Below are 115343 nucleotides of genomic sequence, written 5' to 3'. Positions count from 1 at the left end.
CCGCGAAGGTCGTGCTGGCCGCCCGTACCTGCCCGGGCGCGATGCGCAGCGGATCGTGCTTGTTCGATCCGCCGAAGCACGAATACAGCGTGACGTCCTGCCCCGGTTCGAGATGCGGCGCCACGCGCTCGGCCACCTCGTCGGGCGTGAGCGGATGGCCTTCCGGGCCCAGCATCGCATCGGCCGAGATCCCGTGGCCGAACACGACGTGATGACCGGGCGGCGACATCAGCCCGCGCGCGCCGATCGGATGGAGCGGATCGTCGGGCGGCATCAGCAGTGTATCGGCCGGACGCAGGAACTCGGGATGTTGCGTCGCGTCGATGCCGGTCACGTCGTCGAACCCGGGCTGCAGCACCGACTGACCATGAACCGTCGTCGTGACGACGCCATCGTTGGCGATCCGGCGGTCCGTATAGACGCGGCTGGTCTTCGGATAGATTTTCTGCGTTTTCCCTGACAGGCCGTCGTCGGCCTCGGCCTCGGCGACCTGCTCGACGCGTGCGGCCCATTCGTCCGCCTTGTAGATCTGCCCCGGCCCGACTTCGACGAGCGGGGTCGGCTCATAGACTGGCGGCTCGCCCGGTTCCGCGTCGGGGGCGAGCCGCGGATGCGCGGGGCGGCCCTGCGTCACGTCCTGGCGTCCGCCATCGCCTTGCGTACCGCCGGCGCCGCGGCGGCCGCTGTCCGAGTCCGGATCGATCTGCGCGTCGATCGCGCGCACTGGCTCGACCGGTGCATCGTCATGCACGACCGTGCGCGCTGCCGGTTCACGGCGCTGTGCGAACACCATCGGCGGATCGCTCGCATCGGGCGCCTCGGGCAGATGCAGATAGAGCCGCGTCGCGACGTCGGGATCGTTTGCCGGCAGGACGATCTTGTCGTCGATCGGATGCAGCTCCAGCGCACCGGTGCCGCGCACCGAGTTGGACGTGATCGACGCGATCACGGGCACCTGCAGTTCGTACGCGAGCTCCTGCGCGAACGAATAACCGCCGGCACCGAGATAGCAGCCCGTCAGCAGCACGCCGTTGCCTTCCGTATAGGCCGGATCGTCGAGCAGCTTGCGCGCGAATTGCCGCGGCGAAATCGTCTTGCCGCCTTCCGTGACGGCGGCCGCGCTGTCCAGGGTCACGTCGCGCGGCGCCGTGCCGTGCGACTCGGCGATGTCGAACCCGGACACCTTCAGGAACTGCCGAGCGGTCGCGTGCCCGAGCAGGTTCACGACGTTCGAACCCGGCACGGGCCGCAGTTCCAGAGGATTGATCCGGACCGGCTGCGCGCCGCCCGGCGAGAACTTCCCGTTCACGTCGGGCTCGATCTCGAAGCGCGCCAGCCGTCGGCCCGGATTGGGAAGCGCCCGCCGCCATCCGGCCGCGTCGTCGTCGCCCAGCCGGCCGAATACCGGCGCCTGGATCAGATCCGCGAATTCCTGCAGCAACTCGGGATTGGCGCCGCTGCGCGGCCCGTCCAGCGCGATCGGCGTGCCCGGCGTATAGCCTTTCCACGCCAGTTCTTCCAGCGCATGCGTCATCTCGAGCGCGCTGGCCGACCGGCCGCTGCGCGGATTGATGATCGAGCCGCGTTTCGTCAACAGGCGCCACACGTACACGCCGATCGGCACGCGCGCGTCGCCCGTCGTGGCGCTGCCGCCCCACTGATTCGACACCGGGCGCGGCGCGACGCCGCTCCAGTCGACCGGATGCGCGCCCTGGTCGATGACCGCCAGCGCCGGCGAGAACCGGTACGTACGCGGTTCGCCGCTGACCGAGTGGTCCGGCACGCCGGCCTGATCGGGCGCGCCGGGTTCGATCAGGATGCCGCTCGCGTAACCGGAGTCGGGGCTGCCGTCGGCCCGATAGCGCGGCGAACGCCATGCGACGAATCCGCTTGCGCCGTACACGTCCACGCCCAGCACGTTCGCGAGCAATTGCGCGAGCGGACTCACGCGCGTGCCGGCGCCGCACGCATAAAGAATGACCGGCGACTTGCCGTCCCAGCCGCTCTGGCGAATCAGCTCGGCCATGTGTTCCGCGCTCATCGCGTTGCCGGTCGCGCTCGCGAATGCATCGGCCCACGCATGCGCGTACACGGCGAAATAGCCGGGCGGCACCGGCATCAACGGCCGCTCGCCCGCCGGCAGCCGGTTCTCGGGCTGACTCGGGTTGTCCGAATAGATCGCGAGGTCGGCCTCGCGGCGCGGATACGCGGCCCACTGCGTTTCGCTCATGCCGAATGGCGCGTTGATCACGTCGACGCGCCGGCCGCCCTCGTAACGAATCAACGGCTTTTCCGGATCGAAGCCGCGCGGGTACGCCACACGCAGCGTGCGGTCGTACGCATCGTTCATCGACAGCATGAACGCATCCCCGGCGTCGGTCAGCCCGACGTGGCCGACCACCGCTTCGGGCGGCACCGAGCCGTCCGCGGCGAGCGCCCCTTGATCGACCAGCGCGATCCGGTAGCGGCCGCCGGCTACGCCGTCGGCGCCGACCATCAGCGCGTCGTGATACGTCGTGTAGCGCGTCACGCCGATCGTGCCGTCTTCGTCGGGCGCAACCGCCGCACGCGCCTTTGCATCGTCGGCCGCGTTCGCGCGCCGCTGGTCCGCCCGCGCCGCGCGCATGTCGTCGACGATGTTGCCCTTTTGGGTCGCGGGCAGCCCGTCTTCCTCGGGGTTTCGCACGTTGCCTTCGGGATCCTCCAGCGCGTACACGTAGTACTCGACGTCCTCGAGCCGGTTGCCGCTCTCGATGATGCCTCCGACCACCTCGCTCAGCATCGCCGGATCGGCCGCGACGCGCGCGGGGATCTCCCAGGACGCTGGATGCGCGCCGTTTGCCGGCATGCCGGCCCTGGCCGTCGATGCACCGTCGCCAGCCAGCGCGTCGGCGACGGCCGGCGTCGCTTCGCCGTCGGGCGCGAGCCGTGGCACGATCGCGGCGTCGTCCGGCGTGCCCTGCATGCGGTGCGCGCGCAACCACGAGGCGACGCGCGCCCGCAGCCCCTTGTCGGCCGGCGCGACCGTGCCGCCGTCGTCGGCCGGTTCGCCGAAGCTGTTCGCCTGCTCCTGCGCGTGCTGCCACGGGTTGCCGATCTCGCCGACCGCGAGACGCTCGTTCGCCAGTCCGTTGCCGTACAACGTATCGACGACGTTGACCGCGACCGGCCGCGTCACCGTCGACGGTGCGGGCGTTTTCGTGATGGCTCGAATCGGCCGCTCCATCAGCGTGTGCGAACCGAGCCCCATCTGCGCGATGCCGATGCCGAGGTTGAGCAATTGCTGCGCGCGATCGGAATCGGACATCGCGTCCCAGTTCTTGACCAGCGACACGCCCTGGTCGGCCATCTGGTAGCCGCCGATCATGCCGCCCGTGGCATTGAATACGCCGGCCGTGCGGCCCGTCGTCTGCGCGAGCGACTGGAACGCGTCGGCTTCCTGCGTGAAACGGCCGGCACCGGCCACGTCGGCCGCGGCGCCGTCGCCGCGCGATGCGGCCGTCAGCAGGTCGGAGACCCGCCCCGTCGTGCGCAGCAGCGACGATGCCTCCGCGAGCGACTTCGCCGCCACGCCGAGCCCGCCGCCGGAGATGCCCGCGCCACTGCCGATCAGGCTGATCCAGTCGCCGCGCGCCTGGGCGTTGCCGAAGCCGATCGACTGGCCGTGATCGCTCAGGTTCTTCAGGTCGCCGATCGCGGCAGGCACGCCGACGGCCATGCCCGCGCCGACGGCCGTCCACGCGGCACCGAGCATCAGGCCGCCGACCGGCGCCCCGATGCCGCTCGCGACCAGCACGACACCACCGGCCGCGGCAAGAATGCCGGCACCCATTTCGAGGATGTGTTCGGCGTGCTGGTACCACTCGGTCTTGTGCGCGTCGATCGTTTCGTATTGCGAGAAACCGCCGGCCGCCGGACCGTTCGTCAGGCTTTTCGGCACGTACAGCTTGCCGTCGTCGGACAGCGCATTGTCGTGCTGGTAGTCGTCGACGGTGTCGTACTTCCAGCCGCGATCGTCGATCAGCTTGTACTGGTCCGGATGCCCCTCCACCTGCACCTTGAAGAGCGCGCTCGGCGCGGTGCCGGTCCCCTTCGACACGTAGTAGATCGGCACCAGCGACACGACGGCGTGGTCGCCGCCGACCTTGCGGATCTGATCGACGACGTTCTGGATCATCTGCGTCGCGGCCGAATTCCTCGCGTACAGCGACTGGCTGTTGACCCCCGCACCGTTCTGCAGTTGCCCGTTGCTGACGATCAACTGTTCGAGCAGCGCCATCGACGGCACGTCGTTCCGGTCGGTCGGCGTCGCGCGCGGGTCGTCCGGCTGGATCCCGAGCCCGGCGCCGACGAAGTTCGTCATCTGATCGGAGCCGGTGGTGAACGTATAGGACTTGTCGTCGAAGTGCTTCTGGAAGTCGTCGAAATACGCCTTCAGCTGCTTGTCCGGATCGGCCTGGAACAGCTTGTAGCTGGCGTTGGCGGCGTCCTTGTTCTGCTTGTCCTGGGCACTCCTGGTGCCCTGGTCGTAACGCAGCTGGAAGTCGTTCGCGAAGCCCGAGCGGAACCGGTCGTCGTTCTGCATTTTTGACAGCAGCGCCTTCGACAACGACGGATCGACACCCGACGACAGCGCCTGCCGCACACTGTCGAACCCGTAGCCGGCATCGCTGCCGCGCAACGTATAGATCATCGTCTTCGCGTTGCCGTTGGCGTCGAGCAGCCAGCTCGCGACGTCGTCCTCGCGATGCACGGGCACGCCGCTCGCGGTCGGCTGCTGATCGGCGAGCCCGACCGCCGTACTGAGGCCCTTGTAGAACTCGATGCCGTCGCCGTAGGGCTGCGGCGTGCCCGTGTTCGACTGCGTCCACGTGTTGCCGAAATCCTTCTCGACGGTATCGAGCACGACGCCCGCGAATTCGGGCGGGGCATTGGCGAGGATGTCCTGCATCCATTTGCCGGCCTTGTCGGCATTCATCCGGCCATCGTAACGCGCCTGCATGCTGGCCTGGTCCGTCGCTTGCGAATCAGGCTTCTGCATCAGCGGATCGATCTGCGAATGGATGAAGTTCGCGTTGAAATGCGGCTGGCCCGCCTGCGTCCACAGCGTCTGGCGTTCGTCCAGCGAGAACGACGCTTCCATGTTGGTCTTCAGCACCTGAAGCGCCGCGCCCGAATTGCTGCCCGGATTCTCCATCAGTTGCGCGACCTGCTGCTTCGTGAACTGCAGCCGCACGTCGGGCGCGGCGGCGAGCAGCAGCTTGATCTTCTGGTACCCGGGCTGGTTCTGGTCGGCGTGCGCCATGGCATACGCGAACACGCCGCCCGCCTGGTCGATCTGCGCGTTCAGGGCTTGCGCGTCCGATTCGCTCTTGCCGTCCGTGCTGACCGGAACACCCGTCAGCTTGACGAACGCCTCGGCGAGCGGATTCTGCTGGGCAAGCGTCTTCTCCTGCGGCGACAGCTTCGGGTCGTTCGGATCGACGGTCACGCCGGTGTCCTGCAACAGCGCGAACGTGACCGGATCGGACTGCGCGAGCTGTTTCATCTGAGGCGACAGCGACGGATCGTCGGGATTGATCGTCGCGATCGTGCGCTTGAGCTGGCTTTCCTCGCCCAACGCGTCGACGAGCCCGGTGTACCACATGCCGTCGTGATTCTGCTTCACCGACGCGACGACCTGCTTCTGCTCGTCGGCCGTCACGTAGGTCAGCGCGGTGTCGTCGCCGCCCGTCACGACCTTGTCGTACTGGCTCTGCGCCTGCGACAAGGCCTGCGTGATGTCGGCCTCGTCGGCGCGGCGCAATCCGCCGGGCTCCTTCTGCCACGCCGCATAGTCGGCCTTCGCGTCGTTCAGGCGCAGCGTCGCGGCCGACGTGCTGTATTCGTGGCGCAACGCGGTGGTGAGCGCCGTGTATGCGTCGTTGGCGTTCGTGTCGGCCGTGGTGGCCGCCTGGCGCAGTTGCGCGCCGGCGTCGGGATCGGCGCGCCGGATGCCGCCCGGCAACGCGTTGTACTGCTGCACGTCGGCGTTAGCGTCCTGATCCTTCTGCATCGCCATCGCGAACTGGAACGCCTTCACGTTGGTCGCCCGCTCAGGCGCCGATTCGGCCGACACCGCCTTTTGCGCGTCGTCGAGCACCGAGCCGAATACCGGATCGTTCGGCGACGCATTGCGCAGATCCGATGCCACGCCCGCGATCGCCTTGTTCGTGTCGCCGCCGCCGTCCGCCGCGACGCGCATCTGGTTCTCGACGGCCGCCTGCACCGAGCCCCATGCGGCTTCGGCCTTCTTCACCTGGTTGTCGAGATCGGCCTGCGACGCGCCCTGGTCATGCAGTCGCTTGAGCGTCGCCATTTCGGCCTGCGCGAGCTGCAGCAGGCGCTGCGTCTCGGCCTGCGCGGCCGCGAGGGCCTGCTGTTCCGGCGTCTGCGCCGGCGGGGTGCTGCCTGCGCCGTTCGTCGGCGCCGGATCGTCGTCATTCTGCGGCTGCGGCACGTTCACCGGCCCGCCCCCGCCCACAGCCATCAACACCATGTCCATTCTCCCGCGGCATGCGTGACGTGCCGGCACAGCGGCAGACGGGCCACGCGCAATGGTCCATTGTGCAGAACGGGCACGCGTGAAAAAGGCGCGCATTACGTAGTCGCCGGCCGGGTCGCGGCGGCGCGGGCAGACTCACGCTACGAACGCAATGAACCCGACGCGGCAATTCGACCGTTGCCGCTTCGGGCGGCAATTTTTGCCGGGTGCCGCGCACGAGATCAGAAATACATGCCGCCGCCAACGGGCAACGCACGACCGAGCGCGATGGATCACCACCCGGACGACATCCGCCACAGGCTCGTGAAAGTACCGACGCTCACGCTGAGCCGCCCCGCCCCTGCCGAAACCTTTCGCGCACGCGATGGTTCCATGGCGCGCCGATTCGACGGAAACACCCTGCATCGAAACGCCACGATTCCACGCGATTTCGCAGAGGACCTTTCCTGTGCAGCGGCTTAATCGACGGTCGCGCGATCTCCAATAATGGCCGCTCGATCCGTCGGCCGGCGCGCCGACGCGACCCACCGGCGATCGGGCCGGAGACCAACGATAAAAAATCCTATGTATTCCTATAAAACCATCCAGCCCGCCAACGCGCGCGTTGCCACGCCGCATGCCGTCCGCCGCGGCCGTCGTGCCGGGGCGCTCCAGGGGACAGTGCTCGCCGCCTGCGCGGCCGGCCTGATTCCGTGCGCCGCGCACGCGCAGAGCAGCGTGACGCTGTTCGGCCTGATCGATACGTCGATCACCTACGCGACCAACCAGCGTACGCAAGGCGCCGGTTCGCCCGGCAGCGGCAGCGTCGGGCTGACGAGCGGCGCGTTGAACGCGTCGCGCTGGGGGCTGCGCGGCCGCGAGGATCTCGGCGGCGGGATGGCGGCGGTCTTCACGCTCGAGAACGGCTTCTCGGGCACGAACGGCAAGCTATCGCAGAAAGGCGTCGACATGTTCGGCCGTCAGGCGTGGCTCGGCGTGAGCTCGCGCACGGCCGGCACGCTCACGTTCGGCCGCCAGTACGACCTGATCCTCGATTTCGTGACGCCGCTCGGCGCGTCGGGCCCCGGCTGGGGCGGCAACCTCGCGGTGCATCCGTACGACAACGACGACTCGAACCGCAACCTGCGCATCAACCACGCGGTGAAGTACACGAGCCCGACGTATCGCGGGCTGACGTTCGGCGCGATGTACGGATTCTCGAACACGGCCGGCGCGTTCTCGAACAACGCCGTGTGGAGCGCCGGGCTCGGGTATGCGAACGGACCGCTGAAGCTCGGCGCCGGTTACCTGAAGATCAGCCGCGACCGCAACGCGCCGAATCCGGACGGCGCACTGAGCACGGTCGACGGCTCGGCGACGATCACGGGCGGCAACCAGCAGATCTGGGCCGTGGCCGGCCGCTATGCGTTCGGCCCGCATTCGGTCGGCGCCGCGTGGTCGCACTCGGCCACCGACGGCGTGAGCGGCGTGCTCCAGGGCAGCGGCATCACCCCGCTGAAGGGCGAATCGCTCGTCTTCGACAACTTCACGGTCGATGGCCGCTACTTCGTCACGCCGGCGTTCAGCGTAGCCGCCGCGTACACGTACACGATGGGCCGTTTCGACACGCGCACGGGCCAGACGCGCCCGAAATGGAACCACGTGGTCACGCAGGCCGACTACGCGTTCTCGAAGCGCACGGACGCGTATCTCGAAGCCGTCTATCAAAGCGTGAGCGGTGGCAACGGCAATCCCGCGTTCAACGCGACCGTCTGGACGATGACGCCGTCAGCCAACAGCAACCAGCTGGTGGTCGCGCTCGGGTTGCGGCACAAGTTCTGACGGCCCGGCGACGCGAGGCGCGCCCGCACGGGCATGGCGCATCACGCATCGCCGCGCATGCCGCGGTTTCCGCGCGAGCAAGAATGCGTCCTGCGTCGTTCCCGTGTGAATGCAGCAGCGCCGCGCCCCGTCTGCATGTGCGAGCGAGTGCGCCGCTCCATGTCACCCCGTGTCAATACGCAAAAAGCATGGAATAAACCGCCCGCCGGAAACGTTTCGTCATCGTGCGGTCGCCGGTTCACGCGAACCACCCTGCCGCGCGGCCTTCTCGGCGAAAGGAGAGTGAAATGAATTCGGCAAGATTGGCCGCGGCGCTGCTCGCGGCACTGATGCTGGCGCTGTCGGCCGGATGTACGTCGTCGGGTAGCGGCGTATCGCAAGGCTCCGGGATGAGCCGCTATGGCGGCGCGGGCGGCAGCGGAGGTGGCGGAGGTGGTGGCGGCTACTGAAGCGCCGCCGGAAAGGCTCGAGCGGGGCGTCACGCACGAGCGCAGCCGCAAACCGGCCGCCTCGCGCGCGACGCCCCGCCGCGCCGCACGACTTACTGACGCATGGCCTTCACGTCGGCCGGCGTGACGCTCGCAGGCTGGCCGCCCCACGTCGCGCGCAGGTAGTTCGCGAGCTGCGCGAGTTCGTCGTCGTTCAGCGTGTGCGCGAAACCCGGCATCGGTTGCAGGTTCTCGAAGCCGGCGAACTTCTGCTCGTCGATGCCGTCGAGCATCGCGACCAGCAGGTTGCGCGCATCGCCCTGACGCAGCGTCGAATTGCCGTTCATCGGCACCGCCACGTGCGGCTTGCCTTCGCCGTCGAAACCATGACAGCCCGCGCACACCGCGAGATACACCGAGCGGCCGGCCGCGAGCTGCGCGGCATCGGCCGACACCGGCTTTACCGCCTGCGGCGCCGGCGGCGTATCGCCGAGCAGGTACACGGACAGCGCGCGCAGATCGTCCTTCGTCATGTATTGCGTGCTCAGGTGCACGACCGGATACATTTCGCCGAACGCCGAGCCTTGCGGCGCGATGCCGACGCCGAAGAACGTCTGCAGGTCGTTGCCCGTCCAGCCGCGCGCGGCGAGGCCGGCCGGCGTGATGTCCGGCGCGGCCACGCGGCCGAGCGCGGCGCCGGCGAACGGCTTCGCGCCGTCGAGCTGCCCCGTGAACGCACGCGGCGTGTGGCATTCCGCGCAGTGGCCGAGCGCGCCCGCCAGATAGCGGCCGCGCTGCCAGTCGGCGGACTGGCCGGTCGAGGCATCGGGCAGGCTGTCCTTCAGAAACACCATGTCCCAGAACACCATGCCGAAGCGCAGGTTGTACGGAAACTTGAGTTCGTGCGGACGGTTTTCCTGAGCGACCGGCTTCACCGTCTTCAGGTACGCGTACATCGCGTCGGTATCGGCGCGCGTGAGCTGCCGGTACGACGTATACGGCATCGACGGATACAGGCGCTTGGCCGGCGCCTTGCCGTCATGCAGCGCGGCGTAGAAGTCGTCCGCGCTCCAGCCGCCGATTCCATGGTCCTTGTCGGGCGTGATGTTCGAGCCGTAGAACGTGCCGAACGGCGATTCGAGCGACGCACCGCCGGCGAACGGCGCGCCATCCTTCGCGGTGTGGCACGCCGCGCAGTCCGCGGCCTTCACGAGATAGCGGCCGCGCGCGACCTGGTCGGCACCGGGCGCGCCGGACGCCGCGCTCGAAGCCGGCGCGTCATGGCCGCCGCAGGCGGCAAGCAGCAGCGCGCAGGCGGCCGCGAGTGCGGGCAGGCCCGCGGCCCGCGCGGCACGATGGGCGAATGTGCGTTTCATGCGGCGTCCTTCACGAGTCCCGGCGTCGTCAGGATCACGTCCTTCACGGCTTCGTAATAGCGGACGTAACCGGTGCAGCGGCAGATGTGCGCGTTCAGCGCGTCGGTGATCGTGCGCTCGACGTCGGCCTTCGCGACCGGCTCGCGCTTCAGGCGTTCGATTAGCACCGTCGCCGCGTTGACGAAGCCCGGCGTGCAGTAGCCGCACTGGAAGCTGAAGTGCTCGAGGAACTTCTGCTGGATCGGCGACAGCTCGACCACTTCCCCGGCTTCGTTGCGCTTCGCGTGACCTTCGATCGTGCGGATCGAACGGCCGTGGAAGAAGTGCGCGCCGGTGATGCACGTGCGCATTTCCTCGCTCGTGCCGTCCGGCTTGTCGACGATCACGACGCACGCGTGACAGATGCCCTGCCCGCAACCGAGCCGCGAACCGGTGAGGCCCGCATACTCGTGCAGGAACTCGATCATCATCAGCCCCTCGGGCACCTGCATCGGGCCGACGGACTTGCCGTTGATGTTCACCGACAGCGGTTTCTGCTGAAAGCGGACGAGCGGACGCTCGACGGCGGCCGGTGCGGCAGCGGATGCCGCAGGTGCGGATGCCGGGGCGGCCGAAGCCGCGTTCGGCGCGGAAGCGCCGGACGCGCTGGCGCTCGCGGCCGACGCGGCGGTTTGGGCGGTCGTCATGCGAGCACCTCCTGAATCTTTTGCGGGGTCACCGGCAAGTCGGTGAAACGATGGCCGATCGCGTGCGCGATGCCGTTCACGATCGCGCCGACGACGGGAATCATCACCACTTCGGCGACACCCTTCGGCGGATCGGTCTCGGACAGCGGCGGCAGGATGTCGCCCGTCTGCGACCACACGGCGACGTCGGTCGCACGCGGCAGCTGATAGCGGTTGAAGTTCCACGTGCCGTTGCCGGGGCCGTCTTCGTAAAGCGGCAGGTACTCGTGCAGCGCATGGCCGATGCCCATCGCGAGACCGCCCTGCAACTGGCCCGACACGAGCTGCGGCGAGATCTGGTTGCCGCACTCCATGATCGAGTGATGCGTGAGCAGCTCGACCTTGCCGGTCGCTTCGTGCACGGCCAGCTCGACGAGCGTGCCGACCGCCGTGTAGTACGTGACGGCCGCGTTGTTGCGGCTCGTCGGCGGGATGAACACGCGCTTGCGGTCCAGCACGCGATAGCCGTTCGCGGTAGGCGCCAGCGTGCCGTGCATCGCGGTCGCGCCGGCCGGCGCGGCGGTGCCCGGCATCGGGCCGTCGTCGCCGGTCTTCGGCGCGCCGATCCGCAGCGACAGCCCGTCGATCGGCAGACGATCGACCGCGCCGCCCACGTCGAACTCGGCGTCGGTCCATTGCCAGCGGTTGAACACGTGTACGACGGCGCCGGTCGCCAGGCCGAGCGCATGCGCCTGCTTCGCGAGCTGCTCGAACGTCAGCGGCTCGAGGCCGTCGGCGGTCAGCTTGCCGTCGACCCAGCGCGCGTCCTCGATGCGGATCGTGTACGGCGCGGCCTGGCCGCCGCCGAGGCCGCGCGTCCAGATCGACATCGCGGCCGGCCACAGCCCGTAGCGGAACACCGCGCGCGCGGCTTCGCGCGTGCTGTGCGTGAAGTAGTACGCGGAGTTCGTCGCGCTCGACGGCGACGCATAGCCCGGCGACCAGCGCGGATTCGCGCTCAGCCGGTCCTGGTCGGCTTGCGACATCAGGTAAGGATCGCCGCTCGTCTCGACCGGCAGATCGGGCCATTCGGTCACTGCGACGCGCACCTCGGTCGCCGGGCGGCCGAGCCACTTCGCGACCGCGACGGCCTGCGACGTCGACATCCCGGTGCCGATCTCGGCAGCCGTGTGATGCAGCGACACCTTGCCGTTCTCGTCGAATTCGACCTTCGCGAACGAGGCCTCGGCGCCCGTGCCGAAATCCTTCTGCACGCACGCGAAGCCGACGCCGTAGCGCTTGCCCGGGTTCGCCGCCTCGAATTCGGCCTTGCGCGCCGCACGGCGCGTCCACAACGGATGCTGCCTCGCACGTTCCAGCACTTCGTCGACGCGCAGCGCGCCGGCGGGAATCGCGCCCTGCGTGTTCTTCATCCCCGAACGCAGCGCGTTGCGCAGGCGGAACTCGATCGGATCGAGGTTCAGTTGCGCGGCGATCTCGTCGACCGCCATCTCGGTCGCGGCCATGCTCTGCAGCGTGCCGTAGCCGCGTGCGGAGCCTGCGTCGATCGCGCGCGACGCGATCGCGACGGCCGCGAGGTCGCTCTTCGGGAAGTAGTAGATCGATTGCGCGGCCGTCGCGCCGACCATCGCCACCGACGGCGAGAAGTTCGAGCGCCCGCCGCCGTTCGCCTCGAAATCGCCCTTGAACGACTGCATGAGACCGGTGTTGCGATCGACCGCGATCCGGTAGTGCATCTTGAACGCGTGACGCTTCAGCGATGTCTGGAACTGCTCGTAGCGGTCGTTCGCGAACCGCACCGGGCGGCCGTCCGCGTACAGCGCGCAGACGAGGCCGTAGAACGGCACGTTGCAGTGATCCTTCGACCCGTAGCCGACCGTGTAGCACGGATGCACGAACAGCTTCTTCACCGGGAAGCGGCATTTCGCGACCATCGCGGCCGCGTTCTCCGCCACTTCGAGCGGCGACTGGGTCGGCACCACGAGGTGCATCGACTGTGTCGCGGCGTCGTACCAGCAGTTCGCGTTGTCGGGTTCGAGCGCGGCGGTGTCGACCGACTGCGTGCTGTACTCGCGGTCGAACACGAGCCAGTCGGCCGACGGATGGTCGAGCTCGGCGGCGATCTGCCCGGCCAGGAACATGCCCTGCTCGTCGAGCTTGCCGTGCTCCTTGCCGTCCGGCCACACCGGCAGGTGCTTGCGCATCATGCTCGGGAAGATCGGCGCGTCCTTCAGGCTCGAATAGACGTCGTCGTCATAGGCCGTCTTGCCGCCCACCCGCACGAAGCGGAACGTGCCCCACGGATCGCGCTCGAGCGGGCCCGTGACCGCGCCGTAGCGGATCACGTCGTCGCGAAACTTGAGCGCGTTCTTCGCGAAGCGGAAGCGCGCGAAGTCGTGATAGATGAGGATCGCGACCGCATGACCGAGATACGCGGGCGTCTTGCCGGCGGGCAACAGCATGTCGTCGCCGTAGAACGCCGGGAACGCGACGCCGTCGCGCGCGAGATCGTCGGCCGTGACCACGCGGTCCGGCTTCAGTTCGTCGCCGAGCAGCGACAGGTCGAAGCCTTCGTAGGTGCGGTCGGCCTGCGTGACGCGCAGGATCAGCGCGTGCGACTGCTGCTGCGGCCAGTGCGGCATGTCGGCCGCACGCACGTCGCGGGCGAACACTTTCGAGCCCGTGACTTTCGCGATGCCGTCGATGCGGAATTGCGGGATGCCGGTGACGCTATCCCATTTGACGGGCGTGAGGAGTTTTTCTTCGAAGAGCGCCGCGAACGCGCGGCTGCCGATGGGCGCGACATACACCGCGACGCCCGCCAGCACGCTGGCTTTCAGAAAACCCCGCCGTGACAGGCCGTGGTTTTTCATGTGGGGGGAATCTCCTGATGCGGCTCGGACGGCGATAGGGTGTCGCGGCGTTCGGAGCGGCGCGCATTCTGGCATTGTTTTGGATATATCGCCTATAGTATTTCCCGCATGAAATACTTATTGAATTTCTTATAACGGGATTCACACGGGCTGCGGCGCGCGGTCGCGGGCGACACACGTGCGCGACCGGACGGTGTCACGGCGCGCGCATCGATCGCCGCCGGCCGATCGCGCGCCATGGGCGAGCCATGTGCGGCGCGAGCCGGCGTGGATTTCGACGACTCGCCGACGCCCCCGCACGACACGCGCGGCCGGCGTTTCATGGTAATGTCGTGCGCATCCGGCTCGCCGGTCGCCCCGCTACGTGCCGTGCGGGACGCTCGGCAATGCGCCGCATCGTGTCGAGGTCAAAATAGCCATGGCAGTCAAGGCAAGCCTCCTGAACGCCGTTCTCGCCACCCCTCCCTGCGGCAATCACCGCGTGACTGCCGCGCTACGCCCGTCGATGCTCGTCACGCTGTTCGAAGACGTACGCCCGATGGCGCTGTCCGGCCTCGCCAGCGGGTTCGTCGCGGCGATCGCGCTGATCCGGCTGCAACAACTCTGGTGTTTCGTGTGGCTCGTCGTCGATGTCGGCCTGCTCGCCGCGCGGCTCGCGATCGCACGCGCGTATGCAGTGCGCCGTGCCGCCGGCGACGATCGCGCCGAATACTGGGCGCTGCGCTATGCGCCCGTGTCGCTCGCCGCGTGCTTCGTGCTCGGCCTCGGCGTGATGGGCTGCGTGGAGGCGCCCGACGCCGAACTCGGCACGCTGTCGGTGATGGTCGCGGGCGGCGTGTTCGGCGGAATCGCGTCGCGCAATTCGGCGCTGCCGCGGCTCGCGATGACCCAGGTCACGCTCGGCGTCCTGCCGATCGGCCTCGGCGCGTTGCTGGTCGACCGGCCCGGCGCATGGCTGCTTCTGCCGCCGCTCGCGATCTATCTCGCGGCCATGCGCACGGTCGTCCAGCGTCATTACCGCGTGCTGGTCGCGCTGATCGCCGCGCGCCAGCGCAATGCCGAGCTCGTCGCGCGTTTCGACGCCGCCCTCACCTACATGCCGCACGGCCTGTGCATGATCGACGGCGAAAGCCGCGTGATCGTCGCGAACCGTCGTACCGCGCAATTGTTCGGCTCGCCACGCGAGATCATGCTCGATACGCCGCTACCCGACGTCGTCGCGGCGCTCGGCGCGAACACGGCGACCGATACCGACGGCGCAGGTCTCGCTGCGCAATGCGACGTCTGGCTGAACGATGACGAACCGGTGCCGCTCGACATCACGCTCGCCGACGGCCGACAACTGGAACTGACGCGCCATCGCGTGCCGGACGGCAACGCGGTGATCATCGTCGAGGACGTCACCACGCGCCGCCGCAGCGAGCAGCACATCCGGCACCTCGCACGACACGACGCGCTGACGGGATTGCCGAACCGCCACGAACTGCATGCGCAACTCAAGCGGATGCTCGCGCATCGGCCGCGCCTGCCGGGCGCCACGCTCGCCGTCATGTATCTCGACCTCGACGGCTTCAAGGCAATCAACGACCGGTTCGGCCACCAGGCCGGCGATGAAGTGCTCACGCAGGTCGCCGAGCGGCTCGGCAAGACGCTGCCGCCCGGCGACCTGGCGGCGCGGATCGGCGGCGACGAGTTCGTCGTCGCGCTCGACGCCACCACGATGCACGCCTGTTCGCTCGTCGCCGCGCGGATCATCCGGCAGATCTCGGCGCCGTACGCGCTGTCGATCGGCGAGACCGTCAGCTTCGGGATCAGCATCGGCATCGCGCTCGACGACGGGCACGGCTCCGCCGACGAACTGATCCGCCAGGCCGACAGCGCGCTGTACGACGCGAAGTCGGCCGGCAAGGGAATCTACCGCTTCTATTCGGCCGGAAGCAGCCGCGTGGCGCGCGCGACCACGAGCTGAGCGCGCGCGTTCGTTGACGCCGGCGGCCTGCGCGTTTTCCTGTGTGTCCCTCCTGCGCGTCCCTGTTCGCTTCCCCGCAATTGATTCCTGAAACGCTTAGCGTGGCTCGGCGCATACGCGCACGTGTTCCGCCGCGCTCGCCCGTGTCACGTGACGTGTTCCGTAACGTCGGCCCGCACCACGCGTCACGTTCGCCGCAGAAGCCCGCACGATCGGTGCGGCATGCGGATTTTCGTGGTTGGCACCCTTATTGCTCCTCGATTGGGAAACAGGATGTCAGGGAGCCCAGTCATGAATACCGTCGAAGTCCTCAGCCGTGCGGAAGCGAGCGATCAACTGGACGTGATCGACGGCGCCTCGCTGATCCGGCGGCTCGTTTCCGAGCGCCGCGCGCCGGCCGCGCGTGAAGCCGCGTGTGTCGACAATCCGCCGCTGACGCTGTACGGCGCATTTCGCCAGGGCGTCACCGATCACGCGGCGCGACGCGCAAATCCCTATCGCGCCGGCAGCCGTTTCTGGGCGCTATGGGAAGAAGGCCGTCTCGAAGCTGAAACATCCGGTCGCTGAAGCGATCGCCCGCGCCAGCCCCGCGCGACAAGGGGCCGACGCGCAACACGGCGTGCACGGACGGCCGCGCGCCGGCATGCGTATCACCGCTGCAACATCGCGTGCGGCTGCTCGGGTGGCGCATGTCACAGGTTCGCGCGCGGGCCGATTGACGGCGTCCGGCATCGCCCGCATCGCGCACGCCGCGCGGTGGTCGTTTCCCGATAAGATGGCAGATTACGTTCATCGAACGATGCTGCCATGACCGCCTCCTCCTCCCACCGAAATCCCATCCACTGCGAAATCGATCTCGATGCGCAAGGCAAGCATGCGGGCTACCTGCGCCTGCCGCATTCCGTGCATCGCTCCGCATACGGCTGGCTGCCGATCCCGATCGCGTCGATCCGCAATGGCGACGGTCCGGTCGCGCTCGTGATGGCCGGCAACCACGGCGACGAATACGAAGGCCAGATCATCGTGTCGCAGCTGATGCGCGAGATCGATCCGGAGATGGTGAGCGGGCAGCTGATCCTGCTGCCGATGGCGAATTTCCCCGCGGCCGATGCAGGCTTGCGCGTGTCGCCGCTCGACGAAGGCAACCTGAATCGCAGCTTCCCCGGCGACCCGACCGGCACGCCGACGCAGATGATCGCGCATTACATCGAGCATGTGCTGCTGTCGCGCGCGCAGTATCTGGTCGACCTGCATTCGGGCGGCAGCTCGCTGCTGTACCAGGGCGGCAACATGCTCGCGATCGACCCGCTCGACGACAACGAGGCCGCGAAGCTCAACGGGCTGCTGGTCGCGTTCGGGCTGCCGAACGCGCTGCTGCACGCGCCGAACCCGGTGCACTCGGCATCGGCCGCGCGCCGGCAGGGCGCGATCTCGATCGTGACCGAGCTCGGCGGCGCGGGGATGGCCGATCCGTCGCTGATCCGGCTCGGCCGCCACGGGCTGCTGCACTTCCTCGGCCATATCGGCCTGCTGCACGGCGCGCTCGTGCCCGACGCGCCGCCGACCGTCACGCGCTTCCTGCGCGTCGACGGCGATCGCCACTTCGTCTACGCGTACGAGCGCGGGCTGTACGAACCACTCGTCGAACTCGGCGACCAGGTGAAGGCCGGCCAGCCGGCCGCATGGGTGCACTTCCCCGACACGCCGCTGCGTGAACCGGTGCTGCATCGCTTCAAGGGCGACGGCGAAGTGGTGTGCAAGCGCGTGCCCGCGCAGGTGCGGCGCGGCGATTGCCTGTTTCAGCTGGCGGAGGCGTCGACGCCGCCGCGCGTCATCGGGTAATACGCCTGATCGACTAAGGTTTCTCCGCCCACCCCACTCCCCCTGCAAGCCTTCTGACGCACCCCGCGAAATCCTTATCGAAATTGCTTCGTTCGTCTTTGCCGGCCGCGCCGCTAACGTGTTCGAAACGGCGGCGGCACGCCGGATGCAGCGCAGGAAGCACCGTGGCCGCCGTCATCACGACAACCGCGTCGCGATAACGGAACAGACCGGGCGGGCCCCGTGGCCCGCCCCCGCCAGGAACGTCCGCATCGCGCGCCCTTCGCGATGCGCATGGCCACGAACGACCGCCTCATCGACACGACGCCGCTCGACGTCCGCGCCCAGCCGCTGATCGACGCGCTGATCGACGAATACGCGACGCGCTACGACGCGTACCGCCCCGACAGCCGTGCGTCCGCACGCGACGAACTCGCGCGCTACCCGGCCGAGCTGTTCGCGCCGCCCGAAGGCGCATTCGTGCTGCTGCTGCGCGACGGCGAAACGATCGGCGGCGGCGCGTTCAAGCGCTACGACGCGCAGACCGCCGAGCTCAAACGCATCTGGACCCGCGCGGACCTGCGCCGACAAGGGCTCGCGCGCCTGATCGTCGACGCACTCGAACTGCGCGCCGCGCAGCAGGGCTATCGACGCGTGTACCTGACCACCGGCTTTCGCCAGCCCGAAGCGTGGGCGCTGTACGACCGCACCGGCTATACGCGGCTGTTCGATTCGTCGATCGACCCGGAAGCGTATTTCCACCTGCGCTTCGGCAAGGATCTCGCCGATCCGTCGCGCACGTCGACGCTCGCCGACCTGTGGGCGCCGCTGCCCGAAGCCGTGCTGTCGCGCTGAACGCCCCGCGCCATCCGATTCCGCTCACCCGTTCCCAAGACACGACAACGACAGGACCCATCCATGCAACGAGCCGTCCCCTTCACGCCGCGCGCAATCCGCACGCTGGCCGCCGCGCTGATCGGCGTGACCGCGATCGCCGCGGCCGCCGCGACCTTCGACCTGAGCCCCGAGCAACGTGGCCGCCCGCGCGGTGCGGCCGATGCGGCCGTCGAGCGCGCGGTGCCCGCGTCGTTCAGGTTCGCCGAGGCCGGCACGCTGACGATCGGCGTCGCGCCGAGCCTGCCGCCGATCAGCTCGTATGCGACCGACGCGCGCACGGTGATCGGCTTCGACGCGGACGTCGGCCAGCTCGTGTCCGACAGCCTCGGCCGCAAGCTGAAGATCGTCCCGCTCGCGTGGGCCGACTGGCCGCTCGCGCTCGAATCGGGGAAAGTCGACGCGGTGATCTCGAACGTCACAGTCACCGAGGAGCGCAAGCAGAAGTTCGATTTCTCGACCTACCGCAAGGACCAGGTCGGCTTCTACGTGCGCATCGACAGCAAGATCCAGTCGATCCGCGAGCCGAAGGACGTCGCGGGGCTGCGCATCGTCACCGATGCCGGCACCAACCAGGAAAAGATCCTGCTCGCGTGGGATCGCGAGAACGTCGCGCACGGCCTGAAGCCCGTGCAGATCCAGTATTACGACGACCAGGCGATGCGGATCGTCGCCGTGCAGTCGGGCCGCGCCGATGCCGTGTTCAGCGTGAACTCGGTACTCGCGTACCAGAGCGCGCAGCAAGGCAAGACGCGCCTCGTTGGCGCAATCAGCGGCGGCTGGCCGCGCACGGCCGACATCGCGATCGCGACGCGCCGCGGCAGCGGGCTCGCCGATCCGCTGACGATCGCGCTGAACGGGCTGATCAGGAACGGCCGCTATCAGCAGATTCTCGATCGCTGGAATCTCGCCTCCGAAGCGATCGACCAGTCGCGCACGAATCCGCCGGGCTTGCCGAAGATCTGAGCGCCGCCCGTCCACGCCCTCGCCGGAACGCCGACACCATGTCTTATTCGCTTTCATTGCTGGACAAAAGCCCGATCGCCGACGGCGCGACCGCCGCCGACGCGCTGCGCTTCACGACGACCCTCGCGCGGCGCGCCGAACAGCTCGGCTACGAGCGCTTCTGGATTGCCGAGCATCACGGCGCGCCGGGCTTCGCGAGCTCCGCGCCCGAGATCGTCGTCGCGCACCTGCTCGCGCACACGTCGCGCATTCGCGTCGGTTCCGGCGGCGTGATGCTGCAACACTACAGTCCGTTCAAGGTCGCCGAGTCGTTCAAGCTGCTTGCCGCGCTCGGGCCGGGCCGCGTCGATCTCGGCATCGGCAAGGCGCCCGGCGGGCTGCCGCTGACCACGCGCGCGCTGCAGTGGTTTCACGACAAGGCGAAGAAGCCCGACTTCGCGGGCCAGCTCGCGGAACTCGACGCGTTCCTCGGCTGGGGCGTCGCCGAAGACCATCCGCTCGCCGGCGCGGTCGCGATGCCGGTGCCGCCGCACGCGCCCGAACGCATCCTGCTCGGCGGCTCGCCCGACAGCGGCGCGCTCGCCGCCCGCCACGGCTGGCGCTTCTGCTACGCGGGGCACTTCAACGGCGACGACGCGAACCTCGAACGCTCGCTGGCCGCGTACCGCGACGCGGGCGGCACACGCCCGATCGTCGCGCTGTACGCCGTCGCCGCGCCGACCCGCGACGAAGCCGAGCAACTGATCGGGCCGCTGAAGATCTTCAAGTTGCAATTCGCCGGCGGCCAGAGTTTCAACCTGGCGAGCGCACACGCCGCCGCCGAATTCGCGCGGCAGAGCGGCGCATCCGACTACCGGATCGACGAGTTGCGCCCGACCGTGCTGGCCGACACGCCCGAGCGCGTGCACCGCGCGCTCGATGCGCTGAGCCGGCGGCTCGACGTCGATGCATTCGTGATCGACTCGCCGGTGACCGACTACGCGGCGCGGCTCGCGTCGGCCGAATGGCTCGGCGGTGCGCAGTCGATCACGCCCGTGCAGGCGGCCCTCGCCGCCGAACGTTTCCCTTCCCCCGACCAGAACGCGTGACGCGCCCATGACGACCCGACGATCGATTCCCTTCGGCCTGATGCTGCAAGGCGCAGGCAGCCACATGAACGCGTGGCGGCATCCGAGCAACCCGCCGGACGCGAGCATCAACCTCGACTTCGCGATCGGCATCGCGCGCAAGGCGGAAGCCGCCGGCATCGCATTCGCGTTCGTCGCGGACGGCCTCTACATCAACGAGAAGTCGATCCCGCACTTCCTGAACCGCTTCGAGCCGCTCACCGTGCTGTCGGCGCTCGCGGTCGCGACGAAGAAGATCGGCCTCGCGGGCACGATCTCGACGTCGTACAGCGAGCCGTTCACGGTCGCGCGTCAGCTCGCGTCGCTCGACGCGATCAGCGGCGGGCGCGCGGGCTGGAACGTCGTGACGACGCCGCTCGAAGGCACCGCGAAGAATTTCGGCAAGACGCATCCCGATCACGAACTGCGCTACGAAATCGCCGACGAATACCTCGACGTCGTGCAGGGGCTGTGGGACAGCTGGGACGACGACGCGTTCGTGCGCGATCGCGCGACCGGGCGCTTCTTCGATCGCGACAAGCTGCATACGCTCGACCACCACGGCCGCTTCTTCCAGGTTGCCGGGCCGCTGAACATCCAGCGCTCGCCGCAGGGGCAGCCGGTGATCTTCCAGGCCGGCTCGTCCGACACCGGCATCGGGCTCGCGGGCAAGTATGCGGACGCCGTGTTCACGCATTCGCCGTCGCTCGACGAAACGGCCGCGTTCACGCGGCGCGTGAAGCAAAGTGCGGTCGAGCACGGGCGGCAGCCGGGCGACGTGAAGATCTTCCCCGGCGTCGGGCCGATCGTCGGCCGCACGGCGGCCGAGGCGGAAGACAAATACCAGGCGATTCGCGACCTGCTGACGATCGACGAGGCGCTCGCGTATCTCGGCCGCTATTTCGATCACCACGATTTCACGCAGTACGCGCTCGACGCACCGTTCCCCGAGCTCGGCGACATCGGTCGCAACAGCTTCCGCTCGACCACCGACCGGATCAAGGCCGACGCGAAGCGCAAGCACCTCACGCTGCGCGAGACGGCACTCGCCGTCGCGACGCCGCGACCGAACTTCATCGGCACGGCCGAGCACGTGGCCGACGAGTTGATCCGCTGGCACGACGCCGGGGCCGGCGACGGCTTCATCCTCGGCTTCCCGGTGCAGGCCCAGGGCGTCGACGACTTCGTCGAACTCGTGATTCCGGTGCTCGAGGCGCGCGGCCGCTACCGCCGCGACCTGCCGGGCAGCACGCTGCGCGACCACCTCGGCCTGCCGCACAAGGCAAGCCGCCATGCGGCGCCCGACGCGGTGCAAAAACACGGCGACGCGGCCGAAGCGCACGCCTGACGCCGGCGCTGCGCCTTACCCGCCGCATCCGGCCAATTCGATCGAGGACCCTCACCGACATGAGCGACACGACACATCTCGGCGGCGCACTGCCGCCGCTTGCTTCCCCCCACGCCCGTGACGCCGGCACGCGCCCGCGGATCGTGCCGGCCCGGCACCGGTCGCGCACGGTCGGCGCCGTGCTCGCGCTCGTGCTGATCGCGCTCGCGCTGCATTCGATTCTCGGCAACCCGCAATGGGGCTGGCCGGTGTTCGCCGAATGGTTCCTGTCGCCGCCGGTGCTGTCCGGGCTCGCGCGCACGCTGGTGCTGACGCTGCTCGGCGCGGTGTTCGGCTTCGCGCTCGGCGCACTCGTCGCGCTGGCCCGGCTGTCGCGCTCGCGCCTGCTCGCCGCGAGCGCGTGGACGTTCGTGTGGCTGTTCCGGTCGATTCCGCTGATCGTGCTGCTGCTGATCCTCAACAACCTCGGCTACCTGTACGAACACGTGCGGATTGGCGTGCCGTTCACCGACATCGTGTGGTTCGACACGCCGACCACCGACCTGATCAGCCCGTTCCTCGCGGCCGTGCTCGGCCTCACGCTGAACCACGCGGCGTTTTCCGCGGAAGTGATTCGCGGCGGCATTCTCGCGGTCGACCAGGGGCAGCTCGAGGCGGCCGCCGCGCTCGGCCTGCCGCGCGGCCGCCAGACCACGCGGATCGTGTTGCCGCAGGCGATGCGCGCGATCCTGCCGACCGCGTTCAACGACCTGATCACGCTCGCGAAAGGCACGTCGATGGTCTACGTGCTCGCGATGCCCGAACTGTTCTACACGGTGCAGGTCATCTATCGCCGCAATCTCGAAGTGATTCCGCTGCTGATGGTCGCGACCGTCTGGTATCTCATCATCCTGACCGTGCTGTCCGCGATCCAGGTCCAGGTCGAGCGCCACTATGCGCGCGGCGCGCTGCGCAATCCGCCGCCGTCGGCGCTCACGTTCGTGCTGGCGCGCATCGGTGCGCTGCGGCGGCGTGCGGCGACACGCAGCGCAACGGCCGATGCGGCGTTTCAGGGCACCGCCGCTGACGCGCCCGTGCCGCGCACCGGCGGCGAAGTCGCCGTGCACAACGTGTCGAAGCAGTTCGGCACGCAGCGCGTGCTCGACAACGTGTCGTTCGTCGCGCCGCGCGGCAGCGTGACGGTGATCGTCGGGCCGTCCGGCTCGGGCAAGTCGACGCTGCTGCGCACGATCAACCATCTCGAACGCATCGACGACGGCTTCATCGACATCGACGGCGAGTTGATCGGCTATCGGCGCGACGGCGACGCGCTGCACGAGCTGAAGGAGCGCGACGTGCTGAAGCGGCGCACGGCGGTCGGGATGGTGTTCCAGAACTTCAACCTGTTTCCGCACCTGACGGTGCTCGAGAACCTGATCGAAGCACCGGTCGCCGTCGGCGGCGTCACGCGCGAGGCCGCCGAGCGCACCGCGCGCACGCTGCTCGCGCGCGTCGGCCTCGCCGACAAGGCCGATGCCTATCCGCGCCAGTTGTCGGGCGGCCAGCAGCAGCGCGTCGCGATCGCGCGGGCGCTCGCGTTGCGCCCGAAGGTGCTGCTGTTCGACGAGCCGACGTCGGCGCTCGATCCCGAACTGGTCAACGAAGTGCTCGACGTGATCAAGGAGCTGGCGCGTTCGGGCACCACGCTCGTGATCGTCACACACGAGATCGGTTTCGCGCGCGAAGTCGCGGACAACGTGCTGTTCATGGAGCACGGCCGCATCGTCGAGTCGGGCCCGCCCGCCGTCGTGCTCGACGCGCCGGCCCATCCGCGCACGCGCGCGTTCCTGTCGCGGGTGCTCTGATGCGCGCCGCTCACGACCGCCGAGGCAACCGACGATGATCGACCGACGCCAGTTCATGACCGCCACGCTGGCGGCCGCCGCCGGCCTCCCGTGGCACGCGGCCGACGCCGCCGCGACGGCCGACCTCGATCCGCGCCAGGCTGGCCGGATCCGCGCGTCGCGCGACGATGCGGCGATTCGTGCGGCAAGCAACTACCGCTGGGTACGCGATGGCGCCTTCACGGTCGCGATTTCTCCGCACGCGCCGCCGGTGTCGACCTATGCGACCGACGCACGCACCGTGGTCGGGGCCGATCCCGACTATGCGCAGCTCGTCGCCGACGCGCTCGGCCGCACGCTGGTGCTGGTGCCGATCGCGTGGGCAGACTGGCCTCTCGGGCTCACGTCGGGCAAGTACGATGCCGTGATCTCGAACGTCGGCGTGACCGAGAAGCGCAAGGAGAAATACGATTTCACGACCTATCGGCTCGGGCTGCACGGCTTCTACGTGCGCACCGCGAGTCCGATCGCGAAGATTGCCGAGCCGAAGGATGTCGCGGGCCTGCGCATCATCACGGGTGCGGGCACCAGCCAGGAGCGCATCCTGCTCGAATGGAGCCGGCGCAACGTCGCGCTAGGACTGAAGGCGACCGAGCTGCTCTATTTCGACGACGATGCGGCAGCCCGCGTCGCGCTGCTGTCGGGCCGCGCCGATGCCGAGCTGAACCCGAATGCGTCGCTGGCTTACGAGGCCGCGCGCGACGGCAGGATTCGCCGGGTCGGCGTCGTCAACGCGGGCTGGCCGGCGAATGCGGATGTCGCGATCGCGACGCGTCGCGGCAGCGGGCTCGCGCCGGCGCTGACACTCGCGACGAACGCGCTCATCGGCAACGGCCGCTACGGGCAGGCGCTTGCGCGCTGGGGGTTGCAGAGCGAGGCAGTCGCGCGCGCGGAGACGAATCCACCGGGGTTGCCGTCGTTCTGACACGATGCGCCGACCCATGAAATGCAATCGCCCCGGCATTCCGCGATCGACATGCCGGGGCGAAACGACAAGACAACCTTCGCCGCCTACGCCGTCACCGCCGCGTGACACCGGTCGAGTTCCGCGACATGCGCGTGAATCGCCGGAATCAGATCGCGCCCGTAGGCCAGCGCATCGTCGAGCGGATCGAAACCGCGAATCAGGAACGTCGACACGCCGAGCCGGTAATACGCGCCGAGCGCCCGCGCAACCTGTTCCGGTGTGCCGACGAGCGCGGTCGAATTCCAGCGCGCGCCGGTCAGGTTCGCGACGCCCATCCACAACCGCTCGTCGAGCACGTCGCCCTGCGCGGCCGCGGCCATCAAGCGTTGCGAGCCTGCATTTTGCGGTGCGTGACCGTCGATCGGCTGGCCGTTCGCGAGCCGCGCCGCGCGCACGCGCGCACGGATCTGCTCGGCCTTTTCCCACGCGGCGGCTTCGGTGCTCGCGACGATCGGCCGGAACGACACGCTGATGCGCGGCGCGCGTCCGAACGGCGCCGCGGCGGCCCGCACGCGCGCGATCTGCTCGCGCACCGAGGCGAGCGGCTCGCCCCACGTCATGTAGACGTCCGCGTGTTGCCCGGCCACCGCCAGCGCGGCCGGCGACGAACCGCCGAAATAGATCGGCACGTGCGGGCGCTGCGCGCCCTTCACGACCGGCGACGCACCGCGCAGCCGATAGAACGCGCCGTCGTGATCGACCGGCGCGTCGGCGAGCCAGATGCGTTTCAGCACGTCGAGATATTCGCCGGTGCGGCGATAGCGTGCGTCGTGCGGCACGAAATCGCCGTCGCGCTGCAGATCGGCATCGTCGCCGCCCGACACGACGTTCAGCGCGAGCCGGCCGCCGCTGAACACGTCGAGTGTGGCGATCTGCCGCGCGGCCGCCGACGGCACGATCACGCCCGGCCGGTGCGCGAGCAGGATGCGGATGCGTTCGGTCGCGGCGGCCGCGAACGACGCGACGATGAAACCGTCTGCCGCGTTGCTGAAATGGCCGACCAGGATCTGGTCGAAGCCGGCGGCTTCGTGCGCCTGCGCGAAGCGCCGCACGTAGTCGGGCTGAACGGCGGCGCCGCCCGGTACGTCGACCTCCGCGCCGGGCGTCGCGGTGATCATGCCGATGATATCGACGGGCATGTCGGGCTGTCCTTCTGATGGTGGATCGGAACGGGCGGACGTGGCGGCACGGTCACTGCGCGGCGGCCGTCCGTTGCGCGGGCGCCGCGAACGCGCCCGCATACGACCGGTCGAGCAGCTTCGCCGTGTCGTACGCGGCCGGAATCACGCCGGCCTTGTGCAGGAAGTCGGCCGTGTTCTGCGCGTCCTTCGCGGCCGTGTCGTCGACGGGGCCCACGCGCTGGTGCGCGTTGTCGAGCCAGCGGTACGCGACGTCCGGCTCGAGCTTCGCGCGCTTCGCCCACAGGTCGGCATACTCGCGCGGATGACTGTCGACCCACTGGCGTGCGGCCACCACGCGCTTCAGGAAATCGGTGATCTCCGCGCGCCTGGCCGTAGCCGCCTGCTCGTTCGCCGCGACGAAGCTCAGCGCGGGCATCAGGCCTTGCGCGGTCGTTAGCGGCCGCGCGCCCTGCCGCAGCGCGAGCGTGCTGACGAACGGCTCCCACAGCGACACGGCGTCGACCGAGCCGTTCGCGAGCGCGTTGGTCGCATCGATCGGCATCAGGTAAGCGTACTTGACGGAATCCGCGCGCAGGCCAGCGTGTTCGAGCGCGCGCAGCACGAGCTGCTGGCTCCATGCGCCACGCCAGACGGCCACGGTCTTGCCCTGCAGGTCGGCGACGGTGCGCACCGGCGAGTTCTTCGGCACGAGGATCGCGACGCCGTCGAGACTCTGCCGCGACACCGCGACCACCTTCACCGGCGCGCCGCGCGCGGCCAGCGTGAGCAGCGCGGAATCGCCGAGGAAGCCGATGTCGATCGCATTGCCGTTCAGGCTTTCGGCGACGGGCGCGGCGGCCTGGAAGTGCTTCCACTCGATCGTGTAAGGCACGTCCTTCAGCACGCCGGACGCCTCCATCGACGCCTGGATGTTGAAGTAGTTCTGTTCACCGACGCGCAGCGTGACGGTGTCCTTGGCGATGCCCGGCTGCGCGGCGAGCGCGAGCAGCAACGCCGTGACGATTCGGCTCAACAACGTGATCTCCCCGGTGGTTGGCGGGCGGCCGCGTGACGGCGTCGCCCTTGGGTCCGCTTGCCGCGATGGCTGGCGGACGGATGAAACCGATGAAGATACGGCGATCCGCTTCATGAGACAAACGCAATATTCTTCTAAGAAAAGATGCAAATGTTTTATGGATGAGTCGCCACGAAGCGACGCCGGGCGCCACGCTTCGCGCAACACCGTTCGAATGATTCCTCGACAGATATTTCGTGCGCGAAATAAATCACGCACTATATTTCGCATACGAAATAACTCCCCGAATGAGGATGGCCATGACGTCAGAACCCGTCGAGTTTTGCGCCGCCGACGGCTATACGCTGCGCGGCACGCAGTGGTTGCCCGACACGGCGCCGCGCGCGCTGGTGTTGATCCATCCAGCCACCGCCGTGCCGGAGCGGCTGTACGCGGGCTTCGCGCGCTTCCTGACCGAACGCGGCTTCGCGGCGCTGACCTACAACTATCGCGGCATCGGTGCGTCGCGGCACGCGCGGCTGAGCGCGCTGCAGGCCCGCATGCGCGACTGGGTCGAGCTCGACGTGGGCGCGGCGATCGCGTGGGCGCGTCACGCGTACGCAGGGTTGCCGCTGCTGGCGGTCGGGCATAGCGTCGGCGGGCACGCGATCGGGCTGTCGGCCGGCACCGCGCACCTGCGCGCGGCCGTGCTCGTCGCCGCGCACGCGGGCAGCACACGGCTGATTTCCCGCGCGGCCGAGCGGCTGAAGGTGCGGCTGATCCTGCGCGTGCTCGGCCCGCTCGCGTCCGCACTGCTCGGCTACGTGCCCGGCAAGCGGCTCGGGCTCGGCGAGGACCTCCCCGCCGGCGTGTTCCGCGAGTGGAGCCGCTGGACCACGTTGCCGCGCTACTTCTTCGACGATCCGACGCTCGGGGCAGCCGAGCGCTTCTCGAAGCAGCAGTTGCCGATTCTCGCGCTCGGCTTCGACGACGATCCGTGGGCGAACCCGCCCGCGATCGACCTGCTGGTAAGCTACCTGACGCGGGCGGCCGTCGAACGCCGCCAGATCGATCCGAACGCCGCGGGCAGCGGACCGGTCGGACACATGGGCTTCTTCCGCAGCCGGCCAGGCACCGTGCTGTGGCCAGCGGTCGCAGACTGGCTCGCGCAGGCGCTCGACGCGCCGCGCGCGGCGGGTCGCCCGTCCCTTTCCATTGCAGCCGGGAACCGAGCTTGAGCGAAGACCGACGACTGTTTTTCCTGTTGACCATCGGCCAGCGGCGCGTGCAGCGCTGGGTCGATCGCAAGGCCGAGACCGATGCGCGCGCCAGCGCCGCGCAGGCCGGCGTGCTGTTCTGCCTCGCGAGGCAGGACGGCGCGCTGATCGGTGAAGTCGGCGCGGCGCTGCAACTGGCGCCGTCCGCGATGACGGGGCTCGCCGACCGGATGGCGAAGGCGGGCCTGGTCGCGCGTCACGCCGATTCGGACGACGGGCGTGCAACGCGCCTGTTCCTGACCGACGAAGGACACGCGGCGCTCAAGCGTGCGCGCGTGGCGCTGCGCGAGCTGAACGGCAAGCTGTGCGATGGGTTTTCCGACGACGAACTCGACGTCGTCGCGCGCTGGCTGCACGCATTGCAGGACCGCTTTCCGACCGAACGCTGAACGGCGTCGGCGGTGCGATCCATCGGCACGAGGCCGCGCAATCGATAGCGATTCCGATGCGCGCTTTCGATTCGGGTTCCGAACTTTCAGGCGGCAAATTGTACGTTCCGGATGCACCGCTTCGGCAACGCTTTCCGGCTATGTCCTGTTTCAAAAGATTGCCGCCCGCGCCGTATGTCGGCCGCCTGCATTGCTATCCACGTCGATGCATTCGTCTTATGCACGGACTGGCCTTCCCGTGGCATCAGTTGCCGCGACGCCCCTCGCGTCGCGGCAGCGTGCCCGCTTGCGTGTCAATGCATGTCGGTCAGCACGATGCGGCCGTCGACCTTCCCGTCGCGCAGCCGCGCGAATATGTCGTTGATGTTGCCGAGCCGGTCACGATGGATATGCGCGCGCACCAGCCCGTCGGCCGCGAAATCGAGCGATTCCTGCAGATCGCGACGCGTGCCGACGATCGAGCCGCGCACCGTGATGCCGTTCAGCACGGTCGAGAAGATCGGCAACGGGAAATCGCCGGGCGGCAGGCCGTTGAGCGCCACCGTGCCGCCGCGCCGCACCATCCCGAGCGCCTGCGCGAACGCGCTGCGCGACACGGCCGTGACCAGCACGCCATGCGCCCCGCCGATCTCCTTCTGGATGACCTTCGCCGGATCGTCCGTCGACGCATCGATCGTCAGTTGCGCGCCAAGCTGGCGAGCGAGTTCGAGCTTGGCCGGCGACACGTCGATCGCCGCGACGTGCAGGCCCATCGCGCGCGCGTATTGCACGGCGACGTGGCCGAGCCCGCCGATACCCGAAATCGCGAGCCACTGGCCCGGACGCGTGTCGGTGACGCGAATCCCCTTGTAGACGGTTACGCCCGCGCACAGGATCGGCGCAATCTCGTCGAACGCGACCTGCGCGGGCAGATGGCCGACGTAGTCGGGATCGGCCAGCACGTATTCCGCGTAGCTGCCGTTCACCGAATAGCCGGTGTTCTGCTGCCCGTGGCAAAGAGTTTCCCAGCCGGTATGGCAGTACTCGCAGTGACCGCATGCCGTGTAGAGCCATGGCACGCCGACGCGGTCGCCCTCGCGCACGTGCGTGACGCCCGCGCCGACCGCCGCGACGACGCCCACGCCTTCGTGTCCGGGAATGAACGGCAGCGTCGGCTTCACGGGCCAGTCGCCGTCGGCTGCGTGCAGGTCCGTGTGGCAGACACCCGACGCCTTGATGTTGACGAGGATCTGGCCAGGGCCCGGCGTCGGGATCGGCACTTCCTCGATGCGCAACGGTTCGCCGAACGCGTGCACCACCGCCGCTTTCATGGTTTGAGTCATGCGTCGCTCCTGTCTGGTCGATGACCGGGCCAGTATCCGGGCTCGAAACCAAAACGCATTGATGCGCATCAACGGGGCAGAAATCGTGCGCGCCGGCGGCGGCGGATTCATCGCGGACGTGGTTGCGCGCGCCGCCGGTCCCGGTGCCGGCTTGAACGTCCCGCCGCTGCGTTCTCGGCCATTTCGGCAGGTTGTCGGAGCACCCGTGGGCTACCGCCGTTTTGCTTGGAATTTGTAATGATATAACATATCATTTCGTAAGCTCGTCCATCCGAAGCCGTTCCGTCCGGGTGGCCGAGTGGCGCCGAGTCATATCCAAAAGGGTCACTGCGCGTCGCAGACGCAACAATATATCGTATCCAGTCGTGGCCCGCACGTCTCGTTTCCCTATCAAATTCCAACCGATTCCAATCGATTCACCGACCATGCGCGACCTCCCTCGTCTACCGCTTCGCCCGCTCACGCCCGTTTCGCTGATGCTGTTCGCCGCCGTCGCGCACGCGCAGGCCGACACGCCCGCCTCGTCGACGCCGACGCACACCACGCCGCTCGCGCCGATCTTCGTGACCGCGAACCCGCTCGGCGACACCGAGCTGATCTCGCCGACCGTGCAACTGTCCGGCGACGCGCTGACGCGCCGCCAGGCCGATTCGCTCGGCGAAACGCTCGACGGCCTGCCCGGCGTATCGACCACCACCTACGGGCCGATGGTCGGCCGCCCGATCATCCGCGGGATGGACGGCGACCGGATCCGACTGCTGCAGAACGGCGTCGCCGCCTACGACGCGTCGTCGCTGTCGTACGACCACGCGGTGCCGCAGGATCCGCTGTCGATCGAGCGCGTCGAGATCGTGCGCGGGCCGGCCGCGCTGCTGTACGGCGGCAACGCGGTCGGCGGGGTCGTCAACACGATCGACAACCGGATTCCGCGCGAGGCGATCGAAGGCGTGACGGGCGCGCTCGACGCACGCTACGGCGGCGCCAATTCGGTGCGCGCGGGTGCCGCGCAGGTCGAAGGCGGCAACGGCCGCTTTGCGTTCCATGTCGACGCATTCGACCGGGAAACGAGCAAGCTGCGGATTCCCGGCTACGCGCGCAGCAGCCAGCAACGGGCGATCGACGCCCCCGACACGCCGCAACCGTACGGCAACGTGCCGAACAGCGACGGCCGCGTGCATGGCGGCGCGCTCGGCGCGTCGTACACGTGGGCCGATGGCTTCGCGGGCCTGTCGTACAGCGGGTACGAGTCGAACTACGGCTCCGTCGCCGAGGACGACGTGCGCTTGCGGATGCGCCAGGAACGCCTCGCGCTCGCGTCCGAGGTGCGCAACCTGAGCGGCCCGTTCACGAAACTGAAGTTCGACTTCGCGTACACCGACTATCGCCACAAGGAAGTCGACAACGGCGAGACGGCCACCACCTTCCGCAACCGCGGCTACGAGGCGCGCATCGAGGCGCGGCATCGCCGGATCGGCCCGTTCGAAGGTGCGATCGGGGTTCAGTTCGGCCAGAACACGTTCTCGGCGCTCGGCGACGAAATGCTCGTGCCGTCGACGCGAACGAACAGCGTCGCGCTGTTCGGTCTCGAGGAATGGCAGGTCGTCCCCGCGCTGAAGCTGAGCCTCGGCGGGCGCTTCGAGCACGTGAAGGTCGATCCCGATCCGGCCGGCATCGAGAAATTCGCGGCCGCGCAACCGCGCGACTTCAATGCCGGCAGCGTATCGGCCGGCGCGCTGTTCTCGCTGACGCCCGTGTGGTCGTTCGCGGCGAACGTCGCGTACACGGAACGCGCGCCGACCTTCTACGAGTTGTACTCGAACGGCCCGCACGACGCGACCGGCCAGTTCCTGATCGGCAACCCGAACGCGTCGAAGGAAAAGGCCGTATCGACCGACCTGTCGCTGCGCTATGCGAGCGGCCCGAACCGCGGCAGCGTCGGCGTGTTCTACAACCGCTTCTCCAACTACCTGACCGAGTACAACACGGGCCGCATCGTGAACGGCGAAGGCGAACCGGTCGCGCCCGGCGCCGGCGATACGCTCGACGAAGCCATCTATCGCGGCGTGCGCGCCGAGTTCTACGGCGTCGAACTCGACGGCAAGTGGCGCGCGTTCTCGCGGCGCGGTCACACGGTCGACCTGGAACTGACCGCCGATTACACGCATGCACGCAACGTCGACACCGGCCAGCCGCTGCCGCGCATCGCGCCGCTGCGCGCGACGCTCGCGGCCGACTATGGCTACGGCCCGTTCGGCGCGCGCGCGCAGATCACGCACGCGTGGTCGCAGCATCGCGTGCCCGACAACGACTTTCCGACCGACGGCTACACGTCGCTCGGCGTGATGCTCACGTACAAGTTCCGTGTCGGCCCGACGCACTGGCTCGCGTACCTGCGCGGCGACAACCTGACGAACCAGGAGATCCGCTATGCGACCTCGGTCGTGCGCGGCTTCGCGCCGCAAGGCGGCCGCAGCGTGATGGCCGGTCTGCGCACGACGTTCTGATCGCCGGACGGCCTGCGGCGCCGGCCGCGGGCCGGGTCGAACGGGCGCGCATTCTTACGTCTCTTTTACAGGGCCAAATCGGGCGCTCCCGAGCGTCCGAACGTCAATGCGCGATTCACCCGTAAATTAACGAACATACCAATCGGACGATTTGAGAAAACGACCAGTACTTATTTATTTTCGGCAAGAAGTCGATTTTCATGTCCGCGTATGAACGCGAAGATCATCGGTGATTTTCGAGCCTTTCTTCAGATCTAGAAAGCCCAACCGGCGGGGGTTTCCAGCGAAATAGAATGAATATCAGGGTTTTCGATGGGTAAAGAAATATCCGGCATTCCCGTTAATCACGGCACGGGCCTGCACGCGGTCGAACAATAAATTCCCATCGCCAACCACTCGCACAGAGGCACATCGTGAAAATCGCCAGAATAACGATCAAGACAAAACTGCTTGGCGGCTTCGGTTTGCTCGCCGCAGTCGTCGTCATCGTGTCGGGCATGGCGCTGAAAGCGCTGTCCGATACGAACGACGAGTTTTCCCGGTACATGAACGGCCTTAATGCGCGCGCAAACCTGTCCGCGCAAATCCGTACCGCGGTCGACCGGCGCGCGATCGCCGCGCGCAACCTGGTGCTCGTGACCACGCCGTCCGACATCCAGCTCGAACTGGCCGAAGTGCAGCAGGCGCACAAGGACGTGCAGGACCGTCTCGCGAAGCTGAAGGACATGATGGCGAATGCGACCGACACGACTGACCGCGCGCGCGAACTGGTCGCCGAGATCGCGCGCGTCGAAGCGAGCTACGGGCCCGTCGCGCTGAATATCGTCGGGCTCGCGCAGGCCGGCAAGAAGGACGAGGCGACCGCCGATATCGACAATCGCTGCCGTCCGTTGCTTGCGCAACTGGTTCGCGCCACCGATGCGTACGCAACCTATACGCACGAGCGCGAAATCGCGATCGCGCAGGCATTCGCGGATCGCTACGCGTTCGAGCGCAACTTGCTGCTGGCCATCTGCGCAATCGCGATCGCGGTGGCGGTGGGCGGCGCCATGTGGCTGACGCGCAGGATCACCGCACCGATCGTCGCGGCAGTCGACGTCGCGCGCACGGTGGCCAATGGCGATCTCGGCAGCCGCATCAGCGTGAGCGGCAACGACGAGACGCGCGACCTGCTCGACGCGCTGCGCACGATGAATGCGCGGCTGATCGACATCGTCGGTCGCGTGCGCGATTCGTCGAACAGCATCGCGCACGCGGTAGGCGAGATCGCATCGGGCAATCTCGACCTGAGCCAGCGCACCGAGGAACAGGCCGCATCGCTGCAGGAGACCGCCGCGACGATGGAGGAATTCACGTCGACGGTGCGCCTGAACGCGGAGAACGCGCAGCAGGCGAGCACGCTCGCCGCGAACGCGTCGGACGTCGCGCTGCGCGGCAGCGCGGTGGTCGGCCGCGTGGTCGATACGATGACGGAGATCGGCAACAGCTCGTCGAAAATCGCGGACATTACCGGGATCATCGAAGGCATCGCATTTCAGACCAACATCCTCGCGCTGAACGCGGCCGTCGAGGCGGCACGCGCGGGCGAACAGGGCCGTGGCTTCGCGGTCGTCGCGAGCGAGGTGCGCAGCCTCGCGCAACGTTCGTCCACCGCCGCGAAGGAAATCAAGGAGCTGATCTCGGCATCGGTACAGACGATCCAGGACGGCTCGGCGCTCGCGGGCGAAGCCGGCAAGACGATGTCGGACGTGACGCGCGCCATCGCGCGCGTCACCGACATCATGGGTGAAATCGCGGCCGCATCGGCCGAACAGAGCCGCGGCATCGACCAGGTGAACCTGACGATCACGCAGATGGACGAGACGACGCAGCAGAACGCGGCACTCGTCGAACAGGCCGCGGCCGCGTCGAAATCGCTCGAGGCGCAGGGCCGCGATCTGTCGGAGACGGTGTCCGCGTTCCGGATGCCGGCCGGCGAACATGCAGCGTCGGCACGCGCGCGCGCGCAAGCAGACGACAGCGCGTCGCACTGGCGCGCTGCTGCCGCGTAACGCGTCACGCGTCGCACGGAACACGGCCCGGCTGCGCGTCGCCACCGCCTGCGCGCGACGGTCGTCGCGCTCGTGCGAACCTGAAACGCAAGGTGTCGCGCGGCACGCTCCATGTGTCCGCGGCACGCACCCTCGCCGCGTCGACCACGCACATCGCGATCGATCGAAGCGATTTCGATCGATACGGAATACGATCGGGCGCGTCCGTCCACGATCCCCTTTCTCCAGGATCGCCCTCTTCCGTTGCACACGCTGCCGCGCAATTTCCGGTCCCGACCGCCCTGCACGCGATACGGAAAACATTGAACCGACGTGCGAATTCGCCGATCGCGGTCATGCACTTTTAAATCAGGCGAATGACGAGTATCCTAAAAAAAGCACTCCACGTTCGAACGGCGAATCGCGTTCCCTGATTCCCGTCCGCTCGTATCGCGGCCCCATCGCGCCACGCGTCGATGGCGGCGTCCGCCTCGCGCCCTGGCCGCACGAACTTTCCCCAACCATTCGCAGGAGAGCTGGTGAGCCGACTCGTCGTCGTATCCAATCGTATTGCAGATCCCCGTAAAGCCGCGGCAGGCGGGCTCGCCGTGGCCGTGAAAGACAGCCTGCAGGAATCGGGCGGCGTCTGGTTCGGGTGGAGCGGCCGGCTGCGCGGCGACGACGAACGCCCCGCGCATGGCGACGACGTGCAGATCCAGAACGTCGGCGGCATCCAGCTCGCGACGATCGATCTCGATCCGCAGGATTACGACGCGTACTACCTCGGCTACTCGAACAACGTGCTGTGGCCCGTGTTCCACTACCGCCTCGATCTCGCGCAGTTCGACCGCCGCTTCGCGGACGGCTACCGGCGTGTGAACCAGTTGTTCGCGCGCAAGCTGAGCACGCTGCTGCGACCCGACGACGTCGTCTGGGTCCACGATTACCAGCTGATTCCGCTCGCCGCCGAACTGCGTGCGACGGGCTGCACGAATCCGATCGGCTTCTTCCTGCACATTCCGATGCCGCCGCCGCCGATCATGGCCGCGATCCCGGAGCACGAGTGGCTGATGCGCTCGCTGTTCGCCTACGATCTCGTCGGCTTCCAGACCGAATCGGATCTCCTTCACTTCGAGCACTACGTCGAAGCGGAAGCCGGCGCCGCGCGGCTACCGGACGGCCGCCTGCAGGCGTTCGGCCGCACGCTGTCGGCCGGTGCGTTCCCGATCGGCATCAACGTCGACGAATTCGCGGCGCTCGCGGAGAACCGCGACGGCATCGACATGTTCGAGCGGATGCGCGACGAGTATTCGCGCCGCCAGTTGCTCGTCGGCGTCGACCGGCTCGACTACACGAAGGGGCTGCCGCAGCGCGTCCACGCGTTCCGTCAGTTGCTCGAACAATATCCGGAGAACCGCAACCGCGCGACGCTGATCCAGATCGCCGCACCGAGCCGCGAGGATCTCGGCGCGTACGACGACCTGCGGCGCGAGATGGACAGCCTGTGCGGCGCGATCAACGGCGATTACGGCGAACTCGAGTGGATGCCGATGCGCTACATCCACCGCACGGTCGCGCGCAAGCGCTTGCCGGGCCTCTACCGCGCGAGCCGCGTCGCGCTCGTCACGCCGCTGCGCGACGGGATGAACCTGGTCGCGAAGGAGTTTCTCGCCGCGCAGGACGAGACCGATCCGGGCGTGCTCGTGCTGTCGCGTTTCGCGGGCGCGGCCGAGCAGTTGAAGCCCGCGCTGCTCGTCAATCCGTACGACACGCAAGGCACCGCGCAGGCGATCCAGCGCGCGCTCACGATGCCGCTCGACGAACGCCGCCAGCGCCACGACGCGCTGATGGCGATCGTGCGCAAGACCGACGTGCACTGGTGGCGCACGCGCTTTCTCGACGCGCTCGCCGAAGCGGCGGAAGTCGCCGCCGCAGCCGAGTCCTGACGCGCCACGTCCTGCCGCACGCTCACACGCCGTTCGTCTCGCGGTCGAGCACCGCGCCGTTTACGTCCCGTACCGCCACCGGGACGTGACTTCGACACTGAAACGCGCATGCTGCGCGACATCGACCGATACGTGCGCCTCGCTCATCGCGACTCCGTGACTGGAAAAGGGGAAATGAAACGTCGGCGCAACGCCATGCCGGCAAGGTTGAATCGCCGTGACGGTGCGGCGCGCTCGTGGCCCCCGCCGGCTGCGCGACAGGCTCGCGCTTCAGCGTTCGGGTTCGCGCGGCGGGCCGTATGCGACGAAATCGCGCTCGATCGCCGACGCCTGCTCCGGCGTATTCGCGCCCGCGCAAGGCCCGGGATCGGTCGTGGATGGCACGGCGCCAGGCGCCTCGCGTCCGTCGATCAGCGCCTGCAACGCATCGCGTTCGAGCACCTCGCACGCGAGCAGCCGGCGTGCGATCCGCTCGAGCGCATCGCGACGTTCGCCGAGCGTCGACGCGACGCGCGCATGCGCATCGGTCAGCAGCGTATGCACCTCGTCGTCGATCATCCGTGCGGTGTGCTCACTGCAGCGCCCCTCGCCCGAATGCCACGCGCCCGGCATGCCAGTGCGCGCATCGCCGTCGTCGAAGGTGACCAGCCCGATCCGCTCGCTCATTCCGTACTGCATGACCATGTGGCGCGCCATCGCGGTCGCGCGCTCGAGATCGTTCTGCGCGCCCGTCGACACGTCGCCGAATACGAGTTCTTCCGCGACACGCCCGCCGAGCAGCGCGTCGATCCGATCGAGCAGCTCGCTGCGGCGCAGGACGTAGCGATCCTCTGTCGGCACCTGCTGCGTATAGCCGAGCGCGGCCACGCCGCGCGGAATGATCGACACCTTCTTTACCGGATCGCAATGCACGCGGCTTTCCGCGACGAGCGCATGGCCGGCCTCGTGATAGGCGATCGTCAGCTTCTCTTGCGCGTTCATCACGCGGCTCTTGCGCTCGAGGCCCGTCAGCGCGCGATCGATCGCCTCGTCGAAGTCGTCCATCCCGATCGCCGGCTTGCCGAGTTCCGCTGCATGCAGCGCGGCCTCGTTGACGACGTTCGCGAGATCGGCGCCGACGAAGCCCGGCGTGCGCGACGCGAGTTCGCCAAGGTCGACGTCGGCCGCGAGCTTCACGCGCTTCACGTGCACGCCGAGGATCTGGCGGCGGCCGTTCACGTCGGGCCGGTCGATCGCAATGTGACGGTCGAAGCGGCCCGGGCGTAGCAGTGCGGGGTCGAGAATCTCCGGCCGGTTGGTCGCGGCCATGATGATCACGCCGGAGCCGGCCTGGAAGCCGTCCATCTCGACGAGCAACTGGTTCAGCGTCTGCTCGCGCTCGTCGTTGCCCGACATCGGGCCGACCCCGCGCACCTTGCCGAGCGCATCGAGCTCGTCGACGAACACGATGCACGGCGCCTTCTGCTGCGCCTGCTCGAACAGGTCGCGCACGCGCGCCGCACCGACGCCGACGAACATCTCGACGAACGCCGAGCCGCTGATCGAGAAGAACGGCACCGCCGCCTCGCCCGCCACCGCGCGCGCGAGCAACGTCTTGCCGGTGCCGGGCGCGCCGACGACCAGTACGCCCTTCGGAATCTTGCCGCCGAGCCGTTGGTAGCGATCCGGATCGCGCAGGAACGCGACGAGCTGTTGCAGCTCGGCCTTTGCTTCGTCGATGCCCGCGATGTCGTCGAACGTGATGCCGGTTTCCTGCTGCACATAGACGCGTGCGCGGCTCTTGCCCATCCCGGTGAAATCCTGCAGCCCGCCGCGCTTGCGCAGCATCAGGTTCCAGATGAACACGAACGCGACGAGCGGCACCAGCCACGACGCGAGCGACGCGATCCAGCCGTTGTCGGACGCGCCGTGGAAGCGAATGCCGGCGGCGGTCAGCGTGTCGATCAACTGCGGGTCGGTCACGCGGTTGGTGGCGAAGTGCGGCGGCGCGCCCTCCGACTTCACGGCCGCGACTTCGGACGCAGGCAGCATCGCGCCGGCCTGCGGCATCGTCAGCGTGCCCGTGATCGTCGTCGATCCGATCTCGAGATCGTCGACGAGCCGCGCGGCGACGAGCCGATGGAAATCGCTGTACGCGATCAGCGTCGACGTCGGACGCAGCATCAGCAACTGCGCGGCGAACAGCACGAAGAAGCCCGCCGCGATCAGCAATCCTGCGTAGTCGAATTTCCTGTCCATGGCATCGGGCCGGCCGGTCACGCCGCTGCGCGCTTATGCGTGCCCGCGCGCCGGGCCGGCACGCGGCATCGGCAACCACGCGCAGACGGAACGCATCCGCGTCATCTTCGCCTCGTTTCATCGCATGAATGACACCGCGAAGGCGCGCCACGCGCCGTTCGCGCGGACGACGCACGGCAACGCGCCGCCCATGATTCAAGTCTAGTTCGCGCGCAAGCGTCGCGCATTGTCCGACAAACAGCTTTCATCGAGGCGGGCGGCCACGTTATAGTCGCGTTCATGACATTTCCGTGACAGCCGGCGTCGCCCCGCCCCGGCGCGACGCCGGCCGTTGCGTCCCGTCCCGCGTAGCGGCAGGCCGCGCGACACTGCCGCGCATCGAACGACAACCGCCCATCCGAGGAGCTCACGACGTGAACGACACCCCCGATCGCCCCGACGACCTTCCCGTTGATCCCGACCGCCGCCGCATGCTCGGCGGCCTCGCAGCGCTCGGCGCCGGCGTCGCGCTCGGCGGCTGCGAGACCACGCCGGGCGGCGCGCCGCGCACCGCCGCCGACCTGCGGCTCGACGACGCGCTGCGCCGCCAGGTGCGCCACATCGTCGTGATCTATGCGGAGAACCGCAGCTTCGCGAACCTGTATGGCGACTTCCCCGGTGTGCGCTACCCGCTGAGCGAGGTTCGGCCCGAGCATGCGCAGCAGCTCGATCGCGACGGCAAGACGCCGTTGCCGGTGCTGCCGAAAATCTGGGGCGGACTCGTGCCGCAGGCGCAGGAAGTGGACGGCAAGCGCTACGCGATCGCCGAGCGCGACATCGACAAGCTGCCGAACGCGCCGTTCCGGATCGCCGACGCGCAGGGCAAGCCGCTGCCCAATGGCGTCATCACGCGCGACCTGTGGCACCGCTTCTACCAGAACCAGATGCAGATCGCGGGCGGCCGCAACAACCAGTTCGCCGCGTGGGCCGATTCGGGTGGCCTTGTGATGGGCCATTACCGCAATTCCGCCGACACGCTGCGGCTGTGGAACCTCGCGCGGCAATACACGCTGTGCGACAACTTCTTCATGGCGGCCTTCGGCGGTTCGTGGCTGAACCACATGTTCCTGATTTCCGCGCAGCCGCCGATCTATCCGGATGCACACCGGCATCCGCACGCGGCGAAGCTGCTGTCGAAGGTCGACGGCGACGATCCGGCCGGCACGCGGCTCACGCTCGCCGCCGATTCGCCGGCGTCCGCGCTCGACGGCCCGCCGAAGTTCGCGGTCGACGGCCCGCTGACGCCCGACGGCTACGGCGTCAACACGATGGCGCCGCCGTACCAGCCGAGCTACGTGCCGCCGGCCGATCCGGGCAACGCTGCATACGCGGATCCGGCCGACCATCGCGTGATCCCGCCGCAAGGCCATGCGACGATCGGCGATCGCCTGTCGGAGAAGAACGTCGACTGGGCGTGGTACAGCGGCGCGTGGCAATACGCGCTCGAGCACCGCGACACGGGCACGGTGCCGGATTTCCAGTACCACCATCAGCCGTTCAACTACTTCGCGAACTATGCGCCCGGCACCGACGCGCGCCGCAAGCACCTGCGCGACGCGGGCCTCGGCGACGAGCCGTCCACCAACCGCTTCATCGCCGACATCGACGCGGGCCGCCTGCCGGCCGTCGCGTTCTACAAGCCGCAAGGCAACCTGAACATGCACGCGGGCTATGCGGACGTCGAATCCGGCGATCGCCACATCGCGAACGTGATCGAACGCATCCGGCGCGGCCCGCAGTGGGCGAACACCGTGATCGTGATGACGCACGACGAGAACGGCGGCTGGTGGGATCACGTCGCGCCGCCGGTCGGCGATCGCTGGGGCCCCGGCTCACGGATTCCCGCGCTCGTGATCTCGCCGTTCGCGAAGAAGGGTTACGTCGACCACACGATGTACGACACGAACTCGATCCTGCGCTTCATCAGCCGCGTGCACGGGCTCGCGCCGCTCGACGGCGTCACTGCGCGCGACAAGGCGTTCGCGTCGCGCGGCGCGACGCCGCCGGGCGACCTGACCAACGCGCTCGATCTCGGCTGACGGCCTGTCGACGCGCCACCGACGTCCGCCTGAAACGACGACGCCCCGGTGCAACACGGTTGCCCGGGGCGTCGTGCTTGCCTGTTCAGGCGACGCTACGCGACGCTGCGCAGCGCCTCGCTTGCCGAACGCGCGGCATGACGGCCGGCCTGCCGGCCGAAGAACGTCGCATCGGCCAGCGACAGCCCCGAACTGTACCCGGCGCCCCAGCGCGGCAGCCCGCAGCTCGTGCGGCCGGCCGCGTAGAGGCCCGCCACCGGCACGCGCATGGCGTCGAGCACCTGTCCGGTCGGCAGCGTATCGAGCCCGCCCAGCGTGAAATGCGGATAGAACGCATAGTCGATCCGGCAATCGAGCGCGACGAACGGCGGCTCGATCAGCGGCGTCAGCCACTTCTTCGCCTTGTGGAACAACGGATCGACGCCTTCGGCCGCGTGGCGGTTGTAGACGTCGACGGTCGCCGTCAGGGTGCCGGCCGGCATCTGCAGGTCGCGTTCGACTTCTTCCCATGTCTCGCCCGCCGCCGCGATGCCGATCCGCGCGATCGCGGGCGGCTCCTGGTAGGTCGCCTGGTCGGCCAGCAGGTAGATGCGGTCGTCGGCCTGGTGGAACGCGTGATGCCCGGTGCGGCCGTGATAGCCGTCCTCGTTGATGAAGCGCTGGCCGCGCGCGTTCACGAAGATCCCGCGGATCAGCGATTCGGGCGCGTAGAACGGCAGGCTGACGAAACCCTGGTCCATGTGGATCGCGGCCCCGCCCGCGCTCTGGCCGAGCAGGATGCCCGAGCCGTCGTCGCCCGGGCTGCCGATCGGTTCGTCCGAGCGCAGCAACTGCGGCGCGTGCCGGCGCACCATGTCGCGGTTCATCGCGAAGCCGCCCGCGCACAGGATCACCGCACGGCGCGCCCGCACGCATGCCGTCTCGCCGTACGCGCGCAGCACGACGCCGCGCACCACGCCGGCGTCGTCGACGATCAGCGCCAGGGCGCGCGTGTCGTAGCGTGTCGACACGCCGAGCGCCTGCACGCGCCCGGCCAGCACGCGCATCAGCAGCTGCCCGCCGCCCCAGCCCGGCCATTGCGGTGTGTGCCCGCGCGGGCACGGCTTCGCCGCCTCGCTGAACGGCCAGGCCTCCTCGCTGCCGGACCAGATCAGGCAATCGTCCGTTTCCGGTTCGACGATTCGCTCGGCGATGAACGTGTTCTTGTACGTGAGGCCCTGCGCGACGAGCCAGTCGTGATGCGCGAGGCTCTCGTTCGCGTAGAGACGCACCTTCGCCTCGTCCGCGTCTCGGCCGCCCGCGAGCATCAGGTAGCGGTACAGGTCCTCGGTATCGTCGCCGAAGCCGGCCTGCCGCTGCGCAGGCGTGCCGCCACTGCCGCCGAGGTAGATCTCGCCGCCGGACAGCGCGCTCGTGCCGCCGTAGCTCGATGCGCGCTCGACGATCAGCGTGTCGGCGCCGGCGCTCGCGGCTTCGATCGCCGCGCACGCGCCGGCCGCGCCGAAGCCGACGATCACGACGTCGTGTTCGGCGTCCCAGCGACGCACGTCGCGGACGTTCAGGGGGCGGGTCAGGGAATAGTCGGATGACATCGCGTAATGGTTCTGCGTGAAGGGAATGGGTGAAAGGCGGGGGTCGTGGCGAAGCACCGCCGGGCAGGCAGCCCGACACGGACGTCGGCGCGTGGTCGATGCGAGCGCTCGAGCGTGCGCATGCGAGCCGCGCCGGGTGTCATGGGCGGGAAATTCGAACGACGACGGGAAACCGGATGGGCGACCCGCTGCGCATGTATCGCGGTGCGCCACCCGGTCTGTCCGCCAGGACGCCGCCGCATCGCGACGGCTGCCGGGCGACATCGAATCGGCGCGGCGCACGGCCGCGCCAGCGTCACATGCCGCGCAGCGCGGCGAAGCCGAAGTGCGACGGATCGATCGGTACGCAACCCGTCGGCAAGCCGTTGGAGTCGACCGAGCGGCATTGCAGGATGCCGGCCGCATACGGCGGCGACGGGACCTGTTCGGCACCATATCGCGCCATCGCCATGGCCGCGAACGTGCCTATCGCCAATACGCACAGCTTGCGAGTCGTCAGTCTCATGATCGTCGTCCCCTCCGGTTGGCCGCTATCGCGGTTCGAGTCCGGCGACTGACCACATGCAACGGCGCCGGATGGCTGCACGGTAGCCAGTGCCGGCCCGCCGGCCATCGTCCATTTCGACTAGGGGCAAACACGAATCGGGCTTCATGCGGCGCACCGCACTGCAGCATTACTGCGCGACCGGTTCGACTGAAGGACCTGAAAACCGTCTGCCCCGGCTTGTTGCGATGGGCTGCGTCACCGTCAGCCGGATGCCGCGCATGCGCCGCTGCATCGCAGCATCAGACGTTGCTCCGCCGTCGGCCCCGGTGTTTTCCCCGATCCTTACCCTGCTCCGTATGGATGATGAGCATCGATCGGTCCGATGCGAACCTGCGCGTCGACGTCGCAATGCCGCCGCGTCCGCGCTCGCGGCGCGGCAAACGCTTTCCGTTCACTCACGGGAGTACCGCATGACCGATTCGAATCCCCGCCACGCGCTGTACGAACTTGCGTGCCGTTACGCGCAAGCCGTCGACCGGCGCGACTGGCCGCGCCTCGCCACGCTCTTCACCGCCGATGCGCAGCTCGACGGCCCCGGTTTCCGCTTCGACGACCGCGACGCGATCGTCGCCGGCATGAGCGTGATCGAGCGCTACGAGACGACCCAGCATCACGTGCACAACCAGCTCGTCACGCTCGACGGCGGCGAAGCCGATGTCGAGACCTACGGCGTCGCGTGCCACGTCTATGTGCGCGACGGCGTGAAGCGCAAGCTCGACTGGGGGCTGCGCTATCGCGACCGCTGCGTGTTCGACGGCGGCACGTGGCGCTTCGCCGCGCGCACGCTGCACGTCGACTGGTCGCAAGACCTGCCGCTGGAGGGCTGAACGATGCGCTCGCCCCTCCCCCTTTCCGGCCGCACCGCCCTCGTCACGGGCGGCGCCGGCGGCATCGGCGCGGCCTGCGCGCACGCGCTCGCCGCCGATGGCGCGGCCGTCGTGCTGATGGGCCGTCGCCGCGACGCGCTCGAACGCACGCAACGGCATCTGGCCGAGGCAGTGCCCGGCAGCCGCGTCGCGATCCAAGCCGGCGACGCCTGCGACGACGCCGACCTGCAGGCCGCGCTGGATACCGCATGGGCGCTCGACGGCCGTCTCGACATCGTCGTGCCGACCGTCGGCGGCGCCGGGTTCCGCCCGCTGCTGATGCACGACGCCGACAGCTTCCGCGCGGAAATCGACCTGAACCTGTCCAGCGCGTTCGCTGCGATCCGTCACGCCGCGCCGCGGCTCGCCGATAGCGGCGGCGGCTCCATCGTCTGCATCTCGTCAACCGCCGCGCAGATCAATTTCCGCTGGCTGACCGCGTACTGCACCGCGAAGGCCGCACTCGAGGCGCTGGTGCGCGGTGCGGCCGAGGAGCTGGCCGGCGCGAAGATCCGCGTGAATGCGGTGCGTCCGGGCCTCACGCGTTCCGAAGCCACCGCCCCGATGTTCGACGACCGTGCGCTGGTCGACAGCTTCCTCGAACAGATTCCGCTCGGCACGCTCGGCGAACCGGAAGCGATCGCGCATGCGGTGCGCTATCTCGCGGGCCCCGAGTCGGGCTGGGTCACCGGCCAGAGCTTCGCGGTCGACGGCGGCCACGAGCTGCGCACCAACCCGCGCGTCGACGCCACGATCGCGCAGATCTACGGCGCGGCCGCGCTCGACGCGGTCAGGGCCGGCCGCGCGCCAGGCGCCGCATGAGCGCCCGCCTTCTTTCAACGTCGCAGGAAATCGAACCCAACATGAATCGAGTCGCAAACAAGGTCGCGCTGATCACCGGCGCGGCAAGTGGCGTCGGCCGCGCCGATGCGCTGCTGCTGGCCGCCGAGGGCGCGCGCGTCGTGCTCACCGACATCGACGAGGATGCCGGCCACGCGCTCGCGCGCGAAATCGGCGATACCGCGCTGTTCGTGCGCCAGGACATCGCCGACGAGGACGGCTGGCGGCACGCGATCGCGTCGACGCTCGACCGCTTCGGCCGCCTCGACGTACTCGTCAACAACGCGGCGATCTGCCCGGTCGGCTCGATCGAGGACACGAGCCTCGACACCTGGCGGCGCGTGCTGCGCGTCAACGCGGACGGCTATTTCCTCGGCTGCAAGTACGCGATCGGCGCGATGAAAGGCAACGACACGCCGGGCTCGATCGTGATGATGTCGTCGGTCGCCGCGCTCGGCGGGCTGCCGATGATGTGCGCGTACACCGGGTCGAAAGGCGCGGTGACGGCGCTCGCGCGCAGCGTCGCCGTGCACTGCAAGCGCAGCGGCTACCGCATCCGCTGCAACTCGATCCATCCGGACGGGATCTGGACGCCGATGACGCAGGCGCTGATGCCCGATCTCGATCCGGCCGCACTCGGCATCGGCAGCGATCCGATGGCACGCATGTGCGATCCGCAGGACGTCGCGAATCTCGTGCTGTTCCTTGCCTCCGACGAATCGCGTTTCGTGAACGGCGCGGAACTGCGGATCGACAACGCGCAACTCGTTTCGTCGCTGTGATGCGTCTCGTGGCTTTTCCACTCAAAGGAGTGTCGTGGTGATTTCATTTACCGGCAAGACAGTACTGATCACCGGCGGCGGCGCCGGCATCGGCCGCGCGTGCGCGGAAGGATTCGGCGCGGCGGGCGCGCGCGTCGCGGTGGCCGAGCTCGATCCCGCTCGCGCGCAGGACGTGCGCCAGGCGCTCGAAGCCGCGGGCGTCGACGCGCTCGTCGGCGTCGTGGACGTCACGCGCCGCGACGAGGTCGACGCATTCGCGCGGACGATCGACGCACGCTTCGGCGGCCTCGACGTGCTCGTCAACAACGTCGGCGATTTCCTGCAGATCGCGAAACCGTTCGACGATCATACCGACGACGACATCGCGCGGCTGTTCGACGTGAACCTGCGCCAGGTGTTCATCGTCACGCAGGCGATGCTGCCGTTGCTGCGCAAGCGCGGCGCGGGCAGCAGCATCGTCGGCGTGTCGTCGATCGAGGGCTTCCGCGCGATTCCGAACTGCACCGTCTATGCGTCGTTCAAGACCGCGCTGACCGGTTTCACGAAAAGCCTCGCGCTCGAACTCGGGCCGGCCGGCATTCGCGTGAACCAGATCGCGCCGGAGACCACCGAGACGCCGCAGGTTCCCGTGAGCGCGATGGTCGCGGCCGAGCATCGCGCGCACATCCCGCGCTGGATTCCGCTCGGGCGCTTCGGTGCCGCCGGCGACATCGCGGGCGCCGCGCTGTTCCTCGCAAGCCCGCTCGCCGCGTGGGTCACCGGCACGACGCTGCACGTGGACGGCGGCGCGCTCGCGGCGGCCGGCTGGTATCGCGACCCGAACGGTTTCTGGACCAACATGCCGGTCGTCACGGGCAACGGCTTCAACTTCTGAGCGCACTTCCGTGCGGCTTCATCGGTTCAATCGTCGGTTCAATTCATGCGGCGCGCCTGCGCCGCCCTCGGAGACACCATGAACATCCTGATCATCGGCGGCACCGGCCTCATCGGCGGCCACGCCGCGCTGCATCTGCACGCTCAAGGCAACGACGTGACGCTCGCCGCCCGCAAGCCGCCCGCGCCTGGCAGCGCGCTCGCGCAATTCGACGTGCTGCTGCGCGACTACGTGGCCGGCAACTTCACGCGTGACGATCTCGCGCCGTTCGACGCGGTCGTGTTCGCGGCGGGCAACGACATTCGCCACCTGCCGCCCGGCACCGACGAAGCCGCGCACTGGGAACGCGCGAACGTCGACGCGGTACCGCGCTTCTTCGCGCTCGCGCGCGACGCGGGCGTGAAGCGCGCGGTGCTGGTCGGCAGCTTCTATCCGCAGGTCGCGCCGGCACTCGTCGACACGGTGCCGTACGTGCGCTCGCGCCATCTCGCGGACGAACGCGTGCGCGCGCTCGCGTCGCCGTCGTTCGCGGTGTGCAGCGTCAATGCGCCGTTCGTCGTCGGGTCGGTGCCGGGGCTACGCAACGAGATGTTCGCCGCGTACACGGGCTATGCGCAGGGCAAGCTCGCCGGCCTGCCGGTGTACGGGCCGGCGGGCGCAAGCAACTTCATCTCGACGCAGTCGCTGTCGGAAGCGATCTGGGGCGCGCTGCAACGCGGCGCATCCGGCAAGGCCTATCTCGTCGGCGACGAGAACCTGAGCTTCGCCGACTACTTCGCGGCCTTCTTCCGCGCGGCGGGCAATCCGCAGCCGGTGCCCTCGCTCGACCAGGAGCATCCGCTGCTGCCCGATATGGCGATCTATACGGGGCGCGGCAACGTCGTGTCGTACGAACCCGATCCGGCCGATATCGCGCTGCTGCGCTACCGGCGCGGCGACGTGCAGCGCGCGGTGAACGAAGTGGTCACGCAATGCGGCGCGTAAGCGCACTGCCGGCGCAACACGCGCCACGCTGAAACGAAGCAGAAACAAAAACGTCCCGCTGCCGGCGATGCATGCCGGCGGCGGGACGTTCATCCAACCACGTCGTTACTGCGTTACTTCGTCTCGGATCGTCAGCCGCCGATGCGCTGTTCGATCTTCTTCATCGTGTCGGTCAGCTCGGTGGGCAAACGCAGCTTCAGCGTGTCGAACAGCGCCGCATGCAGCTTCAGCTCCTCGCGCCATTCGTCGGCGTTCATCGACGTCACCGCCTCGAACTGCTCGCGCGTGAAGTCGAGCCCGTTCCAGTGCAGGTCGTCATAGGCCGGCGACACGCCGAACGCATGTTCGCCGCCGCCGCCGTTGCCCTCGAGGCGATCGAGCATCCACTTCAGCACGCGCATGTTCTCGCCGAATCCCGGCCACACGAACTTGCCGTTCGCATCCTTGCGGAACCAGTTCACGCAGTAGATCTTCGGCAGCGTCGCGCCGGCGTCTTCGATCTGCTTGCCGATCTTCAGCCAGTGCGCGAAATAATCGCTCATGTTGTAGCCGCAGAACGGCAGCATCGCGAACGGGTCGCGGCGCACGATGCCCTGCTGGCCGGCTGCAGCGGCGGTCGTCTCCGAGCCCATCGTCGCGGCCATGTACACGCCTTCGATCCAGTCGCGCGCCTCGGTCACGAGCGGTACCGTCGTCGAGCGACGGCCGCCGAAGATGAACGCGTCGATCGGCACGCCGGCCGGGTCTTCCCAGTCCGCGTCGATCGACGGGCATTGCGATGCCGGCGCCGTGAAGCGCGAGTTCGGGTGCGCGGCCTTGCGGCCGGTTTCCTTTCCGATCTCCGGCGTCCACGGGTTGCCCTGCCAGTCGGTCAGCTTCGCGGGCGGTGTGTCGGTCAGGCCTTCCCACCACACGTCGCCGTCTTCCGTCAGCGCGACGTTCGTGAAGATCACGTTTTCCTTCAGCGTCGAGATCGCGTTCGGGTTGGTTTTCACGCCCGTGCCCGGCGCGACGCCGAAGAAGCCGGCTTCCGGGTTGATCGCATACAGGCGCCCGTCGCGGCCCGGCTTCAGCCATGCGATGTCGTCGCCGATCGTCGTGACCTTCCAGCCGTCGAAACCCCGCGGCGGGATCAGCATCGCGAAGTTGGTCTTGCCGCACGCGGACGGGAACGCCGCCGCGACGTGATACTTCTTGCCGGCCGGCGACGTCACGCCGAGGATCAGCATGTGTTCGGCGAGCCAGCCCTGGTCGCGGCCCATCGTCGACGCGATGCGCAGCGCGAAGCACTTCTTGCCGAGCAGCGCGTTGCCGCCGTAGCCCGAGCCGAAGCTCCAGATCTCGCGGGTGTCGGGGAAATGCACGATGTACTTGACCGGGTTGCACGGCCACGGCACGTCCTTCTGGCCCGCTTCGAGCGGATGGCCGACGCTGTGCACGCACGGCACGAATTCGCCGTCCTCGCCGAGCACGTCATAGACGTCGCGGCCCATGCGCGTCATGATCCGCATGTTCACGGCCACGTACGGGCTGTCGGACAGCTCGACGCCGACGTGCGCGATCGGCGAGCCGAGCGGGCCCATCGAGAACGGCACGACGTACAGCGTGCGGCCGCGCATCGACCCGCGGAACAGACCGTTCAGCGTCTCGCGCATTTCTTCCGGCGCGATCCAGTTGTTGGTCGGGCCGACGTCGTCGGGCGATTCGGTGCAGATGAAGGTGCGGTCCTCGACGCGCGCGACGTCGGACGGATCGGACTGCGCGAGATACGAGTTCGGGCGCTTCGCCGGGTTCAGGCGCTTGAGCGTGCCCTGGTCGACCATCGCCTGGCACAGCGCGTCGTTTTCTTCCTGCGAGCCGTCGCACCAGACGACGCGGTCGGGCTCCGTGAGCGCCGCGATACGCGACACCCAGTCGATCAGTTTGCGATGCTTGACGAATGCCGGGGGAGCGATCAGCGGGCCGTGCGTCGCTTCGGCCAGGTTGTTTTGCGACATGGGAATGTCTCCAGACTATTGGGCGGGGATGGGGGTTGCGGGACGAGCCCGCGAGATGGGGAATGCGGTCGGAGCGCAGGATGCAGCGACGCGCAAGACGGCGCACGCGAGCGGAGCGCGTGTCGATGCCGCGATGCTGGCGAGAGAATGTGATGTCTCGTATGAGTGTGCGAACGCGAGTTTCGCCATGCAAGCAACCTGCCGTACAACTCCATTCCGGCCAGCATACCATCGCCGTTATTGGGCGGGCGTTGCGTTGCAACAAGAAACAACTGTAACGACGCGTCGGCATGCCGCTTGCCGGCATGTCCTTTTTACTGCGCCGACGCGCGAGCTTTGGGGACGAAACGTCTGGAACATCCGTCCTGCAAGGGTTTCGCGAAAACGGAAAAATCGCGCGACATGCATCGCATGCGATGCACGCGAACGGTCGCGGAAAGGATTCGCGTTTTCGCTACTCAGGCAAACCCTGAATTAGGTTGCGCAAACAAACATCCGTCGCGCATGCGTTGTGTGCGCTACCGCTCAAAACGGCGCGCCCGGCAATCCGGGGTAATACGCGCCTGCCGCCATCCCGCCGTCGACGGACAGTTCGGCGCCGTTGCAGTACGACGCTTCGTCGCTCGCGAGAAACAGCGTCGCGCGCGCGATTTCGTCAGGCAAACCGACGCGTTGCAGCGGCACGTGCGTGTAGTGCTTGTTGATCTCGTCGAGCGGCGCGCCGGTCGGGTTCGACATCGCGGTGTTGACGCCACCGGGATGAATCGAATTCACGCGCACGCCCTGGTGGCCGAGTTCGAGCGCCGCCACCTTCGTCAACCCGCGCACGCCCCATTTGCTCGATACGTAGGCGGCCAGCGCGTTCACGCCGCGCAGCCCGTCCACCGACGAGATGTTGACGATCGACCCGCTCTTCTGCGCGATCATGCGCGGCGCGATCGTGCGGATGCCGACGAACGTGCCGACGAGATTGATCGATACCGCGCGCTCGAAATCACGTTTCGACAATTCGGTGATCGCACCGAACATCAGCACGGCCGCGTTGTTCACGAGCACGTCGATGCGGCCGAACTGCTCGACGGTCGCATCGGCGACGCGCGCCCAGTTCTGTTCGTCGCTCACGTCTAGCCGCATGAAGCGTGCCGCGTCGCCAAGTTCGCGCGCGAGCGCCTCGCCTTCCGCGTCGAGCACGTCGCCGATCACGACGCGCGCGCCCTCCGCGACGAACAGCCTGCATGTCGCGGCGCCCATCCCGCGCGCGCCGCCCGTGACGATCGCCACCTTCCCTTCCAGTCGACCCATGTCGTTTTCTCCTCGATGCTTTCCGATTCCGGTTTTCCGGCCGCGACGCGCTGCGACGCGCATCGGTGCCGGCCCTTGATGTGCGTCGCGTTCGCCGTCAGCCCCAATACGCCTGCCCGCCGTCGAGCGGCAGCGTGGCGCCCGTCAGGTACGCGGCGTCGCGGCTCGCGAGAAACACGATCGCGCGCCCGATGTCCTGCTCGCAGTCGCCCACGCGGCCGAGCGGGATCGTGCGGAAGAACGCGGCCGCTTCGTCCGGGTTCGCGTCGACCCAGCCCTTCAGCCCCGGCGACAGCGCATGCGGCGCGACCGCGTTCACGCGAATGCCGTCGGTGCCCCATTCGCACGCGGCAGCACGCGTGAGCGCGCGAATCGCTTCCTTGGTCGCCGCGTACGCGCCATAGCCCGACGCGTCCCAGCGCACCGCGGCCGACGACGCGAAATTGACGATCACGCCATCCCCCTTCAGATGCGGATGGCACGCGCGCATCATTCGCAGCGTCGCGATCGGCCCCGACTCGAGGCCCGCGAGAAAATCCGTGTCGGTCACGTCGAGCAGGCGGCCGAGCGGCACGACCTGCGCGTTGTTGATCAGGATCTGCACGCCGCGAAACCGCTCGACGACGGCATCGACGCACTGCACGATCTGCGCGGCGTCCATCACGTCGCACACGAACGGCTCCGCGATACCGCCGCGTGCGCGGATCGCGTCGCAAGTCGCGACCAGCTTGTCGCGCGTGCGGCCGACCACGGCCACCTGCGCGCCCTCGCCCGCGAGCGCGTGCGCGATGCCTTGCCCGACGCCCTGCCCCGCGCCCGTCACGAGCGCGACCTTGCCTTCCAGGATGCCCATGTGCGCTCCTTTAAGCGACGATCGCCGGGTGAGCCTGCACCGGCCCGCCAAGCAGTTCGCGATACGACGGCGGCTGCTTGCCGTCGAGATCCGCGATCCCATACTGCAGCGCGGCTTCCGCGCCGACCAGCACCTGCCCCGACAACGCCATGCGCTGCGGATCGGCGTGGATCGCATGGATCACGCGGCCGGTGAATTCCGGGCTTTCCGCGACGAGCGAGAATTCCTTGTAGAGGTCCGGATGCTCGTCCCACACGCGCGTCGTGCGTTCGGTTCGCAGCGGCCCCATCCAGATCGACACGGCCGCGACGTCGAACGGTTTCAGGTCGACGGCCATGTCCTTCGCGAACTTGTCGACGCCGGACTTCTGCGCGCCGTACGCGGCGCCGTGCATGTAGCAGCTCGCGCCGAACGACGACGTGAACGCGATCAGCCCGCTGCGGCGCTTCGCCATCAGCGGCGCGGCGTGCCAGCTCGCGACGTACGCCGAGCGCAGCCCGACGTCGAGGATGTTCACGAGATCGAGCGACTTCTCCCAGAACGGGCCTGGCAGGATCAGCTGGTCGTGCAGGTAGGTCGCGTTGTTGACGAGGATGTCGAGGCGCCCGCTGTCGCGTTCGACGCGCTCGAACAGCGCCTTCACCTGTGCGTCGTCCGCGTGGTCGCACGCGACGGCGATCCCGCGGCCGCCGAGCGCGTCGACTTCGCGCGCGGTTTCGTGGATCGTGCCGGGCAGCGGCGCGTCGCCTTCGTTCTGCGATCGCCCCGTCACATAGACGGTCATGCCGGCCGCGCCGAGCGCGCGCGCGATGCCCTTGCCGGCACCGCGCGACGCGCCCGTCACGACGGCGACGGGCGCCTCGTTGTTCTGTGCCATCTTCGATGTCTCCTGGGGAATGTTTTCAACCTGAATGGGGCGTGCGCGTCGTCATGCGGCAGGCGGCTGTGCGCCGGCGAACAGCACGCCCGGCGCATCGCCGTCGTAGCGGGCGGACAACGTCGACGTGACGACGCAGCGGGTGGCCGCGATCTTCCATTCGCCGTCGACCTTCCGGTATTCGTCGTCGTAGGTCGCACCGAGCTGCGTGAGCGTGCGCGCGTTGGTGTCGAGCATCTGGTAATGCAGGCCCCACGTGCCGCGCGCATGCGTGTCGTCGAGCACGGTGATGTCGGGATTCACGCCGTGGTGCATCTCGACGATGTGCGGGTGGCAACCAAGCCGCTCGAACACGTCGACGAGCGCATCGCGGTGGTCGAACGTGCCGATTCGGCCATAGTCGATGTGCACGGTGCCGGGCGCGAAGCAGTCGCGCATTCCTTGCGGATCCTTCCGGTCGCAGCACGTGAAGTAGCGCGCCTTCAGGCGGCGGATCGCGTCGGCGTCCTCCAGCCTGCGCACGCGCACTTCCATTCGTTCGATCGGGGTCATGCCGTCTCCTTGGTCTCGTGTGCGCGGATCGAAGCCGCGTCGACGCCACGTTACAGGCGCACGGGAGGCCGGCCATCACCTGTTTGGATGAACCCCGATGCCGCGTATCGGCGAACTTGAACGCAGCCCCCGCTGCGTTCGTCCGAACAGACGATGTGACGCAGGCAGCTTCATTCCTACCATCGGATGACACCACCACGAGACACGGCGATGGACGAGACGACCCTCACGCTCCACGAGTACGAGCAGATCCGACAACTGAAGTACCGCTATTTCCGCGCGGTCGATACGCACGACTGGTCGCTGCTCGCGCAATGCCTGACCGAGGACTGCGAGGCGCGCCTCGACGGCGGCCGCTATGCCTACGACGGCCGCGACGCATTCGTGTCCAGCCTGCGCGAACTGATCGGCAAGCCGACCTTCCTGACGATGCATCACGGACACCATCCCGAGCTGACGCTGGTGTCCGCCGATCATGCGTGCGGCGTGTGGTTTCTCGAGGATCACGCGATCAATCTGGAGGATAACTACCTGATGCACGGCACCGCGTTCTACGACGACCAGTACGTGAAGCGCGACGGCGTGTGGCGTATTCACGCGACGCGTCACGAGCGCCTGTTCGAGACCGTCACGTCGCCGATTCCGCCGTCGTTCACGCTGACCGCCAACCGCTTCGCACCGCGCGCGCACGACGCGTCCGGTGCGACCGATCCGGCCGTCAGCGCTTCCTGAAACCCGGCGGCAGCGCCGCCGACCTCGTCATTCCCTTTGGAGCCGGAGCAATGGAGAAAGTCATTTACGTGTTGTGGCGCGATGCGCAGGCCGCGCCCGAACAATGGAGCCGCAGCGTGCGCGCGCAGCTCGCCGACAAGCTGCTGTCGCTAGGCGCGCACGGCGTGCAGGTCAACGTTGCCGACGCCGACGTCGCGCCGGCCGCCGGCCTGAAGCAGACCAACACGCACCCGGGCATCGACGGCATCGTCGCGGTGTGGATCGACAGCGCGAACCCGATGTTCCGCCAGCCGTTCGACGACGCGGTGCGCGCGATCGTCCCGCACATGGCCGCGTATCTCGTCACGGAGTCGCAGCCGATTCCGAACACGCGCTTTCCGGCGCGGCCCGGCGAGCGCACGAGCGGCTTCTCGCAGCTCGCGTTCCTGAAGCGCCCGCCGCGCCTCACGCATGAAGCCTGGCTCGACGTATGGCACGGCCATCACACGCGCGTCGCGATCGATACGCAGGACAATTTCCTGTACGTGCAGAACGTGGTCGTGCGCGCGCTCACGCATGCGGCGCCCGGCTACGACGCGATCGTCGAGGAATGCTTCCCGGCCGCCGCGATGACCGATCCGTACGCGTTCTTCGATGCAGTCGGCGACGAGGAGAAATTCCAGCGCAACGTCGCGGAGATGATGGACAGCTGCGGACGCTTCATCGATTTCGACAAGATCGACGTTGTGCCGACGAGCCAATACGTCGTGAAGGCCGTGCGCGGATAAAAAAAACGCCAACCCGTCGTGAACGGGTTGGCGTCGTGCCGCGGGTATGACGATTACGAGAACTGGTTCATCGTGTTGTCCTTGCCCGCTGCCTTCAGCGCAGCCTCGCCGCTGAAGTATTCCTTGTGGTCGTCGCCGATATCCGAGCCGGACATGTTCTGGTGCTTGACGCACGCGATGCCCTGACGGATTTCCTTGCGCTGCACGCCCGCCACGTAACCGAGCATGCCCTGGTCGCCGAAGTATTCCTTCGCGAGGTTGTCGGTCGACAGCGCGGCCGTGTGGTACGTCGGCAGCGTGATCAGGTGGTGGAAGATGCCTGCTTCACGCGATGCATCGGCCTGGAACGTACGGATCTTCTCGTCGGCGAGCTTGGCCAGTTCGGTGTCGTCGTACTCGACGCTCATCAACTGCGCACGGTCGTATGCCGACACGTCCTTGCCCTCTGCCTTCATCGCGTCGTACACCTGCTGACGGAAGTTCAGCGTCCAGTTGAACGACGGGCTGTTGTTGTACACCAGCTTCGCGTTCGGGATGACCTTGCGGATTTCGCTGACCATGCCGCCGATCTGCGCGATGTGCGGTTTTTCGGTTTCGATCCACAGCAGGTCGGCGCCGTTCTGCAGCGACGTGATGCAGTCGAGCACGCAACGCGCTTCGCCCGTGCCGGCGCGGAACTGGAACAGGTTGCTCGGCAGGCGCTTCGGACGCAGCAGCTTGCCGTCGCGCTTGATGACGACGTCACCGTTGCCCAGCTGGTCGGCCGACAGCTCTTCGCAGTCGAGGAACGCGTTGTACTGGTCGCCCAGGTCGCCCGGCGCGTTGGTCACGGCGATCTGCTTGGTCAGGCCGGCGCCGAGCGAGTCGGTACGGGCGACGATGATGCCGTCGTCCACGCCCAGTTCCAGGAACGCGTAGCGGATCGCGCGGATCTTCGCGAGGAAGTCCTCGTGCGGCACGGTGACCTTGCCGTCCTGGTGGCCGCACTGCTTCTCGTCGGACACCTGGTTTTCGATCTGGATGCAGCACGCGCCCGCTTCGATGAACTGCTTGGCCAGCAGGTACGTTGCTTCGGCGTTGCCGAAACCGGCGTCGATGTCGGCGATGATCGGCACGACGTGCGTCACGTGGTTGTCGATCTTTTCCTGGATGGCGGCCTTGGCAGCGGCGTCCTTGGCAGCATCGAGCTCGCGGAACAGGCCGCCGAGTTCACGTGCGTCGGCCTGACGCAGGAACGTGTACAGCTCGCGGATCAGCGCGCTGACCGAAGTCTTTTCGTGCATCGACTGGTCCGGCAGCGGGCCGAACTCCGAGCGCAGCGCGGCGACCATCCAGCCCGACAGGTACAGGTAGCGGCGTTCGGTGCTGTTGAAGTGCTTCTTGATCGAGATCATCTTCTGCTGGCCGATGAAGCCGTGCCAGCAACCCAGCGACTGCGTGTACTTGGACGGATCGGCATCGTACGCGGCCATGTCGGCGCGCATGATCTTCGCGGTGTACTTCGCGATGTCGAGGCCCGTCTTGAACTTGTTCTGGGCACGCATGCGGGCGGCATACTCGGGATTGATGGCATTCCACGCGCTGCCGTGGTTTTCCTTCAATCCAGCCACTGCCTTGATGTCGTCTTGATATTGGGACATGTCAATCTCCTGGGAACGAAGCGCATTTGGGTAAAGGGTTCAGCGTGCCCGCTCCGTATGACGAAGCGAACTGCATGGACACAATAGTAACGCCGCCCGATGCGCTTTCGGCGAAGTCTTATATAAGACATAAGATATAAATTTCGCTTGTTTTTCAATGAGATAAGCAATGCGTTTTGCGATGCAAAACCGGTTTTCAAGCGGCGGGACGGCGGCGCGGCGCGAATTTCGCGTGCATTCCGGGATATGAAACGGCCTTTCGGCAGTTGGTGGGAGGACAAACATGGCGATCCCTGTTTCTGGTCTTTGCCATGCGCATGACAAAACGTCTATACTTGGACAATTCATCGACGGCGAACCGAAGCACGCCGTCTCCGCGTACCGTGATGCGCCCCTCCTGCCCGGATCGACATGAGCGACTATCCCGTCTTCGACGCGCTGTGCGAACTGCTGAACACCGCCGGCGCGCGGTTCCGCGTGCTGGATCACCCGGCTGAAGGCAAATCCGACGTGATCGCCGCGATTCGCGGCACGCGTCCCGAACAGGGCGCGAAGGCAATGCTCTGCGCGTTCAAGGACGGCAGCGACGTCACCGCGCTCGCGGTCATCCCCGGCCATCTGAAGATCGATTTCCGCAAGGTCGCGGACGCGGTCGGCCGCCGCAAGGCGACGCTCGCGCCGCCCGAACTGGCCGCCACGGTCACGCGCTGCGTGATGGGCGCCGTGCCGCCGTTCGTGTTCGACGCGAACGTGACGCTCGTCGTCGACCCCGCACTGATCGAACTCAACGACGAAATCGCGTTCAACGCGGGCCGCCTCGACCGCTCGGTCGTGCTCGACGCGTCCGACTACGTGCGGATCGCCCGCCCGCTGCTGGCCGACATCACGCGGCCGGAAACGACCGACGCGCCCGCGCTCGAGGCCAAACCATGACCACGCCCCGCCCCAGGCCGCAGTCGGAACAGGCGTCGCTGATCGAGCAGGTGCTGCGCATCGCCGAAGGGCTCGGCGCGATGTTCGCGCCGTTCACCGAAGTCGTCGTGCACGACCTGCGCACGCCGAAGCACGCGATCCTCGCCATCCATAACAACCTGTCGGGCCGCGCGATCGGCGATCCGGCGACCGAACTCGGGCTCGCCCGCATCGACGACGACGACTTCCCGCAGGTGCTCGCGAACTACGCAAACCGCTTCGCCGACGGCCGCACGGCGAAAAGCACGTCGATCGGCATCAAGGATTCGAGCGGCCGCTATGTGGCCGCGCTGTGCCTGAACGCGGACGTCACGCTGTTCCGCGGTTTCCAGGGGATGCTGAACCAGTTCTGCAGCACCGAAGGCGCGCCGGTCGCCGAGACGCTCGACCCGGCCGGCGCGGACGCGATCCGGCAGCGCATCGACGCGTTCGCGACGCGCCTCGCGACCACGCCGCGCGAACTGAAGACCGACCAGCGCCGCGAGCTGATGCAGACGCTGAAGGCCGACGGCTTCCTCGAGGTGCGCCGCGCGATGGAAATCGTGTCGCAGCACCTCGGCGTGTCGCGTGCCACCGTATACAACGATGCGAAATGATGCGTGAGGCGGATGCGCACCCCGCCGACCTGTTGAACGACTCTTCCGACGAGCGACTCATGAATACTCCGACCCTCCCCACCTACGACGACGTCGCGGCCGCCGCGGCACGGCTCGACGGCCGCGCGCACCGCACGCCCGTGATGACGTCGCGAACGATCGACGAAGCGCTCGGCGCGCAGGTGTTCTTCAAGTGCGAGAACCTGCAGCGCATGGGCGCGTTCAAGTTCCGCGGCGCGTTCAACGCGCTGTCGCGCTTCGACGCGACGCAGCGGCGCAACGGCGTCGTCGCGTTCTCGTCCGGCAACCATGCACAGGCGATCGCGCTGTCGGCGCGCATCCTCGGCATCCCGGCGACGATCGTGATGCCGCAGGACGCGCCGGCCGCGAAGATGGCCGCGACGCGCGGCTACGGCGGCAACGTCGTGACCTACGACCGCTATACCGAGGACCGCGAGCAGATCGGCCGCGCGCTCGCGGAGCAGCACGGGCTCACGCTGGTGCCGCCGTACGACCACGCGGACGTGATCGCGGGCCAGGGCACGGCGGCGAAGGAACTGTTCGACGAGGTCGGGCCGCTCGACGCGGTGTTCACGCCGCTCGGCGGCGGCGGCCTGCTGTCGGGCACGGCGCTCGCGACGCGCGCGCTGTCGCCGCACGCGAAGCTGTACGGCGTCGAGCCGGAAGCGGGCAACGACGGACAGCAATCGTTCCGGTCCGGGTCGATCGTCCATATCGACACGCCGCGCACGATCGCCGACGGAGCGCAGACGCAGCACCTCGGCAACCTGACGTTCCCGATCCTGCGGCGCGACGTCGACGACATCCTGACCGCGACCGACGCGGAACTGGTCGACTGCATGCGCTTCTTCGCGACCCGTATGAAGATTGTCGTCGAGCCGACCGGCTGCCTGTCGCTCGCGGCCGCGCGCCGGATGAAGGACGAACTGAAAGGCAAGCGCGTCGGCATCGTGATCAGCGGCGGCAACGTCGATCTCGAGAACTTCTGCGCGTTGGTCGCCGCATCCGCGTGAGCGTCGCGGCGCGCGGATGACTGCATGAACATCCCGTCATCCGCGCGCCGTCGCTCCTTCACGTCGCGTTAAGTTTCGCGCCCTACACTGAATGCGTTGTCCCGCAGTCAGTCGTGAAGAAGGAGTCACCATGAACACGCACGCGATCGTCGCCGCCGCCCTCGCGGCAGCATCCCTCACGGCGTTCGCTCAACCGGGCGCGACGTCATCCGGTTTTTCCGCCACTTCGCCGCACGACCCGGTCGTGCAGGCCGCCCACCGTTCGCCCGCCGCGCTGCCGCACGCCGGCTTCGTGCTCGCGAAGATCGATCAGAACAATACGCCGCCCGACCGCGGCGGCGAACCAAGCGGCCGCGCGCACGCCGGCACGCATATGTAACCCGGCGTGAGCCGGCCGCGTCGGTCGGCCGGCCCGCGCCATGCCGTCACAACGACGGCAGCGACGGATCGCGCGCGGCGAGGATGTCCGCGGTGCGCCGCTGCAGTGCGCCGTCGATCGTCTCCGGCTGCGGAATCAGCCAGTAACGCCCGTCGCGAATGCCGTCGAACGCCCGCGCCGCGAATGCGTCGGGCGTGATCCCGTGCGCGTTCAGCATCGCGCGCATCGTGTCGACGAAGCCCTGCACCTCGGGCCGGTCGTGCGCGGCGCCGAACGGGTCGTTGAAAATGCCCGTCTGCACCGGGCCCGGCGCGAGCAACGATACGCCAACCGGCGCGCCGAGCATCTTCAGTTCTCCATACAGCGATTCGGTCAGCGCGACCACCGCGAATTTCGTCGCCGAGTAAGGCGACATCAACGGGCTCGGCAGAAACCCGCCGACCGACGCCGTATTGACGATGCGCGCGGGCACGTTGCGCGCGAGCATGCGCGGCACGAAGCTGCGGATCCCGTTCATCACGCCGTGCACGTTGATCGCGAAACTGCGCTCGAACCGTTCCGGCGTGATTTCCCAGCTGAAGCCGGTCGCCATCACGCCCGCGTTGTTGAACAGCAGGTCGACGCCGCCGAAGCGCTGCCATGCGGCGTCGGCCAGCGCATCGACGGCTTCAGGGCGGCTGACGTCCGTCGGCACGCACAGCACGTCGGTGTCGAGTGTCGCGGCGAACGCGTCGAGCTTCCCCCGGTCCAGATCGGCCAGCACCACGCGCATGCCGAGCCCGGCGGCGTGGCGCGCGAGCCCGCTGCCGATACCGCTGGCCGCGCCGGTGATCACGGCGGTACCGCCGTCGAAGCGAATCGAAGTCGTCATGTCAAAGTCCTGTCGGGTCGATGCGCGGATGCGCGTATGCGGGAATCACGGGTGGCGGCAACGGCGTGCGGCCGTCGAGCGAGCGCACCGCGAGCCCCTGCCACAGCGGGAAATGCAGGCTGTGCGTGACGAGGCCCGTGCGCTCGCTTGCCGGCAGGCTGCACAGCGCGAGCGCGGTTTCCGCGAGATACGCGACGTCCTCGGTCGGATAGCCTTCGGGGATGTAGCGGGCCGCGCCCGGCGTGCGGATCGCGGTGCTCGGCGCGACCAGGTTCACCGCGATGCCGTCGGCTTCGAGCTCGGCCGCGAGCCCTTGCGTGAAGCGCGACAGCGCGGCCTTGACCGCCGCATAGACGGTCGCGCCGCCCGCGCGCGAGAAATCGTCGAACGGCCGCAGCGGCGCGAGCGCCGTGACCGAGCCGACGTTCACGATCCAGCCGGCGCCGCGCGCGCGCATCAGCGGAATCGCAGCCTGGCTCAGCGCGAACGGAATGCGCAGATAGTGCTCGATCGTCGTGTCGAACATCGCCATCGGCATCGCGTCGACGCGCGCGTAGTCGGCCACGCCCGCGTTGTTCACGAGGATGTCGAGGCCGCCGGCCGCCTTCGCCGCTCGCCCGACGAGCGCGTCGCGCTCGGCCGGATTCGACAGGTCGGCCGCCAGTGCGATCGCGCGGCCGCCTGCCTGCTCGATCAGCGCGACCGTTTCGGCGAGCGTGCCGGCGGTCGTCGCGGATTGCGTGAGGCTGCGCGCCGTCACGACGACGGTTGCGCCCTCCGACGCGAGGCGCTGCGCGATCGCGCGGCCGATGCCGCGGCTCGCGCCGGTCACGAGCGCGCATTTGCCCGCGAGCGTCGCGGTTCGGGTGTCGGTCATGATGTCTCCGGTAAAAGGGGTGTCATGCGCGGACCGTTCTGCGTCAGCCCGCGATATCCGCAACGTGCAACACGAACTTGGTTTTCGCGTCGCCCGTTTGAACGAGATCGAGTGCGCGTGCCGCCTGTTCGAGCGGAAAGCGCTCGAAGCGCGGCACGCGCAGCGCGCCGCGGCCGAGCCGTTCCGCGATCGCTGACAGCGTGGCGCCGCTCGGCATCCGGCTGTACGTCATCGCGGTGCGCAAGCCTCGCTTCGCGGCTTCGGCGCCCGTCGCCGCCAGTCGCTCCGCGTCGCCGGCCGCGAGCGTCATGATGTTGACGAGCGTGCCGCCCGGTGCCAGCAGGTCGAGTGCATCGGCCAGGGTGGCGCCGCCGACCGCGTCGAGCACGAGATCGACGCCGCCGGGCGCCCACGCGCGCACGGCCTTAGCGATGTCCTGTGCGCGATAGTCGATGCTCGCCGCCGCGCCGAGCGCCTCGACGCTTGCGCGGTTGCGGGCCGAGCACGTCGCCGCGACGCGCGCGCCCGCCTGCGCGGCAAGCTGGATCGCGAAGGTGCCGACCGCGCCCGCGCCGCCGTGCACGAGCACGGTCTGCCCGTCACGCAGCCCGCCGTCGTCGAACAGGCCGGCCCACGCGGCCAGTGCGGGTGTCGGCGTGGCGGCCGCTTCCGCGAAGCCGACCGTGTCGGGCAGGCGCACGACCGAGTCGTGCCGCACCGCGACGTATTCCGCATACGCGCCCCAGCGCCCCGCTCCGACGTCGGTCTGCGCGAACACGCGCATCCCGGGCGCGAAACCTTCCACGCCATCGCCGACCGCCTCGACCACACCGGCCGCATCGAAGCCGATCACGAACGGAAACGTGATCTGCATGAACGCGCCGAGATAGCCTTCACGGCATTTCCAGTCGGCGGGATTGACGCCCGCGTACGCGACGCGGATGAGCACGTCGCCGGGGCCCGGCCTCGGTGCCGGAACGTCGGCCATTCGCAGCGCGTCGGAATGACCGATGCGGTCGATCAGCAAGGCTCGCATGGTGGTGTCTCCAGGGTTGTCGTTTGCATGGCGGCGGGTCGCATGCGCCGCGCGTCACGCCGCCGTGTCGGCCAGCAGGCTCGACGCGAGCGGACAGAACGCATGCGCGATCGCATCGACCGTCCAGTCGGGGCTTTCGGCGTCGAAGCGGCGGTCGACCCAGCCCCAGTGATAGGGATGCAGCAGGTACTCGCCGAGCAGATCGCCGACGTGCGCGAATTCCTGTTGCCAGACGTGGGTCCACTCACCCGGCGTCACGATCCTGCTCAGCCGCCAGTTGCGGATGCCGGGCATGAACGCGGGCATGCGCAGCAACTCGCGCTCGAGGTCGCGCACCTGGGCTTCGTCGGCCTCCGGCCGCACGCGCAACATCAGCGTGCGCCATACGCCGTCGCGCAGCGCCGGCTCGCGCAGGCCGCCACCGATCGCCCGGCATGCGGCGCCGTCGATCCGCACGACGCCCGGTATGCGGGCCAGCGCGGCGAAGCCCGGCGCGTGGTCGGTCGCCCGTTCGTCGCGCAGCACGTCGAGCGTGTAGTCGCCCGCGTTCCAGCAGCCTTCCAGATTGCGCGCCAGCGCAACGCGGGTCGCGCCGGGCAGCGCATGCGCGGCGTCGCGCAATGCACCCTCGACCGCGCCGGCATCGTCGGTCGCCGAAACGAATATCTGCGCCGTGTCATGCCGCATGGTCGACCTCCGTCAGTGCAGGCAGCGGTGCATCGGCGTCCGTCATCACATGGCGGCGGCGGGCATCGCACAGCGCATCGATGGCCGTCCAGAACGCAACGACGTCACCGTCGGTCAGCGCGCGCATCCGGTAGTACGCCGGCGCATCGGCGACCTGCCACGTCAGCCACAGCGTGCTCGGCTGCCCCGGCACCGCGACGGGCGGCGACACCCAGCGGCCGGCCGCCGTCAGTCCGCGCGCCGCGTGGCCCGGCAAATAGCGGTCGCGCAGCAGCGCCAGCACGTCGGGAATGCGCTCGGGCGCGAGGGTGATTTCGTCTACGATCTGGATCATTCGCGGGTCGTCTCGGGTCGTTCTTGGCGCAATGCGATGCCGGCCGCCTACGCCGTTCCGGCGAGGCCGGAAGCGGCCGGCGTGGATAACATTCTTGCGTGGCGACGGCCGGCGAACCCCTACCGGCCCGCTCACCCGCCCCTGTCGCAACGCTCAGATCGGCAGAGATATGAAACAACGCGCATTGCCGGCACGCGGTCGCATGCTGCCGGGCCTCGGCGACCGCCTGCGAGACGAGTTGACGCGCAGCGGCGCACCGCCAGTGGAACGACCGGCGACGTCGGCCGCGGACGTCGCGTCGACGACGCCAGGCGGCTTCGTCGCGCTGTACCGCGACGCCATCGAGCGGCTCGAGGCGCAAGTCGCGCGCGGCAACGGCCATCCGCCGATGCGCAAGCAGGAAGTCGACCTGATGTGCCGCTGCCTGCTCAGTTGCACGACGCTCGGCGAGGCGATCCGCTGCGCGGCCGAGTTCTGCGAGATGCTGACGCCGCGCGCCGGTGCGCTGTCGCTCGCGGTGCGTGACGCTCGCGCGACGTTCCGGATGGATTCGCTGCGCCGCACGCGCAGCCCGGCCGCGTGCCTCGTCGACCTGACGGGCCTGTTCTGCTATCTGCAACTGTTCGGCTGGCTCATCGGGCAGCCGCTGCGGCCGGACGAAGTCTGGCTCGGCCATCAGCGCCGCGACGACGCGATGCCGCTGCTCGGGCTGTTCAATGCGCCGGTCGACGTCGGCCGCAAAACCTATGGCTTCGCATTCGACGCCGCGCGGCTCGATGCGCGCGTGATCCGCCAGCCGGGCGAACTGGGCGCGTTCCTCGTCGATTTTCCGTTTCGTCTGATCGATGCGGCGCCGGCCGTCGTGTCATGGGCGCAGCAGGTACGCGGCTTTCTCGATGCGGCGCTCGCGCGCGAGCAGGCGGTGCCCACGCTCGCCGAACTGGCGAGATGGCTCGGCGTCAGCGAGGCGACGTTGCGACGGCGGCTGGCTGCCGAAGGCAGCGGCTATCAGGCGTTGCACGAGCAGTGTCTCGCCGACGTCGCACGGCGCCGCCTGCGCGAGTCGGACTGGCCGGTCGCGCGGATCGCCGCGCATCTCGGGTTCGGCGGCGAGGAGGCATTCCGGCGGGCGTTCGTGCGATGGACGGGCGTTGCGCCGAGCCGGTTCCGGCGCGATTGCCGCGCGGCCAGCGGCCCATTTCATCAGATGTAAAGCGGCCCGCAGGTCTCGCAACAAGGAATTTGGAAAGAATCCGGCGATCAGTGACGTTTTTTCGCATCCCTGCGCGCTTCGCCGATTGACGCGCCGGAGCGCTCGCCATTACGCTTGCGCGCTGATGGTTCCCGGAGACGGGATGAAAAGGGAACGCAGAAGAGGCAGCGCCTCGAATCTGCGGCTGCCCCCGCAACTGTGAGCGGCGAATCCGCACTACCCCACGCCACTGGGAAACCGGGAAGGCTGGTGCGAATAGCGACCCGCGAGCCAGGAGACCTGCCATCGACCCGAGGTCCAAGCAGCCGCGCCGGGCGGGGTGTTCCGGAGCGCCAGGCACCGCCTTTGGCGGTCGCCCCGTTGCATGGACGGCCCGACCTCAGGACCCTTCAGATGTCCAGTCTTTCCGACTCCGCTTCCTCGCCGGAAGCGTCGTGCCGTCGCGCCCGCCAGCCATGGGCGCGGCGTGTCCGCACGCGTGCGCCGTGCCGTGTCGTCCGATCCGCGCGACGACCGCCCACGCTGCCCGGTCTCGCCATAGACCAACACGAACCCGGGCGGTACGCACCGCCACCCGCTTACGCTCGCCGTACCTGCAACACGTTCACGCCCATCGCCTCATGAATCTTCGCCATCTTCTCGCCACGTCCGCCGCCACGGCGCTGTTCGCCCCGATCGCCCATGCCGCAGGCGACGCGGCGCTCCCGCAGCCGCCCCAACCCGCCGAAGCCGCCGACCTGCCCACCATCAGCGTGACCGACACACGGCACCTGCCCGAATCGTTCGACCAGCGCTATGCGACGACGCACGTGCTCACGCGCGCCGATCTCGATCGGCTGTCGCCGAGCGACCCGAGCATCACGCAGGCGCTCGCGACGCTGCCGGGCGTGACCGTCTCGCAAAACGGCGGCCCCGGCTCGTCCGCGTCCGTGAGCATCCGCGGCTCGTCCGCCAACCAGGTCGCGGTGTTCATCGACGGCATCCGGATCGGCTCGCCGACGACCGGCATCGCGCCGTGGGCCGACCTGCCGACCGACGCGTTCGAACGCGTCGAGGTGATCTCGGGGCCGGCCGCCGCATCGTTCGGCGCGAATGCGATGGGCGGCGTCGTGCAACTGTTCACGCGCCGTGCCGCCGGCCAGCCGAACCAGACGACCGTGTCGTTCGGCGGCGGCTCGAACAAGACCTTCGACACGCAGTTGCGCACGTCGGGCACCGTGCCGTCGACGGGGCCGCTCGCCGCGCTCGGCGGCCTCACCTACACGCTCGGCGTGCACGACTACAACACGGCCGGCATCGACGCGACGCGACCGTTCGCATACGGCCACGAGGACGGCCGCAATCCGTATCACGCGCAGGACCTCGATGCGCGACTCGGCTACGCGCGCGACAACTGGTCGATCTCGACGTTCGCGCTGTATCACCGCTCCGACCTGTCCTATGACAACGCCGGCTTTGCGAATCGCGAGCTTGATCACCAGCTGACGACCGGCATTGCGTTCCATCTCGACATCACGCCCGACACCCAGTTCGACCAGTCGTTCGGTTATGCGAACGACCGCCAGTTCCTGTATGCGAGCGACCCGACGATCCCGACCGACCAGATCAATTCGCAGCGCATCAGTTCGTCGACGTCGCTGACCCACCAGGAGCATGGCTTCCGCCTGTTCGGCCTGCCGCTGTCGGGCGAGACGAAGGTCGCGTACGACTTCACGCGCGAACAGGCATTCCTGCCGGTCGACGTGCCGGACGGGGTGCCCACGCGCAACGACTCCGCGTTCTCGCTGCATCAGTCGGCGACGCTCGGCAGCGTGACGATGTTCGTCGCGGGCCGGCACGAGATCATCGCCGGGAAGGCCGTCAACACCGGCAATGCCGCGCTGTCGTGGGCCATCACGCCGGTCTATACGGCGCGCGTGTCCTACGGCAACGCGTTCCGCCTTCCCTCGTTCAACGACCTGTACTACCCGGGCTACGGCAATCCGGACCTGAGCCCGGAACGCAGCGATTCGGTCGAGGCCGCGCTCGACGCGAACACGGCGTACGGCACCTTCAGCGCCGCGATCTACGACACGCGCGTCAGCAACCTGATCGCGTACAACCCCGCGACGCGATCGCCGATGAACATCGGTCGCTCGCATATCCGCGGGATCGACCTGTCGTACAAGGGCACGATCGGCCGCTATACGCCAGTGAGCATCGCGCTCGGTTTCCTGAATCCCCAGGACGAAACCAACGACAGCTGGCTCAACCGCCGGCCGCGCCAGACGGTCAGCGTCAACGTCGACCACACGTGGGACGAATTCCACCTGCATGCACTGAGCACGGGCGCGTCGCTGAACTACGGCGGCACGACGTTCGACGACCCGGCCAACACGACGTATCTGCCGTCGTACCTGACCGTGAACCTGCGCGCGTCGTACAGGATCAATTCGCACCTGACGGTGTCCGCGACGCTGTCGAACCTGTTCGACCGTCAGTACATGACCGCGTACGGCTACAACACGCTCGGCCGCACCGCGTTCGGCAAGGTCAGCTACACGTTCTAACCGCGCGCGCGCGGGGTGTCGATGCCGCGATTCGCGTCATGACCAGACGACGCTGTGCATGCCCGCGATCAACTGGATCGTGCCGAACACCGCGATCACGACTGCGGATACGCGCGACAGCCCGCGCATGAACGTCGGCGGCATCTTCGTGCGCAACGCGGCGGTCGCGCTGCTCAGGCACAGCCACCACGTCGCCGATCCGAGGAACACGCCCGCGACCATCAAGGTCACGGGCGGTCCCATCGCGCCTTCCTGCGTGCCCGCCAGCGGGCCGAGCGCCGCGAAGATCCCGACGAACGACAGGATCGTCATCGGGTTCGACAGCGTGAGGCCGAAGGTCGTCAGGAAATCGCGAAGCACGGTCGCGTGCGGCACATCGTGCACCGCAGACGCGGCCGGCGCCTGCCGTGCGATGGACCAGGCCAGCCACACGAGGAACGCGCCGCCGACGATTTTCAGCGCGACGGTCAGCATCGGAAACGCAGTGACGATGCCGGCGACGCCCAGCGCCCCGAGCAGCCCGTAGATCGCGTCGGCGCACGCGGCGCCGATGCCCGTCGCGAACCCCGCGTGAAAGCCGCGGCTCAGACTGCGCTGGATGCACAGCATGCCGATCGGGCCGACCGGCACTGCGATCGACAACCCCATCACGACGGACTTGATGAACAGCATGGCCGGCTCCTCGCGACATGCAATGACATGAACCGCATCGTAGGGAAAGTCCGGTCGCCGCTGAAGGCGGTTTTTAAGGAAAATTGAGCCCTTCACCTTAAAAACTCTGCCGCGATGGACGAACTCGACTGGAAGATACTCGCGCTGCTGCAGGCGAACGGCCGCATCAGCTACACGGAACTGGCGCGCCAGGTTCACCTGTCGGTGCCGGCGGTCACGGAACGCGTGAAGCGCCTCGAGTCGGCGGGCGTGATCGACGGCTACACGGCGCGGGTCAATCCGGCCGCGGCCGGCTACCCGGTGAGCGCGCTGATCGGCATCACGGTGCCGCAACCGGCGAAGGCGAAATTCCTGAAGCTGCTGGAGACGATTCCCGAAGTGGTCGAGTGCCATCACGTGACCGGCGCGGATTCCTACGTGATGCGGTTCGTCGCCGTCAGCATGGCGCACCTCGAGCAACTGATCGAGCGCATCAACCTCTACGGCGAAACGCGCACGTCGATCGTGATGTCGACGCCACTGCCGGCGCGCGGGCTCGCGCGACCGGCAGCGGCGGTCAAAGGCGCTCGGGGGTGACAGGACGCCCCGCGTTGCGCGATGCTGTGCGGTGCGCACCTTGCACGAACCGGACAACCTGCCATGTCAGTCATCGGACTCGATCATTACAACCTGCGCGCGGATCGTGCCACGCTCGATACGCTGCGCGACTTCTATGTGAACGTCGTGGGCCTCCAGCCAGGCTATCGGCCGCCGTTCCAGAGCAACGGCTACTGGCTCTACGCGGGGCCGCAGGCGATCCTCCACCTGTCGGAAGCGCGGCCCGGCGAGATTCGGCCGCCGCACGTCGTCAACACGTTCGACCATATGGCGTTTTCGTGCGAGAACGCCGCCGACATGGAACGGCGCCTGGCCGACGCGCGGGTCCTGTACTCGCGCACGTACGTGCCGCTGACGCGCCAGCTGCAGCTGTTTTTCACCGACCCGGCCGGCAATGGCGTCGAGTTGAATTTTGCCGAAGCCGGCGGCGACTCCGGTGACGGACCGGGTTAGCGCCGGCGACCGACCCATGACGGTCGCCAGGCAAGCGGTCGCTTGCGCGACGGTTACTGCCTTCGCACGAGCTTCACGATCGTCAGCGTGCCCTTCACGCGCTCGACCCGGACCTTGACCTTGTCGCCCACGTGCAGCGACTCGATTATCGCCGGGTCGCCGGCCTTGAACGCCATGGTCATCGGCGCCATCCCGACGTTCTCGAGCGCGCCGTGCTTCAGTGTCACCATGCCGTGCGCGGCATCGATCCGTTTCACTTCGGCATCGGTCAACGCTGAATCCGGCGCCGACATCTTCATGTCGCCCATGTTCATGCCGGGCATGCTCCCGCCCGCACGCACCGGCGTCGCAACGACGGCCATCGCGCCCAGGACGGTGATGGCGAGGTATCGGATTTTCATCGGGACACTCCGTTGTTCAGCCAATGCCGAACGCGCCCGCTACACCAGCAACGTCGCAACCGCCCAGGCGATCAGCACGACGCCCAGTGCGCGGCCAATGCGCTCGCCGCCGGGCAGCACCTTTTCGACGAGCACGAACAGCGACAACGCGACGATCCACACGACGTTCATCACGCCGCCGACGAACAGCAGCGCCATCAGCAGCCAGCAGCAGCCCACGCAATACGCGCCGTGCCGCACGCCGAGCAGGAAGCCGCCCGTGACGCCCGGGCGCCCGTACGTCGTGAGAAACCGGACCGGCGACCGGCATTGCCGCAGGCACGCCTGTTTCAGCGGCGAGAATTGATAGGCGCCGGCCAGCGCGAGGACGGTCGCGGACAGCACGGCGCTCTTCGACCACAGCATCATTCCGGAGATCAGGCCGGCAGGCTGCAGCAGCATCTGCAGCACGGCCGCAGCGACCGAGAACGCGAACCACGCGGCCAGATAGCCCGCCAGCAGGAACGCCGACGCCAAAGCCGCCCCGGCTCCTTGCGCACCGTGATGCCGCAGCACGCGCCGGTACAACAGCACGAGCGGCGCCGCGCTGGGCGTCATCATCGCGATCATCATCACCCACCACATCAGGACCACGGTCTGAAGCGACGGATTCATGGTCCCCATGTCGTCGGCCAGCCGATGCGGGAACAACGCCACCGCCGTCATGTCCAGCGCCGACATGCCGGTACCCGCGCCCGTCCACAGGTAGACCCAGCACGCACCGACGAGCGCGGTCATGCCGAGCAGCGTGACGACGCGCTCGCGCCCGAGAAAATCGCCGACGGGAATCATGCCGAGACGCGATGCCGGATCAGCCCGTGGTTGTTCATGTGCAGCCGCGCGAACTGCGCGTAGCTCCGCTCGAGATTCAGCTCGATGTGGCCATGCGACCGGCCGGTGCCCGAACCGATCTCGGCCAGCTCGTATTCGAAGCCGTGCGGCAGGTCGATCCGCACGCGATGCTCCGCGCCCGTCACCGGATTGCGGATCGGTTCGCCGACGATGTCGAACACGCCCTCGACGTCGATCCGGCCGCGCCGCGCATCGACATCGACGTCGAAATCGATCTTCGCGAAGATCGGATCGTATGCCTGCTCGAGCGTCGACGCGAACACGGAGAACATCGTCGCGAACGGATCGGTGTCCTGACCGGTCATGATCTTCAGCACGGCCTCGCTCTGCGCGGGACTCGCGCGCTCGTCGACGATCGGCTGGCACCGTCCGTGGCCTTCGTGAATCGGCCCCGGCCACTGGAACACGACCGCGATCCGGACGCCATCGAGTACGACGTCGCCGTAGTGGCCGCTATCGATCGAAATCGCACCCATCGCTTCGCAGTAGCCGTGCGTCGGCAACGAATTGAACTGGCAGGGGCAACCGTATGAACAATTGCAGTTCATCAGTTCGGTCCCCTGAATCTCCCAAGGCGTCATGGCTTCACCTCGCGCGTTCGGTGGCACGTACTGCTTCGAGCCTAGTGCAGCGCACAGAGGAAAGCAAAGGCCGCCCGAGACGCGCGAAGAAAACGCCGCGAGCGGCGGCCTGCAACGACGCTGATCCGACGAATTCATCGGCGTCGTGCGGCGCCTGCGACACTGGCCGCACTGCACGAAACAGCGCGTCCGGCGGACCACGTTCAAGCCCTGTCCGACATGAACCGACGGCATGATCACGTCATCGCAAATGCGGGCATCCCGCATCGGTCCTGGTCCATACTGTCTCGCTATCGACGATTTCCTGACCGTCTCTGCCGCCCCGGATGGCTGTCATGCGCGTTCAACCTGCGTTGCTCTTTCTCGTCGGCACCCTGCTCACCGCGGGCGGCTACGGCGCAACCTTCCTGCTGTCGATGCGCTTTCGCGCGATTGGCGGCAGCGATCTCGATACCGGCGCCGCACTGGCCGCCGCGACCGTCGGCACCTTCGCCGGTCTGGCGGTGGTCGGCTGGTTTTCGCGGCAAATCGGCGCCGCGCGAATCGCCGCGCTGTCGTCGCTGTGCATCGGCGCCGGCATCGTCGGCTTCGCACTCGTCGGGCGCGCGCCGGCCGCCGATTTGCCGTCCGGCTTCCTGGTCGGCTTCGGCTGGGGCGCGTTTCATCTGGCCGCGCCGATGTCGCTTGCGGAGCGCACGAGCGGCGTCGCCCGAAACGTGTGGTTCTTCCGTTCGGCGACCTTCCAGATGACGGGGATCGGCATGTCCCCCGCGTTCTCGGCGTATGCGATGCGGCTGCTGCACTGGTCGATCGACGACACGCTTTATGCGGTCGGCGCGCTGTGCGCGCTCGCGTCGCTGATGTTCGAGGCGTTCGGTCGCCTGTGTCCGCACTCGCCCGCCGCTGCGTCCGGTGGCCGCTGGGTGCGCGAACTCCGGGCCATCTCGCGCACGCGCGCGGCCGCGCCGATCGCGATGATCGCACTCGGCACCTGCGTGTTCTCCGGCCTGATGACGTTCCAGATGTCGCTCATTCAAGGCACGCAGGCGCGTGCCGGCACATTCTTCAGCCTTTACACGATGACGGTGCTGAGTGCGCGCTGGCTGCTCGGGAAATGGGTGAGGATGGCGCGCCCCGAAACCGCGACCAAGGGGTTGCTCATGATGATGATGAGCGGTGCGCTCGCCATGTTCGGCGCCGCCGAGCATGCATCGCTACAGTCCGTCGCGGCCGTGCTGCTCGGCGCCGGCTACGGGCTCATGTATCCGGTCATCCAGGCGCAGGCGCTCAACGATTGCGCGGATACGCAACGGCACGGCGTGCTGACATGGTTCGTCGCGTCGTATTTCATCGGCACGTTCGGCTTTCCGTCGGTCGGCGGCTGGGTGATGGTGCACGCCGGCAAGGGCGCGTTGCTGATGCTCATCGCGAGCTGCGGGCTCGCGGCGCTGTCGCTCGCGTTCCTGCACGACCGGCCCGCGCCGGTGCGCACTCGATAGGCGGCTGCGGGACGCCCGCTCGATCAACCAGGCTTCTTCGGCGCACGTGCGATGGCGAACCACCCCATCATCGCGCCCGCGACCCACGCGCAGGTCAGCAGCAGGTCGAGGTCCATCATTCCTTCGAAATTCGCACTGTTCTCGAAGCTGCAATGCCGGCTGCCGAGGAACGCGATGCAACCGGTGGCGACCCCCTGGACGTGCATGAATACGTGATAGACGGCGAAAGCCGAAGTGATGATGGCGACGCGCAAGCGTATGGTTGTTTTCATTCGGCGCCGGAGGCGGAGGGATGGTCTGACGCCGATCTTAAGACAACGACGCCGCATCGGACAATCGATCCCGCGCGAACGTTGCGACCGGCATGCACGACGGCCAATCGCCATCCGCACAAACCCCGAGAAAATCGATCGCGCCGCGCGGTCGGCACGACTTCGTTTGGTGCTCGACGCACGCGGGTTTGCAGTATTCACACCGCCCGACGACGGCTTTCTCGTCGGCAATCATCGCCGCCGGATCGATGACGCGCATCGCTTACGCGCCGTCGATCTGCCTGAGCGTCGCAAGGCAATCCACCGCGAGCCGCTGATAAACCCGCGTGCCATTCGCCTTCGCGTCGATCTCCGCGGCGCTCAGCCGCCGCACCACGCGCCCCGGCACGCCAGCAAGCAGCACACCGCGCGGCACGTCGTAGCCGGCCTTCACGAACGCGCAGGCCGCAACGATCGTCGTCGCGCCGATCGTCGCGCCGTCCATCACGACCGCGTTCATCCCGACCATCGTGTCCGGTTCGAGCGTCGCGCCGTGCACGATCGCGCCATGGCCGATGTGGCTGTTCACGCCGAGCCGGCACGTCTCGCCGATGCCGACGTGCAGCACGCAACCGTCCTGCACGTTGCTGCCTTCCTCGACGACGATCGCGCCGAAGTCACCGCGCAGGCTCGCATGCGGGCCGATGTAGCAGCCCGCGCCGATCGTCACGTCGCCGATCACGACCGCGCTCGGATGAACGTACGCAGACGGATGGACGCGGGGCCGCATGCCGTTGAATTCGAACAGCGGCATCGCTCAGAGCACCGCGGCCGCTTCGGGAACGAGCGTGAACAGGTCGCCGACGAGGCCGTAATCGGCCACGCTGAAGATCGGCGCTTCCGGATCCTTGTTGATCGCGACGATCACCTTCGAATCCTTCATGCCGGCCAGGTGTTGAATCGCACCCGAGATGCCGACCGCGATGTACAGCTGCGGCGCAACGATCTTGCCGGTCTGGCCGACCTGATAGTCGTTCGGCACGTAGCCGGCGTCCACTGCCGCGCGCGATGCGCCGAGTGCGGCGTTCAGCTTGTCGGCCAGCGGCTCCAGCACCTGGGTGTAGTTTTCACCGCTGCCCAGACCACGGCCGCCCGACACGATGATGCTCGCCGACGTCAGCTCCGGACGATCCAGCTTCGTCACTTCACGGCTCACGAACTGCGATTTGCCTGCATCGGCCGCCGCTTCGATCTTCTCGACCGACGCACTGCCGCCTTCCGCCGCCACCGGATCGAAACCCGTCGCACGCACCGTGATGACCTTGACCGAATCACTCGACTGCACCGTCGCGATCGCATTGCCTGCGTAGATCGGACGCTCGAACGTGTCGGCCGAAACGACCGCCGTGATGTCCGAGATCTGCGCGACGTCCAGTTTCGCGGCGATACGCGGCGCGACGTTCTTGCCATAGGCGGTTGCCGGCGCGAGGATGTGCGAGTAGTGCGCCGCGATGGTCAGCACCGTCGCTTCGATGTTCTCTGCGAGCCCGTCCGCAAGCTGCGGCGCGTCGGCCAGCAACACCTTCGACACGCCTGCGATCTTCGCCGCTGCGTCTGCCGCTGCTTGCGCGTTGTGTCCCGCGACCAGCACGTGAATGTCGCCGCCGACGAATTTGCCAACCTCGGCAGCCGCCGCCACCGCATTCAACGTCGCGGCCTTGATCGGCGAAGCCCCGCCTGCCGATACCGCGTCGTGCTCGGCAATTACCAGAATCGTCATGTTCGTCCGCTCCCTCTTACAGCACCTTGGCTTCGGTCTTCAGCTTCTCGACCAGCGTCTTCACGTCCGGCACCTTCACGCCAGCCGCGCGCTTCGGCGGCTCGGCCACCTTCAGCGTCTTCAGACGCGGCGTGACGTCCACGCCCAGGTCTTCCGGCTTCACGGTTTCGAGCGGCTTCTTCTTCGCCTTCATGATGTTCGGCAGCGTCACGTAGCGCGGCTCGTTCAGGCGCAGGTCGGTCGTGACGACTGCCGGCAGTTGAAGCGACAGCGTTTCCGCGCCGCCGTCGACTTCACGCGCAACCGTGGCGCGGCCATCGGCAATCGTGACCTTCGACGCGAACGTCGCTTGCGGCAGGCCCGCCAGCGCGGCCAGCATCTGACCCGTCTGGTTCGAATCGTCGTCGATCGCCTGCTTGCCGAGGATCACGAGTTGCGGCTGTTCCTTGTCGACCAGCGCCTTCAGGATCTTCGCGACGGCCAGCGGCTCGACGCTGTCGTTCGACTCGACGAGGATCGCGCGATCCGCACCGATCGCCAGCGCCGTGCGCAGCGTTTCCTGTGCCTGAGCGACACCGACCGACACCGCCACCACCTCCGTCACGACGCCGGCCTCCTTCAATCGCACGGCCTCTTCCACCGCGATTTCGTCGAACGGATTCATCGACATTTTCACGTTCGCGATGTCGACGCCGGTGCGGTCGGACTTCACGCCGACCTTCACGTTCGCGTCGACCACGCGCTTCACTGCCACGAGCGCTTTCAACTGCCTGTCTCCTGTTTGGTTACGCGTACCGTGTTGCGTCAGCGCGCAGTGTAGCCGCCGTCGATCACCAGCTCCGCACCCGTCACGTAGCGGCCCGCCGGCGAAACGAGATACAGGATGCCGGCCGCGATGTCGCGCGGGCTGCCGATCTTCGCCATCGGCACGTGCGTCTGCAGATAACCAAACACGTCGTCGGGGTTCTGCCCCATCTGGCGGAACGCCTCCTCGAGCATCGGCGTGCGGATATAGCCCGGATGCACCGAGTTCGCGCGGATGTTCTTTGCCGCATACAGCATCGCGTCGACCTTCGCCATCATCCGCACCGCGGCCTTCGACGCGTGATACGCGGGCACGTCGGGACCGCCGACGATCCCGTACATCGACGACAGGTTCACGATCGAGCCGCCGCCGGCCGCGTCGATGTGCGGAATCGCGGCACGCGTGCACAGGAACACGCCGTTGACGTTCACGTCCTGCACGCGCTGCCATTGCGCGAGCGTGAGCTCGTGCGTCGGCACGTTGTGCCCTTCGATGCCCGCGTTGTTCACGAGCACGTCGAGGCGCCCGAAGCGCGCGACGATCTCGCCGAACACGCGCGACACGTCGGCCTCGTGCGTCACGTCGAGCGACCAGAACGCGGCCTGGCCGCCCTGCGCGCGGATCTCCTCGACGAGCGCTTCCGCCGGTTGCGACAGCACGTCGAGGATCGCGACGCTCGCGCCGGCCGCGGCCAGCGTGCGTGCCGTTTCCGCGCCGATGCCGCGCGCACCGCCGGTGATCGCGGCCACCTTGCCGCGCAGGTCGAACAGGTCTTCGATGAGTTTCATCTTGTCTCCGTGTATGCAAACGGGCCGCCCGCTGTCGGAGCGGCTTTAAGGGAATCCGGCGTTATCGCGCAATCCGCGCCGCAAGAAAATCGAGGCATTCCCGATTGAAATAATCGGCGTGTTCCACCATCACCCAGTGGCCGCACCGGTTCATCAGCACGAAGCGCGCATCGCGGCAGCGCTCGAGGAACGTCAGCGCGCCACTGACCGGATTGAAGCGATCGTCCGTGCCCCAGAAGCCGAGCACCGGGCAGCGCAGGTCGCCGAGCGCACCCGTCAGGTTCGGCACGCTCATCGTCGACAGCACTTCGGTCGGCTGTTCGACGCACACCTTCATCCGCTCGGCGACCAGCGCGTCGGTGACGATCGCCGGGTCGTGCACGAGCAGCGTCAGCAGCTCGCGCATGGTGTCGTCATTCATCTGGCGATTGGTGAACAGCTTCACCATCCGCTGGATTCCTTCCATCCGGAAATAGGTGTCGCGGTCCTCGACGCCGCCCGGTGCCATCATGATCAGCCCGTCGACCTCATCGGGATAGTCGAGTGCATATTTCAGCGCGATCGCACCGCCCAGCGAGTTGCCGAGCAGCACGGCCGGCCCGATGCCGAGCGCGGACAGCTGCGCATGCAGCGCACCGACGAAGAAATCGAGCGTATAGGCGACGTCGGACGGCTTCGACGACTGCCCGTAGCCAGGCAAGTCGACGACGATCGTGCGATGGCCGGCGTCCGCGAACGCCGGATAGTTGTGCTTGAAGTTGCTGAAACCGCTGGCGCCCGGGCCGCTGCCGTGGATGAACACCACCGGGCGGCCTTCGCCCGCCTCGAAATGATGCAGGCGCAGGCCGCCCGGTGCGTCGGTGAAGATGCCGGTCGGCGGCGTCATGGGGGTCGTCATCGCGGGTTGTCTCCTTCGTCGATCGATGGATGCCTGCCACGATGATTGCGCCGCCGGCGCCGGCCGGCATCATCCTTTCAGACTACGAAACCGCGCGCGCTTGTTCCTATCATCGGGCCACCGAAACGGAGGCAGACGATGAACGGATTCGACTACAGCGGCAAGACGGTGCTCGTGACGGGCGGCACCAAAGGCATCGGGCGGCGCATCGCCGAGCGGTTTCTCGCGGCGGGCGCGCGCGTGTTCGTGTGCGGGCGCAGCGCACCCGACACGCCGCCTTCGGCCGGCGGCCGCACGGCCACCTTCGTCGCCGCCGACCTGCGCGACATCGAACAGGTCGACGCGCTGCTCGCGACGATCCGCGACGCCACCGGCTGCCTCGACGTGCTGGTCAACAACGCGGGCGGCTCGCCGTTCGTGCTCGCGGCCGACGCATCACCGCGCTTCACCGAGTCGATCGTGCGGCTGAACCTGATCGCGCCGCTGCAGCTCGCGCAACGCGTGAACGCGATCATGCAGCCGCAGCCGCACGGCGGCGTGATGCTGTTCATCGCGAGCGTCAGCGCATCGCGACCCTCGCCCGGCACCGCCGCCTACGGCGCCGCGAAGGCGGGCCTCGTCAACGCCGTCACGTCGCTCGCGGTCGAATGGGCGCCGCGCGTGCGCGTGTGCGCGATCAGCCCGAGCCTCGTGCAGACGGAATCCGCGACCGAAGGCCACTACGGCGACGACGCCGCGCTCGACGCGATCCGCGCGACGATTCCCGCCGGACGGCTCGCGACGCCCGACGACGTCGCGTCGGCGTGCCTGTTCCTCGCGTCGCCCGATGCGTCGTACACGTCCGGCGCGAACCTGCGGCTCGACGGCGGCGGCGAACGGCCCGCGTTCCTGGCGGCGGCACAAACGGAACCACGCTGACGCGCGCGACGCGACCGGCGCGCCCCGATCGTTTCCAGTCCTAGGGAAGTCATCTAGTTCATTTCGACGATTCCCTGCTACCGCGATCTCCCTACTCTGCCTCTCACGACAACCACAGTCGACCGTCGTCGATACCCCAGAGGAGACACCATGCATCAACGGATTTCGCGCCGTACCGACAAGCGGGCCACCGCCACGCTGTCGACGCTGGCCGCGGCGCTGCTCACGTGCGCCGTTCCCAACGCGCACGCAGGCAGCACGATCGAGCTTGGCGCCGACACGACGCTGGACTACACGTTCGCGTTGAGTTACGGCCTCGGCATGCGCACGCGCGCACCGAGCGGCAATTTGCTGACGCCCGCGAACATCAATGGCGACGACGGCGATCGCAACTTCGCGAAGAACAAGCTGATCGAGAATCAGGTCAGCCTGCTCGGCGAAGTGAACCTGAAGCACGACGACTGGGGTGTGTTCGTCCGCGCGAGTACGTTCTACGATCAGGCCTATCACCGCCCGAACTACAACGACGCTCCGGGTACCGTGAACCAGTCGGGCCAGTACAACAACTTCACGAGCGATGCCCGTTACTGGTCGGGCGGCCACACGACACTGCTCGCCGCCTACGCGTACAACACCTTCAAGATCGGCGCGACGAGCCTGAACGTGAAGGTCGGCGACCAGGTGGTCGCCTGGGGCGAAAGCCTGTTCTTCCCGAACATCGCGGGCGCGCAAGGCCCGGCCGACGCCACCAAGTCCTACGTCGCCGGCGCGCAGGTGAAGGACATCCTGCTGCCCGTGCCGCAGATCTCGACGCAGTGGCAGATCACGCCGAACTTCAGCCTGCTCGGCTACTACCAGTTCTCGTTCCAGCAGAACCGCCTGACCGCGCCCGGCACCTACTGGAGCTATTCGGACGTGGTCGGCCCGGGCGCGCAGTTCATCATCGGCCCGGGCGGGCTGATCATTCCGCGCGGGGCCGACGAAAAACCGAGCGCACACAACCAGTGGGGTATCGGCGCACGCGTGCGCGTGTTCGGCGATACCGAGCTCGGCGTGTATCACCTGCATTACAACGACATGAACCCGAGTGTCGTCACGTCGTTCTATCCCGTGCTTCAGTACCGGCAGACCTATTTCAACAACATCAAGCTGACCGGCGCGAGCTTCTCGACGCAGGTCGGTCCGGTCAACGTCGCGGGCGAAGCGTCATACCGCCAGGGCGCGGCCGTGCTCGTCAACACGCCGACCGGCGCGCAGGCGACGCGCGCGAACGTCACGCAGCTCAACCTGTCCGGCATCTACTCGATCGGGCCGAGCTTCCTCGCGAATTCGCAGTCGCTGGTCGGTGAAATCACGTACGTGCACGCCGGCGGTATCTCGGCCGTCGACGGCTCGACGACCCTCGCGAACTCGCGCAACGCGCTCGCCCTCGAGGTGGCCTGGACGCTCAGCTACAAGAACGTGTTCAACGGCTGGGATCTCGACGTGCCGCTCACGTACACGCATGACCTGGCGGGTACCTCGCCGCTGGCCGGCGCGCTCGGCTCGCTGACGGGCCAGGGCGACCACCGCGTGACCGCCGGCGTCACGTTCACGCGCCTGAGCAACCTGTCGCTGGCGCTCGTCTACGCGAAGTTCCTCGGTTCGCCGAACCCCGTCACGCGTCCGCTTGCCGATCGGGACTACGTGCTGGCCACGGCGACCTACCACTTCTGAGCGGCCCGGCCGCTCGTCACTCAGCAAGAAGAGGATTTGTCATGAAACGAACTCGTCTCCCCCTCCTGCGCGCGTCGGTGATGGCCGCGTGCGCGCTCGTCGCGACGGCGTCGTTCCCGAAGGTCACGCCGGATGACCTGAAGGCACTCGACGGCCCGCTCACGCCGATGGGCGCGGTGCGCGCCGCGAGCAAGGACAGCGGCGTGCCCGAATGGTCGGGCAAGTGGCTCGGCACGCCGCCCGACGTGCAGTACAAGCGCGGCAGCCGCTACCCCGATCCGTTCGCGAGCGAGAAGCCGGTCGCGACGATCACCGCAGAGAACATGGCGCAGTACGCGGAGCACCTGACCGACGGCCAGAAGGCGATGTTCAAGCGCTACCCGGCCACGTTCAAGATCAACGTCTACCCGAGCCATCGCGACTTCCGCTACGCGGATTCGGTCTACAAGGACATCCGCACGTACGCGCCGGATTCGACGATGACGTCCGACGCAAACGGCCTCACGAACGCGCCGCCGACGGTGCCCTACCCGATCCCGAAGACCGCCGCCGAGCTGCTGTGGAACCAGCGTTTCTCGTCGGCGATCGGCGCCGAGCAAGCGACCTACGACCAGGCAGTCGTGTACTCGGACGGCAACATCGCGTGGGGCAAGGTGCGCTACGACATCTACTCGCCGCGCAACTCCGGCAAGTTCGACGTGAAGAGCGACCTGAACAACCGCACGTACTACCGCAATGCGACGGAGCTGCCGCTGTCCGACCGCGGCTCGCTGATCGTCGGCTTCACGAACTGGGACAAGGCCGGCGCCGACAACTCGTCGCGCACGTGGATGTACAACCCCGGCACGCGCCGCGTGCGCCAGGCGCCCGAATACGGCTATGACCAGCCGCAGGGCCCGGGCGGCTTCCGCACCGTCGACGACGACCGCCTGTACAACGGCCCCGGCGACCGCTACGACTGGAAGATCGTCGGCAAGCGCGAGATCTACGTGCCGTACGACAACTACAAGGCGATGGACACCTCGGTGAAGTATGCAGACCTGCTGACCAAGGGCCACGAGAATCCGGCCTACATCCGCTACGAGCTGCATCGCGTGTGGGTGCTGCAGGCGACGCTGAAGAGCAACTACCGTCACCAGTATGCGAAGCGCGTGCTGTACATCGACGAGGATTCGTGGATGACGCTGCTTGCCGACAACTACGACGCGCGCGGCCAGCTGTGGCGCACCAACGTCGCGACGACGCTGTATGCGTATGACGCGAAGGTGTTCTACCCGGGCGTCGTGTTCTACCACGACCTGATCTCCGGCGCGTACATGGCGGACCGCCTGACGAACGAAGGCCCGATGCCGAAGCTCGACAACAGCCCGCAGTTCAACGAGGCGTATTTCTCGCCGGACGCGATCCGCAGTTCGGGCAACTAAGCAACTGGCTGACGCGGCACGCCCGCGTCCCACGCGCCGGAGCCCCGCTCCGGCGCCCGACGCCGCCCGCGACGGCGGCCTTTTTCCATTCGAGATTCGAGGGCCCTTTCATGTCTTCCCGCCTGCATACGACGCTCGGCGACGAGCTGTACGCCGCGTGGCACGCACGCGCACCGGTCGCGCCGCTGTCGAGCCGCCCGCGCCGGCTGTCGCTCGACGACGCCTACCGCATCCAGCAGTGCTTCATCGAACGTCGCATCGAGCGCGGCGAAACGGTGGTCGGCAAGAAGATCGGCGTGACGAGCCAGGCCGTGCAGGACATGCTGAACGTGCGCCAGCCCGATTTCGGCATCCTGCTGTCCGGCATGCACTACGCGGCCGGCGAGGCGATTGCCACCGAATCGCTGATCGCACCGCGCGCCGAGGGCGAAATCGCGTTCGTCCTCGCGCGTGACCTGCGCGGCCCCGGCATCGACCGCACCGACGTGATCGCCGCGACCGCCGCCGTCGCGCCGTGCTTCGAGATCGTCGATTCGCGCATCCGGGACTGGGCGATCCGCATCGAGGACACCGTCGCCGACAACGCGTCGTGCGGCGTGTACGTGCTCGGCGAAGCACGCGTCGACCCACGCACGCTCGACCTCGCCGCGTGCGACATGACGATCGAGAAGAACGGCGAGCGCGTCGCGCAAGGCCGCGGCGACGCCGCGCTCGGCCATCCCGCCGACGCCGTCGCGTGGCTCGCGAACACCCTCGCCGAATACGACGTGCCGCTGCTGGCCGGCGAGATCGTGCTGTCCGGCTCGCTCGCGAAGCTGATTCCGGTCACAGCCGGCGACGCGCTGTCGATGCACATTTCCGGCATCGGCAGCTGCGACGTCCGCTTTATCTAAAGGAACGAACCTGATGAAGAAAATCAAATGCGCACTGATCGGGCCCGGCAACATCGGCACCGACCTGCTGTACAAGCTGCGCCGCTCGACCGTGCTCGAACCCGTGTGGATGGTCGGCGTCGACCCGGCATCCGACGGCCTCGCGCGCGCCCGCGAATTCGGCCTCAAGACCACCGACAAGGGCGTCGACGGGCTGCTGCCGCACGTCGCCGCCGACGACATCCGCATCGCGTTCGACGCGACCTCCGCCTACGTGCATCGCGACAACTCCGACAAGCTCACCGCGCTCGGCGTGAAGATGATCGACCTGACGCCCGCCGCGATCGGGCCGTATTGCGTGCCGCCGGTGAACCTCGACGCGCACCTCGACAGCGCGCAGATGAACGTGAACATGGTGACCTGCGGCGGCCAGGCGACGATCCCGATGGTGTACGCGGTGTCGCGCGTGCAGCCGGTCGCGTACGGCGAGATCGTCGCCACCGTCTCGTCGCGCTCGGTCGGCCCCGGCACGCGCAAGAACATCGACGAATTCACGCGCACGACGTCCGGCGCGATCGAACAGGTCGGCGGCGCGCGCAAGGGCAAGGCGATCATCGTCATCAATCCGGCCGAACCGCCGCTGATCATGCGCGACACGATCCACTGCCTGACCGACGGCCCGCCCGACGTCGACGCGATCACGGCCTCCGTGCACGCGATGGTCAAGGAAGTGCAGCGCTACGTGCCCGGCTACACGCTGAAGAACGGCCCGGTGTTCGACGGCAATCGCGTGTCGGTCTTCATGGAAGTCGAGGGGCTCGGCGACTACCTGCCGAAATACGCGGGCAACCTCGACATCATGACCGCCGCCGCGGCCGCCACGGCCGAGCGTTTCGCCGAACAGATGCTGGCCGCTGCGGCCGCCACCGCTTGAGTCGAGGAGTCACACGATGTCACTTGCAGGCAAGAAGATCACCGTCCACGACATGTCGCTGCGCGACGGGATGCACCCGAAACGTCATCAGATCACGCTCGACCAGATGCGCAACGTCGCGCGCGGGCTCGATGCGGCCGGCGTGCCGCTGATCGAGGTCACGCACGGCGACGGGCTCGGCGGCGCGTCGGTCAATTACGGTTTCCCCGCGCATACCGACGAGGCGTACCTGAGCGCCGTCATTCCGGAATTGAAGCAGGCGAAGGTATCGGCGTTGCTGCTGCCCGGCATCGGCACCGTCGAGCATCTGCGCATGGCGCACGAACTCGGCGTCGGCACGATCCGCGTCGCGACGCACTGCACCGAGGCCGACGTGTCGGAACAGCACATCGGCCTCGCGCGCACACTTGGGCTCGATACGGTCGGCTTTTTGATGATGGCGCACATGTCGTCGCCGGAGCAGCTCGTCGTGCAGGCGAAGCTGATGGAGTCGTATGGCGCGAACTGCATCTACATCACCGATTCGGCCGGCCACATGCTGCCCGACGACGTGACCGCGCGGATCGGTCAGGTGCGCGACGCGCTGAAGCCGGACACGGAGCTCGGCTTCCACGGCCATCACAACCTCGCGATGGGCGTAGCGAACTCGGTCGCGGCCGTTGCCGCGGGCGCAAACCGGATCGATGCGGCCGCAGCCGGCCTCGGTGCCGGCGCGGGCAACACGCCGATGGAAGTGTTCGTCGCGGTGTGCGACCGGATGGGGATCGAGACGGGTGTCGACGTGTTCGCGATTTCCGACGTGGCCGAGGATCTCGTCGTGCCGATCATGGACGCACCGATCCGCCTCGACCGCGATGCGCTGACGCTCGGCTATGCGGGCGTCTACTCGTCGTTCCTGCTGTTCGCGAAGCGCGCGGAAGCGAAATACGGGATTCCGGCGCGCGACATCCTCGTCGAACTGGGCCGCCAGCGGCTCGTCGGCGGGCAGGAGGACATGATCGAGGATGCGGCGCTGACGATGGTTCGGGCGCGAGAGGTGGCGGCGTAATCGACGTACTCGACGTACTCGACGTACTCGACGTACTCGACGCGGTATCGGGTTGCATCGCCCGATACCGCGTCGATCAAGTGGAACGGGGCGCGATGCGCCCCGTTTTCTTTTCTGAGTGCACCGGCTCCGCCGACGGCATCGCGAATGTCCCTTGCAGCACGATGTCGATACTGCCGTCCGGCATGAATCGTGCGCATCGTCCCTCCCCGGCTCATCCGATACAGCCCCTGCTGACACCACGCTGTCAGCAGCCACGGCGCAGCATGAATCGAACGACGTTCAAGGAGCGACCTATCGTGCCGAATTCGGGTCATCTCGCCCCGGCCGCCTGCGCCACCGCCGAACGGCGCGGCATGACGCTGCTGACCCTGTGCCTCGCCGTGCTCGTCGCGCAGGTCGACACGGCCGTCGTCAATCTCGCGACACGCGCGATCGGCGACTATTTCCACGCGGGCGTGGGCACATTGCAATGGGTCGTCGACAGCTACAACCTCACTTACGCGGTGCTGCTGCTGACCGGCGGCCTGCTCGCCGACCTGCACGGCCGGCGCCGCATCTTCATCGCGGGCACGGCCCTCTTCACCGTCGCGTCGCTGCTGTGCGCGCTCGCGCCTTCGGTAGCGGTACTGATCGCCGCCCGCGCGCTGGCCGGTGTCGGCGCGGCGCTACTGCTGCCGGCGTCGCTCGCGATCGTGCGCGTGGTGTGGCGCGATCCGGTCGAGCGTGGTCGCGCGCTCGGCATCTGGGCCGCGTGCAACGGCGTGGCGATGGCGATCGGCCCGACACTCGGCGGCGTGCTGATCCGGCACTTCGGCTGGCGCAGCATCTTCTTCGTCGTCGTGCCGCTGAGCGTCGGTGCGATGCTGCTCGCGATCCCGGCGGTGCCCGAATCGTCCGATCCGCGCGGCCGGCACGTCGACGTCGGCGCGCAGGTCACGGGCGTGCTCGCGCTCGGCGCGCTGGCGTATGCGGCGATCGTGTTCCGCGACTCACCGGCTGCGTGCGCGCTCGCGGGCGGCGTCGCGATCGCTTCGCTCGCCGCATTCGTGTCGATCGAACGGCGTCACGGCGCGGCCGCGCTCGTGCCGCTCGAACTCTTCCGGATCGGCGCGTTTCGTGGCGCGATCGCCGCGACCGCAGGCATGACGTTCGGGATGTACGGCGTGCTGTTCCTGCTGCCGCTCTGCTGGCAAGGCTCCGGCCGCCTCGATTCGACTGGCGCGGGCCTCGCGCTGCTGCCGATGGCGCTCGTGTTCGTTCTCGTATCGCCATGGTCGGGGCCGCTGTCCGAGCGGATCGGCTCGCGTGCGGCCACATCCGGCGGTGTCGCCCTGATCGCGAGCGGGCTCGCGACGATCGGCGCATCAGCCGGTTCGTCGAGCCTGCTCGGCGCCGAACTCGGGCTCGCGTTGACGGGGCTCGGCATGGGGATCGCGACGGGTCCGTTGATGACCATCGCCGTCGGCGCGGTCGACGCCGCGCGTTCGGGCACCGCGAGTGCGCTCGTCAATGTCGCGCGAATGACCGGCGCGACGCTCGGCATCGCCGTGCTCGGCACGCTGTTCGCAGCCGCGCACGGCGGTGCGGCCGGCTTGCGCGCGGCGATGTTCGCGGGCGCGGCCGTTCAGCTGACGGGCGCCGCGGTGTCGGCCGTCAGCATGCAGCGTGCGCGGCACGCGGCGTAACGCGATGCCGCCGGGTTATGCGATGCCGGTATGCACCGCCCTTGCCGTCAACGATGCTTCCCGCCGTGCCGCTTGCGCCGATGCGCTTCGCGCGCCTGCAGCAGCGACGGCATCAGTTCCTCGATGTATTGCCGCGCCTGCCCGCGCGTCACAATCTCGCTGAAGCGCTGATGGGCCTTGTCATGCCCGACCAGCGCCGCATGCGCTTTCTTCAGGATGTGCAGATACGCGATCAGGCTCGTGCCGTCGCGCACGGGCAGCGCATCGCGCGGGTCTGGGTCCGGTGTCGTACTCATGATCCGATCCTTTGCGGGCAGTCGGTGCGGCAGGTCGTGGTGACGAGCGCCAGCAGGTCGTTCGCGAGACGGTCGCGGTCCGTCAGCGGCGCGAGGCCGAACAGCCGCTCGAGCGTCGCGGCGACCGACGCATGGTCGTACGGCGTATGGTCGACCTGCCCCGCCGCGACCCACGGCGAAATCACGATCGCCGGCACCCGCACGCCGTACACGTCGAACCCGAAGCCGCTCGCGTTCAACGTCCCCGCTGCGCCATCGTTCGGCGGCGGCGCGGCGCCCGGCCTGACCGAATCGTAGAAGCCGCCATGCTCGTCGTAGCAGATCACGAGCAGGCTGCTCTCCCACACCGGCGAATTGCGGATCGCGTCGTACACACGCGCGGCGAGCTGGTCGCCACCGGCCAGGCCATCCATCGGGTGCTGCGAACTGCCGTTCTGATAGGTGCCGTGCACGATGTCGCCGTAGCCGGGCTCGATGAACGTATAGCGCGCCGTATAGCCGGCCGCGAGATCGGCCTCGAAATGCGCGAGGTCGTCGATGTCGAAGAAGCTGATGCCCTTCAGCGATGCCACCTGCGGCACGTGGCCGAGCGGATCGCCCGTCTGGTCCTGGTAGATGCGCCAGTTGTCGTCGCCGAGCGCGGCGAAGATCGAACCTTTCGGGTAGGGGAAGCCGTCGAATGCGTCCCATCCGGCCATTTCCTCCTTGGTCGGCGAATGGTCGAGCCCGGCCGACGACGCACCGTGCAGGAAGAAGCGGTTCGGCCAGGTCGGCCCCGGCATCGACGCATGCCACGCGTCGCACAGCACGAATGCGTTCGCGAGCGCGTACAGCGACGGCGCCTGCGTCGCGATGTTGACGCCCTGCATGATCTTGCCCGCATCGGCTGGCTGCGGCGGCGTGCCTTCGGAATGCGACGTCGCGTAGTTCGACACGAACCCCGAATTGTCGATGCTCGGATAAGGTCGCCCTTTGACGAACGGCACGCCCGCGCCGCAAAGCTGCTCAAGCACGTCGGTGAATTCGTGGCACGGATCGGTCGGCATCCGGTCGGGTGCGCCGCCGCCGAACGGGTAGACCGCATCGCCATACGCGTTGCTGTTACCCGGTGACGCGGCAACGATGTCGGGATAGCCCGACAGCGCGAACAGATGGTCGAACGAGCGGTTCTCGAGCATCAGCACGAACACGTGCCGGATGCGGTCCTGAACCGACGGAGCTGCGGGAACTGAAGGATCTGCGGGGGCTGCGTCTGCACTCATGGCGCCTCCTGGCGTCGCGCGACGAAAGTCCTGCTGGCACGATCGCGGCGGCACGGAAAGAAACTGAAAGGAAAGGCGCTGCAGCGTGCGCGGGCCGCGAATTGCCGACGAGTGTACGGCTACGCCGGCATGCGCGTAAAGCCGGGCACGGCGCGCGGCACGACACGGGCATTCAGCCGACGACCGGCGTGGGTGGGGAAAGCGATGCGCGGCGAATCGACGCGTGCGGAGAAAACGAGCCGAATCGGGCGATTCGACCGGAGAGAATGCGGCCTCGGGCGCCGCGGCACTGCCCCGCCGGCGGCGACCGCCGAACGGCGCGAGCCGCGCCGTCCATCCGGTGTGCCCGGCCACATGAACGGGCCGGACGGGTTTCGATCGGTGCGGCGTTGCGCTGGCCGATCGCTACTGCTTTAGCGACGCGGTTGCCCGGGGCGCTGCGGACGCGTCGAATTCGCGTCCTTGTGGCGGAAGTTGATGCGGCCCTTGGTCAGGTCGTACATCGACAGTTCCAGCGTCACACGGTCACCCGCGAGAATGCGGATGTGGTTCTTGCGCATGCGGCCCGACGCATACGCGCCGACCACGACGCCGTTTTCCAGCGTGACACGGTATTTGCTGTCCGGCAGCACTTCGTCGACGATTCCGTCCAGTTCCAGCAGTTCTTCTTTTGCCAAACCAATTCCTCCAGACAAGGTAATGACCGCGGCCGCGGCGAGTTCACCGGCGCCGTGCCCCGCAACGGGACGGCGGCCGGCGGGATGCCGGGGATCAATTCGTTCAGACGGACGACGCGCCCGTCTTGCAATCGGAGCCCGGCGCAATGCGGCGGTCGGGCGGTCGGTGGCGGCGGTGCAATCGGCACCGCGCAAAGTCGGGACCGCGCCGCGTGAGGCATGGCGACGGTCTACTCGGGTTGCAGCATGGGCCGCTGGCGACGCGGCGAGCGCTTCGCGAGGGCGTTGGATCGCAGGTCGTACGGACCTGCGATGGATGAGAGAAGCACACGACCGATGCATCGTGAATTCCGCGATGCATCGGTCGTGTGCGTCGAAACGCGCAGGACACCGGCTCGGGCCGGCATCCGCGCGAAATTCGTCCGGCAGCGGCCGCCATTCGACGGCCGGTGCCGACGCGGCTTACTGCGGCGTGATGTTCGACGCTTGCAGACCCTTCGGGCCGCGCTTCACTTCGAAGCTGACCTTCTGGCCTTCGGCCAGGGTCTTGAAGCCCGTGCCGCGAATTTCCGAGAAATGGGCGAACAGATCGTCGCCGCCGTTGTCCGGGGAGATGAAACCAAAGCCCTTGGTTTCGTTGAACCACTTGACGGTACCGGTATCCACAAATACTTCCTTAATACGATTGATACGAACGATGAACATGCGCCCGTGACGAGCACAGAAAGAATCAAAAGAGGGAGAGACCAACGACTGCCGCACCGCGTGCGGCCAATGATGAGCAATCGAACTTCTTGAAGACTTCGGTCTCGGACACTACGCGGTGCAGACCGATCCGTCAAGCTCTTTCGATGCGATGCAGGCGCGCGGTCGCGCGCGCGCCTTGCCTGGCGGGGGTCGCGGCGATCTGGAGGCAAAACGATGCAGCCCCTATTTTCGCCGCGTTCACCCCGCTTTCACCCCGCTACTGCCCGTCACCGCGGCTCGAACACGTGATGCAGCGCCGGCGGCGTCGCACCGTCGCGGATCGTCATCTCGAACGTCTTGCGCGCGACGCTCGACGGCCGCACGTCGGCTGCGTCCAGGTAGAACTGCGAATACCAGTCGCGCATCTGGTACAGCGGCCCGTCGCCTTCGCACAGCAGCGGGTTGTCGATGCGCGTCTTGCTGTGCCAGATGTCGACGTCCTCGTAGAACGCGCGCTGCGCTTCCTTCACGTATGCGTTCGCGATCTCCAGGTTCTGCGCATCGCTCAGGCCGGCCACCTTCTTCACGATCACGCCGTAGCGCAGCTCGAAGCTGTTCATGTCGATCGGCACGTGACAGTTCAGCAACACCGAATGGATCGGCTGCCCGCCGCTTTGCCCCATCATCTGCGTGATGTGCACGGCCGGCCCGAAATACGTCGACAACGCGGTCAGGCTGTCGCCGCCGAGCTTCTCGCTGCGGCCGACCATCAGCTGCGTCGCCTTGTGATCCTCGAACAGGTTCGCGAAATAGTCGATCGGCGCGCGGTGCACGGTCGCGAAGTGCGCGACGTCCGAGATGTTGTCGACCAGCTCGCGGCAATTCGCCTGGATCACCATCTTGTCGACGACCCAGTCCGACCATTCGTCGGAGAAGCACACGTCGAGGCGCGGAATCGCGACTTCCGGCGGCGGCGCATTGCCTTCCGGGTCGTTCCACACGAACAGCAGGTTGTTTTCCTCGCAGGTCGGCCACGCGCCGATGCGCGCCTTCGGCGGAATCCGCTTGCAGTAAGGGATCGACGCGCACTGCCCTTCGCCGTTCCACGCCCAGCCGTGGAACGGGCACACGAGGTTGTCGCCTTCGACCTTGCCGAGGCTCAGGTCGGCGCCCATGTGCGGGCAATACGCGTCGACGACGTTGACCTTGCCGGTCGAATCGGCGAACGCGGCAAGCTTGCGGCCGAACGCGTTCAGCGTATGCGGCTTGCCGTCCTTGTAGTCGCGGGCGAGCCCGAGGCAGTGCCAGCCGCGCGCATAGCGCTGCGCGAGCGGCTGGGCTTCGATCTTGTAAGGGCGTGCGGACATGTGGGTTGACTCCTCTTGGTGGGACGCGCGGCGGCCCGCCGCGCACCGGGTAACGGGGGGTTGCGTTGCTCAGCGCACCGGATTGCCGGGTTCGAGCGTGCGTGCCGGCTTGAGCGCGGGTGTCGGCGCGGCCTGCGGCGACGCCGGCTGCGGCTCGTGCGACACGCGGCGCTCGGCGCGCTCGACGCCGAGCCATGCGGCCAGCGCGGGCAGCAGGAACACCGCGCCGAACAGGTTCACGAGGAACATGAACGCAAGCAGCACGCCCATGTCGACCTGGAATTTCAGCGCGGAGAACGCCCAGGTGCCGACGCCGATGAACATCGTGACGGCCGTGAACAGCGCAGCGGTGCCGCGCTGGCGCATCGCGTCGGCGAATGCGTCCGGCAGCGTCGCGCCGTGGCGGATGTCGTGCTGCAGGCGTTCGTACAGGTAGATCCCGTAGTCGACGCCGACCCCGACGCCGAGCGTGATCACCGGCAGCGTCGCGACCTTCAGCCCGATGCCGAGCCGCGCCATCACCGCGTTGCACAGGATCGACACCAGCGTGAGCGGCACGATGATGCACAGCACCGCGCGCCACGAGCGGAACGTGACGGCGCACAGCAGCGCGATCGCGCCGAAGATCGACAGCAGCATCGCGACCTCCGCGTCGCCGACCGCCTCGTTGGTCGCGGCCATCACGCCGACGTTGCCGCCCGCGAGCCGGAACGCGACGTTCGGCGTCGGGTTCTCGGCCGCGAAGCGCTTGATCTCGTCGACGATGTGCGCGATGGTCGTGCCTTCGTGGTTCTGCGTATAGATCAGCACCTGGATCGCCTTGCAGTTCGCGGTGTTCATCCCGTTGTCGGGATCGAACGCATTGGCACCCTGCGTGAGCCCGTCGCTGGAGCGCGGCAGCGCGGCCCAGCGCGGGTTGCCTTCGTTGAACGCGGCGATGAACACCTTGCCCTGCGACGACACGCTCGTGACCGACTGCACGCCGGCCACACCGCGCATGTTCATCTCGAACTTCTCGATCGCGCTCATCACCGGGTAGTGCAGGCACGCGTCGTCGAAACCGGTCGTCTCGACGATCACCGACAGCACGTCGACACCGATGTTGTACTGGTGCGTGATGGCTGCGTTGTCGATGTTGTAGCGCGAGTTCGCGCGCAGCTCCGGCGCACCGGTGCCGATGTCGCCGATCTCCAGCTTGCGCGACTCGAGCGTGCCGTATGCGAGCAGCGCGAGCGCCACGGCGAACACGCCGAGCGCCGGCGCCGGCCGCGCGAACACCGCGAAGCGCGACCACTTCCCGCTGCCGCCCGCGGCGGCCGTGCGCTGAGCGCGCGCGAGCGTGCCGCGCTCGAGGCGCGTGTACGACAGCAGGATCGGTAGGAACACCTTGTTGGTGACGATCATGAGCAGCACGCCGAGGCACGCGGTGATGCCAAGCTCGCGCACGATGTCGATCTGGATCCGCATGATCACCATGAAGCCGAGCGCGTTGGTCAGCAGCGCGACCGTGCCCGGCACGAACAGCTTGCGGAACGCGTCGCGCGCGGCTTCGACCGACGACGCGCCGCGCACCAGCGCCTGCTTCCACGCATTGGTCATCTGCACCGCGTGCGACACGCCGATCGAGAAGATCAGGAACGGCACGAGGATCGACATCGGGTCGATGCCGAGGCCGAGCAGCGGCAGCGCGCCGAGCAGCCAGACGACCGGCAGCAGCGCGACGACGAGCGCGAGCACGGTGGTCTTCAGCGAGCGCGTATAGGCGAACAGCAGCGCGGCCGTCACGAGGAACGCCAGCGCGAAGAACGCCATCACGCCGGCGATCCCGGCCTCGACGTCGCCCACCAGCTTCGCGAAGCCGATGATGTTGACGTCGATGCCCTGCTTCGCGTAACGCGCACGGATTTCCTCGAGCTGGCGCGCGACCGCGCTGTAGTCGAGCCGCTTGCCGGTGGCCGGATCGGTCTCGCGCAGTTCCGCGCGGATCAGCGCCGACTTCAGGTCGTTGCCCACCAGCCGGCCGATCTGCCCGGAGCGCGCGACGTTGCGGCGCACCTTCGCGAGATCGTCCGGGTTCGCGCTCGAGAACTGGCCGGGCACGACCACGTCGCCGCGAAAGCCGGCTTCCGTCACTTCCGTGTAGTGGACGTTCGGCGTGAACAGCGAGAACACGCGCGAACGGTTCACGCCGGGGATGAAGAACACGTCGTCGGTCGCGTGGCGCAGCGCGTCCATGAACGTCTGGTTGTAGATGTCGCCGTCGCCCTTCCAGCGCAGGCTGACGAGGATCGTGTTCGCGCCGGGGAACGCGCCCGCGTAGCGCTCGAACACCTGCATGTACGGGTGCTGCATCGGGATCATCTTGTTGAAGCCCGGATCGAGCTTCAGGCGCGTCGCGGACAAGCCGAGCGCGAGCGTCACCGCGACGCACAGCAGCATCAGCAGCCGGCGCTGCCGGATGATCGTGTCGGCGCAGCGCTCGACGAACGCGGCGAGGCGCGATGCGGGAACGGCTTCGGTGTGGCGTGACAGGTCGTTCATGGATTTCTCGGGTCGGAACGGACGGGACGGACGATGCGGGCGATACGAGTCGGCGCAGCGAGACGAACGGATGCGGGCGGCGGCAAGCGCCGCCGCCGCGCATCAGGACGGCGACGCGGCGAGCGGCGCGACGCCGGCCTCGCCGCCGAGCAGCAGCGCGCCGGAGCCCATGTCGAGCACGGCCGCGAGGCTCTGCACGCCGCCGAGCTTGCGCACGTCGAAGGTCAGGCCGCCGTCGCGCGACGCGACGATCGCGCCGCCCTGGCCGACCAGCACGAGTTCGCCGTCGGCAAGCTGGGTCGCGCCGAAGTACGACACCGGCACGCGGCTGTCGACGTGCGTCCAGGTCGCGCCGCGATCGGTGCTGCGCAGCACGTTGCCGCGCATGCCGTACGCGATCCAGTCGCCGTTCGCGAGCATCAGCGCGCCGAACAGCGAGCCTGCGTAGGGCGACGGGCGTTTGTCCCAGGTGGCGCCGTTGTCGGTCGAGCGCAGCAGCGTGCCGCTCTCGCCCGCGATCAGCAGGTTGCCGTCGCTGTCGCCGACGATCGCGTTCAGGTGACGGTCGCCCGCCGGCGTCTTCAGCGGCTGCCACGTGAGCCCCGCATCGTCCGAGCGCAGCAGCTGGCCGAAACTGCCGGCCGCGAACAGCGGGCCGTTCACGCGGCCCCAGACGGACAACAGCGGATCGGAATGCGCGTGGTCGCTGTGGACCTCGCGCCAGTGCACGCCCGCGTCGTCGCTGCGCACGATCCGGCCGTCGTGGCCGACCGCGATGCCGAGCGTCGGCGTGATGAAGGTCACCTGCGTGAGCGTCGAGCCCTGATCGGGCGTGACCGACGCCGGCCGCCAGCGGCGGCCCGCATCGTCGCTCAGCAGAATCACGCCGCGCTCGCCGACCGCGACGATGCGCGTGCCGGCGCGGGCGAGCCCGTTGATCTGCAGGCGGTCCGCATGGATCGCCGTGACCGGGAACGCCGGCAGCGGTCGCGGCGAGAACGCGAACAGCGCGGCGCCGAGCACGAGCGCCGACATCGTGAGTCCTGGCAAGGTACGTTTCATCGGTTGTCTCCTGTCCTGGCAAGCGGCCCGGGCCCGCGCCGACGCGCTCGCCCTGCCGCTGCAAGTCTCCGGGCCGTCGGTCGTTGCCGCGGCCTCGCATGGTTCCGAATGGATGGCAGCCGTTCCGGGCTGCCGGTCCGGCGGCCGGTGCGACTGCGTCGAATGCCGTTACGCGCCGACCTCGAACAGCGCGGCGGCACCCATCCCGCCGCCGATGCACATCGTCACGACCGCATGCCGCACGCCGCGGCGCGCGCCTTCGAGCAGCGCGTGCATCGTCATCCGCGTGCCCGACATCCCGAACGGGTGGCCGAGCGCGATCGCGCCACCGTCGACGTTCAGCCGCTCGTCGGGAATGCCGAGCGTGTCGCGGCAATACAGCGCCTGGCACGCGAATGCCTCGTTCAGCTCCCACAGCCCGACGTCGCGCACGGTCATCCCGAAGCGCGCCAGCAGCTTCGGGATCGCGAACACCGGGCCGATGCCCATCTCGTCCGGCTCGCAGCCGGCCACGGCCAGCCCGCGAAACGTGCCGAGCGGCGCGAGCCCGCGACGCGCGGCTTCGGCTCGCGACATCACGACCACCGCCGCCGCACCGTCCGACAGCTGCGACGCGTTGCCGGCCGTCACGAACTCGCCCTGCTCGACGACCTTGCCGCCGCTCCACGACGGCTTGAGGCCCGCGAGCCGCTCGGCCGTCGTATCGGCGCGCACGCCTTCGTCGCGTGCCGCGCGCACGGCCTCGTGACCGGTCAGGTTGCCTTCCTTGTCGAACAGCGCGCGCGTCACGTCGAGCGGCGCGATTTCCGCGTCGAAGCGGCCGGCCGCCTGCGCGTCGGCGGTGCGCTGGTGGCTCTGCAGCGCGAATTCGTCCTGCGCCGCACGCGAAATCCCGTAGCGGCGCGACACGATCTCGGCGGTTTCCATCATCGCCATGTACGCGGCCGGCTGGTGGTCGAGCACGGCCTGCGAACGCGCGCGGTAGCCGTTCTTGTGCTTGTTCTGCGTGAGCGAGATCGATTCGACGCCGCCTGCGACGACGATCCGCGCGTCGCCCGCGCCGATGCTGCGCGCGGCGCTCGCGATCGACATCAGGCCCGACGAACACATGCGGTCGATCGACATGCCGGGCACCGACGCCGGCAGCCCTGCCGCCGCGGCCGACAGGCGGCCGATGTTGTAGCCCTGCGTACCCTGCTGCGCGGCGCAGCCGATCAGCACGTCGTCGACGTCGGCCGGCGCGACGCCCGCGCGTTCGAGCGCGGCGCGCACGACGTGGCCGCCCAGCGCGGGCGCCTCGGTGTCGTTGAACATGCCGCGAAACGCCTTGCCGATCGGCGTGCGTGCGACGGAAACGATGACTGCGTCTTCCATGAGCTGGCTCTCTGAATCTGGAACTAGAAGTAGTAACGGCTGATGGTGTCGGCAACGCAACCGGGCTTGCCTTCCCCTTCGATCTCGACGGTCACGCGGATCCACGCCTGCACGCCGCCGTCGATCGGCTCGACGCGCAGCAGCTCGCCGACGCCCCGCACGCGCGCGCCGACCTTCACCGGCGCCGGGAAACGGATCCTGTCGCAGCCGTAGTTGACGCCGAGCCGCGCGCCGTCGATGCGCACGATCTGCGGCAGGAAATGGTTGACGAGCGACAGCGTCAGGTAACCGTGCGCGATGCACGCGCCGAACGGGCCGTCCTTCGCCCGCACCGGGTCGACGTGCACCCACTGATGGTCGCCCGTCGCGTCGGCGAAGCCGTCGATGCGGATCTGGTCGATCGCGAGCCACGCGCTCGCGCCGAGCGTGTCGCCGACGGCCGCCGCGAGTTCGTCGGGATGCGCGAACACGCGGGGCGTCGCGCGCACGGGGTCGAGTGTCGTCGCCATCATGCGTGCTGGCTGCTGACCGACAGCACTTCGCCCGTCATGTACGACGCGTAATCGCTTGCAAGGAACACCATCACGTTCGCGACCTCCCAGACTTCGGCGGCGCGCCCGAAGGCTTCGCGCGACGCCAGTTGATTCAGCAAGTCGGCCGGGGCCGACTTCTTCAGAAAATCGTGCATCGCGATGCTCGGCGCGACCGCGTTGATGCGCACCCCGTAAGGCGACGCCTCGAGCGCCGCGCAGCGCGTGAGCGCCATCACGCCCGCCTTCGCCGCCGCGTAGTGCGCCTGTTCCGCCTGCGCACGCCAGCCGAGCACCGATGCGTTGTTGACGATCGCGCCGCGGCCGCGGGCCTGCATGTGCGGCAGCATCGCGCGCGTCATCCGGAACGTCCCGGTAAGGCTAATGTCGATCACCCGCGACCATTCGGCATCGTCCATTTCGACGATGCGTTTGGCGCCGCCGAGCCCGGCGTTGTTGATCAGTACGTCGACGCCGTCGAGCTTGTCCTGCGCATCGGCCACGAGGGCCTGCACGTCGTCCTCGACCGCGACGTTGCACAGACGGCCATAGATCTGCCGCAGCCCCGTTTCGGCGCGCAGCGTCTCCACTGCCTGTTCGAGGCGCTTCTCGTGGATGTCGGAGATGAACAGCGCGCGGCAGCCTTCCTCCGCGCAGCGGCGCGCGGCCGCGAAGCCGATACCGGCGCCGGCGGCGGCCGTGATCAGCACCGATTTGCCGGCAAGCAGCTGGTGGCCCGGCACGTAGGCCGGCGCTTTCTGGATCTGGGGTTCGGTCATGCTGTGCCTCGTGGTTCTCTGGGCATGCCGAGCCCGCGCTCGGCCATGATGTTGAGCTGGATTTCGTTGGTGCCGGCGTAGATCGTGTCCGCACGGGAGAACAGGAACACGCGCTGCAGATGGGTGAGCTTCTCGTCGGCCGGATCGATCACGTTCGCGCGGGGCCCGAGCGCGTCCATCGCGAGCTGGCCGAGGTCGCGGTGCCAGTTCGACCAGAAGTACTTGTAGATCAGCGCCTCGCGGCGCAGCGGTGCGGTGGCGCCGCCGTTCGCGTCGTCCGCGCCGGACAGCATCCGCAGCGCGTTGTAGCGCATCACGCGCAGCCCGGCCCACGCGCGGCCGATCCGCTGGCGCAGCACCGGGTCGCGATCGGCGCCCGATTCCCGCGCGGCGTCGATCACCCATTCGAGCTCGCGGACGAACTGCATCTGCTGGCCGAGCGTCGACATCCCGCGCTCGAAGCCGAGCAGCGTCATTGCGATTCGCCAGCCGTCGCCCGGCGCGCCGACCAGGTCGCGTGCTTGCGCGCGCGCACCGTCGAAGAACACTTCGTTGAATTCGGCGCCGCCGTTGAGCTGCCTGATCGGGCGGATCTCGATGCCCGGCTGGTCGAGCGGCATCAGCAGGAACGACAGCCCCTTGTTGCCCTTCGATGCGGCATCGGTGCGCGCGAGCACGAAGATCCAGTCGGAATCGTGCGCGAGCGACGTCCACACCTTCTGGCCGTACACGCGCCAGGTGCCGTCGGCGTCCTGCTCGGCGCGCGTGCGCACGTTCGCGAGATCGGAGCCCGCGCCCGGCTCCGAGTAGCCCTGGCACCAGAACTGCGTGCCGGCGAGAATGCCGGGCAGAAAGCGCGCGCACTGGTCGTCGGTGCCGCACGCGACGAGCGTCGGCCCGAGCAGCCCTTCGCCGATATGGCCCATCCGGCCGGGGCCGCCGGCGCGCGCATATTCCTCGTGGAAGATCACCTGCTCGGCGACCGTGAAGCCACGGCCGCCCGCGTCGGTCGGCCAGCCGAGGCCGGTCCAGCCACCGTGCGCCAGTTCCCGTTCCCACGCCTTGCGCAGCTCAGGAAACGCTTCCTCGTCACCCGGGCCGCCGCGAAATTTCAGGCACGCGAATTCGCCGGTCAGGTGCGACTGCACCCAGTCGGCGACTTCGTGCCGCAATTGCTGTTCGCGCGTTTCGCTGTTCATTGGAGTGCTCCGGTGCGCGCGGCGGACGCACGCGTGGCCGTCGACGCCTGTGCCGATGTCGGTGTCGCCTCGCGCCGCGACGCGTCGCCGTCGATCGCGTGGCGTGCGATCCATTCGAGCAGTTGCGGCGTGCTGCCGAACTGCGCGAGCGACGCCTGCGCGCGCTTGAAGTAGAGATGCGGGTCGTATTCCCACGTGAAGCCGACGCCGCCGTGCAACTGGATCGCTTCCTGCGCGCAGAACGCATACGCGTCGTTCGCGGCGGCTTTCGCGGCCGCGACGTCGCCGCGCAACATCGCGCCCGGCACCGCCCCGCCCGCTTCCGCATCCCATGCGTGCGCCGCGCCGAGCACGGCCGAGCGTGCGGATTCAATCAGCACCATCATCTGCGCGCAGCGGTGCTTGACGGCCTGGAACGACGCGATCGCGCGGCCGAACTGCACGCGCTGGCCCGTGTAGTCGAGCGTCAGGTCGAGGCATTGCTGTGCGCCGCCGAGCTGTTCGGCGGCCAGCGCGAGCGCCGCGAACCATCCGGCGCGCTCGAGCACCTGCGAGGCAACGGTGCCGGCGGCCAACAACGCATCGCGGTTCACACGGATTTCGTCGAGGACGATGCGCGCGATCGGCCGCGTCGCGTCGAGCGTGTCGAGCGGCGTGATGCTCAGGCCGGGCGCCGTCGCGACGTCGATCGCGAACAGGCCGATCGACTGCCCTTCGTTCGCGATCCGTGCGGGAATCAGCAGCAGATCGGCGCGCGCGCCGTCGATCACCTGTTCGATCGTGCCGGACAGTGCATAGCCGCCCGCGGCTTCTTCCGCGACGACCGGGAACTGCCCGGCACCGGCCGGAAGCTCGAACGGCAATGCCAGCGTCGCGCTGCATGCACCTTCGGCGATCTTCGCGAGCCAGCCGGTCGCGTGCGGCGAGTCGGAGCAGCTCGCCAGCGCGGTCGCAGCCAGGCACGCGGTCGAAAAATACGGCACGCACGCGACGCGCCGGCCGAGCTGTTCCATCAACAGTGTCTGTTCGACCGCGCCGAGCCCCATCCCGCCCGCCGCCTCCGGCAGCGACAGCGCGTTCCAGCCGAGCTCGCCTGCGAGCGCGGCCCACAGCGTGTCGTCGCGGCCGGCCGATTGCTCGAGCGCGCGGCGCACGTCGGCGGACGCGCTGCGTTCGGCGAGCACGTCGGCCGCCGCGTCGCGGATCATCGCCTGTTCGTCGGTGAGCGCCAGATCCATGCCTCAGCTCCCGTACACACGCTGCGCGGGACGCGCATCGGCGAGCAGCCGCGCCACCGCCGGGCCGACCTCGGCCGGCGCCCAGCGCGCGCCGCGGTCGACGCTCGGGCCGGTGCGCCAGCCTTCGGCGACCGCGATCATCCCGCCTGCGACCTCGAACACCTGGCCCGTCACGTCGGCCGACAGCGGGCTGCCGAGCCATACGACGAGCGGCGCGACGTTGGCCGGATCGAAGTAGTCGAAGCCGCCGTCCTCGGGCTTCTTCATCATGTCGGCGAACACGCCTTCGGTCATCGACGTGCGCGCGGCCGGCGCGAGCGCGTTCACGCGCACGCCGTACCGCTGCAGCTCGACCGCCTGCATCAGCGTGAGCGCCGCGATGCCGGCCTTCGCCGCGCCATAGTTCGACTGACCGATCGACCCTTGCAGCCCGGCGCCGGAACTCGTGTTGACGATGCGCGCGTCGACCGGATTGCCGGCCTTTGCAGCGTCGCGCCACACGCGCGCCAGCACGTGCGACAGGCAGAAGTGGCCGCGCAAATGCACGCGCATCACGTCATCCCAGTCGGTTTCGGTCATGCTGGTGAACATCTTGTCGCGGCAGATGCCCGCGTTGTTGACCAGCACGTGCACGTCGCCGAACGCTTCGCGCGCGGCATCGACGATCTGCTGCGCGGTGTCGATCCTGGTGATGTCGTCGGCATTCGCGAGCGCGCGGCCGCCGCGTCGTGCGATCTCGTCGCACACGGCTTGCGCGGCCTCGTGGCGGATGTCATTGACGACGACCGCCGCGCCTTCGGCCGCGAACGCGAGCGCGTATTCGCGCCCGAGCCCGCCGCCCGCGCCGGTGATGATGGCGGTGCGTCCGTTACAGATTCCCATGCTTGTGCCTCCTGGATCGAGAGATCGTGAAAGTGCCGCGCTCACAGGCGCTCGATGATCGTGACGTTCGCGAGGCCACCGCCTTCGCACATCGTCTGCAATCCGTAACGGCCGCCGGTACGTTCCAGTTCGTGCAGCAGCGTCGTCATCAGCCGTGCGCCGGTCGCGCCGAGCGGGTGACCGAGCGCGATGCCGCCGCCGTTCGGGTTGGTCTTCTCGTGCGGGAAGCGCGTGTCGGCGAGCCACGCCTGCGCGACCGACGCGAACGCCTCGTTCATTTCGACAACGTCGATCCGCGACCAGTCGAGCCCGCTCTTCTTCAACGCGGCCTTGGTCGCCGGGATCGGCGCGGTGAGCATCCACAGCGGATCGTCGCCGAGCACGCTCAGGTGGTGAATGCGTGCGCGCGGCGTGAGCCCGTAGCGCTTCAGCGCGTCCTCCGACACGATCAGCAACGCGGCGGCCGCATCGCAGGTCTGGCTCGCGACGGCGGCCGTCAGCGAGCCGCCCGGCATCAACGGTTCGAGCGTCGCCATCTTCTCCAGCGACGTGTCGGGTCGCGGCGTTTCGTCGTGCGTCACGCCTTCGAGCGGCACGATTTCCCGCTTGAAATGGCCGGCCTCGATCGCCGCCACCGCGCGGCGGTGGCTTTCCAGCGCGTAACGCTCCATCGCGTCGCGCGACAGGTTCCAGTGATCGGCGATCCGCTGTGCCGCGACGAACTGCGACACCGGCGCGTCGCCGAAGCGCGCGCGCCAGCCGGTGCTGCCCGAGAACGGGTCGTTGAAGCCGAGCGGCGCCGCGCTCGTCATCGCGGACGAGATCGGGATCTGCGTCATCGTTTGCACGCCGCCCGCGACCACCACGTCCTGCACGCCGCTCATCACGGCCTGCGCGGCAAAATGCACGGCCTGTTGCGACGAGCCGCACTGGCGGTCGACCGTCACGCCGGGCACCTGCAGCGGCAGCCCGGCCGCGAGCCAGCAGGTGCGCGCGATGTTGCCGGCGAGCGGGCCGATCGTGTCGACGCAGCCGAATACCACGTCGTCGTATTCGTCGGCCGGAATCGCGTTGCGTTCGACGAGCGTCTTCAGCACGAAGCCGCCGAGGTCCGCCGCATGCACGTGCGCGAGCCCGCCCTTGCGGCGGCCGGTCGGCGTGCGCAGCGCGTCGACGATATAGGCTTGTTTCATCAGTAGGTTTCCTCGAAGTCGAAAGTCTGCGCGGGGCCGATCAGCAATGCCTGCCCGACGATCGCGTCGGCCACGCGGGCCTTGTGGAATGCGTTGTCGCCCCAGCTGCCGGAGAGCGCCCAGATCCGCTTCATGAAGATCTGCAGGTCGAGCTCCCACGTGTAGCCGATCGCGCCGTGCACCTGCATCGTGTGGCGCGCGGCCAGTTGCGCGGCGGCGGTCGCCGCGAGCTTCGCGTGCGACACCAGCACCGCGCGCTGCGGGTGATCGTCGGCGATCGCCTGGGCCGCGCGCGCCACCACCGGCCGCGCGAACTCATAGCGAATCGCGACGTCGGCGAGCAGATGCTTGAGCGCCTGGTACGAGCCGATCGCCTTGCCGAACTGCTTGCGCTGCGCGCTGTAGTCGATCGCGACGTCGAGCACGCGCTGCGTGAGGCCGAGCAGCTGTGCCGCGACCGCGAACGCGCCGTGGTCGAGCGCGCGATCGAGCAATGGCGCGGCTTCGTCGGCGCCCGCGATGCGCGTGGCCGCCGACGGCTCCCAGTCGAGCGTGAACAGGCGCCGCGACGGATCGACGCTGTCGACCGGGCGCCACGCGCACTGCGCGGGATCCACGCGGTGCAGCTCGCCGCGGTGCTCGCACAGCAGCGCTTGCGCGACGTGCACGTCGGCCGCATACGGGTTCACCGGATGCACGAGCGCGACACGCGCGCGCCCTTCGGCGATGTCGCGCAGCAGTGCGTCGCGCCAGTCCGCGGCGGGCAGTCGCGCGAGCACGCCGGCCGACACGAGCGCCGTGTCGAGCAGCGGCTCCGGGCTGCCGAAATAACCGTAGGTCTGCGCGAGCAGCGCCCATTCCACTTCGGTCAGGCCGAGGCCGCCGTGCGCCTCGGGCACCGACACGGCGGTCAGCCCCTGCGACGCGAACAGCGACCACAGCGCGTCGGAGCGGCCCGTCGGCGTGGCCCACAGCTCGCGGATCAGCTCCGGGGTCATCTCGGTCATCAGCAGGCGCTTCACGCTGTCCGCGAGCGCTTCCTGGTCTTCATCGAATACGAAATCCATACGATGTCCGTTCAGTGAGGGTGGCGCCTGCGCGCTTACGCGCGCGGCATGCCGAGCATCCGTTCGGCGACGATGTTGCGCTGGATCTCGTTGGTGCCCGCATAGATCGGGCCGGCCTGCGCGAACAGGAAGCCGTCGAGCCAGTGACCGAGCGTCGCGTGCTGCGCGGCCGACTGCGGGACGACCTCGCCGTGCGCGCCGAGGATGTCGAGCGCGGTCTGGTGCATCCGCAGGTCGAGTTCCGACCAGAACACCTTGTTGGTGCTCGACTCCGCGCCGATATGGCCGCCCTTCAGCAGCCGGCTCGCGGTCGCGTAGGTCGACAGCGCGTACGCCTGCGCATCCATCCACGCGGACACCACGCGCTCGCGCAGCGTCGGGTCGCGATCCGCGCTGTCGCGGTGCGCGAGATACAGGTCGCGCAGCGCCTGCGCGGTGCGCTGGAAACGGGCGGGCGAACGCAGCATCAACCCGCGCTCGAAGCCGGCCGTCGCCATCGCGACCTGCCAGCCCGCGCCTTCGGCCGCGAGGCGGTTTTCGACCGGCACGCGCACGTCGTCGAAGAAGATTTCCGCGAAGCCCGTCTGCCCGTTCAGCTGGCGGATCGGCCGCACGGTGATGCCCGGCGTCGACAGCGGCACCATCAGGAACGTGAGCCCGTGGTGCCGAGACGATTCGGGATCACTGCGGAACAGCCCGAACAGCCAGTCGGCCCACACCGCGCGTGTCGACCAGATCTTCTGGCCGTTGAGCACGTATTCGTCGCCGATGCGGATCGCCGTCGTGCGGATCGCGGCCATGTCCGAGCCCGCGTTCGGCTCCGACCAGCCCTGCGCCCACACGTGCTCGCCCGCCGCCATCGCCGGCAGGAAGCGCGCCTTCTGCTCCGCCGTGCCGAAATCCATCAGCGTCGGGCCGAGCAGGAAGATGCCGTTCTGGTTCACGCGCATCGGTGCGTCGGCGCGCCAGTACTCTTCCTCGAAGATCAGCCACTCGATCAGGTCGCAACCGCGCCCGCCCAGCTCGCGCGGCCACGTGACCATGCTCCAGCGGCCCGAGTGCAGCGTGCGCTCCCATTCGCGGTGCGCGATGAAGCCTTCCTCGGTGTCGAAGCTCGGCAGCCGCTCTCGCGGCACGTGCGCGGCGAGCCAGTCGCGGATTTCCGCGCGGAACGCCTGCTGTTGCGGCGTATAGGTCAGGTTCATGCGCGTGCCTCCTCGGCTTGCGCGTCGAACCGCGCATCGCGCTTCTCGACGAACGCGGCACGCGCCTCGGTCGAGTCGTTGGTCATGTACGCCTGCAGCGTGAAGCCCTGCTCCCAGCGGTACTTGTCCTCGAGATCGCCGTCCTCGACGCCGTTCAGCGCCTCCTTCGCGAGCCGCACCATTGCCGGGCTCTTGTCCGCGATCTTGCGGGCGATCGAGCGCGCCGCGTCGCGCAGCGCATCGCGCGCGACGACCTGCTCGACCGCGCCGAGCCGGTACGCTTCGGCCGCGTCGATCATGTCGCCGGTGAAGTACATCGCGCGGACCTTCTGCACGCCGAACAGTCGTTGCAGATGCGCGCCGCCGCCCATCGCGCCACGGTCGATCTCCGGCACGCCGAAACGCGCGCAATCGGCCGCGACGACGATATCCGCCGCGCCGCAGATGCCGATCCCGCCGCCGAGCACGAAGCCGTGAACAGCCGCGATCACCGGCTTCGGGTTGCGGTGCACCGCGCGGAAGGTCTCGTAGTTGCCCGCGTTGACCGACACGATCCGTTCCGGATGCGCGGCCAGCTCCTTGATGTCGACGCCCGCGCAGAAGCCGCGGCCTTCGCCGCGCACGACGATCACGCGCACGTCGTCGTCCTCGCCGAGCGCATCGAGCGCCCGCGCGAGCGCATGCCAGCCCTGCGCATCGAGCGCGTTCACGGGCGGATGGTCGATCACCAGTTCGGCGATGCCGTCGGCGCGCTCGATCCGGAACGGCATCGCGCCGCCCGGTTGTTTGGATGTAGTCATCTCCACTGCCTCCCTGTGATGTCTTTCAAGCCGCGTGGGCCGCCGCCGCGCCGCGCAACGCGGCCAGCGCGTCGAGCCGCTCGCCAGCTTCGGCGACGATCCGCGCGATCAGCGCGTCGCACGATTCGATCGCGCCGATCATCGCGGCCGCCTGGCCGCTCGGCAGCACGCCCTCGTCGGGCCGCCCCTCGACGATCGCGCGCTGAATCAGGAACGGCGCGTTCGCGGCCATCAGCGTCTGGCTCGCCGTGTAGTCGTGCGAGCGCAGCGCCTTGATCGCGAGGCCCAGCATGTCGGTCGTGCGCAGCCCGTTCTGACGGCGCCAGGCTTCGGCCGTCTTCAGCGCGAACAGCGTGCGGCGCAGCGGGCCGAAGCGCTCGAGCTTCAGCAGATACGGGTTGTCGATCATGCGTTGCGGCAGCCCGTCGAGCGCGTCCGACACGCGGATCCGCGCCGGGTCGCCGACCGCGACGTACCGGTCGAGCGTCGCGCGCGGCACCGGCGATTCGGCGCTCATCAGGAAGCGCGTGCCCATCGCGATGCCGGCCGCGCCATACGCGAGCGCGGCGGCCAGTCCGCGCCCGTCGAAGAACCCGCCGGCCGCGACCACCGGCACGCGCACCGCGTCGAGCACCTTCGGCAGCAGCAGCGTGGTCGGCACCGAGCCCGTGTGGCCGCCGCCTTCCGCGCCCTGCACGGTGACGATGTCCGCGCCGAGCTCGACCGCCTTCGCCGCGTGCTTCGGCGCGCCGACGGTCGGCATGCAGACGATGCCGGCGTCCTTGAAGCGGCGGATCGTCTTCGCGTCCGGCCCGCGGCCGTAGCTGACCGCGCGCAGCCGGTGCTTGATCGCGAGATCGACCACCTGCACGGCGTTCTTCTGGAACATGTGGAAGTTGATGCCGAACGGCTTGTCGGTCAGCGACTTCACCTTCAGGATCTCGGCCTCGACCTGCTCCGGTTCCAGCGTCGCGCCGGCCAGGAAGCCGAAGCCGCCGGCGTTGACGGTCGCCGCGACGAGCCGTGCGTCTGCCACCCAGCCCATCGCGGTCTGCACGATCGGGTAGCGGCAGCCGAGCAGATCGCACAACGGGGTATGCAGCGTCGTGCTCATGCCGCGGCTCCGTTGACGGCGGCCGGTGCCGCATCGGTCCGTCCTTCGCCGTCCGCCTGCGCCGGCCGGCGCTGCGAGCTGGCCATCTTGCGCGCGTCGTAGCCGCCGAGGCGATCGCCGCTGACGAGCTCGTTGTGCGCATGCGCGAAGTGATGCCACGCGAAGGCCGCATCCATCGCCGCGCGCTTGCCCTGCAATTCCTCGACGTGGTTCAGCGCCTGCTTGGTCAGCGCGAGCCCGAGCCGCGGCATCGTCGCGATCTTCGCGGCGATCGCGTAGGTCGCGTCGCGCAGCCGCTCGCGCGGCACCACGCGGTTGACCATGCCCATCTGGTACGCCCGCTCGGCCGGCATCCGCTCGCCGAGGAACAGGAATTCCTTCGCGATGCGCGGGTTCAGTTCGTACGCGTGTGCGAAATACTCGACGCCCGGAATGCCCATCCGCACGACCGGATCCGCGAAGAACGCGTCCTCCGACGCGACGATCAGGTCGCATACCCACGCGAGCATCAGCCCGCCCGCGATGCACGCGCCGTGCACCATCGCGATGGTCGGCTTCGGCAGGTCGCGCCAGCGCCGGCACATCCCGAGGTACACCTCCTGTTCGCGCGCATAGAGGAATTCGCCGCCCTCCTTGTCGACGTGGTCGTACCACAGCGACGCGCGGTCGAACGACTCGTGAATGTCGCGGCCGGGCGTGCCGATGTCGTGGCCCGCCGAGAAATGCTTTCCGGCGCCCGCGAGCACGATCGCCTTCACGGCGTCGTCGTGCGACGCGCGCCGGAACGCCGCGTCGAGCGCATACGTCATCTTCGAGTTCTGCGCGTTGTGATACTCGGGACGGTTCATCGTGATCGTCGCGATGCCGTCCTCGACCGCGTAGTCGACGACACCTTCGCCGAACGTCATCTGGGTCGCTTCCATGTCGGACCTCATCCGCGGCGCGGCGCCGGATTGTTGCGCACGATCGTCGCGCGCAGGTTGTGAGGGTCGAGCGCACGCACGATGCGCAGGTCTTCCGCGCTCGGCGCGGCCGTCGTGCCGAGTTCCGGTGCGGCGACCAGCGGGAAACCGGTCGCGTCCTGCACCTCGTCGAAACTCACGCCCGGATGCAGCGAACGCACGCGGATCGCGTGATCGGGGCCGCCGAAATCCATCACGCACAGGTCGGTGACGATGCTGCGCAGGTCGACGAAGGTCTTCATGCCGGGCAGCCGGCGCGCCGGGTTGTAGCCGACCGTGCAGACCATGTCGACTTCACCTTCGACGAACGTGCGCTTGCCGTGGCCGCTGACGAAGAATGAATTCGCGTGATTCGTCGAGTTGCCGGGGAAGCCGCGCGCGCCGAGCAGCTGCGTCTTCGGACGCGCGTAGTCGTCGCCGAGCCACGAGATGTTCGCCTGGCCGAAGCGGTCGATCTGCGTCGGCATCACCAGCGCGTGGCGGCGGCCATGCCACAGGCAGTCGAATACGCGTTCGTAGGTCATCCAGCCGCTCGCCTTCACGCGATGGCCGTCGGGGCGCGGGCCGAGCGGGACCGGCTCCTCGACGAGATACGCCTCGCCGTCGGTCAGCATCAGCCCGTTGTTGTAGGCGAGCCGCGCGAGGCCGGCCGCGAGCCGCGGACCCGTGCCGATGCCGGTCGCCAGCACTTCGCCGTCGTCGCGCCAGAGTCGCGCGGACGCGACGATCATCAGTTCCGCGAGGGAATGGTCGAGAGATTCGCTCACAGGCGCTCCTTTACAGAATCGGCAACGGCAGCGTCGTCACATGCGGCAGGCCGCCGACGCCTTCGAGATACTGGCGTTCGTCCTGGCCGACCACGTCGCGCAGGTACGCCACCGTTTTCGCATCGTCTTCCGCGCTCGCGCAGTACTCGCGCAGGTGCGGCAGGTCCCAGCCGTAGGCCGGCCCGCACGACGTCGGGTGCGCGCCGCCCGGCGCATGCACGACGCCGGTGACGAGCGAGCGCTCGAACGGGTTGCGTTTCGCGGCGTCGAGGTCTTCGGTCGCGAGCGACGCGTCGACCGTTTCCGCCGACACGTAGCAGCGCTGCGCGGCGCGCGCCATCCACGCGTCGAAGAACGGATCGGGGCCATCGATGCGCGTGTTGCCCATCCGGTCGGCCGCGTTCACGTGCAGCAGCGCGACGTCGAGTTCGAGTGCCGGCATCGCGAGCAGCGTCTCGCCGTCGTCGTACGGCGATTTGACCGTGCGCAGTTGCGGCGCGTGATCGAGCAGCGCGGTGCCGAGCCCGGCGCGGGTCGGCAGGAACGGCAGGCGCGCCGCGGCCGCGCGCAGGCCGAGCTGCAGCATCCCTTCGTCGAGTTCGAGCACGTCGACACGGCCGTGTTCGCGGGTACGGCGAAAATGCGGTTCGAGCGGAATCACGTCGAGCGACACGAAGCCGAACACCACCTTGCGCACCTTGCCCGCCGCGCACAGCAGGCCAACGTCGGGGCCGCCGTAGGCGACGACCGTCAGGTCCTTCAGGTTCGAGCGCGCGATCTCGCGCACTAGCGCCATCGGCTTGCGCCGCGGCCCCCATCCGCCGATGCCGATCGTCATGCCGTCGGCGAGTTGCGCGACCACGTCGCGCGCGGACATCGTCTTGTCGAGAGGTTTCATCGTCATCGTGCTGGCTTACCGGTATCCGATGCTGAAATCGTGGCCCCACTGGCTCACCTTGGTGGCCTCGAACACCGCGTGCTTCGACCAGTCGACCGTGAGGCCGCCGAAGCCGTATTCGAGATCGAAGCCGCCGGGGGTCTTCATGTAGAACGAGATCATCTGGTCGTTGCAGTGCCGGCCGAGCGTCGCCGACATCTTCACGTCGTGCGCGGCGACCCGATCGAGTGCACGGCCGACTTCGTCCATCGAGTCGACTTCGGCCATCACGTGCACACAACCCGACGGCACGGCCATCTCGAACAGCGCGAGGCTGTGATGGCGCGCGTTCCGGCAGTGCATGAAGTGGATGCGCTTCTCGGGTTCGGCCGGGTCCGGCGTGAACTTCACGCGGTAGATGTCGGACAGCTCGAAGCCGAGCACGCCGCGCACGAATGCGTCGGTCGCGTCGAACTGCGGCGCGGGCAGCACCGCGTGGCCGAGCCCCATGTCGCCGGTGACGAAGCGCGCGACGCCGAGCGGCGACACGAAGCGGCGGAAGTCGCAGCGCGCGCCCCAGTACAGCTCGTGGCGGTTGCCGGACGGGTCGGTGCACCACGCCATGGCCTGCACTCGGCGCAGCGTGGCTTCGTCGCGCGTGGCGCGCACGGCTTCGACGCCCGCGCGCTGCAACGCAGCAAGCGCGGCGTCGAACGCGGCGCCGTCGGGCAGCTCCCAGCCCGACGCGAAATAGCGGTCGGTTGTGCCGGGGACGATCACGTAGCGGAAATCGCGCTCGTCCATCTTCAGGTACAGCGCGCCGTCGGGCGCGTCGAGCGCCTGCATGCCCAGCACGTCTTCCGCGTAGCGGCGCCACGCATCGACGCGGGTCGCCTCGACCACGACGTAGCCGAGCGCACGGACATCGATCATGTCGGCCTCCTCCAGGTTCAGATTCCGTTGTTCGTGAAAGGATTCTGGCCGGTCGGGGATGGCGTCACATCGTCTGTTGGGACGAGAGCCTGCGGGGAGAGAAAGCGTGGCGCGGCGGGTGCGCGCAGCGAAACGATGCCGCGTTGCTGCGGCGCCGCAAACGACATCGCAGTGATGACGCTCGCTTCATCGGGTGATGCAACGGGTGCCCAGCTCGCCAATCCGGGCATTTACAACGGCGGGACACCGATCACGTTCGGCGGGCAGGCGGTCGCGCTGAATGGCGCATGGCACGGCACGCCGCAACAGACGCTTGCCGTCGCGAAACAGCAGGTGGCCGTGCGGGTCGCACCGGTGAGCGCCGCGCTGATTCGCATCCAGTAGGACATCCGGCTCAGAAACGGTACGAGATCCCGATCTGCAGGACCGGATACCACCGATACCGCGACGTCATCCGGTTCAGTTCGTCGAGGCCGCTGGAGGTCAGAACCTGGCTCTTCTGCGGTCCGGCCGCGGCGGCGAGTTCCGGCGACAGCGTGTACGAGCCGCGCGGGATCCCGTATGCGACACCCAGATCGGCGACGAAGCCGAGCCCTTTCGACGCCGGGCGATGTCCGTAGCCGATCCCGACGTACGGCATCACGGTCGGGTAGCGCGCCTCCGCGACCGCGTACATCCCCGGCAGCGCCGGGTATCGCTTTCCGGCGAAGACGTAGGTGCCGTTGGTAGGCACCGATACGCCGCGGATTTCGTCGTCGTTGAAGCGCAATCCGATCGTCGCGCGAAAGCCGCTGCCGCGCCATGGAAAGATGTCCGCATACAGGCCGCCTTGCCGCAGCTTGATGTCATCCTGATAGCGATTGCCGGCCACGGTGAAGTCATGCGTCAGATTGATCGCATTGAAATCCGCGTGTGCGCCCAGCACTGAGTTGAAGCTCACGGCCGCGCCGATGCCGACGCCTTGCGTGCCGCCCTGCAGGTAGATTTCCTGCGCGTGCGCGCCGGCCGCGAACAGCATCGCCAGCGCTGCCCATTGATTCATTGTCATTTTCACGGGCGTCTCCCCGGCATGTGCCGCGCGCGCCGACCCGCCGCGTGCAGCGCATGCCGCCACGCGCAGCGGGCCCCCCGGCACGACATCTCGCAAGCAAGCTTGCTGTTTGACGGATCACGCGTGCGGTGTCCGTTCGTGTCGCCGATACGACGCATTGCGCGTCCGACACGACCGGCCACCATCCCGCGGCGCGATCCGATCCCCGATATTTCGATGTCATTGCGTGCCGCTCCCGCGATTCGTCGTTGCCATTGGTCGCGGTTGTGTCGAGCGGCCCAGGCCTAAGCGCAAGGCGTGTGCCATGCGGCGCAGACCGGCGCGGGACAAGCGTCGCGGCCTGACGTCCGGGGTTGCGCGGGAGGAAATCGACGGAAATGTTTCAGGAGCGCATCTGTTTTCGGCGCGTCAGCGCCGTGCCCGATGCCGGGAAGCAGCGAATCGGGCGTCGCGACGCACGCCGGGAAAGCGTGCGCGGCCGTCGGCGCACGCGAAGTCGCAACGGCCGGCAAGCGCGTGTGACGCCACGCACGGAAGAAAATGTTTCATCAACGTGACCTCGCGCGAACCGCACGTGGTCTGAGATGCGAGATCGTGCGATGCGGGTCAGGGTGAATACCGAGGACGATGCGTGCGCAACCAGTCGCTGGTGCGATGGCCGTACATACACATCGATGCATGCAATGTGGGCCGACGATCTCGTTCGCCGGCGGTGTGCAGATCCGGCGCCGAGAGCAACTGGCGCGTTCGACTGCCGAGCCGCTCGTCCGAGCGGGCCCGGTGCATCCGCTACAACCCGTACCCGCCGGAGACGTTCAGCTGCTGCCCCGTGATGTAGTTCGCGCGGTCCGACGCGAGAAACACCGCCGCGCGCCCGATATCGCGCGCCTTGCCCCAGCGCTTGAGCGCGAGCATTTTCTGCGTCTCGTCGATCCACGCCTGCTCGAACTGCCCTTGTTCGAGCAGCACCGGAAACATCCCGGCCTCGATCACGCCGACCAGGATCGAATTCGCGCGGATCTCGTGACGGCCCTCCTCGCGCGCGAGCCCTCTCACGAGCGCCTCGTTCGCCGCCTTCGGCGCGACCGACAATCCATCTCGATCCGGCCAGCGCAGATGCCCGGCCGAGCCGAGCGTCACGAACGACCCGCCGCCCGACGCGCGGAAATGCGGCAACACGGCCTTCGCCGCGTTGAAGAAGCCGACGGTCTCGACCTCGATCGCGCGCCGCCAGTCGTCGTGCGTCATGTCGCCGATTCGGCGCTGGTTCACGAACGGGCCGGCCGCCCACACGATCGTGTGCACGCGGCCGTGCGCGTCGATCGCTGCCGCGAGCGCCGCATCGATCCGCGCGGGATCGGTCACGTCCACGCAATGCGTGGTGGCCGCGACACCCGTGCCGCGCAGGTCGTGCGCGACACGCTCGGCCACGTCGGCCTTGCTGCGATAGCCGAGCGCGACCGGCACGCCGGCGCGCGCGAATTCGAGCGCGACGCCCTGCCCGATCCCGCCGCTGCCGCCGAACATGAGCACCGCGCCCTGTGGAAATCCGGTGTCGTTCATGCGTTCATCCTGTTGGTGACGTATCGCGCGCCGGCGGTCAGGCCGCCGCTTCGGTGCCCGCGCGCAGCCGGTACTTCAGCACCTTGCCGGCCGCGCTCGTCGGCAGTTGCTCGACGAACGTGAAGTGCCGCGGCACCTTGTAGTTCGCCATGTTGCTGCGCGCCCAGTCGTTCAGCGCGGCGGCGTCGGTGTGCGCGCCGGGACGCAGCACGACGTACGCATGCCCGACTTCGCCGAGCCGCGTATCGGGCACGCCGACCAGCGCAACCTGCGCGATCGCCGGGTGCGCCGCCAGCAGCCGCTCGATCTCGGCCGGATAGCAATTGAAGCCGCCGACGATGAACATGTCCTTGATCCGGTCGGTGATCTTCAGGTTGCCGTTCGCGTCGACGCAGCCGAGGTCGCCGGTATGCAGCCAGCCGTCCGCGTCGACGGTTTCGCGCGTCGCGTCCGGCTGGTTGAAGTAGCCGCGCATCACGTTGTAGCCGCGCACCCAGATCTCGCCGGTCTCGTCTGGCCCGAGCGCCGCGCCGTCCTGCCCCGCGATACGCAACTCGACGCCCGGCATCGGCCGGCCCGACGTGCAGGCGATCGTCTGCGCGTCGTCGCCATGACGGCACAGCGTCGCGAACCCGCACGATTCGGTCAGCCCGTAGCCGGTCAGCACGGTCTCGAAGCCGAGCTCCGCGCGCATCCGCTCGATCAGGCTCGGCGCGATCGCGGCCGCGCCCGTCACCGCGATCCGCAGCGACGACAGGTCGCGCGTCGCGCGATCGGGCGCATCGAGCAGCGCGTAGTACAGCGTCGGCGGGCCGGGCAGCACCGACACGCGTTCGTCGGCGATGCGCCGCAAGACGTCGGCGGGCTGGAACACGAGATGCGGCAGCACGGTCGCACCGCTCGACAGCGCGGCGAGCCAGCCCGCCTTGTAACCGAACGTATGGAAAAACGGATTGACGATCAGGTAGCGGTCGTCCTGGCGCACGCCGGCGATCGTGGCCCATGCCTGTGCGGCCCGCAGGTTCTGTCCGTGCGCCGTCATCACGCCCTTCGGGCGGCCCGTCGTGCCGGACGTGAACATCAGGTCCATCACGGTATCCGGTGTCACCTGCGCCTCCCGCTCGCGCACGGCGGCGAGCGGTACCGCCGCGCCGCGCGCGAGGAACGCGTTCCAGGTTTCGTCGCGCGAGCCGGACGGCGGCTCGCCGTCGAACACGACGACGCGTTCGAGCGTCGCGGGCCGGTGCGGCGCGAGCATCGCCGGGTAGGATTCGCCGAGGAAGGTGCCGCAGCAGAACAGCAGCCGCGCGCCGCCGTCGTGCAGGATGCCGCCGACCTCCATGCCCTTCATCCGCGTGTTGACCGGCACGAGAATCGCGCCGACGGTGTGGATCGCCAGTGCCGCGACGATCCATTGCGGCAGGTTCGGCGCCCATACGGCGATCCGGTCGCCGGCGTCGATGCCGCTCGCGAGCAGCGCGCGCGCCGCTTCGAGACGCGCCGCATCGAGTTCCGCGTAGGTCAGCCGGCCGTGTTCCGACTCGATCGCCGGATGCGCGCCGTGGCGCGCGGCAGCCCGCGCGATCAGCGCGGGCGTGGTGAGGATTTCGTTGTCCATCGTCATAGGCATCGCAACAGGGTTGCCGCGCGCGCCGCCGGCGCGCCACGGCTCAATCGGGGAACACCACGCGCAGCGCGTCGCTCGCGGGCCGCGCGCGGCAGGCGAGCGTCCAGCCGGCCGCGATCTCGTCGTCGTCGAGCACGTGGTTGCCGTCAAGTGCCACCTCCCCGCGTTCGACCCGGCACATGCATGCGCCGCACTGCCCCATCCGGCAGGAATTCGGCGCGGGCAGCCCGGCGCGCAGCATCGCGTCGAGCAGTGTTTCGCCGGGCGCGCTGTCGAACGCGAACGCCTCGCCGTCGAGCACCGTCTCGATCGCCGCGCCATCGCCGGAGTCGGCCGCGGAAGTCGTTGCGGACGATGCCGCCGGATCGGCCTGCGCCGGCGCATCGGGCAGCGACGCGAAGCGCTCGACATGCACGCGCGCGCGCGGCAGCCCGAGGCCGAGCATCGCGGAGAGCGCATTCTCCATGAACATCGCCGGCCCGCAGATGAACGTCTCCTGCTGGCTGAACGGCCGCGCGAGTTCCTCGAGATGCCGCTGCTGCGGCACGCCCTGCACGCTGTCGAGCCAGTGGATCACGCGCAGGCGGCCCGGATGGCGGTGCGCGAGCTGCTGCAGTTCGTCGCGGAAGATCACCGAGCGCTCGTCGCGGTTCGCATAGATCAGCGTCAGCATCCCGCGGCCGTGCACGAGCGCCGATTTCAGGATCGACAGCACCGGCGTGATGCCGCTGCCGCCCGCGAACAGCAGCAGGTCGCCGTCGAGCGTGCGCGGCGTGAAGACGCCGGCCGGCGGCAGCACGTCGAGCGCATCACCCGCGCGGATGCGGTCGCACAGCCAGTTCGACGCGCGACCGTCGCGCACCCGCTTGACGGTGATTTTCGGTGCCGCATCGATGCCCGGCGCGCTCGACAGCGAATAGCAGCGTGTGACGGTCGCGTCGACACATGGCACGTGCAGCGTCAGGAACTGGCCGGGCCGGTACGCGAACGCATCGCGCAACGCGGCGGGCACGTCGAACACGAACGAGCATGCGTCGTCGCTTTCGGCAATGACGTCGGCAACGGTCAGCCGGTGAAAACGGGAATCGCTCATCGCCGGCTCCTCATGCCGCACCGGCCGCATGCCGGCCGGTTTCGCGCGAGCGGCCCCGTGCCGGGTCCGACGCGAGCGCCGGTGCGATGCCTGCGAACGCGTTCGGCGCCTGCGTTGCCGCAGCTCCGATCGACAGCACACGCGCTCGCATGATCGTTGTGTCCGCACCGTTCGCGATATTGCGGTTCAGTCTGCGTGTCATGAGTCGTCTCTTTCCGATGCGGTCAAGCGTGCGGCCGTCACGCGGCCGCGCGGTTCGCGGGCGCGCCGGGCGTCGTATACGCGCCGTCGAGATAGACGAGCGGATCGACGTCGCCGCTCATCAGCACCTCGCGGATTCGCCCGATGAACACCGTATGCGTGCCGTATTCGAAACGGCCGTCTTGCTCGCACACGAGGCTCGCCTGCGAATCGTGCAGATACGGGACGCCGAGCGGCGACGTGCGCCACTCGCCCGTCGTGAAGCGCGCTTCGCCCTTCAGGCGGCCGCTGCAGTCGATCGCGATGCCTTCGTGGCGTGCCGACAGCACGTTCACGCAGAACGGCGCGCCCGCGTCGAGCGGCGGATACAGCGACGCATTGCGATTGATGCAGATCAGCAGCGACGGCGGATCGGTCGACAGCGAATCGACCGCCGTCGCGGACATCGAGTAGCGCCGGCCGTCGTGCGCGCTGCTGATGACCGTGACGGAGCGCGCGAGGCGGCGCATCGCCAGCAGCATGTCGGTGCGCAGCGGATGGGTAGTGAGATCGCTCATCATTGGACTCCGTCAAGTTCAGTCGTGGACGGTCGGTCTGACCGTCCGCCGGCGTCGGCCGCCTGCGCGGCCAGGTGGTCGACGGCGATGAACCCGAAGGTCATCGCCGGACCGAGCGTCGAGCCCGCGCCGGGGTAGCTCGCGCCCATCACCGATGCACTGGTGTTGCCGATCGCGTACAGGCCGTCGACCGGCGCGCCGTCGGCGCGCAGCACGCGCGCGTGCTCGTCGGTGACGAGCCCGCCCTTCGTGCCGATGTCGCCCGCGTCGATCCGCACCGCATAGAACGGCGCCTCGTCGACCGGCCCGAGACACGGATTCGGCTGGTTTCTCGGATCGCCGTAGTACGTGTCGAACAGGTTGTCGCCCTTGCCGAACGCGTCGTCGATCCCGGTTGCCGCGTAACGCGCCATGTCGCGCAGCGTGTCCTTCAGCCCGGCCGCGTCGACGCCGATCCGCCCGGCGAGCGCATCGATCGTGTCGGCCTTCACGAGCACGTCGCGAAACGCGTCCGGAATGCGCGAATCGGGCATCATCGGGGCCGGCATGATCGGACCGCACGGATACTTGCGGCGAAAGCGCGCGTCGAACACCATCCACGCCGGCACGCATGCGCCGGTGCGCGCATGGTCGCGATACATCGCCGGCACGAATTCGGAATACGGCGCGGCCTCGTTGACGAAGCGCTTGCCGAGGCCGTTGACGATCACGCAGCCCGGCAGGTTGCGTTCGACGAACAGCGCGCGCTGCTTCTCCTCGCCCGCGACGCCGACCGTCGGCGCGCCCCAGACGTGTTCCATCAGCGCGAGCGCGCCGCCGAGCCGGTGGCCTTCGGCGATCGCGTCGCCGGTGTTGGCCGGCGGCGTCGCGCTCCATTGCATCTGCGTCGGTTGCGGCAGGTAGCGTTCGCGCATCGGCTGGTTGCGCTCGAAACCGCCCGCGCCGAGGATCACGCCGCGCCGCGCGACGATCGTCACCGGCTGGCCGAAGCGCTGCACGCGCACGCCCGTCACGCGGCCGTCGACGTCGATCAGGTCGCGCATCGGCGTGTCGAGCCACACGGGCACGTTGCGGTCGAGCAGCGCGCGGCGCAGCCCGCCGATCAATGCATTGCCGAGTGTCAGGCGCCGGTCGCGCCGCGTGCGGCGGCGCACGCCGAAATCGAGCCAGTACCGACCGAATTGCGTGATCGCGAGCTTCATGAAGCCCGGCCCGCGCGAGAACAGCGTGTGCGCCTCCTTCGACGTCACGGCGACACGGCCGCCGATCAGCGTGCCGGGCGAAGGCGGACGCAGCCGGTCGAGTTCGTCGCCGAGCAGCGCGCCGTCGAACGGCAGCGGATCGAGCGCGCGATAGCCCGGCATCGCGCCCGGCAGCTTCTGGAAATAGTCCGCGTACTTCGGCAGCGCCTGGTAGCGAACGGGCGTCTTCGTTTCGAGGTAACGCAACATCTCGGGCGCCCGGTCGAGATACGCGTCGAGCCGCTCGCGCGACGACGCGCCGGCCGTGCACGCATCGAGATAGCGGCGCGCGGCCTCGCGCGTATCGGTCGCGCCGAGTTCCGCGATGTGGTGGTTGCACGGGATCCAGATGCCGCCGCCGGAGATCGCCGACGTGCCGCCGTACAGCGCCGTCTTCTCGATCACGACGGCGGACAGCCCGCGGTCGGCCGCGCGGCATGCCGCGAGCAGCGCGCCCGCGCCGGAGCCGACGACCACGACGTCGAACACGTATTGCTGCGCTTGCGTGTCGTTCATCGCGACCTCATCAGATGAAGTAGTCCGTGTTCTCGCGGCCGAGCATCACGGCGCCGAGGTTCTGGCCGAAGCGGTCCACGTTGTTCGCGTAGTGCGCGCGGGCCGCATGCA

Annotated in this window: 103 protein-coding genes and 1 riboswitch (2 of these 104 only partly in view); of the genes, 41 read left to right on the top strand and 62 right to left on the bottom strand. The window is 68.3% G+C overall.

Going from position 1 to position 115343, the window contains the following annotated elements; all coding sequences use genetic code 11:
* On the bottom strand, window positions 1-6538 hold the 5' portion of the coding sequence (locus WS75_RS05310) for an LWXIA domain-containing protein (protein WP_059679486.1). The gene continues 5795 nt to the left of window position 1, outside the view; only the first 6538 of its 12333 coding nucleotides appear in the window; it begins with the start codon at window positions 6536-6538; its stop codon lies beyond the left edge, outside the window.
* Window positions 6539-7108: 570 nt separating this feature from the next.
* On the opposite strand from WS75_RS05310, the gene WS75_RS05305 reads away from it, so the two are divergent.
* Together WS75_RS05305 and WS75_RS34040 are read left to right on the top strand one after the other, a co-directional pair.
* Entirely contained in the window at window positions 7109-8365 is a 1257-nt protein-coding gene (locus WS75_RS05305) for a porin (protein WP_059679485.1), read from the top strand.
* Window positions 8366-8652: 287 nt separating this feature from the next.
* On the top strand, window positions 8653-8814 hold the full coding sequence (locus WS75_RS34040) for a hypothetical protein (RefSeq protein ID WP_179948875.1): 162 nt from the start codon (window positions 8653-8655) through the stop codon (window positions 8812-8814).
* Window positions 8815-8906: 92 nt separating this feature from the next.
* On the opposite strand, the gene WS75_RS05300 is transcribed toward WS75_RS34040, so the two are convergent.
* The 3 genes from WS75_RS05300 to WS75_RS05290 are packed head-to-tail and all read right to left on the bottom strand — an operon-like array spanning window position 8907 to window position 13728.
* Window positions 8907-10169, bottom strand: a complete 1263-nt coding sequence (locus WS75_RS05300) for a cytochrome c (RefSeq protein ID WP_059679484.1) — start codon at window positions 10167-10169, stop codon at window positions 8907-8909.
* A complete protein-coding gene (locus tag WS75_RS05295; RefSeq protein ID WP_059679483.1) occupies window positions 10166-10855 on the bottom strand; it encodes a (2Fe-2S)-binding protein in 690 nt (229 codons plus the stop codon). The genes WS75_RS05300 and WS75_RS05295 overlap by 4 nt, the downstream gene beginning before the upstream one ends.
* Window positions 10852-13728, bottom strand: a complete 2877-nt coding sequence (locus WS75_RS05290; protein WP_059679482.1) for a xanthine dehydrogenase family protein molybdopterin-binding subunit — start codon at window positions 13726-13728, stop codon at window positions 10852-10854. Before WS75_RS05290 ends, WS75_RS05295 begins: the two co-directional genes overlap by 4 nt.
* Before the next feature lie 418 nt (window positions 13729-14146).
* Here WS75_RS05290 and WS75_RS05285 point away from each other — a divergent pair, with 418 nt between their 5' ends.
* The 9 genes from WS75_RS05285 to WS75_RS05240 all read left to right on the top strand — a co-directional run bounded on the left by WS75_RS05285 (window position 14147) and on the right by WS75_RS05240 (window position 24640).
* A complete protein-coding gene (locus WS75_RS05285; RefSeq protein ID WP_059679481.1) occupies window positions 14147-15697 on the top strand; it encodes a sensor domain-containing diguanylate cyclase in 1551 nt (516 codons plus the stop codon).
* Between the two features lie 291 nt (window positions 15698-15988).
* The gene (locus WS75_RS05280; protein ID WP_059679480.1) at window positions 15989-16264 is read left to right on the top strand and encodes a hypothetical protein; all 276 of its coding nucleotides are present in this window, start codon (window positions 15989-15991) and stop codon (window positions 16262-16264) included.
* Between the two features lie 240 nt (window positions 16265-16504).
* On the top strand, window positions 16505-17539 hold the full coding sequence (locus WS75_RS05275) for a succinylglutamate desuccinylase/aspartoacylase family protein (RefSeq protein WP_059679479.1): 1035 nt from the start codon (window positions 16505-16507) through the stop codon (window positions 17537-17539).
* Between the two features lie 273 nt (window positions 17540-17812).
* On the top strand, window positions 17813-18373 hold the full coding sequence (locus WS75_RS05270; RefSeq protein ID WP_059679726.1) for a GNAT family N-acetyltransferase: 561 nt from the start codon (window positions 17813-17815) through the stop codon (window positions 18371-18373).
* Between the two features lie 63 nt (window positions 18374-18436).
* A complete protein-coding gene (locus tag WS75_RS05265) occupies window positions 18437-19378 on the top strand; it encodes an ABC transporter substrate-binding protein (protein ID WP_059679478.1) in 942 nt (313 codons plus the stop codon).
* A 38-nt stretch (window positions 19379-19416) separates the two neighbouring features.
* A complete protein-coding gene (locus WS75_RS05260; protein WP_059679477.1) occupies window positions 19417-20466 on the top strand; it encodes an LLM class flavin-dependent oxidoreductase in 1050 nt (349 codons plus the stop codon).
* A 7-nt stretch (window positions 20467-20473) separates the two neighbouring features.
* Window positions 20474-21832 (top strand): LLM class flavin-dependent oxidoreductase, encoded by a 1359-nt coding sequence (locus tag WS75_RS05255; protein WP_059679476.1) that lies wholly within the window; start codon window positions 20474-20476, stop codon window positions 21830-21832.
* 59 nt (window positions 21833-21891) lie between these two features.
* Window positions 21892-23676, top strand: a complete 1785-nt coding sequence (locus WS75_RS34870; RefSeq protein ID WP_082729503.1) for an amino acid ABC transporter permease/ATP-binding protein — start codon at window positions 21892-21894, stop codon at window positions 23674-23676.
* Between the two features lie 34 nt (window positions 23677-23710).
* On the top strand, window positions 23711-24640 hold the full coding sequence (locus WS75_RS05240; RefSeq protein ID WP_059679475.1) for an ABC transporter substrate-binding protein: 930 nt from the start codon (window positions 23711-23713) through the stop codon (window positions 24638-24640).
* Window positions 24641-24726: 86 nt separating this feature from the next.
* Here the strand turns inward: WS75_RS05240 and WS75_RS05235 are convergent, their stop codons facing one another.
* Both WS75_RS05235 and WS75_RS05230 read right to left on the bottom strand, forming a co-directional pair.
* Window positions 24727-25821 (bottom strand): LLM class flavin-dependent oxidoreductase, encoded by a 1095-nt coding sequence (locus tag WS75_RS05235; protein WP_059679474.1) that lies wholly within the window; start codon window positions 25819-25821, stop codon window positions 24727-24729.
* A 52-nt stretch (window positions 25822-25873) separates the two neighbouring features.
* A complete protein-coding gene (locus WS75_RS05230) occupies window positions 25874-26839 on the bottom strand; it encodes an ABC transporter substrate-binding protein (protein ID WP_059679473.1) in 966 nt (321 codons plus the stop codon).
* Window positions 26840-27138: 299 nt separating this feature from the next.
* Here WS75_RS05230 and WS75_RS05225 point away from each other — a divergent pair, with 299 nt between their 5' ends.
* Together WS75_RS05225 and WS75_RS05220 are read left to right on the top strand one after the other, a co-directional pair.
* Complete coding sequence (locus WS75_RS05225) at window positions 27139-28056, top strand: alpha/beta hydrolase family protein (protein WP_059679724.1); 918 nt, start codon at window positions 27139-27141, stop codon at window positions 28054-28056.
* Window positions 28053-28484 carry a MarR family winged helix-turn-helix transcriptional regulator gene (locus tag WS75_RS05220; RefSeq protein WP_059679472.1) on the top strand — a complete coding sequence of 144 codons (432 nt, stop codon included), beginning with the start codon at window positions 28053-28055 and terminating at the stop codon, window positions 28482-28484. Before WS75_RS05225 ends, WS75_RS05220 begins: the two co-directional genes overlap by 4 nt.
* A 293-nt stretch (window positions 28485-28777) precedes the next feature.
* Here WS75_RS05220 and adhP read toward each other — a convergent pair whose 3' ends face one another.
* The gene (adhP, locus tag WS75_RS05215) at window positions 28778-29806 is read right to left on the bottom strand and encodes an alcohol dehydrogenase AdhP (RefSeq protein WP_059679471.1); all 1029 of its coding nucleotides are present in this window, start codon (window positions 29804-29806) and stop codon (window positions 28778-28780) included.
* A gap of 425 nt (window positions 29807-30231) precedes the next feature.
* Between adhP and WS75_RS05210 the strand changes: the two genes are divergently transcribed.
* The 3 genes from WS75_RS05210 to otsA all read left to right on the top strand — a co-directional run bounded on the left by WS75_RS05210 (window position 30232) and on the right by otsA (window position 36286).
* A complete protein-coding gene (locus tag WS75_RS05210) occupies window positions 30232-32310 on the top strand; it encodes a TonB-dependent receptor (protein WP_257129323.1) in 2079 nt (692 codons plus the stop codon).
* Between the two features lie 413 nt (window positions 32311-32723).
* A complete protein-coding gene (locus WS75_RS05205) occupies window positions 32724-34361 on the top strand; it encodes a methyl-accepting chemotaxis protein (RefSeq protein WP_059679469.1) in 1638 nt (545 codons plus the stop codon).
* 518 nt (window positions 34362-34879) lie between these two features.
* Entirely contained in the window at window positions 34880-36286 is a 1407-nt protein-coding gene (gene otsA, locus WS75_RS05200) for an alpha,alpha-trehalose-phosphate synthase (UDP-forming) (RefSeq protein ID WP_059679468.1), read from the top strand.
* A 270-nt stretch (window positions 36287-36556) separates the two neighbouring features.
* Here otsA and ftsH read toward each other — a convergent pair whose 3' ends face one another.
* On the bottom strand, window positions 36557-38524 hold the full coding sequence (gene ftsH, locus WS75_RS05195) for an ATP-dependent zinc metalloprotease FtsH (RefSeq protein ID WP_059679467.1): 1968 nt from the start codon (window positions 38522-38524) through the stop codon (window positions 36557-36559).
* A gap of 413 nt (window positions 38525-38937) precedes the next feature.
* On the opposite strand from ftsH, the gene WS75_RS05185 reads away from it, so the two are divergent.
* Entirely contained in the window at window positions 38938-40602 is a 1665-nt protein-coding gene (locus WS75_RS05185; RefSeq protein ID WP_059679465.1) for an acid phosphatase, read from the top strand.
* 95 nt (window positions 40603-40697) lie between these two features.
* On the opposite strand, the gene WS75_RS05180 is transcribed toward WS75_RS05185, so the two are convergent.
* Together WS75_RS05180 and WS75_RS05175 are read right to left on the bottom strand one after the other, a co-directional pair.
* Window positions 40698-42194, bottom strand: a complete 1497-nt coding sequence (locus WS75_RS05180) for an FAD-dependent oxidoreductase (protein ID WP_059679464.1) — start codon at window positions 42192-42194, stop codon at window positions 40698-40700.
* A 295-nt stretch (window positions 42195-42489) separates the two neighbouring features.
* On the bottom strand, window positions 42490-42699 hold the full coding sequence (locus WS75_RS05175) for a hypothetical protein (RefSeq protein ID WP_059679723.1): 210 nt from the start codon (window positions 42697-42699) through the stop codon (window positions 42490-42492).
* A gap of 452 nt (window positions 42700-43151) precedes the next feature.
* Between WS75_RS05175 and WS75_RS05170 the strand changes: the two genes are divergently transcribed.
* From WS75_RS05170 to WS75_RS05150, 5 genes are all read left to right on the top strand, one after another.
* Window positions 43152-43568, top strand: a complete 417-nt coding sequence (locus tag WS75_RS05170) for a nuclear transport factor 2 family protein (protein WP_059525569.1) — start codon at window positions 43152-43154, stop codon at window positions 43566-43568.
* Between the two features lie 3 nt (window positions 43569-43571).
* Complete coding sequence (locus tag WS75_RS05165; protein WP_059679463.1) at window positions 43572-44429, top strand: SDR family NAD(P)-dependent oxidoreductase; 858 nt, start codon at window positions 43572-43574, stop codon at window positions 44427-44429.
* A gap of 41 nt (window positions 44430-44470) precedes the next feature.
* Entirely contained in the window at window positions 44471-45229 is a 759-nt protein-coding gene (locus WS75_RS05160) for an SDR family oxidoreductase (RefSeq protein WP_059679462.1), read from the top strand.
* 40 nt (window positions 45230-45269) lie between these two features.
* Entirely contained in the window at window positions 45270-46103 is an 834-nt protein-coding gene (locus WS75_RS05155) for an SDR family NAD(P)-dependent oxidoreductase (RefSeq protein ID WP_218919265.1), read from the top strand.
* A 78-nt stretch (window positions 46104-46181) separates the two neighbouring features.
* On the top strand, window positions 46182-47087 hold the full coding sequence (locus WS75_RS05150) for an NAD-dependent epimerase/dehydratase family protein (protein ID WP_059679461.1): 906 nt from the start codon (window positions 46182-46184) through the stop codon (window positions 47085-47087).
* 131 nt (window positions 47088-47218) lie between these two features.
* Here WS75_RS05150 and WS75_RS05145 read toward each other — a convergent pair whose 3' ends face one another.
* From WS75_RS05145 to WS75_RS05125, 5 genes are all read right to left on the bottom strand, one after another.
* Entirely contained in the window at window positions 47219-49084 is a 1866-nt protein-coding gene (locus tag WS75_RS05145; protein WP_059679460.1) for a phosphoenolpyruvate carboxykinase (GTP), read from the bottom strand.
* Window positions 49085-49609: 525 nt separating this feature from the next.
* Entirely contained in the window at window positions 49610-50386 is a 777-nt protein-coding gene (locus WS75_RS05140) for a glucose 1-dehydrogenase (protein WP_059679459.1), read from the bottom strand.
* Window positions 50387-50483: 97 nt separating this feature from the next.
* Window positions 50484-51239 (bottom strand): SDR family NAD(P)-dependent oxidoreductase, encoded by a 756-nt coding sequence (locus WS75_RS05135; RefSeq protein WP_059679458.1) that lies wholly within the window; start codon window positions 51237-51239, stop codon window positions 50484-50486.
* Between the two features lie 10 nt (window positions 51240-51249).
* Entirely contained in the window at window positions 51250-52116 is an 867-nt protein-coding gene (locus WS75_RS05130) for an SDR family NAD(P)-dependent oxidoreductase (protein ID WP_059679457.1), read from the bottom strand.
* A 51-nt stretch (window positions 52117-52167) separates the two neighbouring features.
* Entirely contained in the window at window positions 52168-52668 is a 501-nt protein-coding gene (locus tag WS75_RS05125; protein ID WP_059679456.1) for a nuclear transport factor 2 family protein, read from the bottom strand.
* A 210-nt stretch (window positions 52669-52878) separates the two neighbouring features.
* Between WS75_RS05125 and WS75_RS05120 the strand changes: the two genes are divergently transcribed.
* Window positions 52879-53400: a nuclear transport factor 2 family protein gene (locus WS75_RS05120; protein ID WP_059679455.1), complete on the top strand. Its 522-nt coding sequence runs from the start codon at window positions 52879-52881 to the stop codon at window positions 53398-53400.
* A gap of 50 nt (window positions 53401-53450) precedes the next feature.
* A complete protein-coding gene (locus WS75_RS05115; protein ID WP_059679454.1) occupies window positions 53451-54167 on the top strand; it encodes an EthD domain-containing protein in 717 nt (238 codons plus the stop codon).
* A gap of 53 nt (window positions 54168-54220) precedes the next feature.
* Here WS75_RS05115 and WS75_RS05110 read toward each other — a convergent pair whose 3' ends face one another.
* Window positions 54221-55807 carry an isocitrate lyase gene (locus WS75_RS05110; protein ID WP_059679453.1) on the bottom strand — a complete coding sequence of 529 codons (1587 nt, stop codon included), beginning with the start codon at window positions 55805-55807 and terminating at the stop codon, window positions 54221-54223.
* Window positions 55808-56218: 411 nt separating this feature from the next.
* Between WS75_RS05110 and WS75_RS05105 the strand changes: the two genes are divergently transcribed.
* From WS75_RS05105 to WS75_RS05090, 4 genes are all read left to right on the top strand, one after another.
* Window positions 56219-56740, top strand: coding sequence for a YbaK/prolyl-tRNA synthetase associated domain-containing protein (locus WS75_RS05105; RefSeq protein ID WP_059679452.1), 522 nt, complete (start codon window positions 56219-56221; stop codon window positions 56738-56740).
* Window positions 56737-57375: a helix-turn-helix transcriptional regulator gene (locus WS75_RS05100; protein ID WP_059679451.1), complete on the top strand. Its 639-nt coding sequence runs from the start codon at window positions 56737-56739 to the stop codon at window positions 57373-57375. Before WS75_RS05105 ends, WS75_RS05100 begins: the two co-directional genes overlap by 4 nt.
* A 59-nt stretch (window positions 57376-57434) precedes the next feature.
* Entirely contained in the window at window positions 57435-58409 is a 975-nt protein-coding gene (locus WS75_RS05095; RefSeq protein WP_059679721.1) for a threo-3-hydroxy-L-aspartate ammonia-lyase, read from the top strand.
* A gap of 130 nt (window positions 58410-58539) precedes the next feature.
* Window positions 58540-58788, top strand: coding sequence for a hypothetical protein (locus tag WS75_RS05090; protein WP_059679450.1), 249 nt, complete (start codon window positions 58540-58542; stop codon window positions 58786-58788).
* 46 nt (window positions 58789-58834) lie between these two features.
* On the opposite strand, the gene WS75_RS05085 is transcribed toward WS75_RS05090, so the two are convergent.
* From WS75_RS05085 to WS75_RS05065, 5 genes are read right to left on the bottom strand one after another with little or no spacing between them, the layout of a single operon-like run.
* On the bottom strand, window positions 58835-59659 hold the full coding sequence (locus tag WS75_RS05085; RefSeq protein WP_059679449.1) for an SDR family NAD(P)-dependent oxidoreductase: 825 nt from the start codon (window positions 59657-59659) through the stop codon (window positions 58835-58837).
* 1 nt (window position 59660) lies between these two features.
* Window positions 59661-60536 (bottom strand): SDR family NAD(P)-dependent oxidoreductase, encoded by an 876-nt coding sequence (locus WS75_RS05080; RefSeq protein WP_059679448.1) that lies wholly within the window; start codon window positions 60534-60536, stop codon window positions 59661-59663.
* Window positions 60537-60579: 43 nt separating this feature from the next.
* Window positions 60580-61572 carry an NADP-dependent oxidoreductase gene (locus WS75_RS05075; RefSeq protein ID WP_059679447.1) on the bottom strand — a complete coding sequence of 331 codons (993 nt, stop codon included), beginning with the start codon at window positions 61570-61572 and terminating at the stop codon, window positions 60580-60582.
* Between the two features lie 54 nt (window positions 61573-61626).
* Window positions 61627-62259: a Dabb family protein gene (locus WS75_RS05070; protein ID WP_059679446.1), complete on the bottom strand. Its 633-nt coding sequence runs from the start codon at window positions 62257-62259 to the stop codon at window positions 61627-61629.
* Complete coding sequence (locus WS75_RS05065) at window positions 62249-62593, bottom strand: hypothetical protein (protein ID WP_059679445.1); 345 nt, start codon at window positions 62591-62593, stop codon at window positions 62249-62251. The genes WS75_RS05070 and WS75_RS05065 overlap by 11 nt, the downstream gene beginning before the upstream one ends.
* A gap of 169 nt (window positions 62594-62762) precedes the next feature.
* Here WS75_RS05065 and WS75_RS05060 point away from each other — a divergent pair, with 169 nt between their 5' ends.
* Together WS75_RS05060 and WS75_RS05055 are read left to right on the top strand one after the other, a co-directional pair.
* Window positions 62763-63806, top strand: coding sequence for a helix-turn-helix domain-containing protein (locus WS75_RS05060; protein ID WP_059679444.1), 1044 nt, complete (start codon window positions 62763-62765; stop codon window positions 63804-63806).
* Between the two features lie 108 nt (window positions 63807-63914).
* A riboswitch (cobalamin riboswitch) is annotated at window positions 63915-64107 on the top strand.
* A gap of 319 nt (window positions 64108-64426) precedes the next feature.
* Window positions 64427-66355 carry a TonB-dependent receptor domain-containing protein gene (locus WS75_RS05055; RefSeq protein ID WP_059679443.1) on the top strand — a complete coding sequence of 643 codons (1929 nt, stop codon included), beginning with the start codon at window positions 64427-64429 and terminating at the stop codon, window positions 66353-66355.
* A gap of 36 nt (window positions 66356-66391) precedes the next feature.
* On the opposite strand, the gene WS75_RS05050 is transcribed toward WS75_RS05055, so the two are convergent.
* Window positions 66392-67027, bottom strand: a complete 636-nt coding sequence (locus tag WS75_RS05050) for a LysE family translocator (RefSeq protein ID WP_059679442.1) — start codon at window positions 67025-67027, stop codon at window positions 66392-66394.
* A gap of 114 nt (window positions 67028-67141) precedes the next feature.
* Between WS75_RS05050 and WS75_RS05045 the strand changes: the two genes are divergently transcribed.
* Together WS75_RS05045 and WS75_RS05040 are read left to right on the top strand one after the other, a co-directional pair.
* Window positions 67142-67603, top strand: a complete 462-nt coding sequence (locus WS75_RS05045) for an Lrp/AsnC family transcriptional regulator (protein WP_059679441.1) — start codon at window positions 67142-67144, stop codon at window positions 67601-67603.
* Window positions 67604-67666: 63 nt separating this feature from the next.
* Window positions 67667-68077, top strand: coding sequence for a VOC family protein (locus tag WS75_RS05040; protein ID WP_059679440.1), 411 nt, complete (start codon window positions 67667-67669; stop codon window positions 68075-68077).
* Window positions 68078-68130: 53 nt separating this feature from the next.
* Here the strand turns inward: WS75_RS05040 and WS75_RS05035 are convergent, their stop codons facing one another.
* From WS75_RS05035 to WS75_RS05025, 3 genes are read right to left on the bottom strand one after another with little or no spacing between them, the layout of a single operon-like run.
* Window positions 68131-68478 (bottom strand): copper-binding protein, encoded by a 348-nt coding sequence (locus WS75_RS05035; RefSeq protein WP_059679439.1) that lies wholly within the window; start codon window positions 68476-68478, stop codon window positions 68131-68133.
* A 39-nt stretch (window positions 68479-68517) separates the two neighbouring features.
* Complete coding sequence (locus WS75_RS05030; RefSeq protein ID WP_059679438.1) at window positions 68518-69309, bottom strand: DUF2182 domain-containing protein; 792 nt, start codon at window positions 69307-69309, stop codon at window positions 68518-68520.
* Window positions 69306-69950, bottom strand: coding sequence for a DUF1326 domain-containing protein (locus WS75_RS05025; RefSeq protein WP_059679437.1), 645 nt, complete (start codon window positions 69948-69950; stop codon window positions 69306-69308). The genes WS75_RS05030 and WS75_RS05025 overlap by 4 nt, the downstream gene beginning before the upstream one ends.
* Before the next feature lie 335 nt (window positions 69951-70285).
* On the opposite strand from WS75_RS05025, the gene WS75_RS05020 reads away from it, so the two are divergent.
* Entirely contained in the window at window positions 70286-71449 is a 1164-nt protein-coding gene (locus tag WS75_RS05020) for an MFS transporter (RefSeq protein ID WP_059679720.1), read from the top strand.
* Between the two features lie 23 nt (window positions 71450-71472).
* Here WS75_RS05020 and WS75_RS05015 read toward each other — a convergent pair whose 3' ends face one another.
* From WS75_RS05015 to WS75_RS04985, 7 genes are all read right to left on the bottom strand, one after another.
* Window positions 71473-71721 carry a hypothetical protein gene (locus WS75_RS05015; protein WP_059679436.1) on the bottom strand — a complete coding sequence of 83 codons (249 nt, stop codon included), beginning with the start codon at window positions 71719-71721 and terminating at the stop codon, window positions 71473-71475.
* Between the two features lie 37 nt (window positions 71722-71758).
* Complete coding sequence (locus WS75_RS05010; protein WP_059679435.1) at window positions 71759-71980, bottom strand: hypothetical protein; 222 nt, start codon at window positions 71978-71980, stop codon at window positions 71759-71761.
* A 3-nt stretch (window positions 71981-71983) separates the two neighbouring features.
* Complete coding sequence (locus WS75_RS05005) at window positions 71984-72514, bottom strand: acyltransferase (protein WP_059679434.1); 531 nt, start codon at window positions 72512-72514, stop codon at window positions 71984-71986.
* Window positions 72515-72517: 3 nt separating this feature from the next.
* Complete coding sequence (locus tag WS75_RS05000) at window positions 72518-73480, bottom strand: electron transfer flavoprotein subunit alpha/FixB family protein (RefSeq protein WP_059679433.1); 963 nt, start codon at window positions 73478-73480, stop codon at window positions 72518-72520.
* A 16-nt stretch (window positions 73481-73496) separates the two neighbouring features.
* Entirely contained in the window at window positions 73497-74246 is a 750-nt protein-coding gene (locus WS75_RS04995; protein ID WP_059679432.1) for an electron transfer flavoprotein subunit beta/FixA family protein, read from the bottom strand.
* Between the two features lie 38 nt (window positions 74247-74284).
* Entirely contained in the window at window positions 74285-75073 is a 789-nt protein-coding gene (locus WS75_RS04990; RefSeq protein WP_059679431.1) for an SDR family NAD(P)-dependent oxidoreductase, read from the bottom strand.
* A gap of 61 nt (window positions 75074-75134) precedes the next feature.
* Window positions 75135-75971, bottom strand: coding sequence for an alpha/beta fold hydrolase (locus WS75_RS04985; RefSeq protein ID WP_059679430.1), 837 nt, complete (start codon window positions 75969-75971; stop codon window positions 75135-75137).
* Between the two features lie 138 nt (window positions 75972-76109).
* Between WS75_RS04985 and WS75_RS04980 the strand changes: the two genes are divergently transcribed.
* The 7 genes from WS75_RS04980 to WS75_RS04950 all read left to right on the top strand — a co-directional run bounded on the left by WS75_RS04980 (window position 76110) and on the right by WS75_RS04950 (window position 84571).
* Complete coding sequence (locus tag WS75_RS04980) at window positions 76110-76889, top strand: SDR family oxidoreductase (protein WP_059679429.1); 780 nt, start codon at window positions 76110-76112, stop codon at window positions 76887-76889.
* A gap of 150 nt (window positions 76890-77039) precedes the next feature.
* Complete coding sequence (locus tag WS75_RS04975; protein WP_059679428.1) at window positions 77040-78605, top strand: DUF1302 domain-containing protein; 1566 nt, start codon at window positions 77040-77042, stop codon at window positions 78603-78605.
* 41 nt (window positions 78606-78646) lie between these two features.
* A complete protein-coding gene (locus tag WS75_RS04970) occupies window positions 78647-80029 on the top strand; it encodes a DUF1329 domain-containing protein (RefSeq protein ID WP_059679427.1) in 1383 nt (460 codons plus the stop codon).
* 110 nt (window positions 80030-80139) lie between these two features.
* The gene (dmpE, locus tag WS75_RS04965; protein WP_059679426.1) at window positions 80140-80922 is read left to right on the top strand and encodes a 2-oxopent-4-enoate hydratase; all 783 of its coding nucleotides are present in this window, start codon (window positions 80140-80142) and stop codon (window positions 80920-80922) included.
* A gap of 13 nt (window positions 80923-80935) precedes the next feature.
* Window positions 80936-81835, top strand: coding sequence for an acetaldehyde dehydrogenase (acetylating) (locus WS75_RS04960; protein ID WP_059679425.1), 900 nt, complete (start codon window positions 80936-80938; stop codon window positions 81833-81835).
* Window positions 81836-81851: 16 nt separating this feature from the next.
* Window positions 81852-82883 (top strand): 4-hydroxy-2-oxovalerate aldolase, encoded by a 1032-nt coding sequence (dmpG, locus tag WS75_RS04955; protein ID WP_059679424.1) that lies wholly within the window; start codon window positions 81852-81854, stop codon window positions 82881-82883.
* A 356-nt stretch (window positions 82884-83239) separates the two neighbouring features.
* A complete protein-coding gene (locus WS75_RS04950; protein ID WP_179948874.1) occupies window positions 83240-84571 on the top strand; it encodes an MFS transporter in 1332 nt (443 codons plus the stop codon).
* A 47-nt stretch (window positions 84572-84618) separates the two neighbouring features.
* Here the strand turns inward: WS75_RS04950 and WS75_RS04945 are convergent, their stop codons facing one another.
* The 22 genes from WS75_RS04945 to WS75_RS04840 form a co-directional block, all read right to left on the bottom strand.
* Window positions 84619-84867, bottom strand: coding sequence for a hypothetical protein (locus WS75_RS04945; protein ID WP_059679422.1), 249 nt, complete (start codon window positions 84865-84867; stop codon window positions 84619-84621).
* The gene (locus WS75_RS04940) at window positions 84864-86129 is read right to left on the bottom strand and encodes an alkaline phosphatase family protein (protein ID WP_059679421.1); all 1266 of its coding nucleotides are present in this window, start codon (window positions 86127-86129) and stop codon (window positions 84864-84866) included. The genes WS75_RS04945 and WS75_RS04940 overlap by 4 nt, the downstream gene beginning before the upstream one ends.
* Before the next feature lie 413 nt (window positions 86130-86542).
* The gene (infA, locus tag WS75_RS04935) at window positions 86543-86806 is read right to left on the bottom strand and encodes a translation initiation factor IF-1 (RefSeq protein ID WP_059600526.1); all 264 of its coding nucleotides are present in this window, start codon (window positions 86804-86806) and stop codon (window positions 86543-86545) included.
* Window positions 86807-87268: 462 nt separating this feature from the next.
* Window positions 87269-87472, bottom strand: a complete 204-nt coding sequence (locus tag WS75_RS04930; protein WP_006483056.1) for a cold-shock protein — start codon at window positions 87470-87472, stop codon at window positions 87269-87271.
* Between the two features lie 308 nt (window positions 87473-87780).
* Entirely contained in the window at window positions 87781-88860 is a 1080-nt protein-coding gene (locus WS75_RS04925) for a Rieske 2Fe-2S domain-containing protein (protein WP_059679420.1), read from the bottom strand.
* A gap of 69 nt (window positions 88861-88929) precedes the next feature.
* Complete coding sequence (locus tag WS75_RS04920; RefSeq protein WP_059679419.1) at window positions 88930-91401, bottom strand: efflux RND transporter permease subunit; 2472 nt, start codon at window positions 91399-91401, stop codon at window positions 88930-88932.
* A 102-nt stretch (window positions 91402-91503) separates the two neighbouring features.
* Window positions 91504-92463 carry a WD40/YVTN/BNR-like repeat-containing protein gene (locus WS75_RS04915; protein ID WP_059679418.1) on the bottom strand — a complete coding sequence of 320 codons (960 nt, stop codon included), beginning with the start codon at window positions 92461-92463 and terminating at the stop codon, window positions 91504-91506.
* Window positions 92464-92631: 168 nt separating this feature from the next.
* A complete protein-coding gene (locus tag WS75_RS04910; protein WP_059679417.1) occupies window positions 92632-93837 on the bottom strand; it encodes an acetyl-CoA C-acyltransferase in 1206 nt (401 codons plus the stop codon).
* A 23-nt stretch (window positions 93838-93860) separates the two neighbouring features.
* Window positions 93861-94346: a MaoC family dehydratase gene (locus tag WS75_RS04905; RefSeq protein WP_059679416.1), complete on the bottom strand. Its 486-nt coding sequence runs from the start codon at window positions 94344-94346 to the stop codon at window positions 93861-93863.
* Window positions 94346-95146 carry an SDR family oxidoreductase gene (locus WS75_RS04900; protein WP_059679415.1) on the bottom strand — a complete coding sequence of 267 codons (801 nt, stop codon included), beginning with the start codon at window positions 95144-95146 and terminating at the stop codon, window positions 94346-94348. The genes WS75_RS04905 and WS75_RS04900 overlap by 1 nt, the downstream gene beginning before the upstream one ends.
* Window positions 95143-96345, bottom strand: coding sequence for an acyl-CoA dehydrogenase family protein (locus WS75_RS04895; protein ID WP_059679414.1), 1203 nt, complete (start codon window positions 96343-96345; stop codon window positions 95143-95145). Before WS75_RS04895 ends, WS75_RS04900 begins: the two co-directional genes overlap by 4 nt.
* Window positions 96342-97583, bottom strand: coding sequence for an acyl-CoA dehydrogenase family protein (locus WS75_RS04890; RefSeq protein WP_059679413.1), 1242 nt, complete (start codon window positions 97581-97583; stop codon window positions 96342-96344). Before WS75_RS04890 ends, WS75_RS04895 begins: the two co-directional genes overlap by 4 nt.
* A gap of 3 nt (window positions 97584-97586) precedes the next feature.
* Complete coding sequence (locus WS75_RS04885; RefSeq protein ID WP_059679412.1) at window positions 97587-98465, bottom strand: SDR family oxidoreductase; 879 nt, start codon at window positions 98463-98465, stop codon at window positions 97587-97589.
* Window positions 98466-98506: 41 nt separating this feature from the next.
* Window positions 98507-99658, bottom strand: a complete 1152-nt coding sequence (locus tag WS75_RS04880) for an acetyl-CoA C-acetyltransferase (RefSeq protein ID WP_059679411.1) — start codon at window positions 99656-99658, stop codon at window positions 98507-98509.
* Window positions 99658-100725 (bottom strand): acyl-CoA dehydrogenase family protein, encoded by a 1068-nt coding sequence (locus WS75_RS04875; protein ID WP_059679410.1) that lies wholly within the window; start codon window positions 100723-100725, stop codon window positions 99658-99660. Before WS75_RS04875 ends, WS75_RS04880 begins: the two co-directional genes overlap by 1 nt.
* Before the next feature lie 35 nt (window positions 100726-100760).
* The gene (locus tag WS75_RS04870) at window positions 100761-101930 is read right to left on the bottom strand and encodes an acyl-CoA dehydrogenase family protein (RefSeq protein WP_059679409.1); all 1170 of its coding nucleotides are present in this window, start codon (window positions 101928-101930) and stop codon (window positions 100761-100763) included.
* Complete coding sequence (locus WS75_RS04865; RefSeq protein ID WP_059679408.1) at window positions 101927-102730, bottom strand: enoyl-CoA hydratase family protein; 804 nt, start codon at window positions 102728-102730, stop codon at window positions 101927-101929. Before WS75_RS04865 ends, WS75_RS04870 begins: the two co-directional genes overlap by 4 nt.
* A 25-nt stretch (window positions 102731-102755) precedes the next feature.
* Window positions 102756-103844: an NAD(P)H-dependent flavin oxidoreductase gene (locus WS75_RS04860; protein WP_059679407.1), complete on the bottom strand. Its 1089-nt coding sequence runs from the start codon at window positions 103842-103844 to the stop codon at window positions 102756-102758.
* Window positions 103841-104767 carry an enoyl-CoA hydratase gene (locus WS75_RS04855; RefSeq protein WP_059679406.1) on the bottom strand — a complete coding sequence of 309 codons (927 nt, stop codon included), beginning with the start codon at window positions 104765-104767 and terminating at the stop codon, window positions 103841-103843. The genes WS75_RS04860 and WS75_RS04855 overlap by 4 nt, the downstream gene beginning before the upstream one ends.
* Window positions 104768-104775: 8 nt before the next feature.
* Window positions 104776-105573 carry a CoA-transferase subunit beta gene (locus WS75_RS04850; protein ID WP_059600542.1) on the bottom strand — a complete coding sequence of 266 codons (798 nt, stop codon included), beginning with the start codon at window positions 105571-105573 and terminating at the stop codon, window positions 104776-104778.
* A gap of 10 nt (window positions 105574-105583) precedes the next feature.
* Window positions 105584-106477, bottom strand: a complete 894-nt coding sequence (locus WS75_RS04845; RefSeq protein WP_059679405.1) for a CoA transferase subunit A — start codon at window positions 106475-106477, stop codon at window positions 105584-105586.
* A gap of 9 nt (window positions 106478-106486) precedes the next feature.
* A complete protein-coding gene (locus WS75_RS04840; protein WP_059679404.1) occupies window positions 106487-107383 on the bottom strand; it encodes a VOC family protein in 897 nt (298 codons plus the stop codon).
* A 174-nt stretch (window positions 107384-107557) separates the two neighbouring features.
* On the opposite strand from WS75_RS04840, the gene WS75_RS04835 reads away from it, so the two are divergent.
* The gene (locus tag WS75_RS04835) at window positions 107558-107767 is read left to right on the top strand and encodes a hypothetical protein (RefSeq protein ID WP_156429711.1); all 210 of its coding nucleotides are present in this window, start codon (window positions 107558-107560) and stop codon (window positions 107765-107767) included.
* Window positions 107768-107777: 10 nt separating this feature from the next.
* Here WS75_RS04835 and WS75_RS04830 read toward each other — a convergent pair whose 3' ends face one another.
* The 8 genes from WS75_RS04830 to WS75_RS04795 form a co-directional block, all read right to left on the bottom strand.
* Entirely contained in the window at window positions 107778-108431 is a 654-nt protein-coding gene (locus WS75_RS04830; RefSeq protein WP_082729512.1) for a hypothetical protein, read from the bottom strand.
* 792 nt (window positions 108432-109223) lie between these two features.
* Window positions 109224-109997 carry an SDR family NAD(P)-dependent oxidoreductase gene (locus WS75_RS04825; protein WP_059679402.1) on the bottom strand — a complete coding sequence of 258 codons (774 nt, stop codon included), beginning with the start codon at window positions 109995-109997 and terminating at the stop codon, window positions 109224-109226.
* Between the two features lie 37 nt (window positions 109998-110034).
* On the bottom strand, window positions 110035-111621 hold the full coding sequence (locus WS75_RS04820; RefSeq protein ID WP_059679401.1) for a FadD3 family acyl-CoA ligase: 1587 nt from the start codon (window positions 111619-111621) through the stop codon (window positions 110035-110037).
* Window positions 111622-111667: 46 nt separating this feature from the next.
* Entirely contained in the window at window positions 111668-112717 is a 1050-nt protein-coding gene (locus WS75_RS04815; protein WP_059679718.1) for a ferredoxin--NADP reductase, read from the bottom strand.
* 10 nt (window positions 112718-112727) lie between these two features.
* Window positions 112728-112919 (bottom strand): hypothetical protein, encoded by a 192-nt coding sequence (locus tag WS75_RS04810; protein WP_059679400.1) that lies wholly within the window; start codon window positions 112917-112919, stop codon window positions 112728-112730.
* A gap of 37 nt (window positions 112920-112956) precedes the next feature.
* Entirely contained in the window at window positions 112957-113475 is a 519-nt protein-coding gene (locus WS75_RS04805) for a flavin reductase family protein (RefSeq protein WP_059451250.1), read from the bottom strand.
* The gene (locus WS75_RS04800; protein ID WP_059679399.1) at window positions 113475-115232 is read right to left on the bottom strand and encodes an FAD-binding protein; all 1758 of its coding nucleotides are present in this window, start codon (window positions 115230-115232) and stop codon (window positions 113475-113477) included. The genes WS75_RS04805 and WS75_RS04800 overlap by 1 nt, the downstream gene beginning before the upstream one ends.
* A gap of 10 nt (window positions 115233-115242) precedes the next feature.
* Window positions 115243-115343: the 3' end of an acyl-CoA dehydrogenase family protein gene (locus WS75_RS04795; RefSeq protein ID WP_059679398.1), read on the bottom strand. The gene runs 1093 nt beyond the window's last position; 101 of the gene's 1194 nt are visible here — the last part of the coding sequence; the start codon falls outside the window, past its right edge — the gene reads right to left on this strand; the stop codon is at window positions 115243-115245.

Origin of the sequence: Burkholderia sp. FL-7-2-10-S1-D7 (genome assembly GCF_001524185.1) — a bacterium.
In the GTDB taxonomy this organism is placed as follows: Bacteria; Pseudomonadota; Gammaproteobacteria; order Burkholderiales; family Burkholderiaceae; genus Burkholderia; species Burkholderia diffusa.
The sequence above is the reverse complement of the archived record's forward strand: the minus strand, read 5'-3'. Positions and strand labels throughout refer to the sequence as shown.

What these genes read in the sequence shown, in the direction of transcription:
- WS75_RS05305 (WP_059679485.1), top strand. Translation starts at nt 7,109, where the DNA reads ATGTATTCCTATAAAACCATCCAGCCCGCCAACGCGCGCGTTGCCACG.
- WS75_RS34040 (WP_179948875.1), top strand. Translation starts at nt 8,653, where the DNA reads ATGAATTCGGCAAGATTGGCCGCGGCGCTGCTCGCGGCACTGATGCTG.
- WS75_RS05300 (WP_059679484.1), bottom strand. Translation starts at nt 10,169, where the DNA reads ATGAAACGCACATTCGCCCATCGTGCCGCGCGGGCCGCGGGCCTGCCC.
- WS75_RS05295 (WP_059679483.1), bottom strand. Translation starts at nt 10,855, where the DNA reads ATGACGACCGCCCAAACCGCCGCGTCGGCCGCGAGCGCCAGCGCGTCC.
- WS75_RS05290 (WP_059679482.1), bottom strand. Translation starts at nt 13,728, where the DNA reads ATGAAAAACCACGGCCTGTCACGGCGGGGTTTTCTGAAAGCCAGCGTG.
- WS75_RS05285 (WP_059679481.1), top strand. Translation starts at nt 14,147, where the DNA reads ATGGCAGTCAAGGCAAGCCTCCTGAACGCCGTTCTCGCCACCCCTCCC.
- WS75_RS05280 (WP_059679480.1), top strand. Translation starts at nt 15,989, where the DNA reads ATGAATACCGTCGAAGTCCTCAGCCGTGCGGAAGCGAGCGATCAACTG.
- WS75_RS05275 (WP_059679479.1), top strand. Translation starts at nt 16,505, where the DNA reads ATGACCGCCTCCTCCTCCCACCGAAATCCCATCCACTGCGAAATCGAT.
- WS75_RS05270 (WP_059679726.1), top strand. Translation starts at nt 17,813, where the DNA reads ATGGCCACGAACGACCGCCTCATCGACACGACGCCGCTCGACGTCCGC.
- WS75_RS05265 (WP_059679478.1), top strand. Translation starts at nt 18,437, where the DNA reads ATGCAACGAGCCGTCCCCTTCACGCCGCGCGCAATCCGCACGCTGGCC.
- WS75_RS05260 (WP_059679477.1), top strand. Translation starts at nt 19,417, where the DNA reads ATGTCTTATTCGCTTTCATTGCTGGACAAAAGCCCGATCGCCGACGGC.
- WS75_RS05255 (WP_059679476.1), top strand. Translation starts at nt 20,474, where the DNA reads ATGACGACCCGACGATCGATTCCCTTCGGCCTGATGCTGCAAGGCGCA.
- WS75_RS34870 (WP_082729503.1), top strand. Translation starts at nt 21,892, where the DNA reads ATGAGCGACACGACACATCTCGGCGGCGCACTGCCGCCGCTTGCTTCC.
- WS75_RS05240 (WP_059679475.1), top strand. Translation starts at nt 23,711, where the DNA reads ATGATCGACCGACGCCAGTTCATGACCGCCACGCTGGCGGCCGCCGCC.
- WS75_RS05235 (WP_059679474.1), bottom strand. Translation starts at nt 25,821, where the DNA reads ATGCCCGTCGATATCATCGGCATGATCACCGCGACGCCCGGCGCGGAG.
- WS75_RS05225 (WP_059679724.1), top strand. Translation starts at nt 27,139, where the DNA reads ATGACGTCAGAACCCGTCGAGTTTTGCGCCGCCGACGGCTATACGCTG.
- adhP (WP_059679471.1), bottom strand. Translation starts at nt 29,806, where the DNA reads ATGACTCAAACCATGAAAGCGGCGGTGGTGCACGCGTTCGGCGAACCG.
- WS75_RS05210 (WP_257129323.1), top strand. Translation starts at nt 30,232, where the DNA reads ATGCGCGACCTCCCTCGTCTACCGCTTCGCCCGCTCACGCCCGTTTCG.
- ftsH (WP_059679467.1), bottom strand. Translation starts at nt 38,524, where the DNA reads ATGGACAGGAAATTCGACTACGCAGGATTGCTGATCGCGGCGGGCTTC.
- WS75_RS05180 (WP_059679464.1), bottom strand. Translation starts at nt 42,194, where the DNA reads ATGTCATCCGACTATTCCCTGACCCGCCCCCTGAACGTCCGCGACGTG.
- WS75_RS05175 (WP_059679723.1), bottom strand. Translation starts at nt 42,699, where the DNA reads ATGAGACTGACGACTCGCAAGCTGTGCGTATTGGCGATAGGCACGTTC.
- WS75_RS05170 (WP_059525569.1), top strand. Translation starts at nt 43,152, where the DNA reads ATGACCGATTCGAATCCCCGCCACGCGCTGTACGAACTTGCGTGCCGT.
- WS75_RS05165 (WP_059679463.1), top strand. Translation starts at nt 43,572, where the DNA reads ATGCGCTCGCCCCTCCCCCTTTCCGGCCGCACCGCCCTCGTCACGGGC.
- WS75_RS05160 (WP_059679462.1), top strand. Translation starts at nt 44,471, where the DNA reads ATGAATCGAGTCGCAAACAAGGTCGCGCTGATCACCGGCGCGGCAAGT.
- WS75_RS05150 (WP_059679461.1), top strand. Translation starts at nt 46,182, where the DNA reads ATGAACATCCTGATCATCGGCGGCACCGGCCTCATCGGCGGCCACGCC.
- WS75_RS05145 (WP_059679460.1), bottom strand. Translation starts at nt 49,084, where the DNA reads ATGTCGCAAAACAACCTGGCCGAAGCGACGCACGGCCCGCTGATCGCT.
- WS75_RS05140 (WP_059679459.1), bottom strand. Translation starts at nt 50,386, where the DNA reads ATGGGTCGACTGGAAGGGAAGGTGGCGATCGTCACGGGCGGCGCGCGC.
- WS75_RS05135 (WP_059679458.1), bottom strand. Translation starts at nt 51,239, where the DNA reads ATGGGCATCCTGGAAGGCAAGGTCGCGCTCGTGACGGGCGCGGGGCAG.
- WS75_RS05130 (WP_059679457.1), bottom strand. Translation starts at nt 52,116, where the DNA reads ATGGCACAGAACAACGAGGCGCCCGTCGCCGTCGTGACGGGCGCGTCG.
- WS75_RS05125 (WP_059679456.1), bottom strand. Translation starts at nt 52,668, where the DNA reads ATGACCCCGATCGAACGAATGGAAGTGCGCGTGCGCAGGCTGGAGGAC.
- WS75_RS05120 (WP_059679455.1), top strand. Translation starts at nt 52,879, where the DNA reads ATGGACGAGACGACCCTCACGCTCCACGAGTACGAGCAGATCCGACAA.
- WS75_RS05115 (WP_059679454.1), top strand. Translation starts at nt 53,451, where the DNA reads ATGGAGAAAGTCATTTACGTGTTGTGGCGCGATGCGCAGGCCGCGCCC.
- WS75_RS05110 (WP_059679453.1), bottom strand. Translation starts at nt 55,807, where the DNA reads ATGTCCCAATATCAAGACGACATCAAGGCAGTGGCTGGATTGAAGGAA.
- WS75_RS05105 (WP_059679452.1), top strand. Translation starts at nt 56,219, where the DNA reads ATGAGCGACTATCCCGTCTTCGACGCGCTGTGCGAACTGCTGAACACC.
- WS75_RS05100 (WP_059679451.1), top strand. Translation starts at nt 56,737, where the DNA reads ATGACCACGCCCCGCCCCAGGCCGCAGTCGGAACAGGCGTCGCTGATC.
- WS75_RS05095 (WP_059679721.1), top strand. Translation starts at nt 57,435, where the DNA reads ATGAATACTCCGACCCTCCCCACCTACGACGACGTCGCGGCCGCCGCG.
- WS75_RS05090 (WP_059679450.1), top strand. Translation starts at nt 58,540, where the DNA reads ATGAACACGCACGCGATCGTCGCCGCCGCCCTCGCGGCAGCATCCCTC.
- WS75_RS05085 (WP_059679449.1), bottom strand. Translation starts at nt 59,659, where the DNA reads ATGACGACTTCGATTCGCTTCGACGGCGGTACCGCCGTGATCACCGGC.
- WS75_RS05080 (WP_059679448.1), bottom strand. Translation starts at nt 60,536, where the DNA reads ATGACCGACACCCGAACCGCGACGCTCGCGGGCAAATGCGCGCTCGTG.
- WS75_RS05075 (WP_059679447.1), bottom strand. Translation starts at nt 61,572, where the DNA reads ATGCGAGCCTTGCTGATCGACCGCATCGGTCATTCCGACGCGCTGCGA.
- WS75_RS05070 (WP_059679446.1), bottom strand. Translation starts at nt 62,259, where the DNA reads ATGCGGCATGACACGGCGCAGATATTCGTTTCGGCGACCGACGATGCC.
- WS75_RS05065 (WP_059679445.1), bottom strand. Translation starts at nt 62,593, where the DNA reads ATGATCCAGATCGTAGACGAAATCACCCTCGCGCCCGAGCGCATTCCC.
- WS75_RS05060 (WP_059679444.1), top strand. Translation starts at nt 62,763, where the DNA reads ATGAAACAACGCGCATTGCCGGCACGCGGTCGCATGCTGCCGGGCCTC.
- WS75_RS05055 (WP_059679443.1), top strand. Translation starts at nt 64,427, where the DNA reads ATGAATCTTCGCCATCTTCTCGCCACGTCCGCCGCCACGGCGCTGTTC.
- WS75_RS05050 (WP_059679442.1), bottom strand. Translation starts at nt 67,027, where the DNA reads ATGCTGTTCATCAAGTCCGTCGTGATGGGGTTGTCGATCGCAGTGCCG.
- WS75_RS05045 (WP_059679441.1), top strand. Translation starts at nt 67,142, where the DNA reads ATGGACGAACTCGACTGGAAGATACTCGCGCTGCTGCAGGCGAACGGC.
- WS75_RS05040 (WP_059679440.1), top strand. Translation starts at nt 67,667, where the DNA reads ATGTCAGTCATCGGACTCGATCATTACAACCTGCGCGCGGATCGTGCC.
- WS75_RS05035 (WP_059679439.1), bottom strand. Translation starts at nt 68,478, where the DNA reads ATGAAAATCCGATACCTCGCCATCACCGTCCTGGGCGCGATGGCCGTC.
- WS75_RS05030 (WP_059679438.1), bottom strand. Translation starts at nt 69,309, where the DNA reads ATGATTCCCGTCGGCGATTTTCTCGGGCGCGAGCGCGTCGTCACGCTG.
- WS75_RS05025 (WP_059679437.1), bottom strand. Translation starts at nt 69,950, where the DNA reads ATGACGCCTTGGGAGATTCAGGGGACCGAACTGATGAACTGCAATTGT.
- WS75_RS05020 (WP_059679720.1), top strand. Translation starts at nt 70,286, where the DNA reads ATGCGCGTTCAACCTGCGTTGCTCTTTCTCGTCGGCACCCTGCTCACC.
- WS75_RS05015 (WP_059679436.1), bottom strand. Translation starts at nt 71,721, where the DNA reads ATGAAAACAACCATACGCTTGCGCGTCGCCATCATCACTTCGGCTTTC.
- WS75_RS05010 (WP_059679435.1), bottom strand. Translation starts at nt 71,980, where the DNA reads ATGCGCGTCATCGATCCGGCGGCGATGATTGCCGACGAGAAAGCCGTC.
- WS75_RS05005 (WP_059679434.1), bottom strand. Translation starts at nt 72,514, where the DNA reads ATGCCGCTGTTCGAATTCAACGGCATGCGGCCCCGCGTCCATCCGTCT.
- WS75_RS05000 (WP_059679433.1), bottom strand. Translation starts at nt 73,480, where the DNA reads ATGACGATTCTGGTAATTGCCGAGCACGACGCGGTATCGGCAGGCGGG.
- WS75_RS04990 (WP_059679431.1), bottom strand. Translation starts at nt 75,073, where the DNA reads ATGAAACTCATCGAAGACCTGTTCGACCTGCGCGGCAAGGTGGCCGCG.
- WS75_RS04985 (WP_059679430.1), bottom strand. Translation starts at nt 75,971, where the DNA reads ATGACGACCCCCATGACGCCGCCGACCGGCATCTTCACCGACGCACCG.
- WS75_RS04980 (WP_059679429.1), top strand. Translation starts at nt 76,110, where the DNA reads ATGAACGGATTCGACTACAGCGGCAAGACGGTGCTCGTGACGGGCGGC.
- WS75_RS04975 (WP_059679428.1), top strand. Translation starts at nt 77,040, where the DNA reads ATGCATCAACGGATTTCGCGCCGTACCGACAAGCGGGCCACCGCCACG.
- WS75_RS04970 (WP_059679427.1), top strand. Translation starts at nt 78,647, where the DNA reads ATGAAACGAACTCGTCTCCCCCTCCTGCGCGCGTCGGTGATGGCCGCG.
- dmpE (WP_059679426.1), top strand. Translation starts at nt 80,140, where the DNA reads ATGTCTTCCCGCCTGCATACGACGCTCGGCGACGAGCTGTACGCCGCG.
- WS75_RS04960 (WP_059679425.1), top strand. Translation starts at nt 80,936, where the DNA reads ATGAAGAAAATCAAATGCGCACTGATCGGGCCCGGCAACATCGGCACC.
- dmpG (WP_059679424.1), top strand. Translation starts at nt 81,852, where the DNA reads ATGTCACTTGCAGGCAAGAAGATCACCGTCCACGACATGTCGCTGCGC.
- WS75_RS04950 (WP_179948874.1), top strand. Translation starts at nt 83,240, where the DNA reads ATGACGCTGCTGACCCTGTGCCTCGCCGTGCTCGTCGCGCAGGTCGAC.
- WS75_RS04945 (WP_059679422.1), bottom strand. Translation starts at nt 84,867, where the DNA reads ATGAGTACGACACCGGACCCAGACCCGCGCGATGCGCTGCCCGTGCGC.
- WS75_RS04940 (WP_059679421.1), bottom strand. Translation starts at nt 86,129, where the DNA reads ATGAGTGCAGACGCAGCCCCCGCAGATCCTTCAGTTCCCGCAGCTCCG.
- WS75_RS04925 (WP_059679420.1), bottom strand. Translation starts at nt 88,860, where the DNA reads ATGTCCGCACGCCCTTACAAGATCGAAGCCCAGCCGCTCGCGCAGCGC.
- WS75_RS04920 (WP_059679419.1), bottom strand. Translation starts at nt 91,401, where the DNA reads ATGAACGACCTGTCACGCCACACCGAAGCCGTTCCCGCATCGCGCCTC.
- WS75_RS04915 (WP_059679418.1), bottom strand. Translation starts at nt 92,463, where the DNA reads ATGAAACGTACCTTGCCAGGACTCACGATGTCGGCGCTCGTGCTCGGC.
- WS75_RS04910 (WP_059679417.1), bottom strand. Translation starts at nt 93,837, where the DNA reads ATGGAAGACGCAGTCATCGTTTCCGTCGCACGCACGCCGATCGGCAAG.
- WS75_RS04905 (WP_059679416.1), bottom strand. Translation starts at nt 94,346, where the DNA reads ATGGCGACGACACTCGACCCCGTGCGCGCGACGCCCCGCGTGTTCGCG.
- WS75_RS04900 (WP_059679415.1), bottom strand. Translation starts at nt 95,146, where the DNA reads ATGACCGAACCCCAGATCCAGAAAGCGCCGGCCTACGTGCCGGGCCAC.
- WS75_RS04895 (WP_059679414.1), bottom strand. Translation starts at nt 96,345, where the DNA reads ATGAACAGCGAAACGCGCGAACAGCAATTGCGGCACGAAGTCGCCGAC.
- WS75_RS04890 (WP_059679413.1), bottom strand. Translation starts at nt 97,583, where the DNA reads ATGGATCTGGCGCTCACCGACGAACAGGCGATGATCCGCGACGCGGCG.
- WS75_RS04885 (WP_059679412.1), bottom strand. Translation starts at nt 98,465, where the DNA reads ATGGGAATCTGTAACGGACGCACCGCCATCATCACCGGCGCGGGCGGC.
- WS75_RS04880 (WP_059679411.1), bottom strand. Translation starts at nt 99,658, where the DNA reads ATGAAACAAGCCTATATCGTCGACGCGCTGCGCACGCCGACCGGCCGC.
- WS75_RS04875 (WP_059679410.1), bottom strand. Translation starts at nt 100,725, where the DNA reads ATGGATTTCGTATTCGATGAAGACCAGGAAGCGCTCGCGGACAGCGTG.
- WS75_RS04870 (WP_059679409.1), bottom strand. Translation starts at nt 101,930, where the DNA reads ATGAACCTGACCTATACGCCGCAACAGCAGGCGTTCCGCGCGGAAATC.
- WS75_RS04865 (WP_059679408.1), bottom strand. Translation starts at nt 102,730, where the DNA reads ATGACTACATCCAAACAACCGGGCGGCGCGATGCCGTTCCGGATCGAG.
- WS75_RS04860 (WP_059679407.1), bottom strand. Translation starts at nt 103,844, where the DNA reads ATGAGCACGACGCTGCATACCCCGTTGTGCGATCTGCTCGGCTGCCGC.
- WS75_RS04855 (WP_059679406.1), bottom strand. Translation starts at nt 104,767, where the DNA reads ATGGAAGCGACCCAGATGACGTTCGGCGAAGGTGTCGTCGACTACGCG.
- WS75_RS04845 (WP_059679405.1), bottom strand. Translation starts at nt 106,477, where the DNA reads ATGACGATGAAACCTCTCGACAAGACGATGTCCGCGCGCGACGTGGTC.
- WS75_RS04840 (WP_059679404.1), bottom strand. Translation starts at nt 107,383, where the DNA reads ATGATCGATGTCCGTGCGCTCGGCTACGTCGTGGTCGAGGCGACCCGC.
- WS75_RS04835 (WP_156429711.1), top strand. Translation starts at nt 107,558, where the DNA reads ATGACGCTCGCTTCATCGGGTGATGCAACGGGTGCCCAGCTCGCCAAT.
- WS75_RS04830 (WP_082729512.1), bottom strand. Translation starts at nt 108,431, where the DNA reads ATGACAATGAATCAATGGGCAGCGCTGGCGATGCTGTTCGCGGCCGGC.
- WS75_RS04825 (WP_059679402.1), bottom strand. Translation starts at nt 109,997, where the DNA reads ATGAACGACACCGGATTTCCACAGGGCGCGGTGCTCATGTTCGGCGGC.
- WS75_RS04820 (WP_059679401.1), bottom strand. Translation starts at nt 111,621, where the DNA reads ATGACGATGGACAACGAAATCCTCACCACGCCCGCGCTGATCGCGCGG.
- WS75_RS04815 (WP_059679718.1), bottom strand. Translation starts at nt 112,717, where the DNA reads ATGAGCGATTCCCGTTTTCACCGGCTGACCGTTGCCGACGTCATTGCC.
- WS75_RS04810 (WP_059679400.1), bottom strand. Translation starts at nt 112,919, where the DNA reads ATGACACGCAGACTGAACCGCAATATCGCGAACGGTGCGGACACAACG.
- WS75_RS04805 (WP_059451250.1), bottom strand. Translation starts at nt 113,475, where the DNA reads ATGAGCGATCTCACTACCCATCCGCTGCGCACCGACATGCTGCTGGCG.
- WS75_RS04800 (WP_059679399.1), bottom strand. Translation starts at nt 115,232, where the DNA reads ATGAACGACACGCAAGCGCAGCAATACGTGTTCGACGTCGTGGTCGTC.